Origin of the sequence: Aeromonas salmonicida, assembly GCF_028355655.1 — a bacterium.
Lineage (GTDB): Bacteria > Pseudomonadota > Gammaproteobacteria > Enterobacterales > Aeromonadaceae > Aeromonas > Aeromonas salmonicida.
In genome coordinates, this window is sequence record NZ_CP110645.1 from 3,064,284 (window position 1) to 3,177,668 (window position 113,385).

Below are 113,385 nucleotides of genomic sequence, written 5' to 3' on the forward strand. Positions count from 1 at the left end.
AAATGACACGAGATGTTGGTAATTATAAAAACAAGCTACATGTTCGATTGTTCAATCATGAGGACGGCCACTCCAGCATTTCTAATCAAAGTGAATTTTTAAATGAAGTATCATTTGCACTGAGTAATTTCACTGAAACTGAAACCACACATATTTCAACAAGAAACCAAGAAAATAAACTTAACCTTAGCGATAATACTTTATGGTTTGATATAGATGATGCTGCTTACAACAGTGAAATAAAATTCTCCATTTTATTATCCAATCTATGCCCTGACAACGATAAAAAACCGGCAATATTGCTGTTTGAGTGTCATGAGTTAGCCACCATAAAATTAAAGGAAGCTGGGTTATGGTATTCCGATTCGTTACAATGCCCATATAAATACATTGATAATTTTAACGAGGATGGATTCTTTTCATTAACAATAAAAAACTCCATATCGATTAAAAAAGTTGGCATTAGAAGATGGCAATCTATAAACCAGCCAGTACTAGAGCACTTTAATATAAAATATGATAGGGATTGGCAAGTTAAACTCTGAGTCGTCATGTTTGCTAAAAATCAATTAACACTGAATGACTAAATAATGGAATGTGACTGAGGGAGCCTATACCCTATGAGGCACAGTATCTTCCCAGGGCTGCTGCGCTGGCAGGACGGGCTCACTGTCAAACGCCTCCTCTGGCGCAAGCTTTTTAAGAGAAATGTTCAAACCCGCATCTCACTGAACTTCATTTTTTATCTGAGCAACTTGCATGACTCTATGGACACAATCTGGCGGCATACTGGCCCGCGACGCGCAGATCCGCGCCTGCCTGGACCAGCCATTGGCGCGTCTCAACCCTGATGCCACTCCCCAGCCCGGTGATGCCCTGGTGGGCTGGGGCCAGAAGGCCAATACCCGTCAGATTAAACAAACAGCCCAGGCCCTGGGTCTGCCCTATTGGCAGCTGGAAGATGGCTTTATCGGTTATATCGGCCACCCTGCCCGCGGTGGCAAGGCCGTGTCGCTTATCGCCGACCCCGTCGGCATCTATTACGATGCACGCCAACCCAGCCAGCTTGAACAGCTTATTGCAACGCCCTGTGACGCCGCCATGCTTGAGCGGGCGCAGCGGCTGATGGGTGAGCTGGTGCGCCTCGGCGTCACCAAGTACAACTGCTACGCCTCACGCCCGGCTCACCCGGCGGGTAATGCCTCTGCCGGTCTTTCTGCACGAGGTGAGCATGGCGGTTTGCCAGCCGCGCTGGCACAGCGCCTGTTGCAAGATGCCAGACCCAGAGTGTTGCTGGTGGATCAGGTGGCCGGCGATCTCTCCATTCCAGGGGCGCTGGCCAGTGAAGCGGACTTTGTGGCCATGGTGGAAGCGGCACGCCGCAATCACCCCGATGCCCGCCTCTTGCTGCGCACTCACCCGGACACCCGCTTTGGCAAGAAGAGCGGCGTGCTGGCCCGACTGCAACTGGACGATGTGGAAGTGGTTGCCGAACACTGCCATCCCCATGCCCTGCTCAACCGGGTGGAGGCTGTCTACACCGTCTCTTCCCAGCTCGGATTTGAGGCCTTGCTGCTCGGCAAGCCGGTGTATTGCTTCGGCATGCCATTTTACGCCGGTTGGGGGCTGACTTTTGATAGCAAACAGTGCGAGCGACGCAAGGTTCAGGTATCACTGCCCCAGCTGGCGGCCGCCGCCCTTATCCTCTATCCGCGCTATCTGGATCCCGTGCTGGGCCAGCGCTGTGAGGTGGAAGAGGTATTGACCATAGTGGCCCGTCAGCAGAAGGCTGCGCCGCGCTGGCGCAGACTCTATCTGGTTGGTTTCTCCTTGTGGAAGCGCGCCTTTATGCAGGCATTTTGTCACCACCTGGCCGATGAGCTGCGCTTTGTGCGCACACCGCCCAAGCGGCTGACAGGCGATGAGCAGGTGCTGGTATGGGGCAGCCGCCATCCGGATCTGACCTCGGCCATCCGGGTGGAAGATGGCTTTATCCGATCAAGAGGGCTCGGCTCCAACCTCTGTCGCCCCTCCTCCTTGTCCATCGATCCGGTCGGGATCTATTTCGATAGCCGCATGCCAAGCGGGCTCGAACAGTTGCTCAACTACCAGCAGCTGACCGAGGCCGACGTCAATCGGGGCAGTGCACTGATCGATCTGCTGCGCCAACACAGGGTCAGCAAATACAACGTAAGCGCGCCACAGCACTATACCCCCCCTGCGGATGGTCGCACTTTGGTGCTGGTAGTCGGCCAGGTGGATGGGGATGCCTCTATCCTGACCGGCAGCCCGACAATTCGCAGCAATGAACAACTGCTGTGGGCCGTACGTGCGGCCAAACCGGAGGCGCACATTCTGTTCAAGCCGCACCCGGATGTGGTGGCCGGTAATCGGGCGGGCGCCATCTCGGCTGCCTGTCTGGCGGAGTGTGTGGACAGCCAGGTGCTGGACATAGGGCTGACCAGTCTCTATCCCCACGTGGATGAGCTGCATACCATGACCTCGCTCAGCGGGTTTGAAGCGCTGGTACAGGGTGTCAAGGTCACGACCTGGGGTCAGCCCTTCTACAGTGGCTGGGGGCTGACGACAGATGCCCATCCCCCTGCCAGGCGCCAGCGCAGCCTGCCATTGGCGGCGCTGGTCTATCTGACGCTGGTCGCCTATCCGCTCTATATCGATTGGCAGACCGGGCTCTGGATAAGCCCGGAGCAGCTGATCCGCCAGCTGGCAGAGCAGGGGCAGTCATCGACCCGCAAGTCGAGCCTCTGGCAGCGCTGGCAGATCAAGTTGAGTTATCTGACACAGACGCTGCTGCAACGTCCCTCCCTCCCCCAGCTCATGAGATAAGCCGTACATGAAGATTTTGTTGTTGCAAGGACCGCTTGGCCCCTTCTTTCAAACCCTCAGCCAGACCCTGAGCGAAGCGGGCCATGAGGTTTACAAGATCCATTTCAATGGCGGGGATGAGTGCTGGCCTTGCGTCGGTCACAACGAGCGTTTCACCGGCAAGCCGGACACCTGGAATACCTTCTTTCGCCGCTTCATCAAGCGCCATCGTATCGACAGCCTGATCTGCTATGGGGATTGCCGCTATTACCATCTGCAGGCCATTCGCATCTGCAAGCTGAAGAAGATCGCCGTCTGGGCCATGGAAGAGGGTTATCTGCGCCCGGACTACGTGACGCTGGAGCAAGGGGGGGTGAATGCCTTCAGCCCGCTTTATGCCAAACGTGACCAGCTGGCCGAGATGCAGTGGCCCGCCCCTTATGATGCGCCATTGCAGGTGGGCAAGACCTTTGGTCGCCGCGCCTGGTATGCCAGCCGCTATCACATCAGCAAGAATCTGTTTCACTGGCGCTACCCCCATTTTGTCAATCACAGACCCTGGAGCCTCTATCAGGAGGCCAAAGGCTGGGTGGCGGGCGGTCTGGTCAAGTGGCGGTACAGATGGTCTGACCGCAGCCTGCTCAGAGCCTTGCCCCAACACAAGGGCCATATCTTCTTCGTGCCCCTGCAGGTCACCGAAGATTTTCAGATAAGGGAGCACTCTGACCTGAGCGGAGTGGAAGAGATGGTCGCCCAGGTGATGAACTCCTTTGCCCGACATGCTCGCAGTGAGGATATCTTGCTGTTCAAACATCATCCCATGGACAGGGGTTACGTCAGCTACCAGTCCCAGATCAACCGCCTGGTGACGCTGCTCGGGCTGGAAGGGCGGGTGTTCTACGGTTATGACTTGCCGCTGCCGACCCTCTATCCCCTGCTCAAGGGGGTCATCACCATCAACAGCACGGTTGGCCTCTCCGCCCTGCTGCACGATGTGCCGACCTTCTGCATGGGACGCGCCCTGTACGATCTGCCGGGTCTCACCACCCGTGGCACCCTTGAGAAGTTCTGGCACAAGCAGAGCCCGGTGTGCAGCGACACCTTCGAGCGCATGCGACAATCCCTGCTGCATCTGACCCAGCTCAATGCCAGCTTCTATCGCCATCTGGAACTCAGCGCCATGGCAGTGATGCAGAAGATCCATCGACACAGTGAACAAGTAACACCCACCAAGCAGGGGGTCTCTTCCCGGCTATCTTCCTGTCTCATCGGGGCCATAGGTGCACTGGGTACTTTTGGCTTGCTGTCAGAGGAGATGCTGACACCGATGGCGCTGCTCTAGACCACCACTCACCCACAAAAAAGCCCGCAATTGCGGGCTTTTTTTATGGTCGTTACAGGCTGCGGGGGCGCAGGTGGGCGTGCCAGCGGGCTTCCCACTTATTGAACAGCCAGACGATGACGAAAGTAAGCAGCATGTAGAGCAGGCCAGCGGTCAGGAAGGCCTCGAACGGGCTGTAGTAGCGGGAGTTGATGATCCGCGCGGCGCCGGTCAGGTCGACGATGGTGATGATGCCAGCCACCGCCGAGCCCTGCAGCATGAAGATCACCTCGTTGCTGTAGGCGGGCAGCGCACGGCGAAACGAGTTGGGCAAAATGATGCGGGTGAGGGTTTGCCAGCGGCTCATGCCAAAGGCGTTGGCCGCTTCAATCTGCCCCTTGGGCATGTTGAGCACGGCGCCGCGCACTATCTCTGCGGTGTAGGCGCCGGTATTGAGGGTGAACGCCAGCAAAGCGCAGAACCAGGCTTCGGCAAACAGGATCCAGGCTGCGCTGTTTTTCAGCCACTCCCACTGGGCAGCGCCGTAGTAGATGATAAAGAGCTGTACCAGCAAGGGGGTGCCACGAAAGAAGTAGATATAGGCCCAGATCGGCCCCTTGATCAGCCAGTTGCGACTGTTGCGCAGTATCCCCATGGGTACCGCCAGCGCCAGACCGAGTATGAGGGATGCCGCCACCAGCAGCACTGTGGTGTAAAGCCCCTGCCAGTAGGTAGGCCACTCTTTGAGAATGATTGAGAAATCCATGGCTTACCTCGTCTTTATCGCATAGTGACGCTCGGCCCACTTCAGTGCCGAGGTGGAAACCGCAGTGAAGATCAGGAAGATCAGGGCCACCGCCATGTAAAAGGTGAAGGGCAACTGGGTCGAGCCTGCCGCCAGGGACGCTTTGCGCACCATGTCATCGAGGCCGATGATGGAGACCAGCGCCGTGGTCTTGAGCAGTACCAGCCAGTTGTTGCCAAACCCCGGCAGGGCGTGGCGCATCATCTGGGGAAACAGGATCCGGACAAAGACCTGGGTTGCCCGCATGCCAAAGGCGCGAGCAGCTTCCAGCTCCCCCTTGTCCACCGCCAGGATGGCGCCGCGGAATGTCTCCGTCATGTAGGCACCGAAGATGAAACCTATGGTGGCGACCCCGGCCGCAAACGGACTGATATCGATGTAATCAGGCAGCAGGGAGACCCACTCCTGATTGGGATTGCTCTCGAGCAAGAAGTTGTTGTAGGTCTCGTTGACCCAGGTACAGACGCTGTTGATCAGCACCTGGCCGCCGAAGAACAGCAGCATCATCAGCACCAGATCGGGAATGCCGCGAATGACGGTGGTGTAAGTGGTCGCAATGCCCCTGGCCCACTTGTAGGGCGACAATTTGGCGAGCGCTCCCAGCATCCCCAGCAGCAGCGCCAGCAGCAGCGAGGCCAGCGCCACTTCCAGAGTGACCCAGGCGCCCTCCAGCAGGGAGGCTTCGTATCCTTTCAAATCAAACATATGCAGCTCCATTGCACATTGAGTGGGCTCGCCCCTCCCAAGCAGAGGCTCCATATTCTTTAAAACCACACATATGCAGCTCCATTGCAATCAAGCAGGCCCATCACTCCTTGCAGGAGATAACGGGCCCGATATGACGACTGATGGGAGTCAGCCTGTCGTTCCTGGTTCGCCGTCGGCACCGCAAGGACCCCAAGCCTCCTCCTGGCTCTTTCATACAAGGGAGGAAGTTGGCAACGCCTCCCCCTTGTGAAGGGGAGGCCAGGAGGGGGTTTTGATGATCCGCCGTAGACGACGTTCGGTTGTTATTCGCCGTAGACGTCGCTTTCTTACGCGCCGTAAACGTCTATCTGCTTACTCGCCGTAAACGTCGAACTCGAAGTACTTGTCGTTGATTTCCTTGTACTTGCCGTTGGCGCGCAGGGCCAGGATCGCCGTGTTGAATTTCTCTTTCAGATCCTTGTCAGCCTTGCGAACGGCGATGCCGGCACCCTCACCAAACCACTTGGGATCGGTCAGTTTCGGGCCGACGAACTCAAAGCCGTCACCGCCCTCTTTTTTCAGCAGACCATCCGTGATGGCAGCGGAATCGGCCAGCACATAGTCGACACGACCGGATTTCAGATCGAGGTAGGCTTCATCGGCGGTGCCGTAACGCTTGATGGTGGCGTTGGGGAAGTTGTCGGTGATGTAGGTATCCATGGAGGTAGCGCGTTGCACCGCCACGGCCTTGCCATCCATGAAGGCCTTGTCGAGCTGGACGTCAGTGCCTTTCTTTGCGGCGAAGCGGGCCGGAATGTGCTGGTACTTCTGGGTAAAGTCCACCTTCTTCTTGCGCTCTTCCGTGATGTCCATGGTGGCGATGATGGCGTCATATTTGCGCGACAGCAGCGCCGGTATGATGCCGTCCCAATCCTGTTTGACCAGGGTGCACTTGACCTTCATCTCTGCGCACAGGGCGTTGGCGATATCGATGTCAAAGCCTTTCACTTCGCCACTGGGCTCGGTCCAGGAGAAGGGAGGATAAGCACCTTCCACCCCGATCCGCACTTCTTTCCACTCCTTGGCCATCAGGCTACCGGAAGACAGGGCAGTCACTATGGCAGTCGCCAGCATCAGCTTGTTCATGTATCTCTCCTTGATAAAATCGTCGACTGTTAACGTTGGATCCCGCCCATCAATAGATGGAAGAGATAAATTGCTTGAACCGTTCCGATTTGGGATGGGCGAAAATCTCCTTGGGGTTGCCCTCCTCTTCCACGCGCCCCTGATGCAAAAACATTACCTTGTTCGACACATCACGGGCAAACGACATCTCGTGGGTCACCACCAGCATGGTGCGCCCCTCTTCGGCCAGCTCACGCATCAGGCCGAGCACCTCACCCACCAGCTCGGGATCGAGCGCAGAAGTGGGTTCGTCAAACAGCATCACTTCGGGATCCACCGCCAGCGCCCGGGCAATGGCCGCACGCTGCTGCTGACCGCCGGAGAGGTGACCCGGGTAGTAATCCCGGCGCTCCCACAGGCCCACCCGATTGAGCAGATGCTCCGCCTTGGCGATGGCTTCGGCGCGGGGGATCTTCAGCACCTGGATAGGCACTTCGATGATGTTCTGCATGATGGTCATGTGCGACCAGAGGTTGAAACTTTGAAACACCATGGCCAGACGGCTACGGATACGCTCCACCTGACGCACATCCTCCGCCAGCCGCTCGCCAGCCCGGTTGGTTTTCATCCGGATAAGCTCGCCATGAAGCGAAACCGTGCCGGAAGAGGGTGTTTCCAGCAAATTGATACAGCGAAGAAAGGTCGACTTCCCCGAGCCGGAGGAGCCGATCAGGGAGATCACGTCTCCCTTGTGGGCGGTCATGTCGATGCCCTTGAGCACTTCGTGGGTGCCGAAATACTTGTGCAGTTCACGAACTTCCAGTGCGGCAACGTCGCTCATCCATTACAACCTTGTCTGTCCCTAGACGCCGCTACGGCGTGACTCAGCCATCGTCCATTTAACAAAAAGTTAACCGATGGCAACCTTCAGCGAAAATATCACTCGACTAGTCAAAAAACAATACAGAACGGTGGTCTTTGGTGTTTTGTCTGTATTTTTATTGGTCTAATCGGTATTTTTCAGCACTTTGTCTGCATAAAACCCTATCCAGACCAGTACGGCAACACCGCCTTTTTATACCCACATCGCAAGGGTGGCAAGAAAATTCCTGCATCATGGTCATAACCGTACCCAAGCAGCTTTATTCACCCTGCGGATGTTTGCATCTTGTTGAAAAGTGGGCTGACTCGTCAATTCTCCTGCTGCACCAAGGCGAGCCACTGCGCCACATCAGTGCATGGATTTGCACCAAAAACATAACAACTTGATAAAAAAGCCCCGGATGAAACATCCAAACCCACAGATATGTGACACAGAGCCAATAAGTAGTGATAAGGTGTCATTTTTATCAGTTTTGTGATCGAGGCCCCGATGTTGCTCAATGTATTGCTGATCTTGCTGCCGCTGGCAATCGGCTATCTGATCCCCCTCTCTTCCGCCCGGCTCATCAAGCTGGTCAATCAGTCGCTGGGCAAGATGGTCTATCTCATCCTGTTTCTGATGGGGCTGGGGCTCGCCTATGTGGAGAACCTGGGCAGCAACCTGGCGGTGATCTTCAAGGTGGCCGGTGTCATGCTGGCCGCGATTACCTTCTGCAACCTGCTGGCGCTCTGGTGGCTCGACAAACGCAGCCCGCCGACCCATGAGGCGAGTGACGCCAAGATGCCGAGCAAGCTGCACCTGCTGTGGGAATCACTTCAGCTCTGCTTCGTGGTGCTGGGGGGCGTGCTGTTGGGACTGCTGGTGGATCTGCGGATCTTGCCCATCGACAAGTTGAGTGAGTGGGCCCTGATGTTGTTGCTGCTGCTGATCGGGGTGCAGATGCGCAACTCCGGCATGCGACTGCGCCAGATCCTGCTCAATCCCTGGGGCATGAAAATCGCCTTTACCGTCATCGTCAGCAGCTGGCTGGGCAGTCTGCTGGCAGCCCAGTTGCTCGGCATGCCATTCAGTCATGGCTTGGCGATCAGCTCCAGCTTCGGCTGGTATTCGCTGTCGGGCATTCTGGTGGCCGACAAGCTGGGGCCTGTGCTCGGCTCCGCCGCCTTTATCAACGATCTGGGTCGCGAGCTTATCGCCATTCTCATCATCCCCATGTTGATGCGCCGCCACCCCTCTGCCGCCATCGGCTACGGTGGCGCCACTGCGCTGGACTTCACCCTGCCGGTCATTCAGAAATCCGGTGGCATCCAGGTAGTACCTGTGGCGATTGTCTCCGGCTTTATCCTGAGCCTGCTCGGCCCCATCCTGATCCTGGGCTTCCTGGCCATTTAAACCTGCCAACCTCATCACGCCCGACCCGAGTGTCGGGCTTTTTTGTGCCAACTCCTTGCCGCCGGTTCGCCAGCCATAGGCAAGCAGAGCCGGATCCGCTAGGCTCACCCTCAGTTTTCATTTGCTGGTCAACCCTAGCCCCATGAATTATCTGGCTCATCTGCATCTGGCTGCCCATACCCGAAGTTCCCTCACCGGCAATCTGCTGGGGGATTTTATCAAGGGACCACTGCCAAGCGCCCTCGCCCCCGAGTTCGACGAGGGGATCTGGCTGCATCGCAAGATTGATGCCTTCACCGATGCACACCCGGAGCACAGGGCAGCTGTGGCCTGCTTTGAGGCGCCCTGGCGCCGCTTTGGCGGCATACTGGTGGACATGCTCTACGACCACTGGCTCAGTGTGTACTGGTCACAGTTTTGTGCAGAGCCTCTACCCCGCTTTTTGCAGCACAGCTATGACCAGCTTTTGGCAGATCACCTGCTGCTGGCAGACGGCTTGCCAGCGGCACTGAAACGGATGGCGGAGCAGAACTGGATTGCCTCCTATCGTCACAAAGAGGGGCTGGGCCGTGCCCTCAACGGCATAGGCCATCGTCTGCGCCGCCCTGTGTTGCTCGGCAATGCCCTCACCACCCTGGATGAGATGGATTGGCACACCTGCGAGCTGGGCTTTCTGCGCTTCTATCCCCAGCTGATGGCATTTAGCGAGCAGCAGCTCGCCCACTATCGCGAGACGGGCGGCCACGCGGGATTGCGGCCATAAAAAACCGGCCCCAGGGTCCGGTTTGCAGATAAAGGCGCACTGAACCAGTGCCTTATTTCTCTTCTTGTGACAGCTCACCCTTCTTCTTGCGAATGCTGAGGCCCAGCTCCCGGCCACGCAGGCGGGCGTAATAGATGGTGCCGACAAACGCCAGTGTGGTGAACACCAGTTCAACCACAGCCAGCCAACGCTCCCCTTCATCCGTGGTGATCAGCGTCAGGGCGTGCAGGAAATAGGGCATCAGCACGAAGTTGCCCCAGGCGTGGGCGTAAGGGTTGCCCTGTACTATGCCCTTGAGCGGGAACAGGAGCGGCACAGTCCAGATCACCGGCAGCAACCAGGGATTGAGGTCAGGGTGGGGGGAGAGAAACAGGTGCCAGAGGATGACCCAACCCAGCAGGCCAAAGAAGCCGACCAGGGTCAGCAGACGGGCGAAGCGAGTGGTCACTTGAGGATCTCCAGCACCTGCTCGGGAGGGCGGCCGATGCGAGCCTTGCCATCTTTGATGACGATGGGGCGCTCGATGAGCTTGGGATGCTGGTGCATGGCGCGAATGAGGGCATCGCCACTCTGATCCGCCAGCCCCAGCTCTTTGTAGAGATCTTCCTTGGTGCGCATCAGCTGGCGCGGATCGGCAAAGCCCAGTTGGGTCAGCAGAGTGCGAATGACATCTTCACTCGGCGCCTGCTCCAGATAGAGCACCACATCCGGGGCGACCCCGTGCTGTTCCAGCAGGGCCAGGGTTTCACGGCTCTTTGAACAGCGCGGATTGTGGTAGATTTGGGTCTCGCTCATGGTAACTCCCTGATGTGGCAAGATGGGACAAGAAACGGCGCTATTGTAGGGGAAACGGATGGTCAGGGTAAGCGGCAGGGCACAGGAAATGAAACGAATTTGTTGGCTGATTGTGGCGGCTCTGCTGACAGCCTGCTCCCCGGCCCCCGAGTTCAGCAACGGCCAGGGCCAGCCGGTGACGCTGGCGCAGTTTGCCGGCAAACCGCTCTTGGTCAACTACTTCGCGCCCTGGTGCGCCCCCTGCCTGCGGGAATTGCCGCTGCTGGAGACACTGGCGCAGGAGGGCAAGATAGCCGTGGTGGTGATCAGTTACGATCCTGCCACCCCGGCCGAGCTGGGAGCACTGGCCAGTCGCCATCACATCAAAGTCCCGCTGCTGATCACCGATAAAGAGGCGCACCTCCCCTTCTCTCTCCCAACCGGGCTGCCCACCAGCTATCTGCTCGATGGCGAGGGCATGTTGCAAGCGACGCTGGTGGGAGAGCTCGACGAGCAGAAGATTACCGCCCTCAAGGCGCGGGCTGCGCAATTTCGTTAGAGAAGACCCCAACCCTCCCCTTGCCAGGAGAAGCGCCGATGCGCCTTCCTGACATTTGAGCGTCTGCGACGCTTCTCTTTCATTACTAGTCTGCCGCCCCGCTCTCTTGTGAAGGGGTGGCAGAGAAGAGTCTTCCGCCCGGAAAGAAAACGGGGCGCGCCATTGCTGGAGCACCCCGTTTCACCGTTTGTCTGAGTCATCACCCTTTCAGGCTGTCGAGATCCTTTTTCGCGCGCTCCAGCTCTGTGATACGCGCCTCCAGTCTGGCCAAGGTCAGCTTGTCGCTGGTGGTGCCACGGGCCACGATCAGCTCGTCGATGGCGGCTTGATAATCCCCCCGCAGGGAGAGCATCTCGGCGCGCGCCATGTGCAACTCTGTCATTCTGCCCGCCTTGCGATAGGCATCGGAGAGCAGGTTCCAGGCCAGGCTGTTCTCTTCGTGATCCCGGGCATAGGGGTCCAGTATGGCGATGGATTTCTTGTAATCGCCCCCTTCCAGATAGGCGTTACCCAGGTTGACCACCACCACTTCGTTATCCGGCATGCGGGCGCGGAACTTCTCCAGCCGTGCAATGGCCTGGGCGCTGCGTCCCTTGGCGAGATCGATATCGGTCAGGGCATCGACCACGAACAAGTCTTCCGGATGACGCGTGGCCAACTCCTGCATCAGGGTGTCAGCCTCATCGGTGCGCTTGAGTTGCAACAAGGCCAGCGCCTTGCCATAGGTGGCCGCATCCTTGAGGGGGTAATCCCCTTTTTGCAGACGACTGTCGAAGTAGCTGAGCAACGCCTGTGGGGTCTCGGTGCCATAGCGCACCTGAATGCGCACCTTGGCCAGCCAGAAGTCCAGGCTGGGGGGCAAGTTGCGGCGCCCATAGCTGTTGGCTCGGCCACGGGCCTCTGAGATCCGGGTCTCGGGCAGGGGGTGAGTGAGCAGCATCTGGGGCGGCTTGCTGGCGTAGCGATACTCGGCTGCCAGCTTCTGGAAGAAGTTGGCCATGCCCATGGGGTCAAACCCTGCGTCATACAGGGTTTTCATACCGATCCGGTCCGCTTCATATTCGTTGTCGCGGGTGTAGTTGATGGCCGATTGCATCGACAATCCGAGGGTGGTCTGCAAGGCGGCGATACCGGCGGTGGGGTTGATCACCGCGAGCGCAATGGAGCCCACCAGCCCGGCCAGGGTCATGGCGGAGCTACTCGCCTGCGCCTCCATGTAGCGGGCAATGTGGCGCTGGGTCACGTGAGTGATTTCGTGCGCCAGTACCGAGGCCAGCTCGCTCTCGCTGTCGGCATAGAGGAACAGGCCTGTGTGCACCTTGACCCGACCGCCGAGGAAGGCGGCCGCGTTGATGCTGGGATCATTGACAAGGAAGAAGGTAAAGGGAAAACGCACCCCGTCAGCGTTGGTCAGCAAGCGCTGCCCCAGATCGTCTATGTACTGACTCAGCACGGGATCATCGATGATCGGCAAGCCGGCACGGGCGAAACGCATGAAGGCATTGCCATAGCGCACCTCCTGCTCGATGGGCAGGGCGGCTACCCCGGCTGTGCCTATGTCGGGAAGCTGGTTGTTCGCCTGGGCATGAAAAGTCGCCCCCATCAGGGAAGCCAGCAGGGGAAGCGATGCCATCAAAGGGGAAAAGCGTGCCACGTTATCTCTATCTCCAATCAGACCCTACCGGGACACCGGCAGAATACCCTTGCCCCTCAAGGGCCACAAGCGTTGTTTCATGCTCTTATCACGGCCATAATAGCCGCCTCATGCCCGATGGAGCCCCTATGGAACACCTCGATCTGACCCCCTGGCGCTGCCCCGAGCCACTGATCCGGCTCAAGCTCTGGTTGCGTCAGGCGACACCCGGTCAATCCCTGTCCATCCAGCTGGCAGACCCGGGCTCCCGGCAGGATATTCCGGCCTACTTGCAACGCCAGGGACACACAGTCACCTTGCAGCAAGGGCCGGACAATACGATCTTTTTGCAATTGGTTGTCGGGGCCAAGCAGCCATCATGAGCCCCTGTCACGAAAGGATGCTGTCATGTTAGAAGTTCTCAAGCGCTGGTATCAGACCCGTTTCTCCGACCCCGATGCCGTCACCCTCTTCCTGCTGCTGGTTGCCTGCTTTGCCGTGCTCTGGCTGTTTGGCGGCCTGCTTGCTCCCTTGCTGGTCGCGCTGGTGATGGCGTATCTGCTGGAGTGGCCAGTTAGCCGGTTGCAACGAGCCGGGCTCTCCCGCGCTCTTGCCACCAGTCTGGTGCTGCTGCTGTTCATAGCTGTGACAGTGATGGCATTGCTGGGCCTGATCCCGACCCTGGTGAGCCAGGGCATCAATCTGGCCAAGGAGTCCCCCTCCATGCTGGCCCATGCCCAGGACTATGTGCGCACCCTGCCGGAGAAATACCCCGAAGTCATCGACGTGACCCTGGTCGAAACCATCATTGACAACATCCGACAACGCATCCTGAGCGGCGGCGAGCATCTGGTAAGCGCCTCCCTGAGCTCGCTGGTGAACGTAGTGGCCATCCTCATCTATCTCATCCTGGTGCCGTTGATGGTGTTCTTCATGCTCAAGGACAAACAGGAGCTGATGGGCGGCCTGCGCCGCTTCCTACCGCGCAATCGCACCCTGGTCAACCGGGTCTGGGTGGAGATGAACGACCAGATCATCAACTATATCCGCGGCAAGGTGATCGAGATCCTTATCGTCGGGGTGGCTACCTACATCCCCTTTGCCTTGATGGGATTGCGCTACTCGGCGTTGCTGGCGGTGGCTGTCGGTTTCTCCGTACTCATTCCTTACATAGGCGCGGCAGCGGTCACTGTACCTGTGGCCATGGTGGCCCTGTTCCAGTGGGGACTGACCCCGGAATTCACCTGGCTGATGGTGGCCTATCTGGTGATCCAGGCCCTCGATGGCAACCTGCTGGTGCCTCTGCTCTTCTCCGAGGCAGTCAACCTGCATCCGGTGGCCATCATCGTAGCCGTGCTGGTATTTGGCGGCCTGTGGGGTTTCTGGGGCGTCTTCTTTGCCATCCCCCTCGCCACCCTGGTCAAGGCGGTGATCAATGCCTGGCCCAAGCGGGATGATCCGGCCCTGCCCGGCGTCTGAGGGCACACCCCTCTCAGCTCACAGAGAGTGATAACCAGCAATCAGGAAACAAAGAAGGGAGCCCACGGCTCCCTTCTTTGTCATGCAATTGCGGTTGTCGATATCAGAGCCCGGCCAGAAATGCCGTCAGGGCTTGATTGACGAAGGCGGGATTTTCCAGCGTGGAGATATGGCCTGCAGCCGGTATCTCCTTGAAGGGGCACCCCAGCACCTCGGCCATCAGATAACCCTCCAGCACTGGGCGAGCCTTGTCTTCGCAGCCGGTCATGACCAGTGCCGGCACCCTGATCTCTTCCAGCCAGTCGATGCGATCTTCCCGGGTCACAAAGCTGCGGCCCACCGCCACCATGGCGGCTACCTTCTCCCCTGGCCAGGAGGCCAGGCGTTCCTTGAATCCGTCAATCAAGGCCGCATTCGGCTGATTGGCAAAAAACAGCGGTGCCACCTGCTCCACTATGGGTGCCGGTATTGTGCCGAGCTGCCCAATCATGCCCAGCATGCCGAGGTAGCGCTCACAGGTGATCTGGGGCTCGAGACCGACGAAGCTGTCCATCAGCACCACTCCCTTGAGACGGGTCGGTGCCATCCTGGCCAGCTCCACACCCCACATGCCACCGATGGAGAGACCCACCAGCACACACTCTTCGACCCCGAGGGCATCGAGCAGTGCCAGATGATCCCGGGCCAGGGTCGCCAGGGTGCAGGGGCCTTCCGGCAACCGGTCGGAATCTCCATGGCCCCACAGCTCGGGCACGATACAGCGGTACTGGCCTTTGAGCGCGGCAATCTGCGGCGCCCACATGGCGCTGTCCCACAGGTAGCTGTGGCCAAACAACAGAACCGGGCCCTGCCCCTCGTCCAGATAGGCCATTTGGCGGCCCGCTATCTCCATAAATTGCTTCATGTTTTCTCCTGTTGCCAGCTGCTGATGATGAGACGGCAGTGCAAATCGCCATAAATGGCTTCATGTTTTTCTATTGCCAGCGGCTGATGAGGCGGCAGTGTAAATCGCCATTCTGTTTTGCTGCCAGCGACGGGGCGGCAGTGTAACACGCAGTCCTTGGCAGTGGCGCCTCCCTGGTGCAAGCTGAAGATGACTCAAGGAAAGGACTCAAAAAGGAGAAAGCCATGCCGAAGGAAAAAAGTAAGAAGCGCCCGCGTCTGGACAAGAAGTGCTATGAGCATCACCTCACCCATCTGCAGGAGGAGCTGGTCAAGTTGCAGGAGTGGGTCAAGCAGGAGGGGCTGAAAGTGGTGGTGTTGTTCGAGGGGCGCGATGCCGCCGGCAAGGGCGGCGTCATCAAGGCCATCACAGAACCGCTCAACCCCCGGGTCTGCCGGGTCACAGCCTTGCCCGCCCCTTCCGATAGAGAGCGATCCCAGTGGTATTTTCAACGCTATGCCGCCCACCTGCCCGCCGCCGGTGAAATGGTGCTGTTCGACCGCTCCTGGTACAACCGGGCCGGGGTCGAGCGGGTGATGGGGTTTTGCAGCGATGCGGAGTATCGCGAGTTTTTACGGGCCTGTCCCGAGTTTGAACGCATGCTGATCCGCTCAGGGATAACCCTGATCAAATACTGGTTCTCGGTCTCGGACGAAGAACAGGAGAAGCGTTTCAAGGAGCGGATCAACACCCCCATCAAGCGCTGGAAGTTCAGCCCCATGGACTTGCAATCCCGCTCGCGCTGGGTGGAGTACTCCCGCGCCAAGGATGACATGTTCACTTACACGGACACGGAAGACTGCCCCTGGTTCGTGGTCGATGCCGACGACAAGCGCCGGGCACGCCTCAACTGCATCGCCCACCTGCTCGGCAAGGTGCCCTACGAGGCGATCCACTACGAACCCATCAAGCTGCCCCCCATCACGACCGAGGGGTACGAACGCCCGCCGCTGGCCAGCCAGACCTTTGTACCCGACATTACCGCCGAGCTGGAGGCCTGATCACCATCACCCTGCCTGCCATGTTCCCGAACGGCAGGCAATAAAAAGCCGGTCTGACGACCGGCAAAAAGGCATTGAATACTAAGGAAAACCAGCGCAAAAAATCAGGTACGAATGTACTTGGCGGTACGAGGGAACGCCTGCTCTTTGGCGTCAAACAGATAACAGGCTTCAGCCGGGATACCCACGCTGTAGGTCTGACCGGTTGCCACATCCACGTCCGAGGTGGCCTTGACGGTAAAGTCATGACCATCCACATCCATATAAACGAAGGATTCCGCGCCCAGGTGTTCAGCCACCTGCACTATCCCGCTCACCTTGCTGTGAGCATGGGGATGATCGAGCGGGAACAGATGCTCGGGACGAATACCCAGCTCTACCTTGTCACCGACCGAGCCACGACGGGCATCGACCCGCGCCCGCACCGTATCGCCGGAGGTGAGTTTGACCACACACTCCTGCTTGCCAATCTCCAGCAATTCGCCCGACAGGAAGTTCATCTTGGGTGAGCCGATAAAGCCCGCCACGAACTTGTTGTCCGGGTTGTGGTAGAGATCGAGCGGGGTGCCGAACTGCTCCAGGTTGGTTTGGGCCTCGCCCTTGAGCGGGCTCAGCACCACGATGCGGTTGGCCAGTGTCATGGCTTCCACCTGATCGTGGGTCACGTAGATGATGGTGGAGTTGAGCTCCTTGTGCAGTTTGGCGATCTCGATGCGCATCTTGACCCGCAGGGCGGCATCCAGGTTGGACAAGGGTTCGTCAAACAGGAACACCTGCGGCTGCTGCACTATGGAACGACCTATGGCCACACGCTGGCGCTGACCGCCGGAGAGCGCCTTGGGCTTTCTGTCCAGCAATGGCTCAAGCCCCAGGATTTCGGCGGCGCGCATCACCCGCTTGTGGATGTTCTCCTTGTCCATCTTCTTGAGCTTGAGGCCAAAGGCCATGTTCTCGTAGATGTTCATGTGCGGATAGAGAGCGTAGGACTGGAACACCATGCCGACGTTGCGCTCCACCGGCGGCACGTCGTTCATGTAACGACCGCCGATAGTCAGCTCACCGCTGGTGATGTCTTCCAGACCCGCGATCATCCGCAGCAGGGTGGACTTGCCGCAGCCGGACGGGCCCACGAAGACGATGAACTCCCCTTCCTTGATGGCCAGGTTGATGTTGCGCAGCGTGTCCTTGTGGACCGCCGGATCGTAGTTCTTGCGAACGTTGTTGAGTACTACTTCAGCCATGACGAGCTCCGCTCTTGAATCTTTGCAAATCGTGACGGCGGGGGGAGTCAGCTCCCCCGGCCATTAAAACCGTTAGCCGTTAAACGTTAGCCTTTCACACCGCCCGCAGTGAGGCCACCCACCAGCCAGCGCTGCGCCATCAGGAAGACCACAGTAATGGGCAGACCCGACAGGACGGCTGCAGCCGCAAAGTCACCCCACAGATAGTTCTGCGGATAGAGGTATTGCTGGGCACCGACCGCCAGGGTCAGGTTGTTCACATCCTGCAGCAGGATGGAGGCCACGGGCACCTCAGTGATGGTACCGATGAAGGCCAGAATGAACACCACCGCCAGAATGGGCACCGACAGGGGCAACAGGATCAGGCGGAACGCCTGCCACGGGGTCGCGCCATCGATGGCTGCCGCCTCTTCCAGAGAGGAGTCTATGGTCTCGAAGTAGCCCTTGATGGTCCAGACATGCAGCGCTATGCCGCCCATGTAAGCCAGGATAAGGCCACCGTGGGTGTTCAGACCCAGCCAGGGCACATAGTCACCTATCTTGTTGAACAGCGCATAGATGGCCACCAGTGCCAGCACGGCAGGGAACATCTGGAAGATCAGCATCCCTTGCAATATGGTCTGCTTGCCGCGAAAACGCAGGCGGGCAAACGCATAGGCACAGGTGGTCGACAGCGTCACTATCATCAGGGCCGTGATGCCGGCGATCTTGATGGAGTTCCACAGCCAGGTCAGCACGGGGAACGGCGGCGGCGTTATGCTGCCATCGGCGTTGGTGATGGACATGCCCAGCGCCAGCTTCCAGTGATCCAGGGTCGGATCGGAGGGGATGATTTCCCCCACCGAGAAGTTGCCGTTACGAAACGAGATGGCGATGACCATGATCACCGGGAAAATGATCAGCGCCAGAAAGGCCCACATGACCAGGTGGGTTGCCCACACCCGGTATTTGACTGATTTGGGTTGTACGATAGCCATTGAGAAGCCTCCTTACTGTTGCTTGTCGGCTTTGGACAATTTCAGGTTGAGCAGTGCAAGCGCGCCGACGATCAGGAAGATGGCGGTAGCGATGGCACTGGCCAGACCGTAGTCCTGACCACCCGAGCCCTGGAACGCAATCCGGTAGGTGTAGTTCACCAACAGATCCGTGGTCCCGGCCGGGGTACTGGCGCCTATGATGTCCGGCGCCCCGTTCGTCAACAACTGTATGAGTACGAAGTTGTTGAAGTTGAAAGCAAAGGATGCGATCAGCAGCGGAGTGAGCGGCTTCATCAAGAGCGGAACCGTGATCTTGAAGAAGTTCTGCACAGGACCGGCACCGTCCATGGCGGACGCCTCGTAGAGATCATCCGGAATGGCTTTGAGCAAGCCCATGCAGAGGATCATCATGTAGGGGTAACCAAGCCAGGTATTGACGATGAGGATCATCACCTTGGCCAGGAAGGGGGTGGTGTACCAGTCCGGCTTGATGCCGAACGCCGCCTCCAGGAACAGGTTGATCTCGCCGAAGTTCTGGTTGAACAAGCCCTTGAACACCAGGATGGAGATAAACGCCGGTATCGCATAGGGCAGGATCAGCATGACCCGGTAGAAGCCGCGACCTCTGAGCTGTTCCCACTGCACCAGACATGCCATCACCATGCCGATGGCCAGGGTGAAGCCCACTGAGCCGGCGGAGAAGATCACGGTCCAGACGAAGATCTGCATGAAGGGACCCTGGATACCCGGGTCTGTCATGATGCGCACGAAGTTTTTCCAACCCACGCTCACCACGAAACCGGGGGCCATGCCCTTGCCGACAAACTGTCCCTGCTCGTCGATGTATTGATAGAAGCCGGTGTCACCGTTGGGCAGCATCAGCTCGCCGGTCTGGGTGTCACGCAGCAGGTTGCTGTCCTTGATCACCACGCCGGATTTGAGCACGGCGCCATCCATCAGCCGGGTGTACTGCTGCTTCTGGGCGGCAAACTTGCGCAGGCTGCTCAGGGTCAGGTGAATGCCACCTTCCGGCAATACCAGATCCAGCGCGCTCAGGTGAGTGCGATGATCGACGATGGCACGAATGGGGGCCACCTTGTCCACGGCCTCTTCTGCCAGAGGCTGCAACTGAACAACCTGGACCGCGTCATGGACTCTGCCCTCGCGGACAGCCAGTTCACGGGCCTTGTTGTTCATCAGAATAAGGGGTTGACTGATAAAGGCTTGGTCGTCCTGTTTCAGCAACAGCTGAAACTGATTGTTCTCACCACCCAGCAGGGTGAAATCGAATTCACCGCCAGCCACCTTGTAGCTTTTTTTCAGATGGTAATCCCGTGCCTGCTCAAGGGAGAGCAAGTTGGATCCCGAATAGTTGGTGAAGGCGATGCCGATCGTGTAGGCAAGAGGGAAGATGATAAACACAACCATGCCAGCCACACCGGGGAAGATATAGCGGTGGGCATAAGTCTTCTTGTTCATGAAGACATACAGACCGACGGACACCACCACCAGATCGAGCAGAGCGAATACCCACTCACCGCTGGCGTACATCATCACGGCCGCATAACCGTTGAGGATGGCTACCAGAGCAGCGATGGTCCACTTAAGCCAGGTGTGCTTATCCTTCGGACCGGCATAGGATTCAATAGAAGGTACTACTTCCATGCCAATTAACCTTTATAACGCCAAGAGAGATTTGAGAGAGTGGGAGGCCGTTGCGGCCTCCCGGGTAGTGCATGCTTACTGAACGATACGCTTGGCAGCGGTATCCAGGGCTTCGTCAACGCTCTGACGGCCGGAGGTCACGTTCTTGAGGGCAGTTTCGAAGGAAGACCAGAAACGGCTCATCTCAGGCACGGACGGCATCGGCTCGCCATTCTGGGCGTTCACCATGGTTGCCTTGATGTGCGGATCGGATTCCAGGGTCTTCTGGAAGGACTTCAGTGCCACGGCACCCAACGGCTTGTCGGCGTTGACCGGCGCCAGACCAGCATCGGTCAACAGGTAGTTTTCCAGGAACTCGATAGCCAGATCCTTGTTCGGGCTGGCGGCGTTGATGGTCGCACCCAGTACGCCAACGAAGGCTTTGGCCGGGTTGCCCTTCAGGGTCGGCAGGGACGCTACACCGTACTTGATGCCGCTCTTGTCCAGGTTGCTCCAGGCCCAGGGACCGTTGATCATCATGGCCACTTCGCCCTTGTTGAACTTGGCGTCCATCACACCGTAGTCGATGCCTTTTTCCAGGTGACCGGATTTGATCATCTCGGAGATATAGCCAACACCGGCCTTGGCACCTGCGTTGTTCACGCCGGTATCTTTCACGTCATAACCGGTAGCGGTTTTCTTGAAGGCATAGCCACCGTTGGCAGCCACCAGCGGGTAGCTGAAATAGGGGGTGTCATAGGCCCACATGATGGCGCGCTTGCCATTTTTCTTCAGCGCTTCGTCGATCTTGGCGATCTCTTCGAAGGTTTTCGGCGGCTCGGGCAGCAGATCCTTGTTATAGATAAGGCTCACGGCTTCTACCGCAACCGGATAACCGTAGGTCTTGCCATCCACTGCCATGGCATCCCAGGCGAACTGTTCAAACTTGGCTTTGGTGGCTGCGTTCGGGGTAACAGGTACCAGCAGACCGGCCTTGACCCACTCACCGTAACGGTCGTGAGCCCAGAAGAAGATGTCCGGACCGTTGCCGGTGGCAGCGGCTTGCTGGAATTTCACTTCCACCTGATCAGGGTGAGCAACCGTCACCTTGATGCCGGTTTCGGCTTCAAACTTCTTACCTACTTCAGCCAGACCATTGTATCCCTTGTCACCGTTAATCCAGATGGTCAGTTGACCTTCGTCAATGGCGGCGGTGGCAGAGCAAGCCACGCCCAGAGTAGCCAGACCGATCAGGGATGACAGCAATTTCTTTTTCATGAGCCTTTCCTTGTATTAGTTCCGCGCTGTAAGAGCATTGTGTGCGAGATGAATATTATCCCAAGCCGCTACTGCCTCACATGACGCAACTCGCATTTTTGAAATGCAATTACGTATTTTCTTCCAGAAAGTTATGAAAACATTTTCTTATTTCAGGGGGTTATCGCCATTTATTGGCATATTTCTCGCCAAAAACAGAAATTAAATTACCAAATGGAAATAAAAAAACACAAATGAAAGGGTTTTCACTGCATTGAAAACCCTTTCACGGTGGTTATTCTGTTTAAATTGTTAACAAAGCACCGAGTTGGTTTCGAGGCGACTTACCCCCTTAAATAAAAAGACACCGCAGCGAAGTGCGGTGTCTTTTTGCCAAAAATGGAAAGCAGATCACATTACGACTGGCGCAGCAGTTGATCCTTGAGATTGGGTGGCACGCCGCGAATGGTCAGGGTATCTGTCTGGGGATCGTAAAACACCCGGCTGTTCAGCAATTTCTGCTCGAAACTCAGGGTCAGACCGCCACCGGAGCCGACGAACTTGGTCAGGCCGCGCAGGGTGGAGCGATCGGCGGGGAAGCGCTCTTCCAGCTCATACTCCTGACCGATGAAGCTGTAAAAATCGAGGTCGCCGTCGCCCGCTTCTCTTGCAGAGAGTTCGGCGGAAAGCGCCTTGATTTCGATCTCTTCACCGGCGCTGGCCTGCTCGGTGCAATATTTGAAGACCTGCTTCTTGTAGTCGTTGCGCTCGGCCGGTTCGAGCTGACGACTGTCGCAATAATCGTCCACCGCCTGCAGCAGCCCTTTATTTTGGATCTTGGCATCCATGCCCTCGCGGGCACCCAGCAAGTCCATGAAAAAGTCCCCCAGTTTACGACCGACCCGCCCCTTGCTGAAGGTGATATAGCGGCGAGAGTCTGGTTGGGTTTTCCATTCAGTCAAATCGATGCGGGCCACCAGATTGAGCTTGCCGATATCCAGATAATGGATATGGCGCAAGTCCAGCGCCTCGCTGACGGTGACGCTCTCCTTGCCTTCCAGCAGGGCGACCATCAGGTAATCGACCCCCACATAGTTGTATTTGGCAAACAGCAATACACCCTGTTCGTCGAGGGCGTGATCCACCAGGTTCTTGACCAGCAGCTGAGTCATATTGACCGAGAAGGGGACGAATTCGAGCTGATCGCCGAGCAGCTGCTCGAGGGCAATGCGAAAGGCGGGAGAAGGCTGCTTGGGGGCTTCCTCACCGTCGGCCAGCTCGGCGACGGCGGCTTCGGGGTCAGCGAAAAAGCCAAAGCCCTTGCCACCCTTGCCGTTGTAAATGCGATGCAGCTCCGCCATCAGCCCCTGAACCGCCTCATCAGCAGGCAGGGTCTGGCTGCGGGTGTCGGCGTGAGGTTGACCATCGCCGCCCTGGCGCAGGGAGTGAAGAATGATCTTGTCGATATCGAGACTCATGTCACAAAGCCATAGTGTTAGCCGAAAGGGTGAAGTATTATAAGGCGCTTTGAACCGAGATGAACTGAAGATTATGCCCATCGTATCAAAGTACACAAACCAGCAATTTGATGACCTGATGAATGACCTGATCACTGTACTGGAAAAGCACAAGGCGCCAGTCGACCTCAGCCTCATGGTGCTGGGTAACGTGACGACCAATATCATCAACGGCATGGCCCCGGCACAACGCCAGGCGATCACTGAAAAATATGTCCAGGCACTGACTTCCTCGGTCGACACTCGCCACGACACTCACTGAGTCGCCGCCTTTTTTTGACGTTTCTCAAAGCAGATGGATCACTATGGTCGAAACCGGCAACCCCTATCGTGATAATGTCTCTCGCCTGATCACCTGGGGGCATTGGTTCTCCTTCTTCAACATCATTCTGGCCATGCTGATTGCCACCCGCTATCTGGGTGCCATCAGCTGGCCATCGACCACGCTCGGCGTGACCTATCTCATCATCAGCTGGATAGGTCACTTTTCGTTTCTGAGCTTTGTCACCTACCTGTTGACCATATTCCCGCTGAGTTTCGTGCTGCCCAAAGAGAAGCTGCTGCGCTTCATTTCGGCCATCATCGCCACCCTGGCGCTGGTGCTCCTGCTCATCGACACCCAGGTCTTCCAGCTGTTCAAGTTCCACTTGAACGCTCAGGTGTGGCAGTTGCTGCTGGATCAGGCCCAGACCGAGGAGGGCTCGATCTGGAGCATCATCTTCGTGGCGGTGCCGACCATCTTCCTGCTGCAACTGCTGCTGTCGGCCTATGTGTGGCGCAAGATCAACAAGCGCAAGCGCCGTCAGTATGGCAATCAGGTGGGGCTGGCCCTGCTGGTCTGCTTCATTCTGACCCACGTGGTCAACAGCTGGGCCGATGCCACCCTGTATCAGCCCATTACCATGCAGCGCGCCAACTTCCCGCTCTCCTACCCCATGACCGCCAAGAGCTTCCTGGCCAAGCACGGCTGGCTGGACCTGGATCAGTACGAGAAGAAGGCAGAATCCCAGGATGGCGAAAGCGAGAGCCGTTTGCGCTACCCCCTGCGCCCGCTCAGCGTCAACGCCCCCATTGCCCACAAGAACCTGCTGGTGGTGGTGGTGGATTCGTTGCGAGCCGACATGCTCAACAGCATCAACATGCCCAATCTGCAGCGTTATGCAGACAGCCATCTCAATTTCCGTAACCACATGAGTGGCGGCAATGACGATGTGATGGGGATGTTCAGCCTCTTCTATGGACTGCCCGGCCACTATTACGACGACATCCGCAACGACAAGACACCGCCGGTGCTGTTCGACGAGATGCTGCGCCAGGATTACCAGTTCGGCCTGTTTGGCGCACTGGAAGATGCGCAGCAGTATCGCCAGAGCATCCTCTCCGGTCTGCGCAAGCAGGTGTTTGTCTCCGAGCAGACCAATGATCAGCTGCTGATCGGTGACTGGCAGCAGTGGCTCGCCAAGCGCTCGCCGGACAGACCCTGGTTCTCGCTGGTCTATCTGTCGAGCCCCGGTGATTACCAGCTGCCGGCCGACATGAAGGGCCCCTTCCAGCCCGAGCTGACCAAGTTCAATCCGGCCACCGCTTATCAGGCCAAAAACCTGCAGAAGCTGGAGAACCGTTACAAAAACACCGTCTTCTACACCGATCAGTTGCTGGAACAGATGCTGAGTCAGCTGCAACAGCAGGGCCTGAACGAGCAGACCATAGTCGTGGTGACCTCCAACCACGGTCAGGAGTTCAACGATACTCGCAGCAACAGCTGGGGTTATGGTACCAACTACTCGCCCTATCAGGTGCAGGTGCCTTTCGTGCTGGCCTGGCCGGGCAACGACACCCTGGCGCAGAGCCAGTTGAGCAGCCATCTGGATCTGGTGCCCACCCTGATGCAGGGCATGCTGGGGGTGCGCAATCCGGCGCGGGACTACAGCACAGGCCGCAGTCTGTTCGACAACAGCCCGCGCAACTGGCTGCTGGCCGGGGATCAGCGTGATTTTGCCATCTATCAGGGCAACACCATCACCCACTTCAACAAGCAGGGTGACTTTGAACTGCTGGAGCGCAACAGCTACCGTCCCATCAAGCACGGCACCCCCGACATGGGTGTCATGATCCAGGTGATGAACGAGCTCAACCGCTTCTATCGCGCCCCCTGACGGCCAGAAAACCACACTCACCAAGCCCGCTCCCGTAGCGGGCTTTTTATTGCGTGCAGCACGGGCCAGAAAACAACAGCTGGGCATCTATGCCCAAGGGAACCCATAGGGGACGGGTTTTATGCCCAGCCAGATAGCCCTCTTCTCCCCTTCATGTTCTCACTTGCCGGCGCAAACGTTCTTCTTTTCACTACTGACTCTTCCATCAAAAACATCAATCTGATCAAGATCATAAAAACAAAATGATAATGATTATCAATCGTTGATCTGGATGGACCACTCTGCAATAATTCGCGCCCTTCAGGCTCAAATAACAATCATTCTCAAAATGAAAATACTGCTGCACTACTGGCCCATGCTGCTGTCCGGCACAGCGCTGGCCGCCAGCGATCCGGCCAGGGTCGACGAAACTGGCATACTTCCTCACCTAAAGGCGCGCGAGACCATAGTGGTCAAAGGCCAGCGGGTCGAACAGAAGCTGTCCGATATCTCGGGCGCCATCACAGTCATCACCGAAGAGGATCTGGATCGCCAGATCGCCACCGAACTCACCGACGTGTTCAAGAACGAACCCGGCGTTTCTGTGACCGGCTCGGCAGGGCGTCCGCAAAACATAAGCATCCGCGGCATTGGCGGCAACCGGGTGCTGATCATCAAGGACGGGGTCAGGGTCAGCGACGGCTTCGGTGCCGACGATCTCAACGACAAGGTGGGCCGTTTCAGCTTCGACCTGGATGACGTCAAGCAGATTGAGGTGGCCAAGGGGGCAGGCTCCGCCCTGCACGGATCAGACGCCATCGGCGGCACCATCGTCATCTCCACCAAGCAGCCGGAGGATTATCTGCAGGGGCAGGATGCCTACCTCAGCAGCAAAGTCCTGCATGATGGCAGCAGCAACAAGCAGAAGTTGAGCGCCACCGGTGCCGCCCGCTGGGCAGAAACAGAACACCTGCTGCGCCTCTCCGGCTGGCAGGGGCACGAGACCGCCAACTATGACGAGAGCCGCATCCCGGCGGATCTGGATGGCCTGAGTGCCTCCACCAGCTCTCGCTTCACCCTGAACGAGCACCACCTGCTGCGCCTCGAACTCGACTACTTCGAGGACAACGCCAAGCGGGATCAGGGGCCGCGCGAAGTACCCCAGCCCGATGGCAAATGGCAGGTTCGCCAGTATCGCGAGGACAGTACCCAGCGCTCCCAGGGCGCCAAGCTGAGCTGGGAGGCGCGCAGCCTTGACCATCTGCTGACGGATCAGTTCACCTTGAGCCTGCACGGCAATCACGCCAAGAACAGCGCCAACAAACGCAGCCTGCTGCAAAATGACCTGCTGAGCGGCTATCCCCGCTATCGCAGCGAACGGGAGCTGGCCACCTTTACCGAGGATCTGATCGGCAGCGAGCTGGACATTCGCCGCGATCTGACAACCGGCGCCATCGAACACAAGTTGAGCTATGGCGTCGAACTGGAGCGCGCAAGCCACGAGCGACCGGTCGACAAGCTGACCTTGGAGGCGGGCATTCCCCAGCCCGGCCAATCAGCCCCCTTCAGCAGTGCCCGCACGGACCGCGCCGGCATCTGGCTGGGGGATGTGGCGAGCCTTGGCCAGTGGCAATTCACCCCTACACTGCGCATGGATCACCAGTGGCTGAGCCCGCAAGATGGCAAGGGTGCCAGCAACCACAGCTGGCACCTATCCCCCAGTCTGGCCACCAGCTATCGCTTCAACGATCAGTGGCGCAGCTGGCTCAGCTATGCCAACGGTTTTAGTGCCCCCTCCTACGACAAGGTGTACGGCAATATTCCCCACTACTTTGCCCTGCCGCCGTTCGAGATCATCGCCAACCCGGACCTCAAGGAGGAGACCAGCCACAGCTTCGAGTGGGGTGTGAGCGGTGAAGGGGATGAGTGGAGCATCAAGCCGGCGCTCTTCTACAACCGCTACTACAACTTCGTTGACTGGCGCCAGGTGGGCTTCCGTCTGAGCGACGGCGTCATGCTGCGCCAATACCGCAACGTGGCCAAGTCCGAGACCTGGGGCGCCGAGATCGCCGCCAGCTACTGGCTGACCCAGCAGTGGGAACTGGCCACCAAGTTCGGCTGGGTGGATGGCAAGGACAGCCAGGGCGAGTCACCGCGCAACCTGACCCCGCTGGAGGGCAATACCCGCCTCAGCTATCAGGCCAACGACTGGAGCCTGGGGCTGCAAGCCGATTATGCCGCCGCCATGAGCCGGGTACCTACTTGCGGCAACAGCCTGACCCAGCAGCAGAGCGAGTGCATGAAGAGTGCGGGCTGGCTCAGCTTCGCCCTGACCGCCGACTGGCAGATCACAGACGCCCTCAAGGCCAACCTCAAGCTAGATAACCTGCTCGATACCCGTTACACCCGCTATCAGGATGTAGCCGGGCAGGAAGCGGGCAGCGATGCGGGACTCTACACCCAGACGGGCCGCTACCTGAGCGCCAGCCTGCGCTACACCTTCGTGGGGATCTGATGCACGCGCTATTGATAATGACTGCTCTGCTGGCCAATCCGGTGGCCTCACCCACCGAGGCCGCAGGTATGACGGCAACCACCACGGCGCCACAGAGCGCGCCAGCCATTGCCAAGCGTCCCCTGTTGATGAAGGGCAAGGTAGCGCGGTGGGATCCCTATGGCGGCTGGCGTGACGACAGCCGCCAGGATCCCGCCCTGCTGGCCATGCTGGCCGAGCAGAACCGCTGGACCGAGCAGCAGCTCGCCAGCCAGCGGCCGCTGGAGCAGGCGCTGCAAGCCGAGTGGCAGACACAGCAGCGCGGCGAGCCCATGCCCGCCGAGTGGCACACTGAAGCGGGCAGCCAGTGGCGGATGGAGGCCGACGGCAGCCTGTGGCAACGGGCTGATGACAAGGCGCAGCCCCGTCAGCGACTGGCGCCGCGTCAACCGGCGAGCGGCTATTACGAGCTCGCCGGCTGGGCACTGCACCCGAACGGACGCTGGCTGGTCCTGGCCGAAGATCTGCGCGGCGATCTGGACTACCGCATCACCCTGCTGGATCTGGATAGCGGCAAGACCCTCACCACCCTGGCGCACAGGGCCGCCGATCTGCTCTGGAGTCTGGATGGCAAGACCCTCTACACCCTTGCCAACGAGCGCCGCACCCTGCGCCCCTGGCAACTGTGGGCCTGGCAGGATGGCAAGGAGCGGCTAGTACACCAGGAGGCCGATCCCGCCTGGCTGCTCAGCCTCTATGGCACCACGGACAAACGCCATTTGCTGCTGCAGAGCAACAACCACGACAGCTCTGAGCAATACCTGCTGGACGAGGGGACCCCCTCTCTGCTCAAGGCCCGTCAGGCCGGTGTCGAGTACTACCTGGATACCCAAGGGGAGCGAGTGCTCATCAAGAGCAACAAAGATGGTGCCCTCAGCCTTTATCAGGTGACCAGTCTGGCACAGGTGGCCGAGGGGCACTGGCAACCCCTCTGGTCCGGCGAGGACAAGAGCCTGGAGAAGTGGCGCCTGTTTGCCGACCATACGGTCCTGCAATATCGCAAGGCAGGGGACGACTGGCTCGATGTGCTGGATTCAAGCGGCCAGCTCAGCCAGCGTGTGCATCTCACCGAGGGAGCTGGCACGGCCTGGATCCAGGGCGCTCATGACCCGGCCAGCCAGCAGATCCTGATCCGCAGGCAAGGGATGGCCGAGCCGCCCCACCAGCGCTGGCTCAATCTGGCCAGCGGTCAGTGGCAAGCTGGCGCCCAGGCGCAGGCCCCCTCCCCCTACCGAAGCGAGCGACGCTGGGTGGTGGGCAAGGATGGGGTCAAGGTACCCGTCTCTCTGGTGTGGCGCACCGACATCACCAAGCCCAAGGCGCTGCTGCTCTACGGCTACGGCGCCTATGGCACCCCCATGCGCCCCTACTACCAGCCCCAGGTGCTGAGTTTGCTGGATCGCGGTTTTGTCTACGCCATCGCTCACGTGCGCGGCGGCGGCATGCTGGGAGATGACTGGTATCTGGCAGGGCGCGGCCGGCAAAAACAGCACAGCGTGGACGACTTCCTGACCGTGGCAGAGGCGCTGGCCCGGGATCCGGCCATTGATCCTGCCCGGCTGTTCGCCATGGGCGGCAGTGCCGGCGGTCTGCTGGTGGCGGCGGCGCTCAATCAGGCGCCAACCCGCTTTGCCGGCGCCGTGTTGCAGGTGCCCTTCGTCGATCTGCTCGGCACAATGAGCGATCCCGAACTGCCGCTCACCCGCCAGGAGTACGCCGAGTGGGGCAATCCGGCCATTCCCGCCGACTATGCGGCCATGCGTCGCCTGAGCCCCTATGACAACCTGCAACGGCAGCCCTATCCCCCGGTTTATGTGACGGCCGGGCTGCACGACAGCCAGGTGCCTTACTGGGAGCCGCTCAAATGGGTCGCCCGGCTGCGGGAGCACAGCACGGGCACGGGCCCCTATCTGCTGAGTACGGCTCTCGACAGCGGCCACCAGGCCAGCACCGGCAAGGCCCACCAGCAGGCAGCGCGCGAGTATGCCTTCCTGCTCACCCTGGCTGGCGTTACCCGCTGATGGCGCATCCTTTTCTTATTTTTGTGTTGGAGTAAACCATGAAACCCTCTTCCCTGGCCCTCTGGCTGGCGGCAACCTTGCTCTCACAGCCTCTGCTGGCGGCCGAGTTGCAGTTTGTCGATGAAAAAACCATTACCACCACGCCGCAGCTGTGGCTCGAGCAGCGCCTCGGCGTCACGCTCGCCCCCGACTACGACAGGGCCAGCCTGCTCGGCCATCACTACAGCTTCCGCCAACTGGTCAAGGGCCTGCCGGTGGCCACCATCCAGGCTGCCGTCAGTGTCGACAAGACCGGCAAGCCCTGGCGCATCTATCACAACAGTCGGCCGCTGCAGAGCAGCGAGCCAGGCTGTGATGCCGGTGGCAACCTGGCTCCTCTGATCGAAGAGTTGCGGGCAGCGGGCAGCGAGATCGACCCGTTGGGAGCGGTCGAAGCCTGGTACTGGCGCGACGGCGATACCCTGGTGCCCGCCCTGCGCCAGCGGGTGCGCGAACACCAGGCAGGCAACGCCAAGGCTACCTATGTACAGCTGTTCGCCAGTTGCGACGGCAGCCGGGAGCTGGGCCGCTGGATGGATGCGGCCAGCACCCAGGCCAGCCGCACAGCCGACGCCGGCGACACCCAAGTGGAAGCACGAGTATTCGACCCGGATCCCCGCACCCAGCTGCAAGACGCCAGCCTGGTCTGGCACGACGAACTGGTACTGGCGGACGCCGCCTATCAGGACAGAGTTCCCCTGCCGGTCACACTGCAAGGGGGACGCTATCTGCTGAGCGGCCCTCACGCCCGGGTGGTGGATGCCATGGAGCCCGATACCGCGCCTTTCAGCAGTGATGACCCGCAGGCATTCCGGTTGACCCGGGACGATCGGGGCTTTGCCGACATCAACGCCTATTACCACCTTGACTTGGCCCAGCGCCACATCAAGAAGCTGGGCTTTAGCGGGCTTATCCCGGGGGCACTCGACATAGACACAGAGGCCGGCTATCAGGACAACTCCCTCTATGATCCGTTCGAGCGCAGGTTGGAGCTGGGCCGCAGCGGTGTGCCCGATGCCGAGGATCCCATGGTGATCTGGCACGAGTTCGGCCATGCAGTGCAACACCACATAGTGCCGGATCTCGGGGACGAGGCGGACTGGGGCGCCATCGGCGAGGGTTTCAGCGACTACCTGGCCGCCAGCCACCGCCAGCGCAGCGAGGCGGGTCGCCAGTTCGAACCGGCCATAGTGTTCAACTGGGATGCCCGTTTCACCGACCGCACTCCGCGTCAGCTGGACGATCTGCGGGCCCGCTACCACCCGGACTACAGCTATCCGGCCCACCGCACCATCAACGGCAGCAACGGTGATCAGTTGTGGGGCACACCGCTGTTCCAGGCCTTGCTGGCGTCGGTGACCGAGCATGGCGAAGTGGCCCGGGACGAGTTTGACCGCGTCATCATCGAATCCCACTTCGGGCTGGGCCCGGCCATTCGCATGCCGCAACTGGCCCGCATCACTGTGGACACGGCGGCGCGGCTCTACCCGGCCCGTCACTACGCCAGCCATCTGGAGCAAGCCTTCCGTCAGCACGGCCTCTTGCTGGCGCCGGTCAATATCGCGCTGGTCGAGGGCAGCGCCATCGAGCTGGGACAGCGTCAATCAGTGCAACTGACCCTCACCAACCAGGGCTCGGCGCCGGTGACCCTCAATGCGCTGACCCTGACCCTGCCCGCCGGGCTGCAGGCCGATCCCTACCAATGGCAAGCCACCACACTGGCGGCAGGTGCCAGCACCACTACCACGCTGCGACTGCTGGCCCAGAGCCCGCTGGCCTGCGGCGATGAGGTGAGCCTGCCGGTAAGCCTCGTCATGACGGGGACCAGTCCGACCGAGCGCCAGTGGCAGCAGCCACTGAGCCTGCCCATAGGCACGCCTATCATCAGCCGCGCCACTGGCCAGCCGCTGCTCCTCAGCGATGCCCAGAGCGAGGAGGTACGTGGCTTGAGCCAAGCCAGCCTGCAGCTGGAGAAGACCAACGCCAAAGTGAGCGAGCAGTTGCAACTGACCCTGGATCTGCAACACGACGCCCTGGATGAGCTGGAGATCTGGCTCAACTCCCCCTCCGGCACCCGCCTCCAGATCTGGGACAAGGGCTACAGCCCACTGCCACGGCTGAAAGGTGTCTTCCCTACCGAGCTGCTGCCCCTGCAACCCTTCACCCCCTTGCTGGGAGAGCCGCTGGCCGGCAGATGGACGCTGGAAGTGGTGGACAGCAAACCCGGGCATCAGGGCCGCATCAATGGCTGGAGCATCAGCCAGCGCACCGGCGCCCAGTGTGGTGAACCCATAGCCCCGCCGGATGACGGCATCATCCACTTCCCGGTGGACGACAGCAGTGGCGGCGGTGCGGCCAACCTGCTCTGGCTGCTGCCGCTGGCACTCTGGCGCCGCCTTCGCCAGCGCGGCTGAGTAACCCACCCATATATAAGAAGAAGGGGCCCTGGCCCCTTCCCAAGGACAAGAGATGAATCCAACCTATTCCCGCCTGGCCTGCCTGCTGGCCCCCCTGCTCACCGCCTGCGGTGGCGGCGGCTCGGATGAGGCGCCGCTGGCGGCACCTGCCTATACCCTGAACGTCAGTCTGCCCGAGAGTGGCACCCTGTGCGTCAATCTCAACCAGAACACCCGCTGTGACGAGGGGGAGCCCAGCGTCAGCGGCGTAGCCGGTGCCCGTCAGCTGAGCGGCACCTCCCCCGCCCTGCTGACCAGTCCGCTGCTGTTCCTGCCAACCAACCCGGCAGCGCCGGCGCTGCTGCACCCGGCCGCCCGACTGGATGGCCAGACCCTGACCCCCAGCCTGCTCAGCACCCTGCTGCAAAGCAGCATCGCCGAGGGACATCCGCCCAAACAGGCACTCGACGAGATGTTGGCCGCGCTGGCGCCGCTGCAACCAGGTCAAGGGCTGGCCGCCCTGTCGCAACTGGCCGACTTCAACCTGGCGCTGGGGCAACTGCTGCTGGCGGTGATCGATGCAGAGCCGGAGATATCGGACCTTTCGCCCGTCCTCCTGCAAGCCGTGGTGTGGCCGGCCCTCGGCAGCCTGCTGCACGAGCTGGCCAGCCACTTTGCCCAGCACGGCGAGCTGACCAGCCTGCAAGAGAGCGTCACCCGCCTGCTGCAACAGCAATACTCCCATCCCCTGGTCACCGGCAGCGGCGTCACTACCTACACGGATGGTGTCGACTACCTGCTCACCGAAGAGCCCGCCGACCACCCGGGCCAGGAAGCCAGCCTAGGCAAGGCCCCGCTGCGCTATCGCAAGCTGGATGGCAAGGGCCAGCCCCTGCCGGATGATGCCCCCCAGTGGGAATGTGTGGAGGATCTCACTACCCGCCTCGTCTGGGAGAGGAAGCTGAATGATGCAAAGAGCCCACGCGATCTGCATCGCACCTTCGCCTGGGAGCTTGGCGACTATCACCCCACCCAGCAGGAGCTTGACTACGCCTGCCAGCAAGGCGACGCCATCTGCACCACAGAGCAATATCGCCAGTGGCTCAACACCCAGCAGCTGTGCGGCATCACCAGCTGGCGCATGCCCCACTCGCGCGAGCTGATGAGCCTGCAACACTACGGCTCACTCGCCCGCCAGTATGGCCAGCTGGTCACCATGGATGTGCGCTACTTCCCCGATGTCGGCACCAACCCCAATATGGTTTTCAACGGCTACTACTGGAGCCAGACCCTGACCCCATCCCGTCGGCTGGAGAGCGCCCCCCTGAGCGCCATCGCCCATATCTTCCTCGGCGATGACGCCGGCACCGACTACGCCACCACAGTTCAAAACAGCAATGATGCCAACGGTCTGCAACTGCGACTGGTGGCGGAGGTAACCCGATGAACCGCTTGATGCTGACCCTGCTGCTGACCCTCGGCAGCCCTCTCGCCCTGGCCACCGCCATCTGCGACGACACCATGCCCAGAACCAGCCCCACCGCCCGCTTCATCGATCGCGGCAACGGCACAGTCACGGACAGAAGCACGGGCCTGACCTGGATGCGCTGCCAGCTTGGCCAGACTTGGCGCAACCAGAGCTGCAGCGGCGAGCCAACCCGGCTTTACTGGCAGCAGGCCCTGCTGACGGCAGAGCGGATCCGAACCGAACCGAGCCATACCCTGTACGGCTTTGGCGGCTACCGGGATTGGCGCCTGCCCACCATCAAGGAGCTGACCAGCGTGCTGGAGTCCGCCTGCTACAAGCCTGCGCTCAACGAAACCATCTTCCCCCGCGCCATGGCCGGTGAAGGAAAAGAGGTGAACGACGGTTACGTCTATCTCTGGTCCTCCACCCCGGTACCGGCCAGCAAGAGCGTCGCCTATCTGGATATCACCAGCGGCGCCGTCGGCATGCGGGCGCCCGGCGCCTGGGCCAAACAGCTGCTCCTGGTGCGTTGATTGCGCGGGGGTGGCCACAGGATCCCGCTGAAAAGCGGATCCTTGTCCGGCCACCTCCGAGCTGTGCGGAAGCACTGTACACCGAATGTGCGCCTTGTCAGAAAATAGCCAGAAGACGTCATCCTGTGCCGGATCTGGCAGGATTTGCACCCCGGATCGCTGGCATGAAACGGGCAGAGCGGTTAGTCTAGCGGCGTTGAACCAATCCCCATGAGGTACAGATGAAAACCGTATTGCGTTTTAGCCTGCTGGGCGCCTTGTTGCTGGGCGGCCATGCCTTCGCCGCCGAACCGAAAAAATTTGATATCAGCATGTTTCCGGCCGCCGAAGTAAACCAGGAACGTGTCGTGATCCGCCTGCCGGAAGTCGAGAACGAAGCCGACATGATGGTCGAGCTGCAGGTCGGCAAGAAAATGATGGTCGACTGCAATGTGCCGCGTTTCGCCGGCAACCTTGAGCAGCACAGCGTCAAGGGCTGGGGCTACAACTACCTGATGCTCGGCAAGGTATCCGACCCCATCAGCACCCTGATGGCCTGCCCGGATGTCCAGAAGAAAGAGACCTTCGTCCAGATCTACGGTCAGGGCTTCTTCGTGAACTACAACTCCAAGCTGCCGTTCGTGCTTTACGTCCCGCAGGAGTATGAAGTGCGCTACCGTCTGTGGCGTGCGGACAACCTGGCTCAGCCAGCCATGATAGAGTAAGTCTCCATCGAGACCAAACCTCCCGCTTTGGTTCATGAACGACACAAAATAGAGCGCCAAATGGCGCTTTATTTTTAACCAAATTTCGTCGCCCCAGACGGCCGAACCTTGACATAACCTGACATAACTCCGCTTTTTTTCTCGCTTTTTTGCTCCTGCCCTCCCCGAATATCCACTGGATCATGGCTAAATCACTTTCAATGAAAATTATTTATCCATATAGTGAAAAAATTGATTTTGCACTCTGCGACGGCCTGATGATACTTGCCCGCAAAGGTCAAACTAACCAGAAAAAGAGCACTATGAGCTTCGAATCCGACAAGCGTTTCAACGACTTCAAACATTTTCCCCGTGGCCTGCGTCGCAGTGGTGAATTCACTGTTGCCGAAGCGGACAGTCTGGAAAAATACGGCACCGCCATGCTGGCGCTCTATCAGGGCAACCTGGCGCCGCGCGATGACGTAGAAAGCGCCTTTATCGAACAGGTCAAATCCGGCGCTGCCGGCAGCAATCCCCACGCCAAGGTGTGGTTCAAGTATCTGAAGGTGATAGGTCCCAAGCGCGTGCATCGTCTGTGCACAGTCGCAGGCGGCGCCAACGAGGAAACCGGCGGCGGTGGTTTTGACGGCGGCAACGGCGGCGGCAGCGACGAGTCCATCGATTAATGGATACCGAACTGCTTCGGACCTTTATCGAGGTCAGCAAGACCCGGCACTTTGGCCGGGCTGCTGAGAATCTCTATCTGACCCAGTCGGCTGTGAGCTTTCGGATCCGCCAGCTCGAGCAGCAACTCGGGGTCAGTCTGTTTGCCCGTCATCGCAACAACATCCGCCTTACCGCGTCCGGTGAGCGTCTGCTGCCCTATGCAGACGCCATCTTGCATACCCTGGGTCGGGCCAAGCAGGACGTGGCACTCTCCCCCGGTTTCAGCCAGCAGCTCGCCATAGGCGCGCCCGCCGTGTTCTGGGAGCTTGATTTCAACGACTGGCTCAACCATGTCTATGCGCTGGCTCCCGGCCTCGCCGTGCGGCTCGAAACCGCATCCCGCGAGCACCTGTGCCGCCAGCTGCTGGAGCGCTCCCTCGACTTGGCCCTGCTCTCCGAGCCAACCAAGATCGACGAGATTGCCCTGCATCCCATCGGCGAACTGGTGTTTGAACTGGTGAGCCGGGATAGCACAGCCAACGCCGACAGCCTGATGCAAATGCCCCATATTCACCTCGACTGGGGCACCAGCCTGGAGCCGCAACCCAGCCGCTTGCAGAGCCTGCAAAAAACACCCGTGCTACACTCGAGCTCCGCCAACATGGCGCTGCAGTTCGTGCTGGCCAATGGGGGCGCCGCCTATCTGCCACGGCGGATGGTGAGTCCCTTCCTGGAAAAGGGGCAGCTGCATCTGGTGGAGGGAGGCCAGCCACTGAGCCGCCCGCTCTACCTCGCCTATCTGGAGAAGTCCGATCGTCGGGAGCTGATCGATCGGCTACTGACCCTGCCCCTTGGCTGGGATGGTGCCGATCTGCGCCTGCCGCAGACTGAATAACTTCGGGCGATAGCACAGACAGAAAAGGGGCCGAAAAGGCCCCTTTTTTATGGTGCTTGCGTGCAATCGCATCAGCCGTGCTGGCGGCGATCGTTGGCCTGGGCCAGCAACATGCGGCTCTCGCGCAGAAACTCGTCGGCATGCTCGCCAAAGAAGCCGGATACCTGCGAGAAGGCATCGATAAAGCCGGCTCTGTCCCCCTGCTCCAGCAGCCCCAGCACCTCGCCGAAGTTCTGGTAGTAGCGGCGGATCATCGCCAGATTCTGCGGTGACGACAATATGATGTCGGCATAGAGCTCAGGATCCTGGGCAAACAACCGTCCCACCATGGCCAGCTCCAACCGGTAGATGGGGGAGCTTAAGTTAAGCAGGCGGTCGATGTTGGCCTGCTCCCGGGAGAGGTGCCAGCCATAGGCAAAAGTGGCGAAGTGGCGCAGCGCCTGAATGAGGGTCATGGCCTCGTCGTGGGCTTTGGCCTCAACTTGCTGCAAGCGCGCGCCCCAGATGGTCATCTGATCCAGCAACCACTGACTGGCGGCCGCATCACGGCCCTGACAGCAGACGATCACCTGCTTGGCAAGGCTCGCCACATCGGGTCCGAACATGGGGTGCAGCCCCAGGACAGGACCTTTGTGCGCTGCCAACATATGGGCAAGCGGCTCGCTCTTGACGCTGGTGACATCCACCAGCAGACAATCGGCAGGCAAGTTGCCGAGGCGGTCGATGATCTGGCAGGTGATGTCGATGGGCACGGCCACCATCACCAGACCCGCGTCGGCCAGGATCTCGTCAGCTCGCGGCCAATCTGCTTGTTCGAGGGTCTCGACCCGGTAGCCGGAGAGGCTGAACATATGGCCGAACAAGCGGCCAAGTTGACCCTGCCCGCCTATGATGACCACTTTGCCAAGATCCGGTTTCATGCACTTGAAGCCGGTGTCTTTCTCGCTGGCATAAGATTCACGCATGACACGGCGCAGCACATCCTCGATAAGATCGCCCGGCACCCCCAACAGTTCGGCCTCGGTGCGACGGCGGGCCAGCATGCTCGCCTCCCTGTCCGGTGCATAGATGGGCAGGCCGTGGCGGCTCTTCACCTCACCCACTTCCCCCACCAGGGCCAGTCGTGCGGCCAGCAGATCGATCAGCTGTCTGTCCACCGCATCAATCTTGTCCCTGAGGGCATTCAACTCTTCAGCCATATCCAGTCCCTGCTGGCGCCGCTGGCGGCGGCGCCCTGTGATTCAAGAGGCAACAAGGTATCACTGCGTGGGCAGTGATACCTCTATGGTTCAATCAGTTACGACAAGATACCACGGCTTACCGTGCAGTTCTGCCCTTGAGCGGCGCCGCCAGCTCGCGATGGCATCGCTCCAGCAGAGCGGCTGTGCTATCCCAGTCGATGCAGGCATCGGTGATGGAGACGCCGTAACGCATCTGCTCTTTGGGCTGCTCGCTGGACTGGTTGCCCTCGAACAGGTTGGATTCGAGCATCACCCCTATGATGGAGCGGTTGCCCTCCTGGATCTGGTGGATGACGTTGTCGGCCACCTTGGGCTGCAAGCGGTGATCCTTGCTGGAGTTGCCGTGACTGCAATCCACCACCAGACCGGGCAGCAGGCCCGCCTTTTCCAGTGCCTCTTCCGCCAGCGACACATTGACCGAGTCGTAGTTCGGGTGCTTGCCACCGCGCAGGATGACGTGGCCATCCGGGTTGCCCTGGGTCTGCAGCAAGGCAACCTGGCCCTGCTGGTTGATCCCCATGAAGGCATGGGGGCTGGAGGCCGCCTGCAGCGCATTGATGGCGGTACCCAGGTTACCGTCTGTGCCGTTCTTGAAGCCGACCGGCATGGAGAGGCCGGACGCCATCTCCCTGTGGGTCTGGGATTCTGTGGTACGGGCGCCGATGGCCGACCAGGAGAAGAGCTCGGCCAGGTATTGCGGGCTGATGGGGTCGAGCGCCTCAGTCGCCAGCGGCAATTCCAGCTCCGCCAGCCAGCAGAGCAACTCGCGGGCGCGATGCAGCCCCAGCTCCACATCGAAGGTGCCATCCAGGTTCGGGTCGTTGATAAAGCCCTTCCAGCCGACCGTGGTGCGCGGCTTCTCAAAGTAGACCCGCATGACAATGTAGAGAGAATCCTGATAGGCATCATGCAGCGCTTTGAGTCTGGTTGCGTACTCTTTGGCGGCGTCCATGTCGTGGATGGAACAGGGTCCACAGATCACCAGCAGGCGGTGATCACGACGGTGGATGATGTCGGCGATGGTAGTGCGGGCCCCTTGCACGAAAGCCAGCGCCTGGTCGGAGATGGGTAGCTTCTCCTTGAGCTGGGCAGGCGTGATCATCACTTGTTCGGACTGGATATGGATGTTGTTCAGGGGGTCTCTTTGCATTTTCTCATTCTCTCTACAGTATTTAAGCCAATTGCACGACTGTATTTATTTATTTACACAAGTCAGTGCTTTGTTACGCAACCGCCCTCACCTTACCAAGGAAAAACAAACAATCAAGTGAAACTAGCGGATTAACTGTCTGACAGGTGGATAAACAACCGGCAAGGCGACCTAAACAGCCAGAAAGTAGCGAGAAAAAAGCCCCTGACTCGATAAAATCGTAAAGATATGGTTACACCCTAACACTGCCGTCAGCACTGCTCGACCACTATCCCATCCCTGCCCTTGCCTCCATTTTATAAAAAAAGCGGGGCACCTGGCCCCGCTTGCGTTCCCGTCTTGCTCTTCTTTTATGATTTGCCGTGTGCCTTGATGGCGTCGACCGCCTTGTCCGGGAAGTCGCTGAACACCCCGTCCACATCGGCCTGATAGAGGAAGATGTTGAGCAGATCGCTGAAATCCTTGGCGTAGGCCGGGATCTGCCCCTCATCCTGACGGAAGGTATAAGGGTGTACTTTAAGACCCGCGGCGTGGGCCTCTTTCACCATGCCGGTAAACACAGGTTTGCCCGGGGTGCCCGGCTCCGTGACTATCATCGGCTTCCAGGGGCCTATGCCTTCCGCGTAGCCGGCGATGGTCTTCATGGCGCCCGGCTTGAACATCCAGTCATAACTGTAAGGAGTTGCCTGGCCCTTGGCGTCATAGACCATAGTCTCGTTCCAGTCGGTCTCGGCCATCAGCTGCACCAGTTTCAAGTCCATCCCTAAGGCGGGCATCAGCTCGCTGTTGATGCGCTTGAGCTCGTTGGCATCGAAGCACTGCAGGTAGACCTTGTCATCCTTCCCTGTGTAACCGTACTCCTTGAGCACGTTCAAGACGGCCTTGGATATGTCCTTGCCTTCGTGGCGAAACAGCCAGGGGGCCTTGATCTCCGGATAGATACCGATGTTCTTGCCGGTGCTCTTGTTGAGCCCCTGGATCATCTCTATCTCTTCCTGGAAGGTGTGGATCTTGAAGCTGGACTTCCACAGCGGGAAGCGGGCCGGATAAACGGGCACCTGCTTGCCATCCACCAGCTGGAACGGCTCCGTCATGCTCAGGGAGCGCACCTCGGCCAGGGTGAAGTCCACCACATAGTAGCGACCGTCCGGGCGGGCCCGACCGGGGAAGCGCGTCGCCACGTCCGTGATGCCATCGAGGAAGTGATCGTGCATCACCACCAGCTGGTCATCCTTGGTCATCACCAGATCCTGCTCCAGATAATCGGCTCCCATGCCATAGGCCAGCGCCTTGGATGCCAGGGTGTGCTCGGGCAGATAACCTGAGGCGCCACGGTGGGCGATCACAATTTTACCTTCATCGGCAGCAAGAGCGGGCAATGCAAAGGCGGCCCCCAGGCCAAGGGCAATCAGGGAGAGAGAGATTTTGTTCATGCGAGGTGCTCTTTGTTATTGTTTATTTGGTGTAGGTGTTTGTTATAGCAGAGGTTTATTGCATTTTAACGACGGGCGGCCAAGGGGCCGCCCGCTTCTTCATCAGCTGGCCTTGGGCAAGGCGTGCTGATGTTGTTCCAGCCAGGCGTGCAGTTGCTGCTGCTCAGGCTGAGACAGGCGCAGCCCCAGCTTGCTGCGGCGCCACAGTATGTCTTCCATCGAATGGGCCCACTCGCGGCTCATCAGATAACGCACTTCCGATTCGTACAGACCGGCGCCAAAGTGCTGGCCGCGCTCCTCGTGCAACCAGAGGCGGGCGTGGCTGCCATAGGCCTCGGCGATGCGACGGGCGTTGCGCTCATCCAGCCAGTCGAATTCGAGCATATAGGCGCGCGCCAGCTCGGTAGTGGAGCAATCAAATTCGCCACCGGGCAGACGGCTGCTCGCGGTCCAGTCCTCACCCATCTGGCTGAACCAGGGCTTGAGCTTGTTGCAGGCGGCCTGGGCCAGCTTGCGATAAGTGGTGAGCTTGCCGCCAAACACGGACAGGAGCGGCGCACCGTCGGATTCGCCGGAGAGCTCCAACGTATAGTCACGGGTCACCGCCTGCGGTGAATCGGACTCGTCATCGCAGAGCGGTCGCACACCGGCATAGGTCCAGATGACATCTTTGGGCGCTATCTGGCGGGTAAAGTGAGCGTTGACCACCTTGCACAGGTAGTTGATTTCGGCGTCGCTGATCTTCGCCTCGCGCGGGCTGCCCTTGTGCTCCACGTCCGTGGTGCCGATGAGGGAGTAATCCTGCTGATAAGGGATGACAAAGACGATGCGGTTGTCTTCGTTTTGCAGGATATAGGCCTCTTCGCGCTCATGGATACGCGGCACTATGATGTGGCTGCCCTTGATGAGGCGAATGCCGCGCGGGGATTTCTCGTGCAGGCTCTCATCATAGAAGGTCTTGACCCAGGGACCGGCTGCATTGACCAGACCACGGCAGGTGACGGTGAACTGCTCGCCCCCTTCCCGCTCCAGAGTCAACGTCCAGTGCTTGGAGCCGCGCACCGCCTTGATGCAGCGGGTGCGGGTCTGCACCTCGGCCCCTTTATCGCGAGCCATCATGGCGTTGAGTACTACAAGGCGGGCGTCATCGACCCAGGCATCCGAGTACTCGAAGCCTTTGTTGATACCGGCGGTCAAGCCGTCCTGGGGCAGGAAGCGTACGCCGCAACTGCCCTTGAGCTTGTCACGCTTGGCCAGGTTGTCATACAGGAAGAGGCCGGCACGTATCATCCAGGCCGGACGCAGGTGCGGGCGGTGCGGCAGACGAAAACGCATGGGGCGGGCGATATGCGGAGCCATGCCAAGCAGCACTTCCCGCTCAGCCAAGGCCTCTTTCACCAGCCGGAATTCGTAATGTTCGAGGTAACGCAAGCCGCCGTGGATCAGCTTGCTGGAGTTGGAGGAGGTGGCAGAGGCGAGATCCTGTGCCTCGAACAGGGCAACCTTCAGACCCCGACCCGCTGCATCAGCCGCAATGCCCACCCCATTGATGCCGCCGCCAACGACGACCAGATCATAATGTTCGCTCATGTTCACCTACTCTTTCTTATTTTGTGTTGCCATGACAGCAATGTTTGATTTCGCTCATATTAGAGCATGAAAAAATGATAAACGAACATTTTATGGAGAAAATGTGATCGCGATTGTTTTGGCAATGCTAAAAATGCTGCCAGTCGGTGATCAGGACGTCAGCAAGGGGCTGGCTGGCAAAAAAGCGTGCGCGTGATCGCGCTCATACCCAGAGTGGTGGTGAGCAGGAAAACAGCGGAAGGAAGGGGAAGACAGGGGAAAAAGCGGCCGCCGTCATGGCGGCCTGGTGCCAGATAGGGGTTAACGGTGACTCAGCAGATATGGCATTCGATCTGGTGCTGGGACATGAGTCGCATCAGCTTCTCCGGTGGCTCCTGATCGGTGAACAGGGCGTGGATCTGGTTGAGATTACCCAGATTGACCATGGCATTGCGACCGAACTTGGTGTGGTCGGCGGCCAGAAACACCTGGCGGGAGTGGGCTATGATGGCCTGGGCAATCTTCACCTCGTGGTAGTCGAAATCGAGCAGAGAGCCGTCATTGTCGATGCCCGAGATACCGATGACACCGTAATCCATGCGGAACTGACCGATGAAATCGCGGGTCGCCTCCCCCACTATGCCGCCATCCCGGTTGCGGATCTCGCCACCGGCGATGATGACAGTGAAGTCATCCTTGGCGGTGAGAATGCTGGCGACGTTGAGGTTGTTGGTCACCACGCGCAGCTCGCGGTGATCGAGCAGGGCGCGGGCGATGGCCTCTGTGGTGGTCCCTATGTCGATGAAGAGGGAAGAGCCATCGGGAATATTGGCGGCCACTTCGCGGGCGATACGCTCTTTCTCCTTGAGCTGCATCACTTTGCGGGCGCTGTAGGCGGTATTGACGGTACTCGAATGCAGGGAGGCACCGCCATGATGGCGCCGGATCTTGTTCTGTTCGGCGAGATCGTTCAGATCACGGCGAATGGTCTGGGGACTGACGTCAAAGTGGGTCACCAGATCCTCCGTCGAGACAAAGCCCTGCCGCGTCAGGACGTCCAGTATCTCCAGATGTCGTTGGGTTTGCTTCACGCTTGAACTCCGATGATGGGACGAAAAAAGGCCCCGGCAAATGCGGGGCCTTTGGCAGTTTACCTGATCCCTTTTCGGATCGATAAGGGCAGGATCACGTTTTATGCCTTATCGGCAGCCGCTTTCTTGGCAGCGACGGCGATGTTCTCATGCTTGAGGGTCATGGCCAGCAGTATGATGGAGATCACGCAAGACGCGGTCAGCACCATGAAACCGCCATCCCAGCCGAAGTGGTCAACGGTATAGCCCAGCATGGCGTTGGCCGCCACTGCACCACCCAGATAACCGAACAGACCGGTGAAGCCTGCCGCGGTACCGGCTGCCTTCTTGGGTGCCAGCTCCAGTGCATACAGACCGATCAGCATGACGGGACCATAGATCAGGAAGCCGATGGCGACCAGAGCCAGCATGTCGACGGTGGGGTTGCCCGCCGGGTTGAGCCAGTAGACCAGCACAGCCACTGTCACCAGTACCATGAAGAGGATGCCGGCCGGGGCGCGGCGGCCCTGGAACATCTTGTCAGAGATCCAGCCGCACAGCAGGGTGCCCGGAATACCGGCCCACTCGTACAGGAAATAGGCCCAGGAGGAGTTGTCGACAGTGAAATCCTTGGCCTCTTTCAGGTAGGTCGGAGCCCAGTCCAGCACACCGTAACGAATGAGGTAAACGAAGGCGTTGGCAATGGCGATGTACCACAGCAGCTTGTTGTGCAGCACGTACTTGACGAAGATCTCCTTGGCGGAAAACTCCTTCTCGTGGCTGGCGTCATAGTCCTTCGGATAGTCGTCCTTGTACTCCTCGATGGGCGGCAGACCAACGGATTGCGGGGTATCACGCATCACGAAGAAGGCGATCACCGCAATGGCGGCAGCAGCAGCAGCCGGTACATAGAAGGCACTGCGCCAGTCATTGAACCAGCCCATCCCCAGGATGAACAGTGGACCTATCATGCCGCCGCCGACGTTGTGCGCCACGTTCCAGACCGCGACCACTTCGCCACGCTCTTTCTGTGACCACCAGTGCACCATGGTGCGACCGCAGGGAGGCCAGCCCATGCCTTGTACCCAACCGTTCAGGAACAAGAGCACGAACATGATGGCAATGCTGGAAGTAGCCCAGTGCACAGTCCCCATCATGAACATGATACCGGCCGACAACAGCAGACCGGCAGAGAGGAAGTAGCGGGCGTTGGATCGGTCAGACACGTTCCCCATCAGGAACTTGGACAGACCATACGCAATGGAAACCCCGGACAGGGCCAGGCCCAGATCACCGCGGGAGAATCCCTGTTCGATCAGGTAAGGCATCGCCAGACTGAAGTTTTTCCGTACCAGGTAGTAACCGGCATAACCGAAGAAGATCCCGAAAAACACCTGCCAACGCATGCGCTTGTAGAAGGGATCGACCTTGTCGGCCGGGAGCCTGTCTATGTGTGGTGCAGGCCTGAAGAGACTAAGCATGTTCTGCTTCCTTATTGTTGTTGTGGGCGGTTGAGGGTGCCCTGTCCATGCTGACCAACCAGAGGAGTCCTGATTCGAAAGCGAGCCTATTGTGCTCACATGTGAACATTTAATCTGTGATGGAGGCTCAAATATTGCAGTTTTATTACAAAAGAAAGTGTCAAGTGAGTAGTCACTCATCAGCCGCAATCCCTTGTATAGCAAGGCTTTCAGCTACCCACTAAGTGGTATAACCCCTGTTGCAACTTGCTTTCCGTCACATTTTCTTAGCAATGAGTGGGATCTTGTCCACACTTCCTGCGGGGAGGGAGTGGTGAATGTTCGATTTAGGTTTATTTTCTCTCTCGTCCGAGAACGAGCGCAAACGAGCATAACGTTTGCGTCAGCTCAAAAAACAAGAAAAAACGTTTTCGGATGCAGTAATGGGACTGAAAAAACAACAAAACGGAACATCAAACCTACTCTGGGTGGATATAAGGAATAAAAGTATGAGCATACAAAGACCCAATACCCTGCTTGGCGAGTGCATCGCCGAGTTTATCGGAACCGGCCTGCTGATATTTTTCGGCGTCGGTTGTGTGGCCGCCCTGGTGCTGGCCGGTGCCAACTTCGGACAATGGGAAATCTCCATTACCTGGGGTCTGGGTGTCGCCATCGCCATCTACGTGACCGGCGGTATTTCAGGTGCCCACCTGAACCCGGCCGTGACCCTGGCGCTGATGACCTTCTGCGGGTTCGACAAGCGCAAAGTGGTGCCCTACATCATCGCCCAGGTCGCTGGCGCCTTCTGCTTCGCCGCCCTTGTCTACTTCCTCTACGGCGGCCTGTTCACCCAGTGGGAAGTGACCCACAACGTGGTACGCGGCAGCGTCGAGAGCCTCGGCTCCGCCGGCATCTTCTCTACCTACCCGAACGCCCTGCTCTCCAACATGCAAGCCTTCGCGGTCGAGCTGGTGATCACCGCCGTCCTGATGCTGGGCATCATGGCACTGGGTGACAACAACAACGGCGCCCCCAAAGGCTTCGCCGCCGCCCTGCTGATCGGTATCCTGATCGCCGTGATCGGTGCCTCCCTCGGCCCGTTAACCGGCTTTGCCATGAACCCTGCCCGTGATTTCGGCCCCAAACTGTTTGCCTTCCTGGCAGGCTGGGGTGACGTGGCCATGACAGGTGGTCGTGACAACCCCTACTTCTGGGTGCCCATCCTTGGCCCCATCGTCGGTGCCCAGCTTGGTACCGCCCTGTATGTGAAAGTGTTGGCTCCCTGTGTGCCTGGCAACCGTGTTGCCGCCACCGAGCAAGCTGCCCAAACCGCCAAAGAAGAGGCCGCCGCATAAGAGCGGCCCTCCCCAACGTGTAACAACGTGGAAAATAAAAACGTGGAGAACATCATGTCTGCTGAAAAAAAATATGTCGTCGCTCTGGACCAGGGTACTACCTCTTCCCGCGCCATCGTGTTTGACCAGGATGCCAACATCGTCGGCACCTCCCAGCGCGAATTCACCCAGCACTACCCGAAAGCGGGCTGGGTAGAGCACGACCCCATGGAGATCTGGGCGACCCAGTCCTCCGTCTTCACCGAAGTACTGGCCAAGACTGGCCTGCGCAGCGAAGAGATTGCCGCCATCGGCATCACCAACCAGCGTGAAACCACAGTGGTATGGGAAAAGGCCACCGGCAAACCCATCTACAACGCCATTGTCTGGCAGTGCCGCCGTACCGCAGCCATCTGCGAAGAGCTCAAGGCCCGTGGCCTGGAAGAGTATGTGCGCGAGAACACCGGCCTGGTGCTGGATGCCTACTTCTCCGGCACCAAGGTGAAGTGGATCCTCGACAACGTCGAAGGGGCCCGCGAGAAGGCGATGAACGGCGAACTGCTGTTCGGCACCATAGACACCTGGCTGGTGTGGAAGATGACCAACGGCGAAGTGCACGTCACTGACCCGACCAACGCCTCCCGCACCATGCTCTACAACATCCGCGACCTGAAGTGGGACGAGAAGATGCTGGACGAGCTGGGCATTCCCTTGTCCATGCTGCCGGAGGTCAAGCCCTCCTCCGAAGTGTATGGCTACACCACCCGTGGCGGCGGCTCCCGCATCCCCATCGCCGGCATTGCCGGTGACCAGCAGTCTGCCCTGTTCGGTCAGCTCTGCTTCGAAAAAGGGATGGCCAAGAACACCTACGGTACCGGCTGCTTCTTGCTGATGAACACGGGCACAGAGCCGGTTCGCTCCAACAACGGCCTGCTGACCACCGTCGCCATCGGCCCGAAAGGGGAAGTGAACTACGCGCTGGAAGGGGCTGTCTTTATGGGCGGCGCCACCGTGCAGTGGCTGCGTGACGAGCTGAAACTCATCCACGATGCCCGCGATACCGACTACTTCGCCTCCAAGGTGGGTGACACCAACGGCGTCTATCTGGTACCGGCCTTCGTCGGTCTGGGCGCGCCCTACTGGGATCCCTATGCTCGCGGTACCATGGTCGGCCTGACCCGTGGCGCCAACCGCAACCACATCATCCGTGCTGCGCTGGAATCCATCGCCTACCAGAGCCGCGATGTGCTGGATGCCATGCAGCAGGACTCCGGCATCAAGCTGGCCGCCCTCAAGGTAGACGGCGGCGCGGTTGCCAACGACTTCCTGATGCAGTTCCAGTCCGACATGATGCACACCCCTGTGGTGCGTCCGACCCGCATCGAGACCACCGCCATGGGCGCCGCCTTCCTGGCCGGTCTGGCCGTCGGCTTCTGGAAGAGCTCTGACGAGCTGGAAGACAAGTTCAGCGTGGATCGTGAATTCATCCCGCAGATGAGCCACGAAGAGCGCAACAAGCTCTATCACGGCTGGCAGAAAGCGGTTGAACGCTCACGCCGCTGGGCTGAAGAGGATTAATCGGGCAACCGACATCTTTCCGAGATGAAAATACAAAGAGGCCGACAGCGATGTCGGCCTCTTCTTTGAGCTCTTTATCCACTCCGGCCATTGGCAACGTATATCTGCCGGCCAGTCAAATCCCTTCCCTTGTCACGGCTGGGTGCCAGCGACGTCTTCCCCCTGCAAAGGGGAAGCCGGGAGGGGTCGGCCCTTCACACTCCCCCCTCACAGGGTATGGCTGCCGATCTGCTCCTTGATAAAGTCGAGCCAGACCCGCAACCGGATATCCCGCTGGGCATCGGAGTAGAAGACCGCATTGACGGGACGCGAGGCACCGCTGTTGCTGCGAGCCAGCACCTCCACCAGGGCCCCGCTTGCACGATCCGGCCCTGTCATGAAGTCCGACAGACAGACGATCCCCTGCCCCGCCAGCGCCAGCTGACGCAGGGTCTCGCCGCTGCTGGCCCGCAGAGTCGGGGTAATGGCGAAGCGATCCCCCTGCTCGGCACTGAGCAGCGGCCAGTGGTTGAGGTGATCGGGATGCAAAAAGCCCAGCAGTTCGTGGCCCACCAGCAGATCCGCCGGTTGGCGCGGTGTGCCACGTTCGTTCAAATACGCAGGGGATGCCAGCAGCCGCAGCCGCGAACGCCCCAGCGGCAAGGCACGCAGGGAAGAATCCGTCAGCTCGCCGATCCGGATGGCCATGTCCACCCGCCGCTCCATCAGATTGATGAAACCTTCCGAGCTGTGCAGTTGCAGCTCGATGGCGGGATAGCGGCGGCGAAACTCGCCTATGATGGGCACCAGTCGATGCAGGATAAAGGGGGTGGCCGCATCGACCCGCAATATTCCCTCCGGCTGCTCCTTGCGCATCAACAGATGCCCCTCCGCCTCGCTCATCTCGGTCAGGATATTTACCGCCCGCTGATAGAACCAGCTCCCCTCCTCGGTCAGGCTGACTCGGCGGGTGGTGCGGTTGAGCAGCAGGGTGGCGAGCTTTTCCTCGAGCCGCTTGATGCCGCGGCTCACCACGGAGTTGTCCATGCCGAGGTTCTCCGCCGCCTGGCGAAAACTGCCCGCCTCCACCACGGCCACAAACAAGGTCAGTTCATCAGAATGGGTCTTCATTGCTGTTATCCAGGCAAGAGTATTGGGCCTTTATAGGTGTAATCGCTCAGGGTTGGCAAGGTCGTCATGATCCCAAATTCTTTATTTCCACAGATAAATAACGTGATGCTCAGCTCAAACCAGACTCTCCCTTTGCCGGTACAATGCTGCCAAAACGGCATCGTATGACACTAAGTTGTGACAAGGACGAACACCATGACATTTAAAGAGCAGCTGACCGCAGCCCATCAGGAGCTGGCCAGCAAAGGGGTATGGCATGCCAACTACAATCCGCCACTGTGCAGATTGCTGCGCAGGCTGGGTTGCCCAGTCAAACCGCCTCACTATCAGGGCTGGCTAAGCAATACGCTCTGGTTTGGCGTGAGCGCCGGGCTGATCTGGGGCTTGTTTATGTGGTTTTTCAGCTGGCATGGAGGCGCGATAGAACCGATATCAGCTCTACGTCAGACAGCCCTGTTTACCAGTTTTTTTGGCCTGACCATGGCGAGCATGTTCTGGTTTCGCAGCAAACAGCTTAAGCTGACCCCGTGGGCAAAGCTGGATAAGCCCGTCAGCCCAACCAACGCCCAGGGAGCAGAACACGATGAAAACCCATGAAAAACTGAACTATGTGGAGTTTGCGGCCAGTGATCTCGCGGCCACCAAAGCCTTCTTTCAAGCCGTATTTGGCTGGCAGTTTGTCGATTACGGTCCCGACTACTGCGCCTTTGCCGATGAGGGGCTGGACGGCGGTTTTTATCGCGCCGAACTGTGCAGCCAGAGTGCGCAAGGCGGTGCCCTGCTGGTGTTCTACAGCGCCGATATAGAGGCAACCCAGACCAAGGTGAGCCAGCATGGCGGCACCATCAACCGCCCCCTGTTTGATTTCCCCGGTGGCCGCCGTTTTCACTTTGTTGAACCCAGTGGCAATGAATTTGCGGTCTGGTCCGAGCCAGCCAATGCCTGATGGCAAGGGGGCGCGCCAGCCGTCCCCTTCTCTATTTCCCCCTTATTAACCCTTCACCCATATCGGCCTCTGGCGCAGCGTCTGCTCTTTCATTGCTGCTCTTTTCTCAATAGTGTTTTGCGACTGTTGCCCTATTCCCCTCCCCTTGCGGCAGGCATACTGACCTTCGTTTTAGCAAGGAGGTTCAGATGTCATCACCCGTGATTGTGATTGCCCAACTTGAAGCCAAACCCGAATTTTCCGCCCAGTTCCGGGCCGCCGTTGAGCCGCTGATTGCAGCCACCCTGCAAGAGGCGGGCTGCCAGCGCTACCAGCTGCATCAGGATAGGGACAATCCCCATAGCTGGATGCTGCACGAAGAGTGGGAGAGCGAAGCCGCGCTCAAGGCCCACCAGCAGCAAGCTCACTTCCTCGACTTTATCGCCAGGGCCGAGCCCTGGTTTGCCAGCAGCAATATTCGCAATTACCGCCGACTGCCGGCCTGAGTATTCCGAGACTCGTTGACGATGGCGCTGCCAACTTGCACCGCCGCCACGGCCTTTGCACCAAGCCAACGCCTTTGCTCTGGGCAAGGGCAAACCACCCCATTTGAGGAAATATATGATGAAAATGCCCGCCATGGGTCTGGGCACCTTTCGCCTGAAAGGTGAGCCACTGCTTGCAACCCTGAATACCGGCCTGGCGCTCGGCTATCGCCATATCGATACCGCCCAGATTTACGACAACGAAAGCGAAGTGGGCGAGGTGCTGGCGACGACCTCGGTGCCCCGCTCGGATATCTACCTCACCACCAAGGTGTGGACCAGCGAGTTTGCCGAAGGCAAGCTGATCCCTAGCCTGAAAACCAGCCTTGAGAAACTGCGCACCGACTATCTGGATCTGGCGTTGATCCATTGGCCCTCCCCCAACGACGAGGTGCCGATGGCGGTCTATCTGGAGCAGCTGGCCGAAGCCAAATCCCTGGGCTTGACCCGGGAAATTGGGGTCTCCAACTTCACGGTTACCCAGCTTAAAGAAGCCATCGACATTCTGGGTCCCGGCGCCATCGCTCACCAGCAGGTAGAGATCCACCCCTTGCTGCAAAACCGCAAGGTGGTGGAATTCTGACAGGAGCAGGGCATCGCCATCACCGCCTATATGCCGCTGGCTTACGGCAAGGTGCTGAGTGAGCCGATCTTGATGGAGATAGGCAAGTACCACGAGGTGTCGGCAGCCCAGGTGTCGCTGGCCTGGCTGCTGGCCCAGGGCATGACGGTGATCCCGAGCTCCACCAAGCGGGAGCATCAGGCCGCCAATCTGGCTGCCCTCGAGGTTTCCCTAAGCAGTGAAGAGATGGCCCAGATCGCCACCCTGGAGCGGGGTGAGCGCTGCGTCGACCCGGACTTTGCACCGGCCTGGGATTAAACTCGGTCATCACGATCTCTCCCTGCTCCAGGGAGAGTAAAGGCCCCCTTGTGAGGCGCGAGGGTCATAGGGACTCACTCATGACGACAGCGCCAGAAAGCACCAAAACGGGGGGCACAATGCCTCCCGTTTTTTGTTACCCCTCTTCCAATCCTGACCCCGGCTATCCGCCAGCCATGCCCAACCCCAGCTTTCCTCTCCGCCTTTCCCCTCTTTTCTCAAGACTTCTTTTCTCAAACCCTCTTTATCTCGCCTTCGCGCTCCCAGCCTGCCGTCATCCCTGGTCGAACGGGGCACAGCAGAGCCGCTTATTGATGCTGATTTGGCAAAAGTAATTTGATGTCATCGTCATTTTTGCCAACAAAGGTCATCGGCATACTGGCCCCCTTCTCCCATAGGGAGTCCCTATCCAAGGAGTTTGTATGCCACTGGCATTATTTGCCCTCACCCTGAGTGCCTTTGCGATCGGCACCACCGAATTCGTGATCGTGGGGCTTATTCCCACCATCGCAGAACAACTCAATGTCTCGCTCCCCTCGGCGGGCCTGCTGGTCAGCCTCTATGCAATGGGGGTCGCCATCGGTGCCCCCATGCTGACGGCGCTCACCGGCAAGGTGCCACGCAAGTGGCTGCTGGTGGGGCTGATGGCGCTCTTTACTGCCGGCAACCTGCTGGCCTGGCAGGCCCCTGGCTATGAGAGCCTGATCGTCGCTAGGGTGCTGACCGGTCTGTCCCACGGGGTCTTCTTCTCGGTGGGCAGCACCATAGCCACCGGCTTGGTGGCCAAAGAGAAAGCCGCGAGCGCCATCGCCATCATGTTCAGCGGCCTCACCGTGGCACTGGTGACCGGCGTACCGCTTGGCACCTGGATTGGTCAGGTCTTTGGCTGGCGTGAAACCTTTCTGGTGGTGAGCCTGCTCGGCCTCGTCGCCATGGTGGGCAGCCTGCTGCTGATCCCGAACAACCTGCCCAAGGGGGCGGCCTCGACCATCCGCGAGCAACTCTCGGTGCTGACCAAGAAGCCGCTGCTGCTGGTCTACGCCAAGACCGCCCTCGGTTACGGCGGTGCCTTCACCGCCTTCACCTTCCTCGCCCCTATCCTGCAGCAGATCAGCGGCTTTGGTGCCGGTGCGGTGAGTCTGATCCTGCTGGTCTACGGAGTATCGGTTGCCATCGGCAATATCTGGGGTGGCAAGCTGGCCGACAAGATGGGCCCCCTGCCCGCGCTGAAGCTGCTGTTTGCCGGTCTGGCGCTGGTGCTGCTAGCCCTCACCTTCACCGCACCCCATCCGGTGCTGGCGGTACTGACCGTGCTGGTGTGGGGCGCCTTTGCCTTCGGCAACGTGCCAGGTCTGCAGGTACTGGTGGTCAAGCAGGCCGAGCTGCACACCCCCAACGCGGTGGATGTGGCATCGGGCCTCAATATCGCCGCCTTCAACGTCGGCATTGCACTAGGATCGATCGTCGGTGGTTTGGTGGTGGAGCACCTCGGCCTGATGCACACCCCCTGGATCGGCGCCCTTATCGTGCTGCTGGCCTACGGGCTGACCCATGTCAGCGAGCGCCGCGAAGCCGTCCGGCTCGCCGCCTGTCAGGCATAAGCTGCGCCAGCAGGCCGCACTGTCTCTTCCTTCATCACATAAAAACGAGCGGCTTATGCCGCTCGTCTCTTTTCACGCTCTGTTATTTTTGTTGGTTGTTATGCCGTGCGAGAAACCACTGCCCCCTTGTTCACGGCACGCTTGAGCCAGTAGTCGAGGCTGACGTAGCGACCGCCACCGTAAACCAGCAACACCAGCAGCATCACGAAATAGGTGGCGGCAAACTCCATCCCGTTGTTGAGCATCACGGGATCCCCAAGCTCGGTGATGTAGTTGTAGCGACCGGGGAAGTTGGCAGCCAGCCACTCGATAAAGCCGTTGAGGCGCACAGTGGCCTCCATGCTGCCGGTGGCGATGGCGTCCCAGCCGTGCTTCCAGTGCACCATGGCGCTCGCCACGCTCATCAGGAAGATAGTGGGAATGGCCATGATGCGGGTAAAGAGGCCAAGGGCGATGCAGATACAACCCAGCACCTCGGTGCCCGCCGCCAGAAAGGCGAGCAGGGTCGGGAACGGCAGGTTGAGCCCCCCTTCCGAGACCGGCGCGCCAAACCAGGCGACCGTGCCGGCAAAGCCCATCACCTTGGAGTGGGCCCCCACATAGATGACTGGGATGAGATAGAGGCGAATAGCCAGCAGGGCCAGAAAATCGAGCCGCTTGCACTGGGCTACCGCCCGCTCGTACCACTGGATCAGGATGTTGTTCATGGGAATTTTCCTTGGTGTTTGCTAAATGAGGGCCTAAGTCAGGGCACAGGGGCGCCGTGCTGACGCTCGCCAACGGGCTGCGTCAACAGACCCAGCCGGTGAAAATGTCGCGCCCACTCGGTCAGATCAAAATCGTGGCGAACCTGTTGCACCTGTTGCTGGAACGCGGCTTGGGTGATCCCCGGCTGCTGTTGCAACAGCTGGATCAGCGCCACATCCCATTCGCGTAAGCGCTGGGTCACCACCTGATGATCCGGGCTGCGAAACAGGCCATAGCAGTGGCTGCCCTGCCGGGTCGGCACCACCCCGCTGCGACGAATGGCAAAGGGGAGCTCAAGCAGTTGCAGAGTAGGATTGAGCACAAACGAACTCTCCGCCGTCACCTCAACCCCCGGCATAACTTGCGACACCACCCCTTCGTCAATCTCGACACAGAGGCAGGCCCACTCGTACTCCAGCAGCGCCAGCCGCTGCCTGGGCCAGTTGAGGGAGCCCTCGCCGTGGCGATGCTGCACATAGCGGACAAACTCGGTGGCGATATGGTGAAACTCGGGGGCCTCGGCGCAGTGGTGGGCGACAAAGCCCTCCACCAGCTGCCCTCTGTCCACCGGCGCCCAGTGGCCGTAGGTGAGCGGAAACGCGCTCTCCAGCACCGACTCCACATTGGCGCGCACGCTGCGGGCATACTGGCTGGCGATGCCATCCTGCGGCAACCGCACCCGGCTCGCCAGCCAGGCGGTCTGCTGCTGCATCCGCTGTGGGGCCACTTTGGGCGCGGTGATCAGTGATAACCGCCTATCCATAGCGCACCTCCCACACCTGACTGTCGAGCGCCTCGCAACAGGCGCCATGCACCCGCGCCAGCTCGGTCTCCAGCTCTGCCAGCGGTGGCAGATGGTGATCCCGCTCCAGCAGCAGGGGGCGCAGCCCGTGGGTCTGTACCGTATAACGGGCAAGCGCCACCACTTCCTCGCACACCGGCTTGCCGTGGGTATCCAACAGGGTGCCGTCCGCCTCTTCCAGATGACCGGCGATATGGAAGTAGCGGATCGCACTGCCCGGCAACCCGGCGATCATCCGCTTGGGGCAGTAACCGTGGTTGCGGCTGTTCACAAAAACGTTGTTGATATCGAGCAGCAGCTCGCAACCGCTGCGCGCCACCAGCTCGGCGAGAAAATCCTCCTCCGGCATCTCGTGGTCATAGTCGTGGTAGTAGGAGATATTTTCCAGCACCAGCGGGCGGGCCAGCGCCTCCTGCACCTGCTCGATCCGCTCTGCCAGATAGGGGATGTTCTCCCACTGGCGCGGCACCGGTAAGAGCTCGTAGAGATAACCCTGCCCATCGCGGGAAAAGCTCAGGTGCTCGCTGTAGATGTCGACACCGAACTCATCCAGAAAGGTGCGGATCTGGCTGAGCAAAGTGCGATTGAGGGGCTGACAATCGCCGAGGGAGAGGCTGAGGCCGTGGGCCACCAGCGGGTAACGCTCGGCCAGCTGATGCAGCTGCGCCCGCTTGGCACCGCCGATGGCCATCCAGTTCTCCGGCGCCAGCTCGAGAAAGTCGATGCCGGGGCGTATGGTGCCGGAGCAGAGCGCATCCAGATGCTCCTGACGCAGCCCGATCCCCCGACTGCGGGAGCTTATTGGCCGCATACCCCCTCCGTCATCTTGCTGCCCTTGCTGGATGTATCGCTATCAATTCCCTCTCCCGCCACGCCGCATTTGCCATCGCGGGCACGCACCAGCCGACCTTGCGGATCGCTGTCTAAAGCCTGCTTTTCGAAGCGTTTCTCGGTGCCGCACTTGCCCGCCGCACACTTGCCGCCGTGCTGTTCGCCGGGGGCGGCCTTCACCGGCGCATCGCTCGGGGTCGCCCCCAGCGCCAGTCCCGGCGTCAGGGCAATCAGGCTGGTCATGGCGATGGAGAGGGTCAGTTTGCCGGTGGTTTTGTTGCTGCTTGAGTTACTCATGAACGGACTCCTTGACGGATGAAACGGGGTAGCTGGAGAGATCGCGGGCGGCCACGATCTGGCCGTGGAACTGCTGCTTGACGATGGCCATCGCCTCTTTCTTGTGATTGAGGCCGACCCCCATCCAGTGGTTCAGCACCAGCAGCTTGGGGTTCACCTCGGCGGCAATCTTGGCCACCACCGACGGCTTGGCATGGAGCGAGGCGGAGACAAGGTCGGCCGCTTCATGGATGGCGAGCGGCATCACCAGAATGTCGGCCCCCTTGGCAAACGGTACAAAGGCCGGGTTGCTGCCGTTCTGATCCGCCGAGATGACGATGGTCCCCTCGGCGCTCTCGATGCGATAGGCAAGACAGGGCACGTCACCGTGGGGGATGCCGAGCGCGGTGATGGTCAGCCCATCCTGCTGATAGACAGTGTGGGGCTTGGGTGTCTGGTAGGGCACATCGTGCAAGGTGATGGGGAAGAGGCCATCAGTGCCATCCTTGAAGCCGCTCAGGTAGGCATAGGCGCCCTTGTCCTTGTTGAAGAGGGCATCAAAGTAGCCGCTCATGCTGGGGAAGGCCGAACCCGCCTCGGGCCCCGCCAGATCCAGCGGATCGCTGCGCTCGAAGAAATAGGCCCCCTTGAGCAGGGCAGGCAGGTCGGTCACATGGTCGGTGTGAAAGTGGGTGATGCCGATAAAATCGACCTCTTCGAGCTTGGCCCCCGCCTGGCCGAAGCGCAGGTAGACGCCGCCACCGGCATCGATCAGGATGCGGGATTTCCCCTTCCACCAGACCACCTCGCTGGAGGAAGCGCGCAGATCGTCGGAGATGGGGCCGCCACTGCCGAGCACCTGCAGGGTGAAGGCTTTGTCCAGCGGGGTCAGTTGTACGGGTTCGGCATTCGCCTGGGCGGCGGCGAGCGCGCAGCCGATGGCCAGCGCCACCGCTTTCAATGTCTGTTTCATAACGGATTACCTGTCGGTTGTATGACAAGAGAGGTTGGCCGGGGCGCTGCACCTGGGTGCATCCCCCAGCCGACGGGTCAGAGGTGGGGCGGATTGTCGTCCCGTTCATCGGCTTCCCAGCGCGCTTCCAGCCAGAGCAGGTTGCACAGGCCGAGCAGCAGGGCGAAACCCAGGCCCAGAATCCAGGTGAAGTACCACATAGGGGCTCCCTTGAGGTCAGTAGAGTTGATGGCTGTCACGCTTGATGCGGGCGCGGTCGAGCTTGCCGCGCACCACCCGGTAGACCCAGCCGGTATAGCCGAGGTTGATGGGCATCAGCACCAGCACTATCCCGAACATGATCGCCAGAGTCTTGTAGCTGGAGGTGCCATCCCACAGGGTCAGGCTGCTGCCGGCATCCAGCGACGAGGGCAGCACGAAGGGAAACAGGGCGATGGCCACCGAGCAGAGCATGACGGCGCAGGTCAGGCCGCTCGCCAGCAGCGCCAGGCGGCCCTTCTCCAGCCAGGCGGCGATGCCGCTTGCCAGCGGCGCCAATGCCCCGACAAGCGGCGCCAACCACAGCAGCGGGTAGTCGAAGTAGTTGCCAAGCCAGCCGCTGGACTGGGGGATCACCCCCTTCATCAGCGGACTGATGGCCGCATTGGGGTCAAAGGGCTGGCCCGCTAGACCGGTCAGCTGATAGCCGGGCAAGTCCAGCAGATGCCAGCCGGCCAGCAGATAGCAGAGGGTCACCAGGGGGGCCAGCAGGATGGCGAGACCACGGGCACGCAGCGCCGGAGTCCCCTCCACCTTGGCTTGCAGGAAGCTGGCGCCATGCAGCAACAGCAGGCTCACCCCGGTCGCCACCACGCTGGCGAACCAACCCCAATGCCAGTTAAACGGGCCATAATGCAGGCGCAGTGCGCTGTCGAAGCGAAACGGCAGCCCCTGCATCACCAGCGCGATGGCGGCGGCGAGCACCAGGGTCGGCACCAGCCCACCGGCCACCAGGGCTCTGTCCCACCAGCGGCGCCACACGGGGTCGGCAAGCTTGCTGCGATAGTCAAAACCGACCGGACGCAGGAAGAGGCCGAACAGCAGGAACATGAAGGGCACATAGAGCGCCGAGAAGGCGGCGGCATAGACCAGCGGCCAGGCGGCGAACAGGGCGCCAGCACCGGCGATGAGCCACACCTGGTTGCCCTCCCACACCGGCCCCACGCTGTTGATCACCAGCCGCCTGTCTTCATCATCTTTCGAGACCAGGGGCAGCAGCATGGCGATGCCGAGATCGAAGCCATCCATCACGATAAAACCGACCATCATGAAGAGCACCAGCCCCCACCAGATGAGTTTCAGGGTTGCGTAGTCCATCAGGCGATCCTCGCAAGTTCAGGTTGTTCACCGCGGTAGCGGCCGGTATGAAGAATGGCGGGCCCCTGGCGGATCACGTGGCGCAGCAGGAACAGCTCCACCACCAGCAGGCAGGAGTAGATGAGGCAGATGGCGATGAGGCTGAACCAGAGCTGGCCCGGCTGCAGCAAAGAGACGGAGGCCGATACCGGCAGCACGTCGCTGATGGTCCAGGGCTGACGACCGAACTCGGCCACGAACCAGCCCGCTTCGATGGCTATCCAGGGCAGCGGAATGCTCCACAACAGCGCCTTGAGCAGGCGGGGCGAGGCGAGCAGCCGGTTGCGGCAGAGCTGGACGAAGCCTGCCACGAACAGCCCGAGCATCACCACGCCCAACCCGACCATGATCCGAAAGCCCCAGAACAGCGGCGCGACCTGCGGCACCGAGTCCTCCACCGCTTTTGCTATCTCGGCCTCACCGGCTTTGGCGATGTCGCTGGCATAAGGAGTCAGCAGCAGCCCGTAGCCGAGATCCTGGCCGTGCCGATCGAACAGCGCACGGTTTTCGGCCGAGTCGTTGCCCGCACGGATCTGCTCGAGCGCCCCGGCCGCCACCATGCCGCTGCGGATGCGCACCTCGTGCTGCACCTTGAGCTCCTTGATGCCGGTCACCGCCTCATCGAGAGAGCGGGTGGCGATGATCCCCATCAGATACGGGATCTTGACCGCGGCATGAGTGGTCTCGGCGCCCTGATCCGGGAAGCCGAACAGGGTGAATGACGCAGGCGCAGGTTCCGTCTCCCACTCCGCCTCGATGGCGGCGAGCTTGACCTTCTGTACCTCGCCGGTGCGGTAGCCCGACTCGTCCCCCAGCACTATGACCGAGAGAATGGCGGCCAGCCCGAAGCCGGAGGCGATGGCGAAGGATCGCAGGGCGAAGCGCACCTCCATGCGGCGCAGCAGATACCAGCTGCTCACCCCCATCACGAACAGGGAGGCGGCCACATAGCCCGCCGCCACCGTGTGCACGAACTTGACCTGGGCCACAGGGTTGAGCAGCACGGCGGCGATATCCACCAGCTCCATGCGCTGGGTCACCAGATTGAACTCGGCCCCCACCGGGTTCTGCATCCAGCCGTTACCGATCAGGATCCAGAGCGCGGAGAGGTTGGAGCCGAGCGCCACCAGCATGGTCACCAGCAGGTGCTGACCGCGGGAGAGCTTGTCCCAACCGAAGAAGAAGAGCCCGACCAGGGTCGACTCGAGGAAGAAGGCCATCAGCCCCTCCACCGCCAGCGGGGTGCCGAAGATGTCCCCCACGTACTGGGAGTAGTAGGCCCAGTTGGTGCCGAACTGGAACTCCAGGGTAATGCCTGTGGTCACCCCCATGACGAAGTTGATGCCAAACAGCTTGCCCCAGAAGCGGGTGATGTCCTGATAGATCACCTTGCCGGTCATCACATAGGCCGACTCTGCGATCACCAGGATCCAGGACAGCCCCAGCGTGAGGGGCACAAACAGGAAGTGGAACATGGCCGTGGCGCCAAATTGCAGGCGCGACAGGCTGACCACGTCATCCAGATTGATCATGCGTCACTCTCTTTTGTTGTATTTGTCTTGCACGTTTTGTGCGAGACAAGTACACCACGGAGCATGACACCTATAACAGATGCAGTTATAGTGAATTACACCTATAACAGTTGTGTTATCCCATGTCCCTCTACCGCCAGCTGGCCGACCGCCTGCAACACCAGATAGATACAGGTATCTGGCAACCGGGGGAGCGCATCCCCTCCATTCGCCAGAGCTGCAAGACCCACGGACTCAGCCCCATGACGGTACTGCAGGCCTATCAGCTGCTGGAGAGCCAGGGGCGGATCCTCGCCCGCCCCCAGTCCGGCTACTACGTCAAGGCCGCCCCCTCCCGCCTGCAGCACTATGCGCCGCAACAGACCCACTACAGCGGCTCGGTGGACATCAACGATCTGGTGTTCGAGGTACTGCAGGCGAGCAAGTCGCGGGAATTGGTGCCCCTTGGCATGTCGGTGGCGGATCCGACCCTGTTCCCCCATCCCCAGCTCGGGCGGGCATTGGCCAGCTGCATGCGCAAGCTCGATCCCTTCAGTACTGTGGCGGACCTTCCCCCAGGCAACGAGGCGCTGCGCCGCGCCATCGCCCAGCGTTACGCCAGCGACGGGCTGGCGGTCGACCCGCAGGAGATCATCATCACCACGGGGGCCATGGAGGCGCTCTCCCTCAGCCTGCAGGTGCTGACCGAGCCGGGGGACTGGGTGGTGGTGGAGACCCCCACCTTCTACGGCGCCCTGCAGGCCATAGAGCGGCTGAAACTGAAAGCGGTGGAGATCCCGGTGATCCCGGGGGTGGGCATAGATCTCGCGCAGCTGTCAGAAGCGCTGGCCCAGCGTCCCATCAAAGCATGCTGGCTGATGGGCAACGTGCAACATCCTCTTGGCCACACCATGCCGGATGAGCACAAGCGCGAGCTGATGCTGTTGCTCAATACACACGACGTCGCGCTGGTGGAGGACGACGTCTATGCGGAGGTTTACTTTGGCCGCGAACGCCCCAAGCCCATCAAGTATTGGGATACACGGGGGCAAAGCCTGCTCTGCAGCTCGTTTTCAAAGTGCCTGGCGCCAGGTTTTCGGGTCGGCTGGGTGGTGGCGGGGCCTCATGCCGAGCGCATTCAGCGGCTGCAGTTGATGTCGACCCTGTCGACCAATGTGCCAAGCCAGCTGGCACTGGCCGAGATGTTGCGCCAGGGCGGGGTAGATGCCCATTTTCGCCGTCTGCGCCACACCCTGTCCCAGCGCCAGCAACAGATGCGGGCCGCCCTGCTGCGCCTCTTTCCGGATGAAGTGCGCATCAGCGCCCCCGATGGCGGCTACTTCCTCTGGCTGGAGTTTGACCCCCGTCTCGACAGCCGGGCACTGCATGCCCGAGCGCTCACCTGCGGCTTCTCGCTGGCGCCCGGTGCACTCTTCTCCAGTCAGGGGCAGTACAACCACTGCCTGCGCCTCAACAGCTCCCATCCCTGGAGTGAGCAGTTGGAGAGCGCCCTGATCAAACTGGCTGGGCTTATCGACGCCACACTTAAGCAAAGCTCTTCGTATGAATAAGCGTCACTTTCCGTGGCATATGAAATGTTTGGAAAATGCGCTTAACGTATGCGTATAAAAAACGGCATAAACCTTAATCACGATTTAATCTTCCCAACCAGTCGCGTATGCGACTGGCATTCCAACATCATAAGTTGAGGGTGAAGTTTAATGACAGTTATCAGATATTTTTACCAGTGCAGCGTTAAGGACAGCATCATTATTATCAGCAAATACTGCAATTCCTTTTACCATATCACCCTTTTTCAGAACACCTGAAACCAGTGCTTCATCAACGGTGTCTAATTTGAACTCCTGATTATTCTTGGCGTATGCTTTCAAGCAAGTTTTTGATAAGTCGATGTCATTGCCAGATAGCTTTGCCAAAGCAATTTCAAAGGTTTTTGTGTAAGCATCTTTGGTTCCTATCGATATTGAGCCTTGCGATTTTTCTGTTGCATATACGGCGATGTCCCCAACCGTTGAGGCGTTTGCAGCGAAACCTGAACCAGCCAGTACCAATGCTGTTGCGATAATAGAAATCTTCATCTCAATCTCCCAATAAAAGAACAAACAATACGAAAGTAAAACCAATCCGGTTTCTGACAAGAAAAGCATAAAGGTAACTAGCTAATATTATCTTGCACAGTGGTTGATTTTGGTTAGCAGCGCCTACGATATGCGCAGTGCATTTTAAACGTATGATCACACCTGCCACAAGTAAAGAGTCGAATTACATTCCTTTACAACTACATGAATTGTTACAAAATGTTCCAGCCCTGCATTACAATTTCATTTGTTCATTAAAACCAGCACAGCTAGATATTATTCTGCCACTCAATATCGACAACGTATAACCAGAGCCCGGCAGAAAATGACTCACCAGAAAAAGCAAACAACAGAGGCCCGTAACGGGCCTTTGTGTGGGAGATAACGCGACTTATCTGGCCATGATCTGTGACTGCACCTTGAACCCTAATGTTTCATAAAGCGCCTTGGCGTGCTCGTTGAAGGCCATCACCTCCAGCCGGATCTGGTGGGCACCGTGAGCCCTGGCCCAGTGGTCGCAGTGAGCAATCAGCGCCCTGCCGATACCTTGCGAGCGGTGCCCCTCATCGACCACCACTGAGCCGATGCGGCAGATGGGTTGCTTGCTGAGAAACGGGATGCTCTCGTTGATGTCGATGCGCGCGGTCAGAAAACCCACCACAGCGCCATCCAGCTCGGCAACGCAAAACAGTCGCCCTTCGGCAGCGATGGCAGTGAGCAAGAATGCCCGCTCCTCTGGCGAAGGCGGGCAGAACACCTCGGGATAGTGCTCATAGTGGATCTCTCCTATCTGCCGGTTCAGCTCGAGGATGGCGTCGATGTCCGGCTCCTGTGCCTTGCGTATTTCCAATGGATGCTCCTTGCCTCTGTGCCCTGACGATGAGACGGTCTCATCTGATCCCTTTTGGTCGAAGATCCATCATAGTGGCTGCCCACTCCGATAAGAAGTGGCGCGATCGGCATTCGGCCGGTGGCCAGACACGACAAGGCCCCGTCACGGGGCCTTGTCGACAATCCTTGTACGTAACGGGGATCAGACCGGCTGCGCCAGCTGGGCTACCTGCCGCTCTATGCTGCTCTTGAGGTTGTCATCAAGCTTGAGCGCACGGGCCAGCTCGTCGAGATAACCGCGCTCCATAAAGTGATCCGTCTCGATGGCGAGCAGGGAGGCAAGGTACACCTCGGTGGCCAGCTCCATGTCGGTCACCTCACGCGCCAGGGCATGAGGGTCGAGGGGGCGAGCAAGCTCGGTGTCAATCCAGCGCGCCGTATCACTTTGACCCTGCTCGGTCAGGTACTGCTGGATCTTCTCGCGCTCGGCACTGTCGATATGACCGTCGGCCCGGGCGGCCGCCACCATGGCGCGGACCAGCAAGGCTGCACGGGCATCCAGCGCATTGCCCTGCAGGGTATCGAGGGGCTGGGTCGGTTGCGCCGGGCTCGACTGCTGGGCCTGCCAATCCTGATAAAGCTTGTAGGCCAGCCCGCCGAGGGCCGCTGCACCGCCCACCGCCGCCACCTTGCCGCCATACTTGCGGATCTTCTTGTTGCCAAGCAGCAAGGCCATGGCACCGGCAGCCAGGCCGCCCTGCGCCACACCCTTCATCTGCGCCTTGCGGCTGTCGCCGCCTTCGTTGAGCCAACCTTTGCCAGCGCCCAACAACTGATCCAGCATTTGTTTCATCATGACTCCTCGCAATTGACCCCCCATGCTTGCGCCGAGTTTATGAACCAAGAGTGAATACGGGCCCAATATCACGCCGGGCGCTGTGCATCTTGTCGCCATTCGCGGTATACCTGACATAAATGCTGGCAAGCTTCTCAGGCCCGCCATGGCGCCAATGAACCAACCGGCACCGCGACTATGTCAAGACAAGGAGAGAGCATGACCCCACCCCGCGAGCTGACCCTGCAGTTTCTGGCCGAGCCCGCCGACGTCAATTTCGGCGGCAAGGTGCACGGCGGCATGGTGATGAAGTGGATCGATCAGGCCGGTTACGCCTGCGCCGCCGGCTGGTGCAGCGGCTATGCGGTCACCGTCTACGTGGGGGGGATCCGCTTCCTGCGGCCCATCCAGATAGGCCAGCTTGTGGAAGTACACGCCCAGGTGATCCACACAGGCACCACCAGCATGCACCTGGCGGTGGATGTCTACAGTCGCCATCCAGCGGACCGGCAGCGCCACAAGACTACCCACTGCATCATCATCTTCGTCGCCATGGACGAGACGGGCACGCCGACCAGGGTGCCCCAGTGGCAACCTGTCTCGGCCGCCGATCTGAGCTTGCAGCAATACGCCAAAAAGCTGATGGCCCTGCGCGAGGAGATAGACAAGGAGATGCGTCAGCACCTCTGAGCCCTTCATCGCCCGTGATACAGGGCCGGTCCCTATCCGAGTGCGGCTCTGTATAATGGCACTTTTCCCATTACGGAGTCTGTCATGTCATTGGAAAATGCCCCGCCCGAGGTCAAGCTGGCGGTGGATCTCATCGAGCTGCTGGAAACCAACCGGATCGATCCCGCGCTGGCGCTGGCGGCGCTGGCTATCGTATCCGAGGACTATCAACGCAAGCTCAAGGAAGGCAAGGATCACTGAGGGCGGCAGCGCTGCCGCCTCACCCAGCACAGGAGGCAAGATGACAGATCCCATACGTTTCGAAAGTGGCCGCCCCATGCTGTTTGGCGGCCTGCGTCGCCAGCATGCATTCGCGCACGCCGACTTCGGCGGTCAGTGGCGCGATTTCAGCGCCCTGGGTCCGCTGCCGGGCCAGCTGGGGGAGCATGCCTATGGCGTCATTTGCGGCGTGACCGCCACGGAATGCGAATATATGTGCGCGGTGGAAGTCGCCGCGCTGGAGGTACTGCCCAAGACGCTGGGGCGGATGCGCATCCAGCCCCAGACCTATGCCGTCTTTTTGCATCAGGGTCATGTCTCGACCATGCCACACACCTGGCAGCAGGCGCTGGACTGGCTGGCGCAATCGGATTACCAGTCTGCCCACCAGCCCGACTTCGAGCGCTATGGCGCCGAATATGACCCCCACACCGGCAGCGGCGAAGTGGAACTCTGGCTCGCCGTTGTGCCGCGCCAGGCCATGGCCTGAAGCTGGCCCCTCAACAGCGTGCCCGACCCATTCAGGCTGGCCCCATCACCTGGTCACACAGGGCGATCAGAGCCTCGCTGAGGCGGGCCAGGGGTTCGCCCCGCTCCGCCCCCAGATGCAGGGCCAACTCGACCGGATTGATCCTGGGCCAGTGCGAAAGGGCTACCTGATCCGGTTGCAGCAGGCGTGTTGGCAACAGACTGACCCCGATCCCGGCGCTCACCGCACCCTGCAAGCTGGCGAGGCTGGCACTGACATAGGCGATGCGCCAGCGCCGCCCCTGCCCATCGAGCGCATCCGTGATCTGGCGTCGATAGAGCCCTTCACTTGGGAACACCACCAGCGGCAGGGGATCGCGATCACAGGCAGGCCAGTCGCGGCTGTCGACCCAGGCTAGGGGTTCACGCCAGCTGGCGAGTGGTGCTCCTCGCCCCCGGCCCTGCTTGACCAGCGCCAGATCCAGCTCGCCGGCCTCGAAGCGCTGCCAAATCCCGTGGCTGAGGCCACTTTGTACCTCCAGCCGCACCTGTGGATATTGGCGGGCAAATGCGGCCAGCACGGGGGCAATGGCGCCAGCGGCGAAATCCTCCGGCACCCCCAGGCTCAATTGCAGGCTCGCTTCTGTCACCTGTGCCTCGGCTTCTGCCAGCAGCGCCAGAATGCGGCGGGCCAGCCCCAGCAGCTTTTCACCTTCCGCCGTGGTCACCACCTGACGACCACTTCTGTCCAGCAGCGGGCAGCCGAGCTGCTGCTCGAGGCGCCGTATCTGCTGGCTGATGGTGGACTGGGTCAGGTGCACCCGCTCACCGGCACGGGTGAAGCTGCCGGTGTCTATGATGGCGACGAAGCTGCGCAGCAACAGGGGATCCAGCATGGGGCACTCCATTTACAAAACCACTGGATGTCATTATATCATTTAATTTCCAAATGATTGATGGCACCACTAGGCTGGTCTGCTCCCCTCATTGGCTCAAGGTCCCTCTCATGTCTCATCCCCCTGTCGACCCCGCTGGCTCTCGCCTGATCCAGTCGCTGACCGCTAACCCCAGCCATCAGGAGTGGCTGGAGCAGGCGCTGCAACTGGCCCTGCAGAATCGGCAGCGAGGAGGTCGCCCCTTCGCGGCCCTGTTGGTGCAAAATAACCGACTGGTGGCAAGCGCCGTCAATGCCATGCATCTGGAGGGTGACCCCACCCGCCATGCGGAGCTGGAAGCCCTGCGCCAGGCCAGCCAATCCGGGTCGCTGGCGGGGACCATCGTCTACGCCAGCGGTCACCCCTGTCCCATGTGCCTGAGTGCGCTGGTGATGAATGGCATCCGCGCCGTCTATTACGCCTTTGATAACCATGATGCGGCCCCCTTCGGCTTTGACAGCACATCGAGCTATGACAAACTGCGACTGCCCCTCAACCCGCCGCCCCTGCCCCTCATCAAGCTGCCAGTCTCCCTCGGCGCCGCCGCGCTCTATGGAGACAACTCAGAGGCGGAACCAGCCCATGGGTAAGGACCTGCCCGCCAGCACCCCGCACCACCGCAAGCAGGATCTGGCCCTGCTGGTGCTGGTGATCCTGATTGGCCTCAACCTGCGCCCCTTTCTCACCGCCATAGGCCCCTTGAGCCGCGACATTGCCGACGCGCTGGCGCTGGACATGGATACCCTGGCCTGGCTCACCCTGCTGCCCCTCTGGCTTATCGGGGTCGGCGTGCTGCTCACCCCGGGCCTGCGCCGCCTCACAGGCCCGCGCCAACTGCTGGGGGCCGCTCTCTTGCTGCTGGGGATGGGAAACGCCATACGCTTCGATGCCACCAGCGGCGCCCTGCTGATCGCCAGCGCGGCGCTTTGTGGCCTCGGCTCGGCGCTGGTGCAAGGGGTGCTGCCCGGCCTTATCAAGCAGAGCTTCGCCCACAAGGTGCCACTGGTGATGGGGATCTTCTCGGCCTGCATGATGGGGGGCGGAGCGCTGGGAGCCAGCCTCACCCCGCAACTGGCGGCAAGCCTCGACTGGTCGCGGGCGCTTGCCCTGTGGAGTCTGCCGGTGCTGTTGGCCATGGTCTGGCTGGCGTGGAAAGTCCGCCTGCCAAGCGCCGCCGTGGTGGCTATTCCCCACGGTGAGCAGCGGCTTATCACCCTGCCCCGCAGCTGGTTGCTGATCGGCTGCTTTGGCATCATCAACAGCGGCTACGGCATCGTCGTTGCCTGGCTGGCGCCCGCCTATATGGCGCAAGGGTGGAGCGCCCAGCAAGGGGGCGAGCTGGTGGCCTGGCTGGCGCTGGCGCAGACAGCCAGCGGTCTCGGCCTGCCCCTGCTGGCAGCTCGCAAGCTGGATCGTCGCCCCTGGATGGGGTTGGCGATTGTCATGCAGCTGGCAGGATTTGGCGGCCTCTGGCTCGCGCCACAAGCCGCCCCCATCCTCTGGTGCATGCTGTGCGGCGCCGGGCTTGGCGGCAGCTTCTCCCTCATCATGGTGATAGCGCTGGATCACCTGCCCGACCCACGCCGGGCGGGTACCCTCAGCGCCCTGATGCAGGGATTTGGCTTTATGCTGGCAGCGACCGGCCCCTGGGTTGCGGCCCGCCTCCATCATCTGAGTGGCGACTTCGCGGCCGCCTGGCAGTGGCAACTGGGGGGATTGGCGCTGATGAGCCTGCTGGTGCTGCGCCTGGATCCCCGCCACTACCCCAGCGTAATGGGGCTGGCCAAGCCGGCCCCCAACCACGTCGCCGTCAATTGACCCTTCTGCGTCAGCACATTCTCACCCCGACCGGGTGAGGATGTCTCCTGCCTGCCAGCTTCCTCGCTGACAAAGCGGTTGCCCTTCACCACTGCCAGCTGTGTAAACCATCAACAAGTAATTTCATATCACATTGATTTTAAACATATTAACCGACCCCATATGGAGGATTGCCCCAGCATTATGGGCCGTTATGGTGAGGAGCTCAGACGAGCATAATTCTCATTTCGTCTGGCAGGGATGATGTCGTATTCACCAAGGAAGACAACGCCACACACCAGTGGCCCTGATATCACCAGAAGGTAAAGACATGCGGAAAAATGCAAAATGGGCTTCTCTACTCAGTGGCTTGGCCATGCTAGGCGGTGTCATCTCACCGGCCATGGCGGAAGAGTCATTCAATCTGTGGCAGGAGTGTGCAACCCGCTGCAACCTGGACCTTGGCCAAGGTGTCAGATCCAGCCAACTCGATCTCTCCACTTTGCTTGATGAACAAGCAGAACAAGGCGTATTGCACTACTCCATGGTGCTGGGTGAAGGAAGCAACAGCCTCAAACTCGCCATCGACAATGCCCTGACCCTGCGCAGCGATGGCTCGAGCATCACGCTAACCAGCGCCACCGCAGGCAAGGAACCTCGCAGTTACAGCTACCACAGACAAGGGAAAGGCAACTGGTCCCTGCACTGGCTGGTGCCCGTCGGGGATGAAGCGCCCGCCAGCATCAAGGTATTCTTCCATGAACTGGATGCAAGCTCCGACATCAGCCACATCTCCCCCATCTACAGCATCGAAGTCAGTGACGCTCTGCTGCGCAACATGGCAAAAAACGCGACACTCTATGTCAGACATGTTGAAAACAACGAAGTCAACCGCACGCTCACTCTCAGCGCTGCGGGAGTCGGCTTCGTGGCCGCGCCGACCCATCACAGTCGCCAAAAGCGCTGGAGCGAGTGGCATACCGGCAAGGTACTTTGCCTGCTGGACCCGCTGGATGCGGTTTACAACTATCTATCTCAGCGCAGCTGTAATCTGGGCGATACCTGGGAAGGCAAGGTTTATCGGATACTGGCTGGGGCTCCGGCTTCTCACGACACCCATATTGTCCCTACCGCCATCAGCCATCGCCTTCATTTTGCCAAGGCCGACAGCCTAGCAGCCCTGACCACCCATCAGGTGTGTGCCATTCCGCTCGAAGCGTTGGCGCGCAGTCGTCAACCCAGAGGCTGGGAAGAACTGAGCCAATGCGGCTACCCGGTCCACAATCTGATCACTCTTTATATCCTGACACGCTTGCCATGGTCCCAGCTTGATTCCGTGATTGCCCAGGCGCTGAGCCACACCACTCCCGAGGATGGTTCAACCCCCCGAGGGCAGCTGGCACAAGCCATTCGTGAAAACCCGGCCCAGGCGCGACTGGCCCTGACCATGGCCGCCGCCCAGAGTGACGCCTTTACCCGACAGCATGCAGACAATACTCAAGAGCAAGCCGCGAGCGCAGATGTGGTCAATCTCACCTGTCCGGCTGCAGATCTCAATTGCCTTTCTCCGGCCGACAGTGCCAATGCCCTGCAAGAACGAGATTATCCGAATGGTGCCAACTTCCTGGGTGAGGGGGAGAGCGTCCGTTTTACAACGGCTGGCACCCAGAATTGGTCGATGGCCCGTCTAAGCCAGGCCCATCAACAGTTGATTGACAGTGGCTATGCCTTTGTCGGCTACCACGGCACTTTTATCGAAGCGGCCCACAGCATAGTGTTTGAAGGTGTTCACGAGCGCGATCAATCCTCGATAGCCCCCTGGCAAGGCTTCTATGTCGCAGGGGATCCTGCCCTCGCCTATGGCTACGCCCAGGATCAGGACGCAGATGAGCGGGGACGGATCCGCAATGGCGTCCTGTTACGGGTCTATGTTCCCCGTACCGCCCTGCCCCGTCTCTATGCCACTTCGTTGACACTGGCGTCCCCTGATGCCGTTGATGAGGTCAGTCGCCTGATTGGGCACCCCTTGCCGCTGCAACTGGACGCCATCACAGGGCCGGAAGAAGAAGGTGGACGCCTCGAAACCATATTGGGATGGCGCCTGGCGGAGCAGGCGGTGGTGATCCCCTCCACCATACCGACGGATCCGCGCAACGTGGGTGGAAACCTTGAACCTGCCACTGTGTTACAAGAGGAGCGCGCTATCAGCACACTACCTGACTACGTCACCACACCCCGCGACGAGCTGTAATCCCTGTATGCAGATACCAAAACACCGGCCTGAGGCCGGTGTTTTGGGGATAGCAAGGGGAGGCTGACGCAGCTCAGGGTTACGCCTCAGCGCCCCTTCTTCTGGCGGCCGGACTGACCGGCGCGCGGTTTGGCTGCGGCCGGTTTGCTGCCCTTGTTGGGCGCCCCTCTACCTGCACTGCCTTTGCCTGCGGCAGCTTTACCAGCGCCGCCTTTGCCAACAACGCCCTTGCCCACTGGGCTCTTCTTCTCGAAGGCTTCCGGGCCCGGCACATTGGGGCGGCCGCCAATCTCGTGGTCATCATCCCGGCGCGGCTTTTTGCCTTGCGCCGCTTTGCCGGTTTGAGCAACAGCGGCTTTGGCCACCTTGGGCTTGTCGCCTTTGGCCGGTTTCACTTCGGAGGAGGAGTCCTCAATCAGCTTGAACAGCTCGATCAGCTCGTCGTCGGTCAGATCGCGCCACTCGCCCACCGGCAACCCCTTGAGGCTGACGTTCATGATGCGAATGCGCTCGAGCTTGGTCACTTCAAAACCGAAGTGTTCGCACATGCGGCGGATCTGGCGATTCAGCCCCTGCACCAGGGTGATGCGAAACACGAAGGGCGCCTCTTTCTTCACCTTGCACTTCTTGGTGACGGCGCCGAGGATAGGCACACCGGCCCCCATCCCCTTGATAAAGTCATCGGTCACCGGCTTGTCGACGGTCACCAGGTACTCTTTCTCGTGATCGTTGCCCGCCCTCAGTATCTTGTTGACCAGATCCCCGTGGTTGGTCAGGAAGATGAGCCCCTGGGAGTCCTTGTCGAGCCGCCCTATGGGGAAGACGCGGGTGCTGTGGTTGACGAAATCGACTATATTGTCCTTCTCGCCCGCCTCAGTGGTGGAAACTATGCCCACCGGCTTGTTGAGCACGATAAAGACCAGGCTGTCGGCTTCCCGCGCCTCGATCACCTGACCATTGACCTTGACCAGATCCCCGGCAAACACCTGATCGCCTATTCCGGCCCGCTTGCCGTTGATAAAGACCTGACCCTGCTCGATAAAGCGGTCAGCCTCGCGGCGCGAGCAGATGCCGCTCTCGCTGATGTACTTGTTCAGGCGCATGGATTCATTAGCCAGCATGGGTCACCTGCCACAGGCTGATAGCCCCATCCAGTTGCACGGTTGCCGGTGCCGGCATCGTCGGGGAGGCTGTTTGCTGCATCAGCCGGTTCACTTCGTCAAAGTTCTGCATACCATTCCATCTTCAAAAAGGCCAAGGCCAGCTTAACCATCAAAAAACGCCGATACAGTAGCATATTGCCCCGTCCAGCACGCCGGATACTTGTCACCCACTCCGGTCCTGTGTGCCTGGATCCCACTCTCATCACCGCATACCGCAAGCCTATTTCCTGATAACGCGGACCAGACGACGGGGTCAGGATCCAGAGGGCTGAGAAAAAAACACAAAATACGGTCGCAGGCCGGACAGAAAAACAGCGCTCGGCGCGGGCATGTAACATTCACACAATATGCAGCCAGCTTGCCATCACGCCACATCCGATAAAGAAGCACCTTGCTATTTATTAAATAAAAACGCATAAAAAGATTCGAATCTGCGCGAATTATCTTGCCATGACCCTGTCGGCATTCTGTCGTTTTCGGCGGCTAATCCAACAATCGTTGGCAAACTCGGTACAAGATAGAATTTTTGTCCGCATTCATCCCCAACACAAATCATAAATTTGGATGCACGGCATGCGCTTTTCTCTGGCAAGAGGCCAATTTCATCATTCACTACAGGAGTTACAGATGAGTCATTCCCTATCCCAGGCGGATTTTCTGGCCCAGGTGGCCAGCCGCAATCCCCATCAGCCGGAATTTATTCAGGCGGTGAGCGAGGTGATCGCCTCCATCTGGCCTTACGTGGAACGTCACCCCCGCTACCTGCAACAGGGCCTGCTGGAGCGGCTGGTGGAGCCGGAGCGGCTGATCCAGTTTCGGATAAGCTGGGTCGATGACAAGGGCCAGGTGCAGGTCAATCGCGGCTATCGCATCCAGCACAGCTCGGCTATCGGCCCCTTCAAAGGGGGCATGCGTTTTCATCCCTCTGTGGATCTCTCTGTGCTCAAGTTCCTCGCCTTCGAGCAGACCTTCAAGAACGCCCTCACTACCCTGCCCATGGGTGGCGGCAAGGGCGGCAGCGATTTTGACCCCAAGGGCAAGAGCGAGGGGGAAGTGATGCGCTTCTGTCAGGCGCTGATGCTGGAGCTCTACCGTCATCTGGGGGCCAATACCGATGTGCCTGCCGGCGATATCGGGGTGGGCGGGCGCGAGGTGAGCTACATGGCAGGCATGATGAAGAAGCTCACCAACAGCGCCGAATGTATCTTCACCGGCAAGGGGCTCTCGTTTGGGGGCAGCCTCATTCGCCCCGAGGCCACCGGCTACGGCCTGCTCTATTTTGTCGAGGCCATGCTGGCCAACCGTGACCAGTCGCTGGCGGGCATGACTGTCTCTGTGTCGGGCTCCGGCAACGTGGCGCAATATGCCATCGAGAAGGCGATGGCGCTGGGTGCCAAGGTGATCACTGCCTCCGACTCGGGTGGCACAGTCCATGATCCTGACGGTTTCACCCCCGACAAGCTCGCCAGATTGATGGAGCTCAAGAACGAGCAACGCCAGCGTATCGCCGATTATGCCCATGATCAGGGGCTGGAGTATTTCAGTGGCCGCACACCCTGGCACCTGCCGACCCAGATAGCGCTGCCCTGCGCCACCCAGAACGAATTGGGGGAAGAGGACGCCACCGCACTTGTCGCCAATGGCGTGCAACTGGTCGCAGAGGGCGCCAACATGCCGAGCTGCGCCGCCGCCATCAAGGTCTTTCATGAGGCCAAGGTGCTGTTTGCCCCGGGCAAGGCGGCCAATGCAGGGGGCGTCGCCACCTCCGGGCTTGAGATGAGCCAGAATGCCCAGCGCCTCTCCTGGACACGGGAGGAGGTGGATGCCCGCCTCAAGGGGATCATGACCAGCATCCACGCCACCTGTGTGCGTTACGGTGAAGAGGAGCAGGGCCACGTGAACTATGAGAGCGGCGCGAATATCGCCGGTTTCGTCAAGGTGGCCGATGCCATGCTGGCGCAGGGAGTCTGCTAGTCCCGGCAAGGATGTGCCATCAGCAAGCATTGACCGCGACGTGCAACACCAGACGGCAGCCCATGGACTGCCGTCTTTTCATGGTCTTGACCAGAGCCCGCCACCTGTACTTATCACCTTGTTTACATTAGGCTTTAAGCCTTGCTTCAAGGTTTGAACTGTTCAGACAGACACGGCGAGCCAGCTTGACTGCGGTTCGCCCCGACCGCCATCGCCCAGGGATCACACCATGCTGGCTCGTACCCGTCGCCTCCTTCGCCGCTCTCTTCTGACCCTCTTGCTTGCGCTGCTGGCCGCTTGGGGGGTGATCGCCTACTTTGCCTGGCAGGCTGCGCCGCTGCAGCTGTGGCATACCTTTATTCCCCCCGAGCTCAGCGCCGACGAACTGGATAGCAGCGACTGGCCAGCCTATCAGGCCCGCGAGCAACAGTTGTTCGACCTGGTGGAGCAGGAGGTGGTCGCCAAGACGCCGCCGGAGCAACAGCTGGCGGGCAATCGCTACTATCAGGGCTCGCCCATCAACCCTGCCCACTTTCAAGACGACTGGAATCGCTCCTACCTGCTGCGCCCCGAGGGCGAGGTGAAGGGAGTAGCCGTGTTCCTGCACGGCCTGACCGATTCCCCTTACAGCCTGCGCCACCTGGCCCAGCGTTATCGCGAGCGGGGCTTTATCGCCCTTGGTTTGCGCATACCCGGCCACGGCACAGTGCCCGCCGGGCTGGTCAATATGGAGTGGGAGACCTGGCTGGCGGCTACGCGACTGGCGGTGCGCGAGGCCAGAGCACAAGCCCCAAGCCCGCTGCCACTGCATCTGGTGGGTTTTTCCAACGGCGGCGCGCTGGCGGTGAAATACGCGCTGGATGCGCTGGAAGACAAAACGGGGACAGTGGCAAGGCCGGATCGACTGGTGCTCATCTCCCCCATGATAGGGGTGACCCGCTTTGCCCGTTTCGCCGGATTGAAGGCGGTGCCCGCCTTGCTGCCCGCCTTTGCCAACGCGGCCTGGCTTGGCATCATGCCCGAATTCAACCCGTTCAAATACAACTCCTTCCCAGTCAACGGGGCACGTCAATCCTACCGGCTGACCCACGCCATTCAGCAGCAGGTGCGCCAACTGGCGACCAGCGGTGAACTGGCGGCCTTCCCGCCAACACTCACCTTCCAGTCTGTGATGGATTACACAGTCAGCACCCGCTCCATCATCGCCGATCTCTACCACTTCCTGCCGAACAACGGCAGCGAGCTGGTGCTGTTCGACATCAATCGCGGCTCTGTTTTCGGCCCCTTGCTCAACACAGCCTCCGAGCTGGCCCTTAGCCATCTGTTGCCGAGCCAGCCCCAGCCCTATGCGCTGACGGTGGTAGGCAACGAGGCGGCGTCCCGCCCCCAGACCCAGGCAAAAACGATGGTCGCAGGCAGCACACTCGAGCAAGTTCGCCCCCTTGGCATCGACTACCCCAAGGAGATCTACTCCCTCTCCCACGTGGCGCTGCCCTTCCCCATGGACGATCCCCTCTACGGCATGGCGCCGCGCCCGGAGCAGCTGAACCAGTACGGTATCAACCTGGGCGGGCTGGCCCTGCGCGGGGAGCGCGGTATGTTGATCGTCAATCCAGGTGCCCTCACCCGCACCTCCTCCAACCCCTTCTATCCCTATCTGCAAGAGAGGGTCATGGAGACATTGGCGGCGCCCCTTCAGCCCCCATCGCCACTCGCCTCACCCCAAGCGAAACCGGCCAGCGACAACCACACGGATGCCGCCTATGAGGCAGAGATAGAGGCGTTTTTACAGGAAACAGACACGCCGGATTTACCCTTTTAGGCAAGCGACAAGAAGCAGGAGTTGGCAATCAGCTGGTAGTCGGGCTCAAGGGTAGCGGCTGATCTCGACAAGATTCTGATCCGGGTCGAGGCAATAGATTGATTCGATGGGCCCGCAGGCGCCGCTCTTGGTGACGGGCCCTTCGACTATCGCCACCCCGTGGCTGGCAAGCTGGGCGATGACCTGTGCCAGCGGCCAACGGGTGATGAGGCAGACGTCCCCCGACCCCACCTGCGCCCGGTTGCGCGGCTCCTGCCCAAGCAGTTGCAGATTGATCTTCTGGTTGCCAAAACGTAGCGCCCGGCGCCCCCGCACCAAAGGTGATGGCCTCCATATTGAGCACAGAGCTGTAAAACGCCACGGCCCGTTCAATATCACTGACCGTCAATACCAGATGGTCGATGTGGCTGATCATGGTTCCTCCTGGTGGTGATCTGGCTGATGTAGCAGCCATATGCCCATGAATGCCCGACGCTTTTCACAACCGTGGGCAACCTCATCATACCCGGCAAGGAGGAGCAGATGTGTGTCGTAGCACGCACAGACAGGCCAAATGAGTATATTGTCAGATAAATCCGCCTCACTGCACCGCGGCGCACGCTTTGTCGCGCTGGGCCAGTAAGGTCTCATCGTCACTGTCCATCGCAGCCAGAATCGCCTGATTGCAGGCGCGCTCCGCCAGCTTGGCAGGACTCTGCTTGGCATCCCCAATTTCAGCGATCATCGGCCGATAGCTGATGGCCGCCGAGCAGTACATGGTGCGAAATTTGGGCAGTTGCCAGCTGCTGTCATCCTGTCGGGTCAGATCATCGCAGAGCGTCTGAAACAGAGCAGCCGCCTTGACCGTGCACTGACTGAAACGCCGCACATCTTGCTCGTAGGGACGGCAGACGCTTTTGGGTTGGATCTGCCAGAACTGGAAGGCAAAGGGCACCTGCTCCCCCTCATATTCCACCACCAGCGTCTTGGCCTCGGTGCCATAGATATCCGCAACCTGCTGCTGTACCAGATTGAGATAAGCCGAAAAAAGATAGGAAACCGGATCCATCACCACCTCCCTGTGGTTGTCACTGCCGGGCTCTATTACCGAAAACCGGGGCGATTTTCAAACGAGTAACAGGCGACAACAGCTTACTGATTTAGTTGGAAAAAATGATACTCTTCTCGCCACCCTCATGTACAACGTTCAAGGCCTGTGTGCGATGCAACAATGCGGTATTTATGAACAACTCATTACTCAACTGCTGACATCTCGACTCGACCGCGAGCGCTTTTACGTAGGGGAACGCCAGCTTGAACCTGCCGAAGCGGCAGTCTGGTTATCGCGATTTCTGAGCCGGGTTTTGGAATATGCGGTGGGCTCGGTCACTGGAGAGGATCAGCTGCAACGGCAGATTGAGCTGGCTAACCAGTTATTGCTTTGGCTAAAGGATCGCACGCAAGACCCAGACTTTATTGGCGAGAACCTCATCGATAGTCAGGGGAAAATCCTGACGGCGCTCTACCAGTTGGATAACCCCATCTCAGCCAATTTAAAGCAATATGCCGAAGATGTTTTCCCTCTGACAGGTCTGACGCAAAGTGAGCTGTTCTGCGGCAGCAATGCGGGTTTGTCGATGGAGTCGGAGATTAAACGGGAGATATTATCGGCAGATAGCATCTGCTGGCTGGTCTCATTTATTAAATGGGCAGGTATCCGTATTTTCCGTCATGAGTTGGAGGAGTTCACCCGCAGCGGCCGCCAATTAAGAGTGATTACCACCTCTTATATGGGGGCAACCGACGCCAAGGCAGTCGAGTTTTTAGCCAACCTGCCCAACACCGAAGTCAAACTCAGCTATAACACCCAGCGCGAGCGGTTGCATGCCAAGAGCTATCTCTTTTGCCGAAATACTGGCTTTCATACCGGCTATATAGGTTCATCTAACCTCTCTCATTCTGCCCTCACCAGTGGCTTGGAGTGGAACCTAAAAATCACCTCGCAAGAGATCCCGCATATTATCGAGAAATCCCTGAGTACCTTTGAAACCTATTGGGAGTCCGATGATTTTGAGCTGTTTGATGGCCAGCTCGAAAGCCGTACAAAATTACAGCATGCGCTGCAAGATGCCCGTGGGGATGGGGACAAAAATAGCCCTGCCTATTTCTTTGATCTCACGCCATTTCCCCATCAACAGGAGATCCTTGAGCAATTGGCGATGGAGCGCTCTTTACACCAGCGTTTTCGTAACTTGGTGGTGGCGGCCACAGGGATGGGCAAAACCCTGATCTCCGCCTTTGATTTTGCGCGTTTTCTGAAAACCAAACCCGACGCCAAATTTCTGTTCGTCGCCCACAAAGAGGAGATCTTGCGCCAAGCATTGGCCTCTTACCGCGGTGTGCTCAAGCAATCTCATTTTGGTGAACTCTTGGTCGGTGGCGCCGTGCCAACCCACTACCATCAACTGTTTGCCTCAGTACAATCCTTGAATAACCAGCTGGCTAGTTTGCGTCTTAGCCCTGACTATTTCGATTACATCGTCATCGATGAGGTTCACCATATTGCGGCGGCCAGTTATCGTGGTTTGCTCGCAGCCTTTGATCCTCACATTCTGTTGGGATTGACCGCAACGCCAGAGCGCCATGATGGCGGTGATATTCTCGCTGACTTTTGTGGTGTCATCGCAGCAGAAATCCGCTTACCCGAGGCCATCAATCGTCGCCATCTCTGTCCATTCCAATATTTTGGCATCGATGATGATACAGACTTGCGCCAAGTCGCTTGGAAAAATGGCCGTTATGACATTAGTGAGCTCACCAATATCTACACCCACAATCAGCAGCGGGTGCAGAAAATAGTACAGAGCCTCGATGAGATCGTCACCGATATTACCAAGATCAAAGCCCTGGCATTTTGTGTGAGCCGTGAACATGCTGATTTTATGTGCAAGACATTTTTACTGAAGGGCATCAAGGCTGATCTCCTCACCAGCGATAACCGAGACGATCGGCATAGCAAACAACAAGATTTGCGTACTGGGGTGATCAATATTCTCTGCGTAGTGGACATCTTCAACGAAGGGGTCGATATCCCGGAAGTCGATACATTGCTGTTTTTACGGCCAACGGAAAGCCTCACGATTTTTTTGCAGCAATTAGGGCGCGGCCTACGGCTGGCGAGCAATAAAGAATGTTGCACCGTGTTGGATTTTGTTGGCAATGCTCGCGCGGAGTATGACTTTGCCCAGAAATTTCGGGCACTGGTGGGTAAAACCAATAAGGCGATTAGCCACGAAATCAAACAGGGCTTCCCTCATGCCCCCTTGGGCTGCCGCATCGAACTCTCAAAACAGACCCAAGAGTTAATTCTGAGCAATATCAAGAAGGCGACCCCCAATACCTCGCGACTCATGGGCCTGATCCGCCGTTTCTCGCAGGATTGTGATTTACCGCTGACGTTGGCGAACTTTTTGAAGTTTTACCCTCATATCAGCCTTGAGGAGATCTACAAGCGCGGCAATTGGAGCACCTTAGTCAAACAGGCCCGCAACCATAGCGTTTCTGAAATGAGCGATGAGAAGCTATCTACCCTCTACACCCGGGCCATCAAAACCCGGCTATTAGGCTGCGATGCACTCCATTACTTGAAATTCTTACAAACCTTGGTGGCAGACGCCTTTACCTTAACGGCTGAGCACGATGAACGTATGGCCTTGATGTGCCACTACGACTTCTGGCAACAGAGCGGCCCCAACGCAGGCTTTAGCTCCTTGGCGCACAGCCTGAAACAACTCAATCAACCAGCGTTAAGGGCCGAGCTGGCAGACCTGCTGCCCATGCTGATCAATCGGGTGCAGCACGAACAACTAGCCATGCCTGACCTTCCCGGCAATCCGCTGCAACTGCATGCCCGATATGCCAGAGAGCAGGTGCTGGTTGGCTTTGGTGCTACCAGTTTCGAGCAGCAACCACCAGCCAGAGAAGGGGTGTATGTCATCGCAGAGCAAAATATCGAGTTGCTGTTCGTGACCCTGAACAAAACGGAGCAGCACTTCTCCCCTACCACCCGTTATCACGACTACGCCATCAATGAGTCATTGTTCCATTGGCAGAGCCAAAACAGCGCTCGCCCCGAGCGGGGTAAGGGCCTGAGTTACATTCAACACAGAGCGGAGGGTAAGCGCTTGTTTTTGTTCGTCCGTGAGCAGAGCAAAGATGAATTTGGCCGCACCCTTGGCTTTGTGAACTTTGGCGAAGTGGAGTACATCTCCCATAGCGGCAGCCAGCCGATGAACATCAAATGGCGGTTGACTACTCCGATGCCCCCCTTCATGTGGAAAGAAGCAGCAAAGTTGGCGATTGGCTAACTCCTGTTAAAGAAAACGGCTCGCCAGTGGCGAGCCCTTTTCGTCGGGGTCAGCACTCAATCCGCTCGATCTGGCCGTCATTTAGCTTGAAGAAAGCATCCTGCGGCAGGTCTTGTGACCAGGTGGTGGTGTAGTCGATGTCGGCATAAGCACCGCGCAGCATGGCGCCAAACAAACCGTGGGAAACCACGATGGCACGCTCGGCAATGCGATCATCCTGCAGCCACTGTTGGGCCCGGCGCTGAATACATTGAAAATCTTCACCACCGGGCGCCTGCAGATACCAGTCCGGCTGGCTGATATCAAGCTTGGGGTGAGCTGCCACCAGATCCGATACCCGGCAGCCCTCCCACTCCCCCATGTTCAACTCCACCAGTCGCTCATCCCAGACGATGCGCTCACTATCCAGCCCCAGCTGCTGGCACACCAACAGCGCCGTCTGCCGAGCTCGGCCAAGGGGGCTGGCGTAGAGAGTCCAGCGTGCGGGTTCGTCCAGCACATCGCGCAGACGAGCCCCCATGGCGGTGGCCTGCGCCTCCCCCTTGTCAGTCAGGTCGGAATTGCAGCGCCCCTGTAACCGCTGCTCGGCGTTATAGCGGGTCTGGCCGTGACGAAGCAGATAGAGGGTTAGAGACATGGTTTCTCCAGCAGGTTCAATTAGATAAGTGGCATGAAAGGCCATGATGATAACAGATGTGCCGTACGGACACAGATACAAACGGGACAAGACGAGCAGGACCCAGGCTTCAATCGGCCGGGGAGATCCCCCAAGCTATGCGCGCTGAAACAGGGCGACCATGAAAACCTGACCAGAGTGGGCCTGATTTTCACCGTCAGAAGGAGGAAAACACTTCATTTTTTTCTTGGCGAAAAAAGTCGCACATTTTCGTTGTGCCGTGCTTTGGGTCAGGGTAATCTCGAGCAAAAATACAAGACTCGAACGTTACTTTTTATGGCCGCTTATCACGGCGCCCAAGGGGACAGTTCGACGAGAAGAAGGTCACATCATTTATCACCCGTTCAGGCGAGGAATCGCACATGGCTAGATACCAGTTTTTCTCCATTCCGGCATCCAACCGGCAGCAGTACACCTTTATCGACATGGCATCCCCCACCTTTCTGACCGAGAAAGAGGCGCTGCTGGCGCAGGGATTCGAGGTGCAGGAAGACTTTATCGATGCCGCGAGTCGCAGTGAGGCCGTCGAGAAATACAAATCCAACTTCCTCTACGTGGCGGACGAGATGGGCAAGTCAGACAGTGGCTACGCCGCGGCGATCGCCCTGATGGACGTCGGCAAGGGGTTGTTGGGCGGCAAAACGCGCTGACAAGACTCGTTGACAGAAGTCGCCAGCAGGCATCGTTAGCAGAAAACCAACAAGAGAAGATAAGTGGCCATCGCGGCAAGGTGTCCGATGGCCATGTGACGAGCAGGAGACAACCTGCGTCAGAAGCGGGCCAGTTGCTGGAGCATCTCGATCAGCTCCTCTTCACTGCGGGGCTCATGGGTCAGCTCCAGACTCGGGGCCGCGCCCCCCATCAGCATGTAGACATGTGTGCTGCAGTGGTCATAGTGATACCACTTACCGTCGATACAGAGGTCGGTATAGCATCTCGGGTCCCTTTCCAGTTCCATAGTCACATCCTTTTGTTACATACCACCCACATCACTCCTGACCGTAAAATAACCCGCCCACCACAGGTTTGATGCAGATCAAGGGAAGAGGCTGGCTGAGACGGATATCTGCCGGATCCGGGCCCTGAGCCGCGCACTACCGCCATCCACCACTCATATAAAGATGGCTGTCCGCCTCCCTGCTCTCGTGAAGGGGATAAGATGCCATCAACAAAAACGGCGCCCGAAGGCGCCGTTTTTTCATTCCCGTCTTTTTGTTTCCACCGACGGGGCGAACAAGCCAGAGGCTTATTCGTCTTCCAGATAGGCATAGCCTTGCAGACCCAGCTCCAGCTCGTCGAGCAGGGCCTTGCGAGTCGCGTCATCCAGCGCCGGGTGGGAGACGATACGCTGGTAGTTCTCGCGAATGACGGAGGGGTCGATATTGACGTAACGCAGCAGCTGGTCGACTGTATCGCCGCGCACCACATTGCGAATGTCCATCTTGCCCTCTTCATCGAGACACACTTCCGCGCAGTGGGTGTCACCGAACAGGTTGTGCAGATCCCCCAGGATCTCCTGATAGGCACCGACCAGGAAGAAACCGACGTAGCACACTTCGTTCTCTTCATACTGCGGCATCGGCAGCGTGCTCTCGACCCCCAGACCGTCGACGTAGTGTTCAACCTGACCATCGGAGTCACAGGTGATATCCATCAGGATGCCACGACGACTGAGCGGACGATCGAGCCCGGTCAGCGGCATCACGGGGAACACCTGACCGATACCCCAGGCATCCGGCAGGGACTGGAACAGGGAGAAGTTGGCAAAGCACTTGTCGGCCAGTTTCTCGGAGAGCTCGTCGGCCAGGGCGCGGTGGTTGCGGTTGACCGGGTTGAGCATCTCTTTCAGTGCCAGACAGGTGTTCTGGTGCAGCATCTCGGCCCAGGCACGTTGCTCCAGATTGAGCAAGCCCATGGTGTACTGGGTGTTTACATCGCCCAGATCCGCCACTGAGTCGTGGAAGATCTCCAGCAAAGAGGGATCTTCACCACGCAGATCCAGCCACCCTTGCCACATGTTCTGCAAGAGGGTCGGCGCATCCTCATCCGGCGCGCTGATGTCGCTCATCTCCACCCCTTCGGCACCAATCAGATTGGTGACCAGCACGGCGTGGTGAGCGGTCAGGGCACGGCCGGACTCGCTGATGATGGTCGGGTGCGGCAAGTCAAACTCGCGGCACACATCGCCGATGCCCCACACCACGTTGTTGGCGTACTCGGACAGGCTGTAGTTGGCGGAGCAGTGGCTCTGGGAGCGAGTGCCCTCATAGTCCACACCCAGGCCACCGCCGACGTCGACCACGTCGATGGGCACACCCAGACGACGCAACTCGGAATAGAAGCGACCGCACTCGCGGATACCGCCCTGAATGTCACGGATGTTGGCGATCTGGGAGCCCAGATGGAAGTGCAGCAGTTGCAGGCAATCCAGCTTGTCCAGGCTGCGCAGACGCTCGACCAGCGCCAGGATCTGGGAGGCGGAGAGACCAAATTTGGACATGGAGCCGCCGCTCGATTCCCACATGCCGGAGCCGGTGGACGCGAGCTTGGCACGCACCCCGATATTGGGCTTGATGTTGAGGCGAGCTGACTCGTCCAGCACCATTTCCAGTTCGGAGGGTTTTTCCACCACTATGTAGACCTTGTGGCCCATCAGGTTGCCGAGCAGGGCGTGGCGGATATATTCGCGGTCTTTGTAACCGTTGCAGACGATCACCGAGCCTTGCTCATGGTGATGGGAGAGCACGGCCAGCAGCTCCGGTTTGGAACCCGCTTCCAGGCCAAGCCGTGGCTTGTCGCTGTAAGACTGGCTGATGGTCTCGATGACTCGACTCTGCTGGTTTACCTTGATCGGGTAAACACAGAGGTAATCCCCTTCATAGCCTGACTTCTCGATGGCCTGACCAAAAGCGTTGAACAGTGCATCGACCCGACTCTTGAGGATGTCGGGGAAACGCAGCAACACGGGAGTGGTCAAACCGGACTGGCGCAACTGTTCGATGGCATCAGAGATGACAATGTGTGCATCAGGGCGCGATTTGTCGGGAGCGACGGTCACATGACCGGCGTCATTGATGTTGAAAAAACCCGCACCCCAGTAGGGAACGTTGTAGACCTTCAAGGAGTCCTTGCTGGACCAGTTAGTCATGGGCTATGCCTCGCAAATGAGCGACCAGTGGCCGCCTTCGTTACCCTCAATCACATCCAGACCATCGATTGCAAGTTGCGGCAAGCCAAGGCTGCCTGGTGGGATCTGAACAGCAACGAGTCATGAAAGCGCGACGGATGACCGCCTTCGTTTCACCACTTGTTACCTTCCATCACATCCAGCTATTGCACATCGCGGCAAGCCAAAGGCTGCCTGGTGGATCTTGGGAAGTAACGAGTCTTGATGTGGGGCTGGTGGCTTTACATCAAGCTCAACGGTATGCGGTGCCGCCTTAGGGGCGCCGCGGTACTTTGATGACAGACAGCATCAGCCACGCCGTCAGTTCATCATTCGGCACCATCACAACGACAAGGGAGGTTTCAAGGAAGAGAAGCGAAGGCGTCAGCACGCAAGCGTGTTGATAGACGACAACAACCACAGCCTACCCAACACCAGTGACCGCCCATGACAAGGGAAGATGATGAGCCGCTGGCTCACTCGGTCAGATGGTTAATGAGTGTCCGTTGTTCTCCCTGATACCGGAGCCTAACCGGTATTAAAGAAACCATACCCCAGCAGTGTCTGTCGTTTCTGCGTGCCTCGCCCTATAGGCGTATGATCTTTCAGGTTTCTGGTGGCGTCTGCCTGCTTCAGAGTTACCCTTGGATCGGCGCGGAGTGTACACACTTACCGCCAGCGGTGACAATAAAAAATAGTGTTCAAAAACTGCTTTTAATAAGGTGAGCAAATCTTGCTGCCAGGCAGGCTGGCTCTGGGATGGCGCAGAATATTCCCCTGCGGTTGTTCCCCATGAAAAGCCTGCTCTCGGGGCATGGCAGGCTGCATGCCTTGTCAGGGGGCAGTTCAGGGGATTTCCTGTCGTTATGGCGATGCTTGCGTATCAATAAAAACGCTATTTTTATGCATGAAAAATGGCAACAAACTGCCCCCTCCGACTCAATCCCTCCCAGGCCGCTGCGTCAGAAAATGGGGAAAACCTGCGCTGACGCAATAAGACAGGCAACCTGATTGGCCAAAATGGCCCTTCATTACCGGTTTGAAGTGTGAGGCTTGCCAATGGATACCCTGCTTGAGCGTTTTCTGCGTTACGTGACTTTTCATACCCGCTCCGATGCGACCAATCCCGCCTGTCCCAGCAGCGAGGGGCAACTGATCTTTGCCCGGGCCCTGCGAGATGAAATGGAGCAAATGGGACTGACCCGGGTCACCCTGGATGAGCACGGCTACCTGACTGCCTGCCTGCCGGGCAACCAGCCGGATGCCCCTGCCATCGGCCTCATCGCCCACATGGACACAGCCGATTACGCCGCCGAGCAGGTGGTGCCCCAGATCATCGAAAGCTATCAGGGAGGCGATATTTGCCTTGGCAAGGGGGATGAGGTGCTGGCCATTCGCCAATACCGCTGCCTGAAAAACTACCTGGGGCAGGATCTTATCACCACCGACGGTTCTACCCTGCTGGGGGCCGATGACAAGGCCGGGATCGCCGAGATCCTGACCGCCATCGACTATCTGCTGGCCCACCCCGACATCCCCCGCGGCGATCTCTGGGTCGGTCTCACCCCGGATGAAGAGATAGGCCGTGGCGCCGATCTCTTCCCCCTGGATAGATTCCCGGCCAAATGGGCTTATACCGTCGATGGTGGCGAGCTGGGGGAGCTCGAATACGAGAACTTCAACGCCGCCAGCGCCACTGTGCGCATCACGGGCAACAATGTTCACCCCGGCACCGCCAAGGGCAGCATGATCAACAGCCAGACTCTGGCCGCCCGCTTTCATGCCGCCATGCCCCCCGAGCAGACCCCGGAGTGTACTGACGGTTACGAGGGGTTCTTTCACCTGGCCCAGATGAGCGGCACTGTGGAGGAGAGCACCCTGCACTACATCATCCGCGACTTTGATGATGACGCCTTCGCCGCCCGCAAGGCCCAGCTCAAGGAGCGGGTCGCCTCCCTGCAGCTGGATGCCCCCAAGGCCCGCATCGAGCTCACCCTGACCGACAGCTATCGCAACATGCGCAGCCAGATAGAGCCGCACATGCACATAGTCGAGCTGGCCAGGGCTGCCATGCTGGCGGCCGACGTGGTGCCCAAGATCAAACCCATCCGTGGCGGCACGGATGGGGCCCGCCTCTCCTTTATGGGGCTGCCCTGCCCCAACCTCTTCACCGGCGGTCACAACTTCCACGGCAAGCACGAGTTCATCCCGCTGCAATCCATGGAAAAAGCGGTCGCCACCCTGGTGGCGCTGGTGCGGCTGACCTCCGCCTGGCGGGGATAACCCGGGTTCGTGCGGGGCGAGACAATGGGCTCGCCCCGCCATCACACCGCCATTTCGCGGCCAGCAAAGAGAGGGAACGAGGGTAACAAGCAGCCACTGCCACAAAATTGTTATCCTGCCCACACCAAGAAAAGGGGGAACAGGAAATGCGAGCACCGGGGTAACAGGCAGCCCCTGCCACAAATTTGTCATACCGCCGACACACAGCGGGAACAGAGGCGGCACATGCTGGGGCAAAGGATCACCGGAGCCCAGCCCCATGTTCAGCGTCGATACCCTGCTACGACAGCACCTCCCCCATCTCTCGAACAACCCAGTGCTGCGCCCCCTGCTTGGCCAGGGCCTGCGCTGGTTGCTGCACGAGAAGGCCTTCCAGCACTTTGCCAGCAGCTACCCCCATCTGCGCGGCCTCGACTTTGTCGAGCAGGCGCTGCAACAGATCGACTTTGACTACAAGGTGAGCGAGGCGGAGCTGGAGCACATACCCAGCAGCGGCCGGGTCATCATAGTGGCCAACCATCCCATAGGGTCGCTGGACGGGCTGGCCCTGCTGCGCCTGCTCGGTCGCATCCGGCCGGATGTGAAGATAGTCGCCAACCAGCTGCTGGCACAACTCACGGCGCTGCGCCCGCTGCTGCTGCCGGTCGACAACCTGAATGGCAAGACGGACAGGCGCGCCATTCTGGCCATGGGCGAGCATCTGGCCAGCGAGGGGGCCCTGGTGATCTTCCCCGCCGGCGAAGTGTCGCGACTCGGCATCAAGGGGGTGAAGGATGGCCCCTGGCAAGGGGGCTTTATCAAGCTGGCCCAACGCACCCGTACCCCGCTGGTGCCCATTCACGTCGGCGGGCGCAATGGCCTGGGGTTTTATCTCGGCGCCTGGCTCAACAACGCCTGGGCAGGGCTCTTGCTGGTCAAGCAACTGTTTCGCCAGCAAGGGGGGCGCATCCCCGTCACCATAGGGGCGCGCATTCCCGTCGACAGCTTTCGCGACCTGCCCGCCAAGACGGCGGCGCAACTGGTGCGCAGCCACCTCTATCGCATCGGGAGAGGAAAAAAGGGCAAGCTGGCGACAGAGGCCCCCATTGCTCAGCCGGAGGAGCGCCGTCAGCTCAAGCAGGCCATAGAGGCGTGTGAAGCTCTCGGCCACACCCCCGATGGTCAGGGGATCTACCTCTACCGGCGCCATGAACTGAGCCATTCGGTGATACTGCGCGAGCTCGGCCGTCTGCGGGAGATCGCCTTTCGCGCCGTGGGGGAAGGCTCGGGCAAACGGCGGGACCTCGATGGCTTCGACGATGACTATCACCACCTGATCCTGTGGGATCCGGCCAGGCTCGAGATCATAGGCGCCTATCGCTTCGCCCCTGTGGCCGAGCTGATGGCAAGCAAGGGGCTGGATGGCCTCTACAGCCACACCCTGTTCGGCTTTGAAACCAGGCTGCTGCCAAGACTTGAGCTGGCCATAGAGCTGGGCCGCAGCTTTATTCAGCCCGCCTACTGGGGCAAACGGGGGCTGGACTACCTCTGGTTCGGCATCGGCGCCTATCTGGCCCGCTATCCCCACTACCGCTACCTGTTCGGACCCGTCTCACTCTCCGGCAGCCTGCCGCCAGCGGCCAAGGATCTGCTGGTGAGCTTCTATCGCCAGCACTTTGCCCCCGAGCTGGCGCTGGCCCCCTCCCGTCGCCCCTATCCCGAGACGCTGCCGCTATTTGAGGGGCAGGATTACGGGACGGATCTCAAGGCGCTCAAGGCCCGGCTCGATAACCTGGGTTGTGCCATCCCCACCCTCTACAAGCAGTATTCCGAGCTGTGCGAACCGGGAGGCGTACAGTTTATGGACTTTGGCATCGACCCCGATTTCAACCACTGCATCGATGGCCTGGTGTGGGTGGACGTGAGTCGCATCAAACCCCACAAGCGGGCCCGCTATATCGGCAGCCAGCAGATTGGCGACCAGCCCGACGGCCCCCATCTGGATGAACAAGGCAGGACACCCGCTGCCACAGCGGCACGCGCCTGAGCATACGCCACAGACAGTGACGGGCAGACAGCAAACAGGGAGGCCGCCGCCTCCCTGTTTGTATCCGAATCGCTCATATCCACATTGTTATATTCGATCCCCGGCCATCACTCACCGGCAGGTTTGCGATCCGAGTGACCCAGATCCCGCTGTGGGGCAATAATGTCGCGCACCCGCTGCTTGATCTCTTTCGCCTCGGGAAAACCCTCGTCGGCCACCCGGTCCCACACCAGCACGCCATTCACCAGGATGCGAAATTCCCCCTTGCTGGCAGGCACCAGCGCCACCTCGCCAAGATCGCTGTCAAATGTGGATAGCAACTCCTGGGCCAGCCAGGCAGCCCGCAGCATCCAGCGACAGAGGGTGCAGTAACGAATTTCGATACGGGGCTTGCTGATGGGGATCTGTACGTCGGTCATTGAATCACTCCATAAAAATCGGCCAGCGGATGATAAACCAATAACAGCCCGCCATGCCTTGCTCAAAAAGCAGATGCGCGACCTGCCTCGCTTATTGGCTGACCCCGTGAAAATCGGCCAACCAGTGGCGGGCTATGGTGCGCATGGTCGATTGCGGCAGATCGAACAAGCCGGGGGCCATGGATTGCTGCGCCAGTTGGCGCACCCCTTCGATGATCTCCGCCAGCACCAGATAGACATATTCGCCGATGACGGCGCCGTGGACGAAGTTGACCGCCTCCCCCCGATTGAGCAAAAAAATCTGGCTGCCATCCGGGCGCGTCAGCGCCAGTACATGGGGGCACACCTCCTGGCTTGGCCAGGGCAACTGGGAGAGACAAAATGCAAACTCGTCATCGGCCGAGGTGACCGACGCCAGCATGGTGCCGGGGCGCAATCGCTGCAAATCGGCCAGGTCCAGCGAGCCGTTGCCGGTGGAGCAGATCACCAGCTCGGCCCGGCTGAGGGCCTCTTCTTTTCCCACCAGCTTGAAGCCGTGGGAGAGCGCCTCCACCTGGCGCAGCACATCTGTCTCCACCAGCTCCAGGTGCAAATTGCGGCACCTGAGCTCGCGGGCAATGCTGCGCCCCACCTTGCCATAGCCAAACAGGGCGGCTTGGCAGACGTTGAAGGTACGGTTGAGGGTACGGACCAGAGACTCGGCGGAATAGACAACGCTCAGGCCAATCTGGATATCCTCGGCCTGCTTGAGGGGGCTGCGCGCCACCGAAATGACAGGGGTGGCCAGCACCTCCTGCTCGTAGCGCTGATGACCATTTTCGGTCATCTCCACCACACCGAGAAAACGGGGACCGAAATACTCGCTCAGGGTCGCCTGGGTCTTGGCAAAGTAGCCGCCTATATCCAGTATGATGAGCCGCTCGTGGGGGGCGACCAAGGGGGCGATATGATCGATCACCCCCTGCGGCGCATTGGTCCACTGCCGGTTCAGTGGCAGCACGGGATAGTGCTGCTGGGCCCAGGTCAGGGTCGGTCCGTGTACTGACTTGGGTTTGGGCAAGATGGCGCCGATCCGCCCGATTTGCGCGAGGGCCTGGATAAACTGGGGGCGATCGGGAAGCAGATGGGTAACCAGCAGGATGCAGAGACCGTCGAGACGTCCCTGCTCGGTGAAATGGCGAAAAAACAGATGCTCAGATCCTTGACTGCGCAACTGTGGCCTCCTTAGCGCGCCGCAAACATGCAGGCAAACAAAACCCGGCATGACCGGGTTCTGTGTGTGTCCAGATAATTGAAAATCCTTTTTATCTGAAACCACCAAGTGGCTCAATCTTTATCTGTACAGACTATGACGAGGTCGGCAACTTTAGCGTTAATAGCCTGTTTTTTATGCTAAAAATCAGTAAAGAGAGGCCTCGGGCCACACTTTCCACAGACTCAACCCCGTGCCCGCACCCGCCAGCAGGATCAGCACAAGCCAGCGCTGTAGCCAAGGCTTGTTGCGCAGGGTCCACTCCAGCAGGGGCAGCAGCCAGACCGGCAGCAAGACAGTAAGTGGTACTTCCACATACTGCCAGGCAAGCATCTGCATAAAGGCGAGCGCCAGGGCCAGGGCCGCAGGGGTGGCGGTCACGCCCGCAAACACAGCGATCAGGGCACGGAAACCGGCAAAGGCAGCGATCGCCCCGGCCAGCTGGGCAATCAGCAGGCTGCCATCAATACCGATCACCAGCGCCAACCAGATAAAGCCAAAGGCAAAACCCAGCCCTTCCCGGCTGTCACCACGCAGATCAGTCCAGCCAACCCAGACGATGGCAGGCAGCAACGCCAGCCAGATCCGCGGTTCACTGGTCAGCACAGAGGCGAGCCCCTGCCACCACACCAGGGCACCAAGCCCCGCGAACAGCAACAACGCGGCCCGCTTGTCTGCCAGTTGCGCAGCAATCGCCGGCACCAGCAAGGCCAGTGGCAGCCACTGCCACGCCTTGACCGGCACGCCATAGACGCCACCCAGCAGGCAGCCCACCAGCCAGAGCGCCAGGGCGCCCCACAGATACCCGAGTCGTGGCCAGTGCCATGACAGCAAAGCGGCCCCCAAAGGGGCCGCCAGGGTTTGTAGCAAGAGTGCTGCGCCCATTACTTGCGCACACCTTCGACGAACAGATTGATGCTCATCTCGTCCGGGATACCCGGCAACATGTAGTTCACGCCAAAGTCGCTGCGCTTGATGGTGGTAGAGGCGTTGAAGCCGCTGCGATAGCCGCCCCAGGGATCCTTGCCTTCACCAATCTTGACCAGGTCAAACGCCACTTCCTTGGCAACGCCGTGCAGGGTCAGGGTGCCTTTCAATACGCCCTTCTCCTTGGTCCCTTCATACGCTGTGCTGACGAAGGTCATCTTGGGGTACTGCTTGACGTCCAGAAAATCGGGGCTGCGCAGGTGTTTGTCGCGGGCTTCATGGTTGGAGTCCACGCTGGCGGCGTCGATCTCGAAGCTCGCCTTGGCCGCTGCCGGGTTGGCATCGTCCATGCTGAAGGTGCCGCTGAAGGTGTTGAAACGGCCTACCAGCTCGGAGAAGCCGAGGTGCCCCACCTTGAACTGGACTGTGGTGTGAGCCGCATCGACGTCGTAATCGGCCGCCATCAGGGGAGCCGCCATAAACAGGCAGGAGGCCAGCAGGGCCTGAGTCATTTTCATCCGTTCGTTCCTTCATATTGGGGGTTCACAACAACAACCAAGATGCTAACCTCCATATCGGAATAGATAATCAGCGATTTATTAAAATAATTATCAACTGAGAGTGAAAGATGGACCAGATAGCCGCCATGCGCACCTTCATCAAGGTGGTGGAATGTCAGAGTTTTACCAAGGCCGCCAACCAGCTCGGCATCTCGGTCGCCATGACCTCCAAGCTGATGCAGCAACTGGAGGAGTCCCTCTCCACCCGCTTGCTGTCGCGCACCACCCGTCAGGTCAACCCCACTGAGGCGGGACAGTTCTACTACCAGCGCTCCCAGGCCCTGCTGGCAGAGCTGGAAGAGACCCACAGCCAGCTCACCCGCAACAACCAGCAGCCCCAGGGCACCCTCAAGCTGTCGGTACCGATGGACTTTGGCTACCTGCATCTCTCCCCTGCCCTGCCGCTGTTTCGTGAACGCTTCCCGGATCTGAAACTGGAAATAGAGTACAGCGACCGGCGGGTGGCCCTGGTGGAAGAGGGGTTCGATCTGGCGCTGCGCATCGGCAACCTGCCGGACTCCTCTCTGGTCGCCAAGCCGCTGGCCATGATGAAGCTGGAGGTGTGTGCCAGCCCCACCTATCTGGCCCGCAGGGGCACCCCGAACAGCCCCGAGGATCTCAAGCAGCACGACTGCCTCATCTATACCCTGACCCAGCCGGACTGGGTCTTCAAGCAGGGGGGAGAACAGCTGAGCGTGCGCCCGCAGGGGCCGCTTCGGGCCAACAATGGCGTGGCCCTGACCAGAGCCGCCTGCGATCATCAAGGCATTATCTTGCAGCCCACCTTCATCGTCGGGGATGCGCTTCGTTCGGGGGAGCTGGTCCCCTTGCTGCCGGAGTGGGAGAAGGGGCAGGTGGGTCTCTATGCCCTCTACCCTCATCGCCGATTCGTCTCCGGCAAGGTGCGCTGCTTTATCGAGTTCGTGCAGGAGCGCTACCTGGCGCCTCACTACTGGGATCGCAAAGCGTGAGCCTATGCCGGATTTATGATGCAGAGGTGTCGGACTGTGGGGATGCTGGTGCGGCGGGCAACGGCAGCTCGGCCACCAGCAGTTGATCGGTCTGCGTTATTTGCCAGCGCGGCAGACGGCGCTGCAAGGTGGCGACTTGTTCCTCGCCGAGGGCATAGGGCAGCGTGATGTGCAGGCAGTGGCAATCGAGCATGCCGGCCAGCTGCAACATCAGGATGAGGTTGGCCTCATCCGTCTTGTGCTTGTTGATGCGTTTGCCAAGCTCATGGCGAAAGTGGGTCTCGGGATCCTGGGTCATCGCCTGCCAGCCATAGCCAAACAGCGGCATGAAGGCGCTGATCACGCCAAGGGCGGTGAGTGGCTGCTTGGGCGGATGGTAGAGCGCATTGAGATCCAGCAGTATGGGTGTTAGATGCAGCTCACGACTGCCGGATAAAATGTCATTACTCATTGGATAACCTTGTTGATTCCACTAGACTGCGCCGCATATTTGACCTGACATGCCAACGAGGTGCTGATGCTAAGCGATATCGAGATCTCCCGCCAGTCCCCCCGTCTCTCCATCCAGGCCCTGGCTTCGCGCCTGGGCATCCCGGCCCATCTGCTCAGCCCTCACGGCAACTACAAGGGCAAGCTCAGTCTCGAATTGCTCAAGCAAGCCGCCAGCAAGCCCGGCAAAAAAGCGGGCAAGCTGGTGCTGGTGAGCGCCATCACGCCGACACCCCTTGGCGAGGGCAAGACGGTCACCACTCTGGGCCTCTCCATGGGGCTCAACCACATAGGCCAGCCCAGCATCGCCACCATTCGCCAGCCGAGTCTCGGTCCCGTATTCGGGGTCAAGGGGGGCGCCGCCGGTGGCGGCCATGCCCAGGTGGTGCCGATGGAGGAGATGAACCTGCACCTGACCGGTGACTTCCACGCCCTCACCGCCGCCCACAACCTGGCGGCCGCCGCGCTGGATGCCCGCCTGTTCCATGAGACCAAACTCGGCAGTCAGTTCACCGCCAGGACGGGGCTGGCACGGCTCGATATCGATCCCGCCAACATCCTCTGGCCGCGCACCCTCGACATGAACGATCGCGCCCTGCGCCACCTCACGATTGGGCAGGGGGCCGCCGCCGATGGCGTTGAACGCCAGGATCGCTTCGTCATCACCGCCGCCTCCGAGCTGATGGCCATTCTGGCGCTGGCAAGCGACTTGAAAGACTTGCGCGAACGCATCGGCCGCATCCAGCTGGCCCTCGATAGCCAGGGCAACCCCATCACCGCCGAGCAGCTGGAAGTCGCCGGCGCCATGACGGTGCTGCTCAAAGACGCGCTGCAGCCGACCCTGATGCAGACCACGGAACAGACCCCTGTGCTGGTGCACGCCGGCCCCTTTGCCAACATAGCCCACGGCAACTCTTCTGTGATTGCCGATCGCATGGCGCTGCAACTGACCGACTATGTGGTGACAGAGGCGGGTTTTGGCTCCGATATGGGGCTGGAGAAGTTCTTCAACATCAAGCACCGCCAGTCCGGCATCACACCGGCCTGCGTGGTACTGGTGGCAACGGTGCGCGGCCTCAAGGCCAACAGCGGCCTGCTCGACATCCGCCCGGGCCAGCCGCTGCCTGCGAGCCTGCTGGGGGAAGACTTGCCCACCCTTGAAAAGGGGTGTGCCAACCTCGCCTGGCACATCCACAACGCCCGCCGTTATGGACTGCCCGTTGTGGTAGCAGTCAATCGCTTCCCCACCGACAGCCAGGCCGAGCTGGATCTGCTGATGCGCGAGGCGCGCCAAGCCGGTGCCTGTGGTGCAGCCATATCTACCGCCTTTGTAGAGGGCGGTGCGGGCGCCAGTGAACTGGCCAGGGCAGTGGTCGCCGCCTGCGAGATGCCAAGCCAGATCCAGCTGCTCTATCCCGATGAGATGAGCTTGTGTGCCAAGCTCGCCACCCTGGTGGAGTGCGGCTATGGCGGCCGTGGTGTCATCCTCTCTGACAAGGCGCACCGACAGCTGGCCGCGCTCTCGGCCGCAGGCTGGGATCACCTGCCCATCTGCGTGGCCAAGACGCCGCTCTCCATCAGCCACGATCCCGCCAGGAAGGGAGTGCCGACCGATTTCGAGGTGCCCATCGACGAGGTGAAGCTGTGCGCCGGTGCCGGTTTCGTCTATGCGCTGGCAGGCCCCATCATGACAATGCCGGGGCTCGGCAGTCTGCCTGCCTATCGCCATATCGACATCGACGAAGACGGCGAGATAGTCGGACTGAGCTGATGGTTGATGGCAGTGGCAGCAGTTGCAGGCCAAGCCACCACCTCGGCAGCCTGCCACCAATTATCGCCATATAGATATCGGCGAGGACGGCGAGATAGTCGGACTGAGCTGACGTTCTCCATGCTCAAGATCGCCAGAAACAACAAGGCCCCGCCAATTTGGCGGGGCCTTGGTTTATAACAGCGGTCACCCGTTAAGTGGCGGATTTGCCCCTAGAGGGTGAAGCGCTGGGTCATATGGTGCAGCGAGGTGGCCAGCTTGCTCAGTTCGACGCAGGCCTGGGCAGTCTGCTGCGCCCCCTGGGCGTTCTCGTCGGCGGCATTGTGGATGTTGACTATGCTGCGGTTGAGCTCCTCGGTCACCGCATTCTGCTCCTCGGTGGCGGTAGCGATCAGGGTGTTCATGTCGGTGATCTGGGTGACGGCCCCATTGATGGTATCTATGCTGCTGCCCGCATCCCGCGCCAACCCGACACTCGCCTGCATCTGCTGACGGCTCAGCTGCATGGCGCTGCCCGCCTCGGCGGCGCGGCTCTGCAGCAGCTCTATCATCTTGCTGATCTCGGCTGTGGAGTCCTGGGTACGCTGCGCCAGGGAGCGTACTTCGTCTGCCACCACCGCAAAACCGCGACCCTGCTCACCCGCACGGGCGGCCTCGATGGCGGCGTTGAGCGCCAGCAGGTTGGTCTGACCAGCGATGTCGCGAATAACGTCCAGCACCATGCTGATGTTGGCGCTGTCGGTCTCCAGCTGCTGCACCACGGCGCCCGCCTGTTCAATCTTGACCGACACATCCTCGATGCTGCTGATGGCGCTGCGCACCACCTGGTTGCCCTGGGCCGAGGTATGGGAAGCATCCTTGGCCGCACTCATGGCATCCGTGGTATTGCGGGCCACTTCATTGACGGTGGACTGCATCTCGTTCATGGCGGTAGCCACCTGGGAAACCTCGCTCTGCTGGCGAGCCATGCCGGTAGCGGACTGCTCGGAAATGGCACTCACTTCCTCCACAGCGCTGCTGAGCTGGCTCACTGAGCCGGCGATTTCGCTCACCAGATTGGCCAGCGCGTTTTGCATCCGGTTGAGCGCCGAGCCCAGTTGACCCAGCTCGTCGCGGTTGAAGCGGTGGTCCTGGATCCACTCCTGCAACTCTCCCTTGCCCAGATCGCCGTTGGCAATGCGCTGAGCCTGACGGGCCAGCATGATGAGCGGGTCCCGGATCTGACGGGTCAGCACCACTGAGAGGCCGACCACCAGCACCAGACCGACCAGCAGCGACACTGTGACGCTCAACTTGGCGGAGTCATAAGCGGCCACCACCACTTTGCGCGACGCCTTGGCATAGCCATGGTTGATGCGAATGAGGTCACTGACCGACTTGGTCAGGTTCAGGTAGAGCGGGATCCCCTCGCTCATGAACACTTGCTGGGCAGAGGCCAGCTGATCGCTATCCTGCAACTGCTTCACCCTCTGGTGCAGCGCCGCGTAGCGGGCCCAGTCAGCCTTGACGGTATCGAAAGTGCGGCGCTCTTCCACATCTTCCGCCCAGATAGTGGCGTCATGCTCGACCAGTTGCTGGGCGACCTGTTCAAACCTGCGGCTGGTTTCGCTGCGATACTCCGCTTTTTTCTGCGGATCCGAAGCCACCAGGAAGAATCCCAGCTCATAGCGGCGCAGCTCGCTGATGCTCTCGCCGATGGCACTGGTGCGGTTGACGGCGGGCAAAATGCTGTCGGTGAAACCGATGGCGGCCCGGTTCATGTTGCTGAACTCGAGCAGCGAGAAGCCGCCAATAAAGGCCACCATCAGGCCGAGCACGGCAAAGCCGGCGGTGAGCTTCTTGCCTATGGTCATGGTACTGGTATTCATGGCATGTCCTGGATATGAGTGAACAGATAGCGCCCGTTTGATCCGCGCCTGTCGGCACGGATCTGTGTGACTGCCATCCATGGCGGCTCATCCAGCCCTGATGAATATGTATCCTTACATGAACGAGGCGAGAACTTTTCAAGGGTGCGGGGTGCCTGCCTGACAAGCCCGTTCAGGCCCGCTGGGAGGCATGGCGGCGGCCAACATAACCACGGATGCCCGTCCCTTGTGGCTCAGCATGGGCCCAAAAGAGAGCCAAAGTGAACCATACCGAGGTATATCGACCGCACCGGTCAATCCCTTAAGGAAATTTGTGGATGAAACAGGAGATATGGCCGACGGGCCCCATGAACTGAAGAGGGAGAAAGGAGGCATGCCACCATGGCGCCATGCCTCCTGACAGATCAGCCCTTCAAACCGCCCAGAAACTCGGCGCGGGTATCGGGTTGGGTCTTGAACACACCACCGAGGGAGGTGGTGGTGGTGTAGGAGGTGGAATCCATCACGCCCCGAGCCTTCACGCAGAAGTGGGTCGCCTTGATGCTGATGGCCACATCCTTGGTGCCAAGCAGGGTCTGCAACGCCAGCAGGATCTGCTGGGTGAGGCGCTCCTGCACCTGGGGACGGCGGGCGAAGAACTGCACTATGCGGTTGATCTTCGACAGCCCGATCACCTTGCCACGGGGGATATAGGCCACATGGGCCAGCCCGTCGATAGTGACGAAGTGGTGTTCGCAGGTGCTGGTGAGGCTGATATCCCGCACCATGATCATCTCGTCCACCTTCATCTTGTTCTCGATCACAGTCACCTTGGGGAAGGTGGTGTAATCGAGGCCTGAGAAGATCTCGTTCACGTACATCTTGGCGATGCGGTGCGGCGTCTCCGCCAGACTGTCATCGGTCAGATCCAGCCCCAGCGTCTCCATGATGGCGCGCATGTGGCCTTCGATCTTCTCCTTCTTCTGCTGACCATTCAACGCATTGGCCACCAGAGGTGTCTCGAGGCCCTCGGCCTCGAGGGCTGCCCTGACCAACAGGGCTTCCTGGCTTAAGCTCGTCATCTTGTTCCTCTCCCACGCTCAGGGACTGTAATGGCCACCTTGTCTGTGGCGGCACTTTGTTGTGGCGCAATAGTAAACGGCGATTATTGCCATAATTCAAGCTAACTCAAGTCCGTCTCCTGACTTTATGCCAATCCGTCGGGTTTTACCCCTTGATGACCCACCCCATACGGGGAGGATTGCGACAAACGACCTCTATTCCGCCGCCATTCCACCACCACCCTGTGCCAGACAACCTGGTGCCAGCCCTTGATAAGCCTGCCCATCCACACTGATTTTTGGGATAATCTGCCCTCAACCACACCAAAGAGGTAATGACGATGGGATTTGATACCAGCGGACTACTCCCCCTGAGCGATGCCCTGCAAGGGATGCTGGACCAACTCGCCTGCTGCTGCGACACTGAGCAAGTGCCCCTGCCCCACGCCCTTGGCCGCGTGATCGCTGGCGATATCGCCTCCCCTATGTCAGTGCCTCCCTTCGACAACGCGGCCATGGACGGTTACGCAGTACGGCTGGCGGATCTGGCTACCGGCACTCCGCTCACCATGGCAGGCAAGGCGTTTGCCGGTCAGCCCTATCAGGGGGAGTGGCCCGCCGGTCACTGTGTGAGGATCATGACTGGCGCGCCCGTGCCAGAAGGCACGGATGCGGTGGTGATGCAGGAAGAAACGCAGGCCGACGGCAACCAGATCACCTTTCTGGTGCCGCCCACCCCGGGCCAGAATATCCGCCGCCGCGGGGAAGACATTCACAAGGGGGCCAGCGTACTGAGTGCGGGTTGCCGCCTCACCCCGCGAGAGCTGCCACTGCTGGCCTCCTTGGGCATCGCCACCGTGCCGGTGCGCCGCCCGCTAAAAGTCGCCATCTTCAGCACGGGGGACGAGCTCAAGCCGGTCGGTACCCCGCTCGCCCACGGCGACATTTATGACTCCAACCGCTACGGGGTCAAGGCCATGCTGGCGCGCCTTGGCTGTGAGTGCCTCGACCTTGGCATCATACCGGACGACCCTGCCGCCCTTCGCGCCGCCTTCCTGCGGGCCGACAGCGAGGCCGATGCCCTCATTACCACGGGTGGCGTGTCGGTCGGTGAAGCAGACTTCACCAAGCAGTTGCTGGAGGAGCTCGGCGAGATCGGCTTCTGGAAACTGGCCATCAAGCCGGGCAAACCATTCGCCTTCGGCCGCCTGCCCCGCGCCTGGTTCTTTGGCCTGCCGGGCAATCCTGTCTCTGCCATGGTCACCTTCGATCAGCTGGTACAGCCTGCGCTGGCCAAGCTGGCCGGCCAGCAATTCGAGCGTCCGCTGCAACTGCTGGCCGTCGCTGCCGAGCCCCTCAAGAAAGCCCCGGGTCGGCTCGATTTTCAGCGCGGCATCCTGAGCCAGGGGCCAGACGGCCTGGAAGTGCGCAGCACAGGCTCCCAGGATTCCGCCGTGTTCAGTTCATTGTCCCACGCCAACTGCTACATAGTGCTGGAGCGTGAGCGGGGCAAGGTGGCGGCAGGGGAAACCGTCACCGTCGAGCCGTTCGGGAGCTTGCTGTTGTGAGCGACATTCTCTCTGACGCAGAACTCTTGCGCTACAACCGCCAGATAGTGCTCAAATCCTTCGATTTCGAGGGGCAGGAGGCGCTCAAACAGGCCAGCGTGCTGGTCATTGGCGCGGGGGGCCTGGGCTGCGCCGCCAGCCAGTATCTGGCGGTGGCCGGGATCGGCCAGCTCACGCTGGTGGATTTTGACAAGGTGGAACTCTCCAACCTGCAACGCCAGGTACTGCACACGGATGCGCGCATTGGCCAGCTCAAGGTGGCGTCAGCGGCAGAGGCGCTGCGCGCCCTCACTCCCTGGCTCAAAGTGGAGACTCACGCCGCGGTTGCCGACGAAGCACTGCTCGATGCCCTGTTGCCCCGGCACCAGCTGGTATTGGATTGCACCGACAACCTGGCCATCCGCAATCTGCTCAACCAATACGCGCGCAAACACGGGGTACCGCTGGTCAGTGGTGCCGCCATCCGGCTCGAAGGGCAGTTGTGCAGCTTTACCTGGCAGGAGAGTGAACCCTGTTACGCCTGCTTCAGCGCCCTGTTTGGCGAGCAAGCGCTGACCTGCGTCGAAGCGGGGGTGCTCGCCCCCGTAGTCGGACTGGTCGGCAGCCTGCAAGCGCTGGAGGCTATCAAGCTGCTGGCGGGGATGGGCAGCAGTTACAGCGGCCGCCTCCTGATGATCGACGGCCTCACTGGCACCTTCCGCGAGATGAAGCTGCCAAAGCGCCCCGACTGCCCGGTCTGCTCTCACCCTTGAACCCGGTTGATACCCACAAAAAAGCCGAACCTGCAGGTTCGGCTTTTTTCTATCTGGCAGGATCTGTTCAATGGGTCGAGAGGATCCGCTGAAGCAGGTGATTGAACCCTGAGGGATCTTCTGCCGGCCAGGCATGGTGGCCATTGGGGGTATGAATACTGGCGTTGGGCAGGGCGGCGAACTGCTCCACCCGTTTGGCAAGCGGCAGGTAGTCGTGACTGGTGGAGATGATGGCCACCGGCTGCCAGATGCTGCCAAGCCGTGCGCGTACCGACCAGCCTGGCAGCGCATCGAGCAGCGCCCGATAGGTCTTCTTTTTGTTGCTGCGCACGAAGCGCAGCCGAAAGGTGTGGCGCACCTGGGTGAGATCGGGTCCCGGGAACAGCTCGCGCCCCAGCCACCAGGCAAGCGGGCGCATGCCAAACCAGCGCAGCCACTTGAGGCGCTGGGCGTAGCGTTCCTGCTCCTTGGGGGTCTCCAGCAAAAACTCGCTAAAGCCGTTGACCAGCACCAGACCTCGCACCTTGTGCGGCAGTTGCAAGGCCAGCTCCAGCGCCACCATGGCCCCCAGCGACAATCCCACCACCCAGGCGGGCTCAGGCTGTTCATCAAGCCAGTTCACCACGTCGGCCGCCAGGGTCGCCACGTCGAACGGTCCCTCCTGCATGCTCTGGCCGTGGCCGCGCAAGTCCAGCGCCACCACCCGGTAGTGTTCGGAAAAACGCTCTATCTGCGCCTGCCAGTCGAGGCTGGAAGAGCCAAGCCCGTGCAACAGCAACAGCAAGGGACCCTCCCCCGCACTGCGCAGGGCAAGACCGTTGGATTTCATTACCTGATTGCGACGCATCAGTTCATCGCCTCTCGACTCATTGCCTGAACCATGCCCTGTTTATCCCGATAGTCACCAGCCAGCTTGCGGGCATGTCCTCTGCGCTAGCCGGGTATGCCGCCCCACAATGTATCAGATCACCACCCATTCAACCTTCACTGACCAGACTGACCGCCTTGATATAGGCGTATATCTGCTGCTCCGGCGCCAGCGCCAGACGGGTGGCGGAGCGACTGGTGATCCGGGCCAGCAGTATCTGCTCACCCAGCGCCAACTGCAACAGGGTCTGGCCGGGGCGCACCTCGCGCACCGCCATCAATCGGGTGGTGAGACAGTTGGAGAGACTGGAGTGCTCGATAGGCGCCGTGGCGATCACCACATCCCGCCCAGCCACCTTGATCTGCAAGGGGCCACTCTCGTCCGGCATCCGGTTCATGGTGACCCGCAATGTCTGCTCGCCGAGCTGCAGGGTCGCCATCTGCTCGTCGTCATCGTAGTGGGCCAGGGTGGCATCCAGCATCACCCCAGCATCGTCGCGACTGGCGAGCGAGAGATCGGTACGGGCAAAGATCTCGCTCGGCCTGCCTTGCGCTTCCACCCTGCCACCTTCCAACAGCACCAGCTGATCGCAGAGCAGGCTCACCTCCTCCATGGCGTGGCTGACGAAGATCATGGGGATGCCGCTTTCGCGCTGCAACCCCTTGAGCACGTGGGCCTGATGGATGCGGCTGCGGCTGTCCAGCGCCGAGAAGGGCTCATCAAGCAGCAGCAGATCGGGCTCGGCCAGCAGCGCCCGCCCCAATGCTACCCGCTGGCGTTGACCACCAGAAAGCGCATGAGCAGGCTGCGCCAGCAGATCGGCAAAGCCGAGCCTCGCCGCCAGCGCCTCGGGCTGCCAACGCCCTCGCCCCTTGCGGGCCGCCAGCTGCAGATTGCCGAGCACCGTCAGATGGGGGAAGAGGCGCGAATCCTGAAACACCAGTCCGATACGGCGTGCTTCGGGCAGCTGCGCGGCGCACTCCCTCCCGCGCCACAGCAAGCGATCCTCGCTTTGGCGATCGAGCCCGGCGATGATACGCAGCAGTGTGCTCTTGCCGCAGCCGGAGGGGCCAAACAGACCGAGGATCCCCCCCAGCTCAAGCGCCAGTTCGCAATCGAGGGTAAAGGGGCCAAACTCGCGCCGGGCATGGAGGTTCAGGGGATGGCGGCACGGGGCGTTGTCTTGCGGAATAGTGGCTGGCTGGCTCATCCGAACAATCTCCGCTGCCGGCGCTGCAATACGCCATAGACCAGCACCAGCATCACCAGCGAGAAGCCCATCAGGCCGCCCGCCAGATAGTGGGCGTGTCGGTAATCCATCGCCTCCACGTGATCAAACAGGGCGATGGAGAGCACTTGCGTCTCCCCAGGGATATTGCCGCCAATCATCAGCACCACGCCGAACTCCCCCAGGGTATGAGCAAAGCCGAGGGCCGCCGCCATCACGAAGCTGGGCAGGGTCATCGGCAAGATGATGTGAAAGAAGCGCTCGACCGGCCCCAGCCCCAGGGTGGCGGCGGCCTCCAGCTCCTTGTTACCCATGTTGACGAAGGCGGAGGTGAGCGGCTGTACCACGAACGGCAGCGAATAGAGGATGGAGGCGAACAGCAGGCCAAGAAAACTGAAGGCAAGCGGGGCGCCGAAGGTGTCACGCCACCAGGCACCAAAGCCATATTCAGGGGAGAAGGCGAGCAACAGATAAAAACCTAGCACTGTGGGGGGCAGCACCAGCGGCAAGGCCACCAAGGCCTCCACCAGCGGCCGCAATCTGTGCTGGCTGCGGGACAACCACCAGGCCAGCGGCGGCGACAGCAGCAATAATATGCCGGTGGTACAGGCTGCCAGCTTGAGGGTGAGCCAGATCGCCAGCAGATCCCCTTCACTCATCAGATTCACTCCCAACGCCTGGTTCAGCACCAGACACGGCAAACGAGCCGCACTCCCAGAAGACCTGCTCCTGAGTCAGGCAAGCCATCGCCAACTGATCTCTACTCATCGTCCGGCTCCCGGTTGAATGCAGCCAACGGCATGGTGCCTATCCTCATTGCAAAGAGTGGCCGACCCGAAGGCCGACCACTCAGGGTATCGTGCCAATCCCATGCCCTTATCAAGGCAGGGCATAGCCCGCTTCCTTGATGATGTGCTGGCCCGGCCCCTTGAGCCAGGCGACCAGCGCCTCCACCGCGGCCCCTTTCTTCAACACCAGCCCCTGCTGCTCGATGGCGGGATAAAAGCTCGCTGGCACCGCCCAGGCTTCGCCGGTCTTGCCCGCTTCCACCAGATTGGCCCAGGCCACGAAGCCCAGCTCGGCATTGCCGGTGTCGACAAATTGCCAGGTCTGGCCGATGTTGGCGCCGGTCAGCAGCCGGTACTGCTTGGGGTCGATCTTGAGATGGGCGAGGGTCGCCATGGCAGCGGCACCATAGGGTGCGGTGCGGGCATTGGCGATGGCAAGGTTGCCTTTCCAGCTGTGCAGGGTCGCCTCGTCAGGAGCCGGGCCCCCCTTCTTCCACAGTCCCAGCTGACCGATGGCGTAGGTGAAGCGATCGCTCCCCTTGCCCTCTTTTTCCAGCTTCTCGGGAGTCGCCACATCGGCGGAGAGGAAGAGATCGAACGGCGCGCCGTGACTGATCTGGGTGTAGAGCACCCCGGTCGCGGCAGACGAGATGGCCAGAGTGTGGCCTGTCTTGGCCGTGAACGCCTTGCCGATACGCTCCATAGTGCCCTTGAAGTTGGCAGCCACGGCCACCTTCACTTCATCGGCCTGCACGGCACCGGTATGCAAGGTGGCGGCGCAGACCCCTGCGATGACAACAGATAACAGCGGTTTCATTCCCTTTCTCCTGATGGGGGCCCGAACATCCGCGCCCCTAAGCGGGGCCGTGGTTCCCGTTGAACCTGCGCCCCTCGTGATGAACAGGTCAGGCTTGCCAGCGGGCGGCGGCGGCGTTGTCACTCTCCTTGGCCTCGACCCAGCGTTGTACACCCTCGGCGGTCAGCTCTTTTTTCCAGAACGGCGCCCGGGTTTTCAAGAAATCCATGATGAAGTGGCAGGCATCAAAGGCGGCATCACGGTGGGCGCTGCTCACCGCCACCAGCACTATCTGATCGCCAAGCCACAGCTCGCCGATGCGGTGGATCAGGGTGCACTCCTGCAACGGCCAGCGCTCGCGGGCCTCCTGCACGATATCGGCCAGCGCCTTCTCTGTCATGCCGGGGTAGTGCTCGAGGGCCAGCCCCTTCACCTCCTCCCCCTGATTGAAGTCGCGCACCTTGCCAACGAAGGTGACGATGGCGCCACTGTCGGGGCGGGTGGCGAGACGGGCATACTCGTCGGCCAGCGAGAAGTCCTCTCGCTGCACCAGAATGCGATCTATGGGTGTCGTGGTTGCTGGAGACATGGCTCAGCCTCCGGTCGTTACTGAAGGGAGAGGGAAGAAGGCCACTTCGTCGCCACCGCACAGCTCAGTAGTGCGATCCACGGTCATTATTTCGCGCATCCTTAACCTCCGGTCGTTACTGGTGGGAGAGGGAAGAAGGCCACTTCGTCGCCACCGCACAGCTCAGTGGTGCGATCCACGGTCATTATCTCGCTCATCCTTAACCTCCAGTCACTGGGGGGAAGAAGGCCACTTCATCGCCATCATTGATGGGGGTATCGAGGGGCACCAGGGTCTGGTTGACCGCTACCAGCAGCTTGCCAGCTTCCAGCGCCAACGCCCACTTGTCGCCGCGCTCGCTTAAGCCGCTGCGCAGCGCTTCAGCGGTGGCGTAGTCACAGGGCAGGCTCAGCTCATCACAGGCCACCAGCTCTCTTACTTGCGCAAAAAACAGTACCTTGATCATGCGTTATCTCCTGCATTCGATCCCAACTGAAAGTGGCCGGACTTGCCGCCCTTTTTCTCCACCAGTCGAACCTGTTCGATCACCATGTCCTTTTGCACCGCCTTGCACATGTCATAGATGGTCAGCGCTGCAACCGATGCGGCCGTCAGTGCCTCCATCTCCACCCCTGTCTTGCCGGAGAGTTTGCAGAGGGTGCGGATATGAACCCTGTTTTGCTCAGGTAACGGCACTATCTCCACCTCGACCCTGGTCAATGCCAGCGGATGGCAGAGCGGGATAAGATCCGAGGTCTTCTTGGCCGCCATGATGCCGGCGATGCGGGCGGTAGCGAACACGTCACCCTTGTGGTGCTGACCGCTCAGGATCAGGGCCAGGGTGTCAGATGCCATGGCGACGAAGGCCTCGGCGCGGGCCTCACGTTCGGTGACCTGCTTGTCGGTCACGTCCACCATGTGGGCTTCGCCGCTTTGGTTGAGATGGGTCAGGTTCATCACGCTCCCCTTTAAGGCTGACATAGTGTTGGGATCAATGACTCGCGACTCAGAGATGGGCCACGAAGTTGCAGGGCTGGGTACGGGCATCGAGCTGATCCCGGATAAGCTGCTCCCAGCCGAGCTGGCAAGCACCGGGAGAACCGGGCAGGCAGCAGACCAGAGTACGGTTGGCGAGCCCGGCTAGGGCACGGCTCTGCATGGCCGACCCTTCGATTTCGGCAAACGAGAGCTGGCGGAACAACTCGCCAAAGCCCTTGACGGTGCGATCGAACAGTACGCCGACCGCCTCCGGCACCCAGTTCTGATCAGTAAAACCCGTGCCGCCATTGATCAGCACTACCTGTATGGTTTCATCGGCAATCCACTGACTGACCCGGGAACGAACCTGATAAAGGTTGTCGGCGAGCAGGGCACGATCGGCCAGCTGGTGACCTGCTTCTGTCACGGCAGACACCAGGTAATCGCCCGAACTGTCATTGGCAATGGTACGACTGTCGGAGACCGTCAACACGGCGATCTTGAGAGGAATGAATGCGCTGTTTTTCTGTCCCATGGGCAGCTCCTGATAGCAAAAGACCGTGAGAAAAGAGAAGAAGAGAGTGGTCAGGATCCCGGCTTGCGGTACCTGCTCTCGGGATGGCCAGTGCCTGCTCGGGCACAACCTTGACCACCCGCTCACTCCCTGCGACTCACGGCGGCCCGATTCTACCAAAACTCGCGCAAGAGGGGGGATTTAAAGGAGGCACAAATACCGTTTCAAGCTGGCTGGCGGGAATATGAACAGACCGGCCAACCCCGGTCTGTTCAAGATGGCTTAAAAGCCCTTTACCCCCGTCATGTCAGGCAATTGGTGAGCTATGCCCTTGTGACAGTCGATGCAGGTGTTCTCGCCACTGGCCAGACTGGTGGAATGCATCTGGGCACCCCGCTTGCCTTGCAAAGAGAAGTCCATGTACTCGAAGTTATGGCAATTGCGGCACTCCCTCGAGTCTGTATCCTTCATGCGTTGCCACTCCCGCTCAGCCATTTCGCGCCGGTGCGACTCGAACTTCTCGCGAGTATCCACCTTGCCAGTCAACATGCCCCACAGCTCTTTCGAGGCCTGTACCTTGCGAATGATCTTGTAGGTCCACTCGTGAGGCACGTGGCAATCCGGGCAACTGGCCCGCACACCGGAACGGTTGGCATAGTGAATGGTGTCGCGGTACTCCACGAACACGTTGTCTTTCATCTCGTGGCAACCGACACAGAACTTCTCGGTATTGGAAGCTTCCATGGCGGTGTTGAAGCCGCCCCAGAAGATGACGCCACCGAAAAAGCCCATCAGCAGCAGCACCCAGAGTGCCGCCTTTGACGGTGACTTGAACGTGGTCCACAGACGCTGGATAAAGCCGGGTAATTTCATCTATGGGTTCCTCAGTTCAGTGCTTCGTTCACTGGAGTGTTAAAGGTGTTCCAGACTCGCTGAACAACGCCGAATAATGTCATCTGCGAACTCCTCAGTTCAGTGCTTCAACCGGTTTAAAGGTATTTTCCACCAGCGGCTTGGCATCCGCTTGCGGTACGTGGCACTGCAGGCAGAAGTAGCGACGCGGCGACACTTCACCCAGGGTCATGCCGTCACGGGTCTCAAAGTGAGTGGGACTGATCTTGGGGGCCTTCATCTTGCTGGCATTCTTGAAGCTGTGGCAGGCCAGACACTTGTTGACCTTGGTGTCCACTTCATAGTTGCGAACATCGTGGGGGATCAGCGGCGGCTGATGCATGTACTGGCGATCGTAGAGATCCCCGTCCTTGCGAAAGTTCTTCAAAGGGGCGGCTTCAGCCTCCGTGGTGAGATCCGTGCTCCCCCGCTCGGATTTGATCCCCCCTGTGCTATTGGTGATCTCGGGGATGGCGGCCATCAAGGAACCCGCCATCAGGCAGGCCAGCATTGCTCCAATCAGCTTTTTCATTATGTGTTCTCCGACATTTTCTCTGCCTTGACGGCAAAACCTACAGTGATTTCAAAAACTTGCTCCGCGCAGACATCAATGCAACGGCCGCAGTTGGTACACTCTTGAGCCGCAATCAGGGGCCCGTGACCACGCTTGGCACCGTGAACGGGGCCGCGCAGAATGGGGCGCTCCGGGCAGACCGCATAACAATCCATGCAGTTGCTGCACCGCTCGCGTCCCTTGGCAGAAATTTTGATAAACCCGACCCGGTTGACTAGGGCGTAGAAGGCCCCCACAGGACAGAGATGACCACACCAGCCCCGCTCCACCACGAACAAGTCGAACAGGAAGATCAACGCCAACAGTGCCCAGCCAGCCCCCATTCCAAACAGCAGGCCGCGCATGGCCAGGGACACCGGATTGACCAGCTCCCACACCATCACACCCACCACGGCTGGCACAACCAGCACCATGGCCAGCAACCAGTAGCGCGTATTGCGACTGAACTGGCCATTGCCCTTGAGGCCAAGTCTGGCCCTGGCCCAGGCGGCGGCATCCGTGACGAGGTTGACCGGACAGACCCAGGAGCAGAACACCCGCCCCCCGACCAGCCAGTACCCCAAGAGCACAATGACAGCCCCGATCCAGAGGGTGGTGATGGGCCAATGACCCGCCGCCACCGACTGCAGCAGGGTCAAGGGATCGCTCAGCGGCACCGTTTCCAGCAACAACGAGCTGGAGAGATTGCCCTTGAGGATCCAGACACCCGCCAGCGGCCCCAGCAGAAACAACCCCAGCACGCTGAACTGGGTCAGACGACGCAGCAGCAAGAAGCGGTGTGAACGCCACCAGCCGAGCCTGGCGCTGGCCTCTGCTCCCGGATAACGACTCATAACCCCTCCGGTTTACGGGTCGGCAGTGTGAGCCGCTCACCGATGAGTGACTTGCCCGCTTTGCGCTTCTCTTCCCAGCCGAGCCGGTAGTGATGGCCAAGCTCCCCTTTGGCGAGCTGGCGCGGCACCACCTTGATGGCGGACTCCTCCAGCACGCAGGCATGCTCGCACTTGCCACAACCGGTGCAGATGTCGCTGTGCACCGTCGGCAAAAACATGGCGTGTTTGCCGGTGCGCGGGTTGCGCACCAGTTCGAGTGAGATGGCCTTGTCAATCAAGGGACAGACCCGGTAGCAGACATCGCAGCGCAGACCCAGATAGTTGAGGCAGGTCTCGTGATCGATGAGCACAGCCACCCCCATTCGTGCCTGATCGATGTCGGTCATCCCCTGATCTAGGGCTCCGCTTGGGCAGGCCACCACGCAGGGGATGTCGTCACACATCTCGCATGGCACGGCGCGCGCCTGGAAATAAGGGGTGCCCGTGGTGACAGGTTCAAACAGCCGGGCAAGCTTGAGGGTGTCGTAGGGACAGGCGTCGACGCAGAGCCCGCAGCGCACGCAGGCACTGAGGAACTCGGCCTCGTCGAGGGCTGCCGGCGGACGCAGTGCCTGGGCGGGCACCGCCGCTGCCTGCTGACGCGCCATTCCGCCCAGACCGACACCAAGCAGTCCCACACCGCAGGCCCCCTTGGCCATGTCGGCCAGAAACTGGCGGCGACTACGACTCATCTCGCGCTCCCCCGCCTTACGCCTTGACGACCTTGACGGCGCACTTCTTGTAATCCGTCTCTTTGGAGAGCGGATCCGTCGCATCCAGGGTCAACTTGTTGACCAGCTGGCTTGCGTCAAAGAAGGGCATGAACACCAGGCCTTTGGGCGGACGGTTGCGACCACGGGTCTCGACCCGTGTCTTCACCTCGCCACGGCGAGAGGAGACGATCACCTCTTCGCCACGGCGTACGCCACGGGCCTTGGCATCCTCCGGGTGCATGAAGAGCACCGCATCCGGGAAGGCGCGATAGAGCTCGGGCACCCGACGGGTCATGGTGCCTGTGTGCCAGTGCTCCAGCACACGACCGGTGGAGAGCCACATGTCGTACTCTTTGTCCGGCGCCTCGGCGGCCGGCTCGTAAGGCAGTGCGAATATAACGGCGCGGCCATCGGGCTTGCCGTAGAAACGCACCCCCTCGCCCGCCTTCACGTAAGGGTCGAACCCTTCGCGATAGCGCCACAGAGTCTCCTTGCCATCCACTACCGGCCAGCGCAGACCGCGCGCCTCATGGTACTGATCGAACGGCGCCAGATCGTGACCATGGCCACGGCCGAAGCTGGCGTACTCCTCGAACAGCCCCTTCTGGACGTAAAAACCGAAGGACTCGGACTCGTCATTGAACTCGCCCTTGCTCTGCTCTTTGGGGAACTGATCGACCTGACCGTTGGCGTAGAGCACATCGAACAGTGTCTTGCCCTTGAGCTCGGGTTGTTTGGCGATAAGCTCCGCGGGCCATACTTCCTCGACCTTGAAGCGCTTGGAGAACTCCATCAGCTGCCACAGATCGGACTTGGCCCCTTCCGGCGGCTTGACCTGCTGATGCCAGAACTGGGTGCGACGCTCGGCATTGCCGTAGGCACCCTCTTTCTCCACCCACATGGCGGTAGGCAGAATAAGATCAGCCGCTTGCGCCGTGACGGTCGGGTAAGGGTCGGACACCACGATGAAGTTGGCCGGGTTGCGATAACCGGGCAGCGCTTCTTCGTTCATGTTGGGGCCAGCCTGCATGTTGTTGTTGCACATCACCCAGTAGGCATTGAGCTTGCCATCTTTGAGCATGCGGTTTTGCAGCACGGCGTGATACCCCACCTGCTCAGGGATAGTGCCTTCCGGCAGTTTCCAGATCTTCTCGGCAATGGCGCGGTGCTTGGGATCAGTCACGACCATGTCGGCGGGCAGGCGGTGGGCAAAGGTGCCGACTTCCCGCGCGGTACCGCAGGCAGAGGGCTGGCCGGTCAGGGAGAAGGGACCACTGCCCGGAGTGGAGATCTTGCCGGTCAGCAGGTGGATGTTGTAGCAGAGGTTGTTGGCCCAGACACCACGGGTGTGCTGGTTGAAGCCCATGGTCCAGTAGGAGACCACCTTCTTGCTCGGGTCGGCATAGAGCTGAGCCAGTTTTTCCAGCTTCTCTTTCGACACGCCACTGAGCTGGGAGACAGACTCCAGGTCGTAGTCCGCTACAAACTTGGCGAAGTCATCGAAACTCATCGGCGTGGAGTCGCCATTGCCAGGGTTTTTGGCCCTGGCTTCGGTCGGGTGCGTCGGACGCAGGCCATAGCCGATGTCGGTGGTGCCCTTGCGGAACTGGGTGTGCTTGTTGACGAACTCCCAGTTCACCTTGTCGTTCTGGATGATGTAGTTGGCGACATAGTTGAGGATCGCCAGATCGGTCTGGGGCGTGAACACCATGCCGTTGTCTGCCAGTTCGAAGCTGCGGTGTTCGAAGGTGGAGAGCACATGCACCTGCACATCCGGGTTGGAGAGGCGACGATCGGACATCCGTGACCAGAGGATGGGGTGCATCTCGGCCATGTTGGATCCCCATAACACGAAGGCATCAGCTTGCTCGATGTCGTCATAGCAACCCATGGGTTCATCCATGCCGAAGGTACGCATGAAGCCAACCACGGCGGAAGCCATGCAGTGACGAGCGTTGGGATCCAGGTTGTTGGTACGAAAACCCGCCTTCATCAACTTGGCGGCGGCGTAGCCTTCCCACACTGTCCACTGACCGGAGCCGAACATGCCGACGGCGGTGGGGCCCTTCTCTTTCAGGGTCGCCTTGAACTTCTCGGCCATGATGTCGAACGCCTGATCCCAGCTGACGGGGGCAAAGTCACCATTCTTGTCGAACTTGCCATTGGTCATGCGCAACATGGGCTGGGTCAGACGATCCTCGCCATACATGATTTTGGAGAGGAAGTAGCCCTTGATACAGTTGAGGCCACGGTTGACCGGCGCATCCGGGTCACCCTGGGTCGCCACGACACGCCCATCCTGGGAACCCACCAGCACGGAACAGCCGGTACCGCAGAAGCGGCACGGGGCTTTATCCCACTTGATGGCGGTCTTGTCGGTACTGGTGATCAGGTTCGCCGCCAGGGTGGGGGCACTGACACCGGCCACGGCTGCGGCAGCTGCCACCGCGTTGGCCTTCATAAAGTCGCGTCGACTCAGCTTCATGACATCTCCTCGCATTGCGTAATCACATCAATGACAGCCATTGTGACGAGCCGCGCTGGCTCAGCTTCATGGCGCTTTATTGCTTTTATCGGGCATCGTGAACCTCGCGGCTCCGGCCTCACGGCGTTTCTATTCTTTGCATTCGACATCGAGCTCATCGAACTGGTGGTAAATCAAGGCAGCGGACAGCACGCCCGGCATTGCCTGTATCGCATCAATGGCTGACATGATGGGGCGCTGGCTGGGACCTTCCAGCGTCACCACCAGCTTGCCCTCGTCACTGACAGCGTGGACCTCGGCCCCTTCAAGGGTCGCAATCTGCTGCGCGAGCTGGTGACGAAAGGGGGGTTGGGTCAGCACCACCAGGCTCGATACATGGAACTCTTGGTTCATTGTGGCTCCTGCTTCACACATACATGATTCATGTTGGAGCCTCGGATCTGGGCGCACCCACCCGGATGCTGCCCACCGGGCAATCCATCACGCAGGCGCCACAACCGGTACACGAGGCGGTATCTATGCTGGGAGTCGGCACGCGGCCCAGCATGGGAGAAAAGCGGATCGCACGGGTTTCGCAGCTGTCCTGGCAGCGCTGGCAAAAGACCTGCGCACTGGCCAGACAGTTGGCTTCAATATGGGCTATGTATTGCCAGGGCGCCTCCGTCACGGAACGAAATACCGGCACCTTGCAGGCTGTGACGCAGTCACCGCAGAAGGTGCACTCACCGCGCAGGAAGTCCACCGCAGGGAAACCACCATCACCCTTGATGAGGATCTGCTCCGGACAGGCCGTCAGACAGTCACCACAACGGGTGCAGTCGGCCACAAAATCGGGCCAGGCGACGGACCAGGGCAACTGCACCTGAGGCTCGCTCGATGTCAGGCGTCCCCGAAACAAACCACGACGTGACAGGTTGACCCTATCCGGCATATCGACTCCTTCCTGGTGGTAACGTCTGGTGCCATATAGCGCACAAGCGAGTCTCATGACAGGCATTTTCAATACCTATTATAAGAGTGGGTGTATATTGCGGCCCTGACAAGTTCAGGGATATACCACCAGGGAGATAAACAGGGGGGATTATTGCGCTGGATCAAACCCTTGGCGCAGGAACAAAGAATGGGGGCAGGTCAAAATACCCCCATTTGAGGATTGCTTATTAATCGATGGCTATTTTTGCGGAAGGGTTGGCGGCTTAACCGCCGATGGAAGCCAGATGAGGGGTCATACCGGCATTCCCCTCATGCAACCTGTGGGTGGCCGCCTTGCCGATGAGGGCCTGACGAATGCGCTGTTGCAACGCATCCTGCTGGCTGTCGGCTGACAGCAAGTCACGCAGTTCCACCCCGTTATCACCGAACAGACACAGGTGCAGCTTGCCCACCGAGGAGACCCTCAACCGGTTGCAACCGGCGCAGAAATCCTTGCTGTAGGGCATGATGAGCCCCACGCCCCCCAACGAAGCCGGATGCATGAATACCTGCGCCGGACCGTCATCAGTACCGCGCAACTGCTGTACCCAGCCGCCATCCAGCAGCCGCTGCTTGATGAGCTCGCCGCTGGCGTGGTGGTCACGAAACAGGGTGTCCATCTCGCCGGTCTGCATCAGTTCGATGAAACGCAACTCGATGGGCTTATGCCTGATCCAGGCCAGAAATGCATCCAGCTGATGGTCATTGAGCCCCTTGAGCAGCACCGCATTGATCTTCACCGATTTGAAGCCGGCGGCCAGTGCAGCCTCAATGCCATCCATCACCTCCGCCAGCTTGTTCTCACCGGTGATCTGGTGAAACTGGCGGGGATCCAGGCTGTCGACGCTGACATTGAGGGCGGTGAGGCCAGCATCGAACCACTCCCGGGCCCGCTCTTTCAAGCGATAGCCATTGGTGGTCATGGCCACCTTTTCGATACCCGGGGTATTGGCCACTGTCTCTATGATGGCGGTGAAATCACGGCGCAGTGACGGCTCCCCCCCGGTCAGACGCACCTTGCGGGTGCCCATGGCGGCAAAGCCGGAGACAATGCGGCGGATCTCATCGAGAGACAGGAACGACTTTCTACCCTCGGGACGATAACCGTCGGGCAAACAGTAGGTACAACGAAAATTGCACACGTCGGTAACCGACAGGCGCAAATAGTAAAAACGACGGGAAAAACCATCTTGCAGTGGCAACATAAACACCTTTCCAAATACGGGAGGCCAGGGCATTTCTTTCCTGACCCTTACAGCTCGAACATCGGCTGACGGCGGCTTTCCCCTATCCCAAGGACTTAGGCAAAACAGCTCGGAGTTCATCTAGTTTTTCGATGCTAGCACAAGTTGGAGTACACTCCCACGCAACTTTATGGGGTTATTGCCAGAGGTCGGGGACGCCAGCCAGCATGGGAAAATGGTTCAAAGTACATTCGGTCAGCAGCGCCATCGGGCGTTCCATGGTACTCATTCTGTTCATGGCGAGCCTGATCGCCGTCGTGGCCATGGTGACCCTGTTTTACTCGGTGCCCGATGCCAAGGCGATCAACCTGTCGGGTTCGCTGCGGATGCAGGCCTATCGCATGGCCTATGAAATAGAGCAGGGCCAGCCAGTGCTGGGACGGCTCGATCAGTTCGAACAGACCCTGCATGCACGCGAGCTGCAAGAGACACAGCGCTGGATCACTCCGGCCTCCCTGCGCCGTACCTATGGCGAGGTGTTGCTGCAATGGCAGATGATGCGCGAGCACATCGAGAACGCCACCCCCAAACGCTACACCGACAATGCGGAACAGTTTGTCGCGGCCATCGATGATTTCGTCAATCAGATGCAGTACCACGTGGAGTTCAAGGTGCGCATGCTGGCATTGGCGGAGGGGCTGGGCCTGCTCTCCATCATCACCATCGCCTGGTTTACCGTACGCTTCACCCGTCAGCAGGTGGTGGCCCCGCTCAACCAGCTGGTCTATTGCGCCCGCCAGATCCAGCGCCAGGAGTTCGATCTCACCCTGCCTCCCCATTGCGAGAATGAACTGGGAGAATTGTCGGCCGCCTTCGTCACCATGGCAGATGAGCTCGGCAAGCTCTATCGGGAGCTGGAAAGCAAGGTAGAAGAGAAAACGGCCAAGCTGCAACAGGCCAACGACACCCTCTCCTTTCTCTATTCCACCGCCCAGAAGCTGCATGCGGCGCCGCTGAGTCGGCGCACTCTGCTCAAACTGCTGGAGCGGGCCGCGGCCCATCAGCACATAGACCATATCCGGCTGACCCGCTTTGAACACAACGCCATGCCGGACTACATCACAGGCCGCAAGGGCTGGCCCGGCGATCTCGACTCAGTGGTGAGCTTTCATCTGCAGATGGATGAGCAGGAGTACGGCCGGCTCGACATGATAAGCACTCACCCCATCGACGAGCGGCTGATGAAAAACTTCTCCATGCTGCTGGCCCAGGTGCTGCACAAGGATCAGACCCTGCTGCAACATCAGCGGCTGTTGCTGATGGAAGAGAGAGCCGTCATCGCCCGCGAGCTGCACGACTCGCTGGCCCAGGCGCTCTCCTACCTCAAGATCCAGTCCACCCTGCTCAAACGCTCTTTTGCCAAGGGCGATACCGCCAAGGCAGAAGCGGCGATGCAGCAGATCGACGAGGGACTCAGCAGCGCCTACACCCAGCTGCGCGAGCTGCTGGGCACTTTCCGCCTCAGCATCGGCGATGCCAATCTGGGGGAAGCCATCAGGGTGATGCTGGAGCAGCTCAAGCCTCAGACCCAGGCCGAGATCAGGCTCCATTACGGTCTTGCTGATACGGATCTTGAAGCGGGTCAGCACATTCATATTCTGCAGCTGATCCGTGAGGCAGTGCTCAATGCCATCAAACATGCCAGCGCGCAAGTGATTGATGTTAGCTGTGAGACCCTCGCCGATGGTAACATTCAGGTTCAGATTTCAGATGACGGTGTTGGAATAGGGATCGCAAGCTCGGCGGTCAACCACTATGGCCTCAGCATCATGAATGAGCGTGCCAGCAAGCTGCATGGTCTGCTGACCATCAGCGAACAGCCGCCCAGAGGCACCTGCGTACATCTGACCTTTCCCACCAGCCTAACAAGAGATGCCTGATGGACGAGATGAAATATAGTGTTCTGGTCGTGGATGACCATCCCCTCATGCGCAAAGGGATTGTGCAACTGCTGGCCCTGGAAGAGAACATAGAGGTGATTGGCGAGGCGTCCAACGGCACCGATG

106 protein-coding genes, 1 pseudogene and 1 riboswitch (2 of these 108 running past the window's edge) are annotated in these 113,385 nt (G+C 59.8%); of the genes and pseudogenes, 45 read left to right on the forward strand and 62 right to left on the reverse strand.

Annotated elements, in window-relative coordinates; all coding sequences use genetic code 11:
* From ONZ54_RS14345 to ONZ54_RS14355, 3 genes are all read left to right on the forward strand, one after another.
* Window positions 1-545, forward strand: the 3' portion of a protein-coding gene (locus ONZ54_RS14345; protein WP_271786495.1) for an alpha/beta hydrolase family protein. The gene continues 700 nt to the left of window position 1, outside the view; the window shows 545 of its 1,245 coding nt (coding positions 701-1,245); its start codon lies off the left edge, out of view; it ends in the stop codon at window positions 543-545.
* A 214-nt stretch (window positions 546-759) separates the two neighbouring features.
* The gene (locus ONZ54_RS14350; protein ID WP_271786496.1) at window positions 760-2,847 is read left to right on the forward strand and encodes a capsular polysaccharide biosynthesis protein; all 2,088 of its coding nucleotides are present in this window, start codon (window positions 760-762) and stop codon (window positions 2,845-2,847) included.
* 7 nt (window positions 2,848-2,854) lie between these two features.
* Window positions 2,855-4,168, forward strand: a complete 1,314-nt coding sequence (locus ONZ54_RS14355; protein ID WP_271786497.1) for a capsule biosynthesis protein — start codon at window positions 2,855-2,857, stop codon at window positions 4,166-4,168.
* A gap of 52 nt (window positions 4,169-4,220) precedes the next feature.
* Here the strand turns inward: ONZ54_RS14355 and ONZ54_RS14360 are convergent, their stop codons facing one another.
* From ONZ54_RS14360 to ONZ54_RS14375, 4 genes are all read right to left on the reverse strand, one after another.
* Window positions 4,221-4,913, reverse strand: a complete 693-nt coding sequence (locus ONZ54_RS14360) for an ABC transporter permease (protein ID WP_271786498.1) — start codon at window positions 4,911-4,913, stop codon at window positions 4,221-4,223.
* Between the two features lie 3 nt (window positions 4,914-4,916).
* Window positions 4,917-5,657, reverse strand: coding sequence for an ABC transporter permease (locus tag ONZ54_RS14365; protein ID WP_005310137.1), 741 nt, complete (start codon window positions 5,655-5,657; stop codon window positions 4,917-4,919).
* 354 nt (window positions 5,658-6,011) lie between these two features.
* Window positions 6,012-6,785, reverse strand: coding sequence for an ABC transporter substrate-binding protein (locus ONZ54_RS14370; RefSeq protein ID WP_005310135.1), 774 nt, complete (start codon window positions 6,783-6,785; stop codon window positions 6,012-6,014).
* A 49-nt stretch (window positions 6,786-6,834) separates the two neighbouring features.
* Complete coding sequence (locus ONZ54_RS14375; RefSeq protein ID WP_005310133.1) at window positions 6,835-7,605, reverse strand: ABC transporter ATP-binding protein; 771 nt, start codon at window positions 7,603-7,605, stop codon at window positions 6,835-6,837.
* A gap of 531 nt (window positions 7,606-8,136) precedes the next feature.
* On the opposite strand from ONZ54_RS14375, the gene ONZ54_RS14380 reads away from it, so the two are divergent.
* Both ONZ54_RS14380 and ONZ54_RS14385 read left to right on the forward strand, forming a co-directional pair.
* Entirely contained in the window at window positions 8,137-9,039 is a 903-nt protein-coding gene (locus ONZ54_RS14380) for a LysO family transporter (RefSeq protein WP_034523538.1), read from the forward strand.
* Window positions 9,040-9,181: 142 nt separating this feature from the next.
* Window positions 9,182-9,802: an acyl carrier protein phosphodiesterase gene (locus ONZ54_RS14385; protein ID WP_271786499.1), complete on the forward strand. Its 621-nt coding sequence runs from the start codon at window positions 9,182-9,184 to the stop codon at window positions 9,800-9,802.
* Between the two features lie 52 nt (window positions 9,803-9,854).
* Here the strand turns inward: ONZ54_RS14385 and ONZ54_RS14390 are convergent, their stop codons facing one another.
* Both ONZ54_RS14390 and arsC read right to left on the reverse strand, forming a co-directional pair.
* Window positions 9,855-10,250 (reverse strand): DUF2069 domain-containing protein, encoded by a 396-nt coding sequence (locus ONZ54_RS14390; protein WP_271786500.1) that lies wholly within the window; start codon window positions 10,248-10,250, stop codon window positions 9,855-9,857.
* Entirely contained in the window at window positions 10,247-10,597 is a 351-nt protein-coding gene (arsC, locus tag ONZ54_RS14395; protein WP_096118469.1) for an arsenate reductase (glutaredoxin), read from the reverse strand. The genes ONZ54_RS14390 and arsC overlap by 4 nt, the downstream gene beginning before the upstream one ends.
* Window positions 10,598-10,655: 58 nt before the next feature.
* Between arsC and ONZ54_RS14400 the strand changes: the two genes are divergently transcribed.
* Window positions 10,656-11,135, forward strand: coding sequence for a TlpA family protein disulfide reductase (locus ONZ54_RS14400; protein WP_271786501.1), 480 nt, complete (start codon window positions 10,656-10,658; stop codon window positions 11,133-11,135).
* A 199-nt stretch (window positions 11,136-11,334) separates the two neighbouring features.
* Here ONZ54_RS14400 and bepA read toward each other — a convergent pair whose 3' ends face one another.
* Window positions 11,335-12,789, reverse strand: a complete 1,455-nt coding sequence (gene bepA / locus ONZ54_RS14405) for a beta-barrel assembly-enhancing protease (RefSeq protein ID WP_373364541.1) — start codon at window positions 12,787-12,789, stop codon at window positions 11,335-11,337.
* 128 nt (window positions 12,790-12,917) lie between these two features.
* Here bepA and ONZ54_RS14410 point away from each other — a divergent pair, with 128 nt between their 5' ends.
* Both ONZ54_RS14410 and ONZ54_RS14415 read left to right on the forward strand, forming a co-directional pair.
* Window positions 12,918-13,151 (forward strand): sulfurtransferase TusA family protein, encoded by a 234-nt coding sequence (locus tag ONZ54_RS14410; protein ID WP_005310119.1) that lies wholly within the window; start codon window positions 12,918-12,920, stop codon window positions 13,149-13,151.
* A 25-nt stretch (window positions 13,152-13,176) separates the two neighbouring features.
* On the forward strand, window positions 13,177-14,247 hold the full coding sequence (locus ONZ54_RS14415) for an AI-2E family transporter (RefSeq protein ID WP_042468015.1): 1,071 nt from the start codon (window positions 13,177-13,179) through the stop codon (window positions 14,245-14,247).
* 103 nt (window positions 14,248-14,350) lie between these two features.
* On the opposite strand, the gene ONZ54_RS14420 is transcribed toward ONZ54_RS14415, so the two are convergent.
* Window positions 14,351-15,151, reverse strand: a complete 801-nt coding sequence (locus ONZ54_RS14420; protein WP_059168532.1) for an alpha/beta fold hydrolase — start codon at window positions 15,149-15,151, stop codon at window positions 14,351-14,353.
* 224 nt (window positions 15,152-15,375) lie between these two features.
* On the opposite strand from ONZ54_RS14420, the gene ppk2 reads away from it, so the two are divergent.
* Window positions 15,376-16,191: a polyphosphate kinase 2 gene (ppk2, locus tag ONZ54_RS14425; RefSeq protein WP_021138536.1), complete on the forward strand. Its 816-nt coding sequence runs from the start codon at window positions 15,376-15,378 to the stop codon at window positions 16,189-16,191.
* A gap of 104 nt (window positions 16,192-16,295) precedes the next feature.
* On the opposite strand, the gene ONZ54_RS14430 is transcribed toward ppk2, so the two are convergent.
* The 5 genes from ONZ54_RS14430 to yejK form a co-directional block, all read right to left on the reverse strand.
* Entirely contained in the window at window positions 16,296-17,432 is a 1,137-nt protein-coding gene (locus tag ONZ54_RS14430; protein WP_271786502.1) for an ABC transporter ATP-binding protein, read from the reverse strand.
* An 86-nt stretch (window positions 17,433-17,518) separates the two neighbouring features.
* On the reverse strand, window positions 17,519-18,409 hold the full coding sequence (malG, locus tag ONZ54_RS14435) for a maltose ABC transporter permease MalG (RefSeq protein ID WP_017412117.1): 891 nt from the start codon (window positions 18,407-18,409) through the stop codon (window positions 17,519-17,521).
* 12 nt (window positions 18,410-18,421) lie between these two features.
* Window positions 18,422-20,074, reverse strand: coding sequence for a maltose ABC transporter permease MalF (malF, locus tag ONZ54_RS14440; protein WP_271786503.1), 1,653 nt, complete (start codon window positions 20,072-20,074; stop codon window positions 18,422-18,424).
* Window positions 20,075-20,149: 75 nt separating this feature from the next.
* Entirely contained in the window at window positions 20,150-21,331 is a 1,182-nt protein-coding gene (gene malE / locus ONZ54_RS14445; protein WP_005310106.1) for a maltose/maltodextrin ABC transporter substrate-binding protein MalE, read from the reverse strand.
* A 395-nt stretch (window positions 21,332-21,726) separates the two neighbouring features.
* Window positions 21,727-22,788, reverse strand: coding sequence for a nucleoid-associated protein YejK (gene yejK, locus ONZ54_RS14450; RefSeq protein WP_271786504.1), 1,062 nt, complete (start codon window positions 22,786-22,788; stop codon window positions 21,727-21,729).
* A 73-nt stretch (window positions 22,789-22,861) separates the two neighbouring features.
* Here yejK and ONZ54_RS14455 point away from each other — a divergent pair, with 73 nt between their 5' ends.
* The 10 genes from ONZ54_RS14455 to hdfR all read left to right on the forward strand — a co-directional run bounded on the left by ONZ54_RS14455 (window position 22,862) and on the right by hdfR (window position 36,217).
* Window positions 22,862-23,089: a YejL family protein gene (locus ONZ54_RS14455; protein ID WP_005310102.1), complete on the forward strand. Its 228-nt coding sequence runs from the start codon at window positions 22,862-22,864 to the stop codon at window positions 23,087-23,089.
* A 43-nt stretch (window positions 23,090-23,132) separates the two neighbouring features.
* Complete coding sequence (locus ONZ54_RS14460; protein WP_005310100.1) at window positions 23,133-24,983, forward strand: DUF3413 domain-containing protein; 1,851 nt, start codon at window positions 23,133-23,135, stop codon at window positions 24,981-24,983.
* A 328-nt stretch (window positions 24,984-25,311) separates the two neighbouring features.
* On the forward strand, window positions 25,312-27,477 hold the full coding sequence (locus ONZ54_RS14465) for a TonB-dependent hemoglobin/transferrin/lactoferrin family receptor (protein WP_271786505.1): 2,166 nt from the start codon (window positions 25,312-25,314) through the stop codon (window positions 27,475-27,477).
* The gene (locus ONZ54_RS14470) at window positions 27,477-29,537 is read left to right on the forward strand and encodes a prolyl oligopeptidase family serine peptidase (RefSeq protein WP_271786506.1); all 2,061 of its coding nucleotides are present in this window, start codon (window positions 27,477-27,479) and stop codon (window positions 29,535-29,537) included. The genes ONZ54_RS14465 and ONZ54_RS14470 overlap by 1 nt, the downstream gene beginning before the upstream one ends.
* Window positions 29,538-29,575: 38 nt before the next feature.
* Entirely contained in the window at window positions 29,576-31,990 is a 2,415-nt protein-coding gene (locus ONZ54_RS14475) for a proprotein convertase P-domain-containing protein (protein ID WP_271786507.1), read from the forward strand.
* 55 nt (window positions 31,991-32,045) lie between these two features.
* Window positions 32,046-33,419: an Lcl C-terminal domain-containing protein gene (locus ONZ54_RS14480; protein ID WP_271786508.1), complete on the forward strand. Its 1,374-nt coding sequence runs from the start codon at window positions 32,046-32,048 to the stop codon at window positions 33,417-33,419.
* Window positions 33,416-33,973 carry an Lcl C-terminal domain-containing protein gene (locus ONZ54_RS14485; protein WP_058395740.1) on the forward strand — a complete coding sequence of 186 codons (558 nt, stop codon included), beginning with the start codon at window positions 33,416-33,418 and terminating at the stop codon, window positions 33,971-33,973. The genes ONZ54_RS14480 and ONZ54_RS14485 overlap by 4 nt, the downstream gene beginning before the upstream one ends.
* Before the next feature lie 221 nt (window positions 33,974-34,194).
* Window positions 34,195-34,677 (forward strand): serine protease inhibitor ecotin, encoded by a 483-nt coding sequence (eco, locus tag ONZ54_RS14490; RefSeq protein ID WP_005310087.1) that lies wholly within the window; start codon window positions 34,195-34,197, stop codon window positions 34,675-34,677.
* A gap of 302 nt (window positions 34,678-34,979) precedes the next feature.
* Window positions 34,980-35,342, forward strand: coding sequence for a MaoP family protein (locus ONZ54_RS14495; RefSeq protein ID WP_005310084.1), 363 nt, complete (start codon window positions 34,980-34,982; stop codon window positions 35,340-35,342).
* Window positions 35,342-36,217, forward strand: a complete 876-nt coding sequence (gene hdfR, locus ONZ54_RS14500) for an HTH-type transcriptional regulator HdfR (RefSeq protein ID WP_131731074.1) — start codon at window positions 35,342-35,344, stop codon at window positions 36,215-36,217. The genes ONZ54_RS14495 and hdfR overlap by 1 nt, the downstream gene beginning before the upstream one ends.
* Window positions 36,218-36,288: 71 nt before the next feature.
* Here the strand turns inward: hdfR and tyrA are convergent, their stop codons facing one another.
* The 6 genes from tyrA to glpT all read right to left on the reverse strand — a co-directional run bounded on the left by tyrA (window position 36,289) and on the right by glpT (window position 44,161).
* Window positions 36,289-37,416, reverse strand: a complete 1,128-nt coding sequence (gene tyrA / locus ONZ54_RS14505) for a bifunctional chorismate mutase/prephenate dehydrogenase (RefSeq protein WP_219592118.1) — start codon at window positions 37,414-37,416, stop codon at window positions 36,289-36,291.
* A 118-nt stretch (window positions 37,417-37,534) separates the two neighbouring features.
* A complete protein-coding gene (locus ONZ54_RS14510) occupies window positions 37,535-38,608 on the reverse strand; it encodes a 3-deoxy-7-phosphoheptulonate synthase (RefSeq protein WP_021138526.1) in 1,074 nt (357 codons plus the stop codon).
* A 350-nt stretch (window positions 38,609-38,958) separates the two neighbouring features.
* Complete coding sequence (gene glpQ / locus ONZ54_RS14515) at window positions 38,959-40,041, reverse strand: glycerophosphodiester phosphodiesterase (protein ID WP_271786509.1); 1,083 nt, start codon at window positions 40,039-40,041, stop codon at window positions 38,959-38,961.
* Window positions 40,042-40,143: 102 nt separating this feature from the next.
* Complete coding sequence (gene glpD / locus ONZ54_RS14520; protein ID WP_155602958.1) at window positions 40,144-41,631, reverse strand: glycerol-3-phosphate dehydrogenase; 1,488 nt, start codon at window positions 41,629-41,631, stop codon at window positions 40,144-40,146.
* A 311-nt stretch (window positions 41,632-41,942) separates the two neighbouring features.
* The gene (locus ONZ54_RS14525) at window positions 41,943-42,701 is read right to left on the reverse strand and encodes a DeoR/GlpR family transcriptional regulator (protein WP_005310067.1); all 759 of its coding nucleotides are present in this window, start codon (window positions 42,699-42,701) and stop codon (window positions 41,943-41,945) included.
* A 101-nt stretch (window positions 42,702-42,802) separates the two neighbouring features.
* Complete coding sequence (glpT, locus tag ONZ54_RS14530) at window positions 42,803-44,161, reverse strand: glycerol-3-phosphate transporter (RefSeq protein ID WP_017411957.1); 1,359 nt, start codon at window positions 44,159-44,161, stop codon at window positions 42,803-42,805.
* A gap of 488 nt (window positions 44,162-44,649) precedes the next feature.
* Between glpT and ONZ54_RS14535 the strand changes: the two genes are divergently transcribed.
* Both ONZ54_RS14535 and glpK read left to right on the forward strand, forming a co-directional pair.
* Window positions 44,650-45,498 (forward strand): MIP/aquaporin family protein, encoded by an 849-nt coding sequence (locus ONZ54_RS14535; RefSeq protein ID WP_005310061.1) that lies wholly within the window; start codon window positions 44,650-44,652, stop codon window positions 45,496-45,498.
* Between the two features lie 54 nt (window positions 45,499-45,552).
* On the forward strand, window positions 45,553-47,055 hold the full coding sequence (gene glpK, locus ONZ54_RS14540; protein WP_058395735.1) for a glycerol kinase GlpK: 1,503 nt from the start codon (window positions 45,553-45,555) through the stop codon (window positions 47,053-47,055).
* 207 nt (window positions 47,056-47,262) lie between these two features.
* On the opposite strand, the gene ONZ54_RS14545 is transcribed toward glpK, so the two are convergent.
* Complete coding sequence (locus ONZ54_RS14545; RefSeq protein ID WP_271786510.1) at window positions 47,263-48,165, reverse strand: LysR substrate-binding domain-containing protein; 903 nt, start codon at window positions 48,163-48,165, stop codon at window positions 47,263-47,265.
* A 195-nt stretch (window positions 48,166-48,360) separates the two neighbouring features.
* Between ONZ54_RS14545 and ONZ54_RS14550 the strand changes: the two genes are divergently transcribed.
* From ONZ54_RS14550 to ONZ54_RS14570, 5 genes and pseudogenes are all read left to right on the forward strand, one after another.
* A complete protein-coding gene (locus tag ONZ54_RS14550) occupies window positions 48,361-48,762 on the forward strand; it encodes a DUF6404 family protein (RefSeq protein ID WP_271786511.1) in 402 nt (133 codons plus the stop codon).
* On the forward strand, window positions 48,749-49,111 hold the full coding sequence (locus ONZ54_RS14555) for a VOC family protein (RefSeq protein ID WP_271786512.1): 363 nt from the start codon (window positions 48,749-48,751) through the stop codon (window positions 49,109-49,111). Before ONZ54_RS14550 ends, ONZ54_RS14555 begins: the two co-directional genes overlap by 14 nt.
* A 188-nt stretch (window positions 49,112-49,299) precedes the next feature.
* Window positions 49,300-49,596: a putative quinol monooxygenase gene (locus tag ONZ54_RS14560; protein ID WP_271786513.1), complete on the forward strand. Its 297-nt coding sequence runs from the start codon at window positions 49,300-49,302 to the stop codon at window positions 49,594-49,596.
* Window positions 49,597-49,711: 115 nt separating this feature from the next.
* Window positions 49,712-50,515, forward strand: a pseudogene (gene dkgB / locus ONZ54_RS14565) (2,5-didehydrogluconate reductase DkgB).
* 422 nt (window positions 50,516-50,937) lie between these two features.
* A complete protein-coding gene (locus ONZ54_RS14570; protein WP_271786514.1) occupies window positions 50,938-52,116 on the forward strand; it encodes an MFS transporter in 1,179 nt (392 codons plus the stop codon).
* A 98-nt stretch (window positions 52,117-52,214) separates the two neighbouring features.
* Here ONZ54_RS14570 and ONZ54_RS14575 read toward each other — a convergent pair whose 3' ends face one another.
* From ONZ54_RS14575 to ONZ54_RS14610, 8 genes are all read right to left on the reverse strand, one after another.
* Entirely contained in the window at window positions 52,215-52,823 is a 609-nt protein-coding gene (locus ONZ54_RS14575) for an HvfX family Cu-binding RiPP maturation protein (protein ID WP_235463306.1), read from the reverse strand.
* 38 nt (window positions 52,824-52,861) lie between these two features.
* Window positions 52,862-53,626 carry an HvfC/BufC family peptide modification chaperone gene (locus tag ONZ54_RS14580; protein ID WP_271786515.1) on the reverse strand — a complete coding sequence of 255 codons (765 nt, stop codon included), beginning with the start codon at window positions 53,624-53,626 and terminating at the stop codon, window positions 52,862-52,864.
* Window positions 53,619-54,476 carry an MbnB/TglH/ChrH family RiPP precursor modification enzyme gene (locus tag ONZ54_RS14585; protein WP_271786516.1) on the reverse strand — a complete coding sequence of 286 codons (858 nt, stop codon included), beginning with the start codon at window positions 54,474-54,476 and terminating at the stop codon, window positions 53,619-53,621. The genes ONZ54_RS14580 and ONZ54_RS14585 overlap by 8 nt, the downstream gene beginning before the upstream one ends.
* Window positions 54,464-54,793: a hypothetical protein gene (locus ONZ54_RS14590; RefSeq protein WP_271786517.1), complete on the reverse strand. Its 330-nt coding sequence runs from the start codon at window positions 54,791-54,793 to the stop codon at window positions 54,464-54,466. The genes ONZ54_RS14585 and ONZ54_RS14590 overlap by 13 nt, the downstream gene beginning before the upstream one ends.
* Window positions 54,786-55,745, reverse strand: coding sequence for an MBL fold metallo-hydrolase (locus ONZ54_RS14595; protein ID WP_271786518.1), 960 nt, complete (start codon window positions 55,743-55,745; stop codon window positions 54,786-54,788). Before ONZ54_RS14595 ends, ONZ54_RS14590 begins: the two co-directional genes overlap by 8 nt.
* Before the next feature lie 77 nt (window positions 55,746-55,822).
* Window positions 55,823-55,945, reverse strand: coding sequence for a cytochrome bd-I oxidase subunit CydX (gene cydX, locus ONZ54_RS14600; protein WP_042865745.1), 123 nt, complete (start codon window positions 55,943-55,945; stop codon window positions 55,823-55,825).
* 16 nt (window positions 55,946-55,961) lie between these two features.
* Window positions 55,962-57,101, reverse strand: coding sequence for a cytochrome d ubiquinol oxidase subunit II (gene cydB, locus ONZ54_RS14605; RefSeq protein ID WP_271786519.1), 1,140 nt, complete (start codon window positions 57,099-57,101; stop codon window positions 55,962-55,964).
* On the reverse strand, window positions 57,101-58,672 hold the full coding sequence (locus ONZ54_RS14610; RefSeq protein WP_271786520.1) for a cytochrome ubiquinol oxidase subunit I: 1,572 nt from the start codon (window positions 58,670-58,672) through the stop codon (window positions 57,101-57,103). Before ONZ54_RS14610 ends, cydB begins: the two co-directional genes overlap by 1 nt.
* Before the next feature lie 122 nt (window positions 58,673-58,794).
* On the opposite strand from ONZ54_RS14610, the gene ONZ54_RS14615 reads away from it, so the two are divergent.
* A complete protein-coding gene (locus tag ONZ54_RS14615; RefSeq protein WP_271786521.1) occupies window positions 58,795-60,222 on the forward strand; it encodes an aminotransferase-like domain-containing protein in 1,428 nt (475 codons plus the stop codon).
* 147 nt (window positions 60,223-60,369) lie between these two features.
* On the opposite strand, the gene ONZ54_RS14620 is transcribed toward ONZ54_RS14615, so the two are convergent.
* The 3 genes from ONZ54_RS14620 to ONZ54_RS14630 all read right to left on the reverse strand — a co-directional run bounded on the left by ONZ54_RS14620 (window position 60,370) and on the right by ONZ54_RS14630 (window position 62,434).
* Window positions 60,370-60,750, reverse strand: a complete 381-nt coding sequence (locus ONZ54_RS14620; protein ID WP_042865902.1) for a DUF4354 family protein — start codon at window positions 60,748-60,750, stop codon at window positions 60,370-60,372.
* A 391-nt stretch (window positions 60,751-61,141) separates the two neighbouring features.
* Entirely contained in the window at window positions 61,142-61,600 is a 459-nt protein-coding gene (locus tag ONZ54_RS14625; RefSeq protein WP_021141142.1) for a GNAT family N-acetyltransferase, read from the reverse strand.
* Window positions 61,601-61,783: 183 nt separating this feature from the next.
* Window positions 61,784-62,434 (reverse strand): tellurite resistance TerB family protein, encoded by a 651-nt coding sequence (locus tag ONZ54_RS14630; RefSeq protein WP_271788289.1) that lies wholly within the window; start codon window positions 62,432-62,434, stop codon window positions 61,784-61,786.
* A 201-nt stretch (window positions 62,435-62,635) separates the two neighbouring features.
* Between ONZ54_RS14630 and ONZ54_RS14635 the strand changes: the two genes are divergently transcribed.
* The 3 genes from ONZ54_RS14635 to ONZ54_RS14645 all read left to right on the forward strand — a co-directional run bounded on the left by ONZ54_RS14635 (window position 62,636) and on the right by ONZ54_RS14645 (window position 63,854).
* Window positions 62,636-63,106 carry an acyl-CoA thioesterase gene (locus tag ONZ54_RS14635; protein ID WP_021141144.1) on the forward strand — a complete coding sequence of 157 codons (471 nt, stop codon included), beginning with the start codon at window positions 62,636-62,638 and terminating at the stop codon, window positions 63,104-63,106.
* Between the two features lie 84 nt (window positions 63,107-63,190).
* Window positions 63,191-63,346: a pleiotropic regulatory protein RsmS gene (gene rsmS / locus ONZ54_RS14640; protein WP_005310018.1), complete on the forward strand. Its 156-nt coding sequence runs from the start codon at window positions 63,191-63,193 to the stop codon at window positions 63,344-63,346.
* Between the two features lie 40 nt (window positions 63,347-63,386).
* The gene (locus tag ONZ54_RS14645; protein ID WP_271786522.1) at window positions 63,387-63,854 is read left to right on the forward strand and encodes a GyrI-like domain-containing protein; all 468 of its coding nucleotides are present in this window, start codon (window positions 63,387-63,389) and stop codon (window positions 63,852-63,854) included.
* Between the two features lie 31 nt (window positions 63,855-63,885).
* Here ONZ54_RS14645 and ONZ54_RS14650 read toward each other — a convergent pair whose 3' ends face one another.
* Window positions 63,886-64,728: a LysR family transcriptional regulator gene (locus ONZ54_RS14650; RefSeq protein WP_005310011.1), complete on the reverse strand. Its 843-nt coding sequence runs from the start codon at window positions 64,726-64,728 to the stop codon at window positions 63,886-63,888.
* 110 nt (window positions 64,729-64,838) lie between these two features.
* Between ONZ54_RS14650 and ONZ54_RS14655 the strand changes: the two genes are divergently transcribed.
* The 3 genes from ONZ54_RS14655 (at window position 64,839) to ONZ54_RS14665 (ending at window position 68,815) form a co-directional block, all read left to right on the forward strand.
* The gene (locus ONZ54_RS14655; RefSeq protein WP_271786523.1) at window positions 64,839-65,357 is read left to right on the forward strand and encodes a nucleoside deaminase; all 519 of its coding nucleotides are present in this window, start codon (window positions 64,839-64,841) and stop codon (window positions 65,355-65,357) included.
* Window positions 65,350-66,585, forward strand: a complete 1,236-nt coding sequence (locus tag ONZ54_RS14660) for a cyanate transporter (RefSeq protein ID WP_271786524.1) — start codon at window positions 65,350-65,352, stop codon at window positions 66,583-66,585. The genes ONZ54_RS14655 and ONZ54_RS14660 overlap by 8 nt, the downstream gene beginning before the upstream one ends.
* Window positions 66,586-66,934: 349 nt before the next feature.
* On the forward strand, window positions 66,935-68,815 hold the full coding sequence (locus tag ONZ54_RS14665) for an exotoxin A binding domain-containing protein (RefSeq protein ID WP_334312737.1): 1,881 nt from the start codon (window positions 66,935-66,937) through the stop codon (window positions 68,813-68,815).
* Window positions 68,816-68,901: 86 nt separating this feature from the next.
* On the opposite strand, the gene rluF is transcribed toward ONZ54_RS14665, so the two are convergent.
* Window positions 68,902-69,936 carry a 23S rRNA pseudouridine(2604) synthase RluF gene (gene rluF / locus ONZ54_RS14670; protein WP_271786526.1) on the reverse strand — a complete coding sequence of 345 codons (1,035 nt, stop codon included), beginning with the start codon at window positions 69,934-69,936 and terminating at the stop codon, window positions 68,902-68,904.
* Complete coding sequence (locus ONZ54_RS14675) at window positions 69,926-70,048, reverse strand: hypothetical protein (protein ID WP_257979923.1); 123 nt, start codon at window positions 70,046-70,048, stop codon at window positions 69,926-69,928. Before ONZ54_RS14675 ends, rluF begins: the two co-directional genes overlap by 11 nt.
* A 557-nt stretch (window positions 70,049-70,605) precedes the next feature.
* Here ONZ54_RS14675 and gdhA point away from each other — a divergent pair.
* Together gdhA and ONZ54_RS14685 are read left to right on the forward strand one after the other, a co-directional pair.
* Window positions 70,606-71,952, forward strand: a complete 1,347-nt coding sequence (gdhA, locus tag ONZ54_RS14680; RefSeq protein ID WP_271786527.1) for an NADP-specific glutamate dehydrogenase — start codon at window positions 70,606-70,608, stop codon at window positions 71,950-71,952.
* A gap of 229 nt (window positions 71,953-72,181) precedes the next feature.
* Entirely contained in the window at window positions 72,182-73,774 is a 1,593-nt protein-coding gene (locus tag ONZ54_RS14685) for an alpha/beta hydrolase (protein WP_271786528.1), read from the forward strand.
* 28 nt (window positions 73,775-73,802) lie between these two features.
* On the opposite strand, the gene ONZ54_RS14690 is transcribed toward ONZ54_RS14685, so the two are convergent.
* Both ONZ54_RS14690 and ONZ54_RS14695 read right to left on the reverse strand, forming a co-directional pair.
* Window positions 73,803-74,228: a VOC family protein gene (locus tag ONZ54_RS14690; RefSeq protein ID WP_416995565.1), complete on the reverse strand. Its 426-nt coding sequence runs from the start codon at window positions 74,226-74,228 to the stop codon at window positions 73,803-73,805.
* A gap of 126 nt (window positions 74,229-74,354) precedes the next feature.
* Complete coding sequence (locus ONZ54_RS14695; RefSeq protein ID WP_271786529.1) at window positions 74,355-74,822, reverse strand: hypothetical protein; 468 nt, start codon at window positions 74,820-74,822, stop codon at window positions 74,355-74,357.
* Window positions 74,823-74,976: 154 nt separating this feature from the next.
* Between ONZ54_RS14695 and ONZ54_RS14700 the strand changes: the two genes are divergently transcribed.
* Entirely contained in the window at window positions 74,977-78,120 is a 3,144-nt protein-coding gene (locus ONZ54_RS14700; protein WP_271788290.1) for a DEAD/DEAH box helicase, read from the forward strand.
* A gap of 49 nt (window positions 78,121-78,169) precedes the next feature.
* Here ONZ54_RS14700 and ONZ54_RS14705 read toward each other — a convergent pair whose 3' ends face one another.
* Entirely contained in the window at window positions 78,170-78,757 is a 588-nt protein-coding gene (locus ONZ54_RS14705; protein WP_271786530.1) for a histidine phosphatase family protein, read from the reverse strand.
* A 401-nt stretch (window positions 78,758-79,158) separates the two neighbouring features.
* Between ONZ54_RS14705 and ONZ54_RS14710 the strand changes: the two genes are divergently transcribed.
* On the forward strand, window positions 79,159-79,446 hold the full coding sequence (locus ONZ54_RS14710; RefSeq protein ID WP_005309977.1) for a hypothetical protein: 288 nt from the start codon (window positions 79,159-79,161) through the stop codon (window positions 79,444-79,446).
* Between the two features lie 119 nt (window positions 79,447-79,565).
* Here ONZ54_RS14710 and ONZ54_RS14715 read toward each other — a convergent pair whose 3' ends face one another.
* Both ONZ54_RS14715 and speA read right to left on the reverse strand, forming a co-directional pair.
* Window positions 79,566-79,754 carry a hypothetical protein gene (locus tag ONZ54_RS14715; RefSeq protein WP_005309974.1) on the reverse strand — a complete coding sequence of 63 codons (189 nt, stop codon included), beginning with the start codon at window positions 79,752-79,754 and terminating at the stop codon, window positions 79,566-79,568.
* A gap of 288 nt (window positions 79,755-80,042) precedes the next feature.
* Window positions 80,043-81,944, reverse strand: a complete 1,902-nt coding sequence (gene speA / locus ONZ54_RS14720) for a biosynthetic arginine decarboxylase (protein ID WP_017411628.1) — start codon at window positions 81,942-81,944, stop codon at window positions 80,043-80,045.
* Window positions 81,945-83,021: 1,077 nt separating this feature from the next.
* Here speA and pepT point away from each other — a divergent pair.
* Window positions 83,022-84,245, forward strand: coding sequence for a peptidase T (gene pepT / locus ONZ54_RS14725; RefSeq protein WP_059113591.1), 1,224 nt, complete (start codon window positions 83,022-83,024; stop codon window positions 84,243-84,245).
* Window positions 84,246-84,504: 259 nt separating this feature from the next.
* Window positions 84,505-86,271 carry a bifunctional ornithine lipid synthase OlsF gene (gene olsF / locus ONZ54_RS14730; RefSeq protein WP_271786531.1) on the forward strand — a complete coding sequence of 589 codons (1,767 nt, stop codon included), beginning with the start codon at window positions 84,505-84,507 and terminating at the stop codon, window positions 86,269-86,271.
* Window positions 86,272-86,378: 107 nt separating this feature from the next.
* On the opposite strand, the gene ONZ54_RS14735 is transcribed toward olsF, so the two are convergent.
* The 4 genes from ONZ54_RS14735 to ONZ54_RS14750 all read right to left on the reverse strand — a co-directional run bounded on the left by ONZ54_RS14735 (window position 86,379) and on the right by ONZ54_RS14750 (window position 89,387).
* Window positions 86,379-86,690: an Rdx family protein gene (locus tag ONZ54_RS14735; protein WP_059168568.1), complete on the reverse strand. Its 312-nt coding sequence runs from the start codon at window positions 86,688-86,690 to the stop codon at window positions 86,379-86,381.
* Window positions 86,691-86,781: 91 nt separating this feature from the next.
* Window positions 86,782-87,903: an adenosylhomocysteinase gene (locus ONZ54_RS14740; RefSeq protein WP_021137850.1), complete on the reverse strand. Its 1,122-nt coding sequence runs from the start codon at window positions 87,901-87,903 to the stop codon at window positions 86,782-86,784.
* 186 nt (window positions 87,904-88,089) lie between these two features.
* Entirely contained in the window at window positions 88,090-88,827 is a 738-nt protein-coding gene (locus ONZ54_RS14745; RefSeq protein ID WP_271786532.1) for a hypothetical protein, read from the reverse strand.
* Complete coding sequence (locus ONZ54_RS14750) at window positions 88,827-89,387, reverse strand: YceI family protein (RefSeq protein WP_058395707.1); 561 nt, start codon at window positions 89,385-89,387, stop codon at window positions 88,827-88,829. Before ONZ54_RS14750 ends, ONZ54_RS14745 begins: the two co-directional genes overlap by 1 nt.
* A gap of 110 nt (window positions 89,388-89,497) precedes the next feature.
* Here ONZ54_RS14750 and ONZ54_RS14755 point away from each other — a divergent pair, with 110 nt between their 5' ends.
* Window positions 89,498-90,400, forward strand: coding sequence for a LysR family transcriptional regulator (locus ONZ54_RS14755; RefSeq protein ID WP_005309942.1), 903 nt, complete (start codon window positions 89,498-89,500; stop codon window positions 90,398-90,400).
* 13 nt (window positions 90,401-90,413) lie between these two features.
* Here the strand turns inward: ONZ54_RS14755 and ONZ54_RS14760 are convergent, their stop codons facing one another.
* A complete protein-coding gene (locus tag ONZ54_RS14760; protein ID WP_271786533.1) occupies window positions 90,414-90,851 on the reverse strand; it encodes a hypothetical protein in 438 nt (145 codons plus the stop codon).
* 66 nt (window positions 90,852-90,917) lie between these two features.
* On the opposite strand from ONZ54_RS14760, the gene ONZ54_RS14765 reads away from it, so the two are divergent.
* Window positions 90,918-92,660, forward strand: a complete 1,743-nt coding sequence (locus tag ONZ54_RS14765) for a formate--tetrahydrofolate ligase (protein ID WP_271786534.1) — start codon at window positions 90,918-90,920, stop codon at window positions 92,658-92,660.
* Between the two features lie 212 nt (window positions 92,661-92,872).
* Here the strand turns inward: ONZ54_RS14765 and ONZ54_RS14770 are convergent, their stop codons facing one another.
* Entirely contained in the window at window positions 92,873-94,528 is a 1,656-nt protein-coding gene (locus ONZ54_RS14770) for a methyl-accepting chemotaxis protein (protein ID WP_271786535.1), read from the reverse strand.
* A gap of 404 nt (window positions 94,529-94,932) precedes the next feature.
* Complete coding sequence (folE, locus tag ONZ54_RS14775) at window positions 94,933-95,589, reverse strand: GTP cyclohydrolase I FolE (RefSeq protein WP_059113584.1); 657 nt, start codon at window positions 95,587-95,589, stop codon at window positions 94,933-94,935.
* Window positions 95,590-95,909: 320 nt separating this feature from the next.
* Here folE and moeA point away from each other — a divergent pair, with 320 nt between their 5' ends.
* On the forward strand, window positions 95,910-97,136 hold the full coding sequence (moeA, locus tag ONZ54_RS14780) for a molybdopterin molybdotransferase MoeA (RefSeq protein WP_271786536.1): 1,227 nt from the start codon (window positions 95,910-95,912) through the stop codon (window positions 97,134-97,136).
* Window positions 97,133-97,888 (forward strand): molybdopterin-synthase adenylyltransferase MoeB, encoded by a 756-nt coding sequence (gene moeB, locus ONZ54_RS14785; RefSeq protein ID WP_271786537.1) that lies wholly within the window; start codon window positions 97,133-97,135, stop codon window positions 97,886-97,888. The genes moeA and moeB overlap by 4 nt, the downstream gene beginning before the upstream one ends.
* A 67-nt stretch (window positions 97,889-97,955) precedes the next feature.
* Here moeB and ONZ54_RS14790 read toward each other — a convergent pair whose 3' ends face one another.
* The 16 genes from ONZ54_RS14790 to moaA form a co-directional block, all read right to left on the reverse strand.
* Window positions 97,956-98,735 (reverse strand): alpha/beta fold hydrolase, encoded by a 780-nt coding sequence (locus ONZ54_RS14790; RefSeq protein WP_059168576.1) that lies wholly within the window; start codon window positions 98,733-98,735, stop codon window positions 97,956-97,958.
* A 130-nt stretch (window positions 98,736-98,865) separates the two neighbouring features.
* Window positions 98,866-99,966, reverse strand: a complete 1,101-nt coding sequence (modC, locus tag ONZ54_RS14795) for a molybdenum ABC transporter ATP-binding protein (RefSeq protein ID WP_271786538.1) — start codon at window positions 99,964-99,966, stop codon at window positions 98,866-98,868.
* Window positions 99,963-100,643, reverse strand: coding sequence for a molybdate ABC transporter permease subunit (modB, locus tag ONZ54_RS14800; RefSeq protein WP_096118583.1), 681 nt, complete (start codon window positions 100,641-100,643; stop codon window positions 99,963-99,965). The genes modC and modB overlap by 4 nt, the downstream gene beginning before the upstream one ends.
* A 220-nt stretch (window positions 100,644-100,863) precedes the next feature.
* Window positions 100,864-101,589 (reverse strand): molybdate ABC transporter substrate-binding protein, encoded by a 726-nt coding sequence (gene modA / locus ONZ54_RS14805; protein WP_271786539.1) that lies wholly within the window; start codon window positions 101,587-101,589, stop codon window positions 100,864-100,866.
* Between the two features lie 88 nt (window positions 101,590-101,677).
* Entirely contained in the window at window positions 101,678-102,157 is a 480-nt protein-coding gene (moaE, locus tag ONZ54_RS14810; RefSeq protein ID WP_271786540.1) for a molybdopterin synthase catalytic subunit MoaE, read from the reverse strand.
* A gap of 199 nt (window positions 102,158-102,356) precedes the next feature.
* Window positions 102,357-102,602 (reverse strand): molybdopterin synthase sulfur carrier subunit, encoded by a 246-nt coding sequence (gene moaD / locus ONZ54_RS14815; RefSeq protein ID WP_042058064.1) that lies wholly within the window; start codon window positions 102,600-102,602, stop codon window positions 102,357-102,359.
* Window positions 102,599-103,093, reverse strand: coding sequence for a cyclic pyranopterin monophosphate synthase MoaC (moaC, locus tag ONZ54_RS14820; protein WP_059113847.1), 495 nt, complete (start codon window positions 103,091-103,093; stop codon window positions 102,599-102,601). Before moaC ends, moaD begins: the two co-directional genes overlap by 4 nt.
* 49 nt (window positions 103,094-103,142) lie before the next feature.
* Entirely contained in the window at window positions 103,143-103,649 is a 507-nt protein-coding gene (gene moaB / locus ONZ54_RS14825) for a molybdenum cofactor biosynthesis protein B (RefSeq protein WP_005309891.1), read from the reverse strand.
* 261 nt (window positions 103,650-103,910) lie between these two features.
* A complete protein-coding gene (locus ONZ54_RS14830) occupies window positions 103,911-104,501 on the reverse strand; it encodes a cytochrome c3 family protein (protein ID WP_005309887.1) in 591 nt (196 codons plus the stop codon).
* A gap of 94 nt (window positions 104,502-104,595) precedes the next feature.
* Complete coding sequence (locus ONZ54_RS14835) at window positions 104,596-105,051, reverse strand: nitrate reductase cytochrome c-type subunit (protein ID WP_005309884.1); 456 nt, start codon at window positions 105,049-105,051, stop codon at window positions 104,596-104,598.
* Entirely contained in the window at window positions 105,051-105,926 is an 876-nt protein-coding gene (gene napH, locus ONZ54_RS14840) for a quinol dehydrogenase ferredoxin subunit NapH (RefSeq protein ID WP_271786541.1), read from the reverse strand. The genes ONZ54_RS14835 and napH overlap by 1 nt, the downstream gene beginning before the upstream one ends.
* Window positions 105,923-106,657 (reverse strand): ferredoxin-type protein NapG, encoded by a 735-nt coding sequence (gene napG / locus ONZ54_RS14845; RefSeq protein ID WP_005309879.1) that lies wholly within the window; start codon window positions 106,655-106,657, stop codon window positions 105,923-105,925. Before napG ends, napH begins: the two co-directional genes overlap by 4 nt.
* A gap of 16 nt (window positions 106,658-106,673) precedes the next feature.
* Window positions 106,674-109,163, reverse strand: coding sequence for a nitrate reductase catalytic subunit NapA (napA, locus tag ONZ54_RS14850; RefSeq protein WP_271786542.1), 2,490 nt, complete (start codon window positions 109,161-109,163; stop codon window positions 106,674-106,676).
* 129 nt (window positions 109,164-109,292) lie between these two features.
* On the reverse strand, window positions 109,293-109,556 hold the full coding sequence (locus ONZ54_RS14855; protein ID WP_059168583.1) for a chaperone NapD: 264 nt from the start codon (window positions 109,554-109,556) through the stop codon (window positions 109,293-109,295).
* Between the two features lie 28 nt (window positions 109,557-109,584).
* A complete protein-coding gene (napF, locus tag ONZ54_RS14860; RefSeq protein ID WP_271786543.1) occupies window positions 109,585-110,094 on the reverse strand; it encodes a ferredoxin-type protein NapF in 510 nt (169 codons plus the stop codon).
* Between the two features lie 265 nt (window positions 110,095-110,359).
* Window positions 110,360-111,340, reverse strand: coding sequence for a GTP 3',8-cyclase MoaA (gene moaA, locus ONZ54_RS14865; RefSeq protein ID WP_005309868.1), 981 nt, complete (start codon window positions 111,338-111,340; stop codon window positions 110,360-110,362).
* A riboswitch (molybdenum cofactor riboswitch) is annotated at window positions 111,328-111,467 on the reverse strand. Its footprint overlaps the gene before it by 13 nt.
* 79 nt (window positions 111,468-111,546) lie before the next feature.
* Here moaA and narQ point away from each other — a divergent pair.
* Complete coding sequence (narQ, locus tag ONZ54_RS14870; RefSeq protein ID WP_155602982.1) at window positions 111,547-113,259, forward strand: nitrate/nitrite two-component system sensor histidine kinase NarQ; 1,713 nt, start codon at window positions 111,547-111,549, stop codon at window positions 113,257-113,259.
* Window positions 113,259-113,385: the 5' portion of a two-component system response regulator NarL gene (gene narL, locus ONZ54_RS14875; RefSeq protein ID WP_017411638.1), read on the forward strand. The gene runs 512 nt beyond the window's last position; only the first 127 of its 639 coding nucleotides appear in the window; its start codon is at window positions 113,259-113,261; its stop codon lies off the right edge, out of view. The genes narQ and narL overlap by 1 nt, the downstream gene beginning before the upstream one ends.

Excerpts from the sequence above, each read along its gene's own strand:
- hdfR (WP_131731074.1), top strand. The coding sequence starts at position 35,342 with ATGGATACCGAACTGCTTCGGACCTTTATCGAGGTCAGCAAGACCCGG.
- ONZ54_RS14830 (WP_005309887.1), bottom strand. The coding sequence starts at position 104,501 with ATGAAATTACCCGGCTTTATCCAGCGTCTGTGGACCACGTTCAAGTCA.
- ONZ54_RS14485 (WP_058395740.1), top strand. The coding sequence starts at position 33,416 with ATGAACCGCTTGATGCTGACCCTGCTGCTGACCCTCGGCAGCCCTCTC.
- ONZ54_RS14460 (WP_005310100.1), top strand. The coding sequence starts at position 23,133 with ATGGTCGAAACCGGCAACCCCTATCGTGATAATGTCTCTCGCCTGATC.
- ONZ54_RS14705 (WP_271786530.1), bottom strand. The coding sequence starts at position 78,757 with ATGTCTCTAACCCTCTATCTGCTTCGTCACGGCCAGACCCGCTATAAC.
- napG (WP_005309879.1), bottom strand. The coding sequence starts at position 106,657 with ATGAGTCGTAGTCGCCGCCAGTTTCTGGCCGACATGGCCAAGGGGGCC.
- glpT (WP_017411957.1), bottom strand. The coding sequence starts at position 44,161 with ATGCTTAGTCTCTTCAGGCCTGCACCACACATAGACAGGCTCCCGGCC.
- narQ (WP_155602982.1), top strand. The coding sequence starts at position 111,547 with ATGGGAAAATGGTTCAAAGTACATTCGGTCAGCAGCGCCATCGGGCGT.
- ONZ54_RS14750 (WP_058395707.1), bottom strand. The coding sequence starts at position 89,387 with ATGAAAATGACTCAGGCCCTGCTGGCCTCCTGCCTGTTTATGGCGGCT.
- ONZ54_RS14350 (WP_271786496.1), top strand. The coding sequence starts at position 760 with ATGACTCTATGGACACAATCTGGCGGCATACTGGCCCGCGACGCGCAG.
- ONZ54_RS14455 (WP_005310102.1), top strand. The coding sequence starts at position 22,862 with ATGCCCATCGTATCAAAGTACACAAACCAGCAATTTGATGACCTGATG.
- olsF (WP_271786531.1), top strand. The coding sequence starts at position 84,505 with ATGTTCAGCGTCGATACCCTGCTACGACAGCACCTCCCCCATCTCTCG.
- ONZ54_RS14410 (WP_005310119.1), top strand. The coding sequence starts at position 12,918 with ATGGAACACCTCGATCTGACCCCCTGGCGCTGCCCCGAGCCACTGATC.
- ONZ54_RS14570 (WP_271786514.1), top strand. The coding sequence starts at position 50,938 with ATGCCACTGGCATTATTTGCCCTCACCCTGAGTGCCTTTGCGATCGGC.
- ONZ54_RS14685 (WP_271786528.1), top strand. The coding sequence starts at position 72,182 with ATGCTGGCTCGTACCCGTCGCCTCCTTCGCCGCTCTCTTCTGACCCTC.
- ONZ54_RS14480 (WP_271786508.1), top strand. The coding sequence starts at position 32,046 with ATGAATCCAACCTATTCCCGCCTGGCCTGCCTGCTGGCCCCCCTGCTC.
- modC (WP_271786538.1), bottom strand. The coding sequence starts at position 99,966 with ATGAGCCAGCCAGCCACTATTCCGCAAGACAACGCCCCGTGCCGCCAT.
- ONZ54_RS14855 (WP_059168583.1), bottom strand. The coding sequence starts at position 109,556 with ATGAACCAAGAGTTCCATGTATCGAGCCTGGTGGTGCTGACCCAACCC.
- ONZ54_RS14595 (WP_271786518.1), bottom strand. The coding sequence starts at position 55,745 with ATGAAACAGACATTGAAAGCGGTGGCGCTGGCCATCGGCTGCGCGCTC.
- napH (WP_271786541.1), bottom strand. The coding sequence starts at position 105,926 with ATGAGTCGTTATCCGGGAGCAGAGGCCAGCGCCAGGCTCGGCTGGTGG.
- ppk2 (WP_021138536.1), top strand. The coding sequence starts at position 15,376 with ATGCCGAAGGAAAAAAGTAAGAAGCGCCCGCGTCTGGACAAGAAGTGC.
- ONZ54_RS14375 (WP_005310133.1), bottom strand. The coding sequence starts at position 7,605 with ATGAGCGACGTTGCCGCACTGGAAGTTCGTGAACTGCACAAGTATTTC.
- ONZ54_RS14560 (WP_271786513.1), top strand. The coding sequence starts at position 49,300 with ATGTCATCACCCGTGATTGTGATTGCCCAACTTGAAGCCAAACCCGAA.
- speA (WP_017411628.1), bottom strand. The coding sequence starts at position 81,944 with ATGACTAACTGGTCCAGCAAGGACTCCTTGAAGGTCTACAACGTTCCC.
- glpK (WP_058395735.1), top strand. The coding sequence starts at position 45,553 with ATGTCTGCTGAAAAAAAATATGTCGTCGCTCTGGACCAGGGTACTACC.
- rsmS (WP_005310018.1), top strand. The coding sequence starts at position 63,191 with ATGTCATTGGAAAATGCCCCGCCCGAGGTCAAGCTGGCGGTGGATCTC.
- moaE (WP_271786540.1), bottom strand. The coding sequence starts at position 102,157 with ATGTCTCCAGCAACCACGACACCCATAGATCGCATTCTGGTGCAGCGA.
- ONZ54_RS14420 (WP_059168532.1), bottom strand. The coding sequence starts at position 15,151 with ATGAAGCAATTTATGGAGATAGCGGGCCGCCAAATGGCCTATCTGGAC.
- ONZ54_RS14735 (WP_059168568.1), bottom strand. The coding sequence starts at position 86,690 with ATGACCGACGTACAGATCCCCATCAGCAAGCCCCGTATCGAAATTCGT.
- ONZ54_RS14690 (WP_416995565.1), bottom strand. The coding sequence starts at position 74,228 with ATGGCTGCTACATCAGCCAGATCACCACCAGGAGGAACCATGATCAGC.
- malE (WP_005310106.1), bottom strand. The coding sequence starts at position 21,331 with ATGAAAAAGAAATTGCTGTCATCCCTGATCGGTCTGGCTACTCTGGGC.
- napF (WP_271786543.1), bottom strand. The coding sequence starts at position 110,094 with ATGCCGGATAGGGTCAACCTGTCACGTCGTGGTTTGTTTCGGGGACGC.
- gdhA (WP_271786527.1), top strand. The coding sequence starts at position 70,606 with ATGAGTCATTCCCTATCCCAGGCGGATTTTCTGGCCCAGGTGGCCAGC.
- ONZ54_RS14360 (WP_271786498.1), bottom strand. The coding sequence starts at position 4,913 with ATGGATTTCTCAATCATTCTCAAAGAGTGGCCTACCTACTGGCAGGGG.
- moaB (WP_005309891.1), bottom strand. The coding sequence starts at position 103,649 with ATGGGACAGAAAAACAGCGCATTCATTCCTCTCAAGATCGCCGTGTTG.
- ONZ54_RS14465 (WP_271786505.1), top strand. The coding sequence starts at position 25,312 with ATGAAAATACTGCTGCACTACTGGCCCATGCTGCTGTCCGGCACAGCG.
- ONZ54_RS14380 (WP_034523538.1), top strand. The coding sequence starts at position 8,137 with ATGTTGCTCAATGTATTGCTGATCTTGCTGCCGCTGGCAATCGGCTAT.
- rluF (WP_271786526.1), bottom strand. The coding sequence starts at position 69,936 with ATGCTGGCTAATGAATCCATGCGCCTGAACAAGTACATCAGCGAGAGC.
- ONZ54_RS14655 (WP_271786523.1), top strand. The coding sequence starts at position 64,839 with ATGTCTCATCCCCCTGTCGACCCCGCTGGCTCTCGCCTGATCCAGTCG.
- ONZ54_RS14355 (WP_271786497.1), top strand. The coding sequence starts at position 2,855 with ATGAAGATTTTGTTGTTGCAAGGACCGCTTGGCCCCTTCTTTCAAACC.
- ONZ54_RS14535 (WP_005310061.1), top strand. The coding sequence starts at position 44,650 with ATGAGCATACAAAGACCCAATACCCTGCTTGGCGAGTGCATCGCCGAG.
- ONZ54_RS14790 (WP_059168576.1), bottom strand. The coding sequence starts at position 98,735 with ATGCGTCGCAATCAGGTAATGAAATCCAACGGTCTTGCCCTGCGCAGT.
- ONZ54_RS14495 (WP_005310084.1), top strand. The coding sequence starts at position 34,980 with ATGAGCTTCGAATCCGACAAGCGTTTCAACGACTTCAAACATTTTCCC.
- ONZ54_RS14430 (WP_271786502.1), bottom strand. The coding sequence starts at position 17,432 with ATGGCTGAAGTAGTACTCAACAACGTTCGCAAGAACTACGATCCGGCG.
- ONZ54_RS14760 (WP_271786533.1), bottom strand. The coding sequence starts at position 90,851 with ATGAGTAATGACATTTTATCCGGCAGTCGTGAGCTGCATCTAACACCC.
- ONZ54_RS14695 (WP_271786529.1), bottom strand. The coding sequence starts at position 74,822 with ATGGATCCGGTTTCCTATCTTTTTTCGGCTTATCTCAATCTGGTACAG.
- moaC (WP_059113847.1), bottom strand. The coding sequence starts at position 103,093 with ATGAACCTGACCCATCTCAACCAAAGCGGCGAAGCCCACATGGTGGAC.
- tyrA (WP_219592118.1), bottom strand. The coding sequence starts at position 37,416 with ATGGCTGAAGAGTTGAATGCCCTCAGGGACAAGATTGATGCGGTGGAC.
- malG (WP_017412117.1), bottom strand. The coding sequence starts at position 18,409 with ATGGCTATCGTACAACCCAAATCAGTCAAATACCGGGTGTGGGCAACC.
- ONZ54_RS14745 (WP_271786532.1), bottom strand. The coding sequence starts at position 88,827 with ATGGGCGCAGCACTCTTGCTACAAACCCTGGCGGCCCCTTTGGGGGCC.
- ONZ54_RS14675 (WP_257979923.1), bottom strand. The coding sequence starts at position 70,048 with ATGCAGAACTTTGACGAAGTGAACCGGCTGATGCAGCAAACAGCCTCC.
- ONZ54_RS14590 (WP_271786517.1), bottom strand. The coding sequence starts at position 54,793 with ATGAGTAACTCAAGCAGCAACAAAACCACCGGCAAACTGACCCTCTCC.
- ONZ54_RS14510 (WP_021138526.1), bottom strand. The coding sequence starts at position 38,608 with ATGCAAAGAGACCCCCTGAACAACATCCATATCCAGTCCGAACAAGTG.
- folE (WP_059113584.1), bottom strand. The coding sequence starts at position 95,589 with ATGACGAGCTTAAGCCAGGAAGCCCTGTTGGTCAGGGCAGCCCTCGAG.
- ONZ54_RS14620 (WP_042865902.1), bottom strand. The coding sequence starts at position 60,750 with ATGAAGATTTCTATTATCGCAACAGCATTGGTACTGGCTGGTTCAGGT.
- ONZ54_RS14755 (WP_005309942.1), top strand. The coding sequence starts at position 89,498 with ATGGACCAGATAGCCGCCATGCGCACCTTCATCAAGGTGGTGGAATGT.
- cydX (WP_042865745.1), bottom strand. The coding sequence starts at position 55,945 with ATGTGGTACTTCACCTGGATTCTGGGCCTGGGTTTCGCCCTGCTGCTC.
- moaD (WP_042058064.1), bottom strand. The coding sequence starts at position 102,602 with ATGATCAAGGTACTGTTTTTTGCGCAAGTAAGAGAGCTGGTGGCCTGT.
- ONZ54_RS14660 (WP_271786524.1), top strand. The coding sequence starts at position 65,350 with ATGGGTAAGGACCTGCCCGCCAGCACCCCGCACCACCGCAAGCAGGAT.
- ONZ54_RS14650 (WP_005310011.1), bottom strand. The coding sequence starts at position 64,728 with ATGCTGGATCCCCTGTTGCTGCGCAGCTTCGTCGCCATCATAGACACC.
- ONZ54_RS14545 (WP_271786510.1), bottom strand. The coding sequence starts at position 48,165 with ATGAAGACCCATTCTGATGAACTGACCTTGTTTGTGGCCGTGGTGGAG.
- ONZ54_RS14470 (WP_271786506.1), top strand. The coding sequence starts at position 27,477 with ATGCACGCGCTATTGATAATGACTGCTCTGCTGGCCAATCCGGTGGCC.
- ONZ54_RS14615 (WP_271786521.1), top strand. The coding sequence starts at position 58,795 with ATGTCCCTCTACCGCCAGCTGGCCGACCGCCTGCAACACCAGATAGAT.
- ONZ54_RS14645 (WP_271786522.1), top strand. The coding sequence starts at position 63,387 with ATGACAGATCCCATACGTTTCGAAAGTGGCCGCCCCATGCTGTTTGGC.
- ONZ54_RS14415 (WP_042468015.1), top strand. The coding sequence starts at position 13,177 with ATGTTAGAAGTTCTCAAGCGCTGGTATCAGACCCGTTTCTCCGACCCC.
- ONZ54_RS14550 (WP_271786511.1), top strand. The coding sequence starts at position 48,361 with ATGACATTTAAAGAGCAGCTGACCGCAGCCCATCAGGAGCTGGCCAGC.
- ONZ54_RS14710 (WP_005309977.1), top strand. The coding sequence starts at position 79,159 with ATGGCTAGATACCAGTTTTTCTCCATTCCGGCATCCAACCGGCAGCAG.
- ONZ54_RS14715 (WP_005309974.1), bottom strand. The coding sequence starts at position 79,754 with ATGGAACTGGAAAGGGACCCGAGATGCTATACCGACCTCTGTATCGAC.
- malF (WP_271786503.1), bottom strand. The coding sequence starts at position 20,074 with ATGGAAGTAGTACCTTCTATTGAATCCTATGCCGGTCCGAAGGATAAG.
- ONZ54_RS14385 (WP_271786499.1), top strand. The coding sequence starts at position 9,182 with ATGAATTATCTGGCTCATCTGCATCTGGCTGCCCATACCCGAAGTTCC.
- ONZ54_RS14700 (WP_271788290.1), top strand. The coding sequence starts at position 74,977 with ATGCAACAATGCGGTATTTATGAACAACTCATTACTCAACTGCTGACA.
- ONZ54_RS14475 (WP_271786507.1), top strand. The coding sequence starts at position 29,576 with ATGAAACCCTCTTCCCTGGCCCTCTGGCTGGCGGCAACCTTGCTCTCA.
- ONZ54_RS14555 (WP_271786512.1), top strand. The coding sequence starts at position 48,749 with ATGAAAACCCATGAAAAACTGAACTATGTGGAGTTTGCGGCCAGTGAT.
- ONZ54_RS14585 (WP_271786516.1), bottom strand. The coding sequence starts at position 54,476 with ATGCGGCCAATAAGCTCCCGCAGTCGGGGGATCGGGCTGCGTCAGGAG.
- yejK (WP_271786504.1), bottom strand. The coding sequence starts at position 22,788 with ATGAGTCTCGATATCGACAAGATCATTCTTCACTCCCTGCGCCAGGGC.
- arsC (WP_096118469.1), bottom strand. The coding sequence starts at position 10,597 with ATGAGCGAGACCCAAATCTACCACAATCCGCGCTGTTCAAAGAGCCGT.
- pepT (WP_059113591.1), top strand. The coding sequence starts at position 83,022 with ATGGATACCCTGCTTGAGCGTTTTCTGCGTTACGTGACTTTTCATACC.
- ONZ54_RS14575 (WP_235463306.1), bottom strand. The coding sequence starts at position 52,823 with ATGAACAACATCCTGATCCAGTGGTACGAGCGGGCGGTAGCCCAGTGC.
- moeA (WP_271786536.1), top strand. The coding sequence starts at position 95,910 with ATGGGATTTGATACCAGCGGACTACTCCCCCTGAGCGATGCCCTGCAA.
- ONZ54_RS14635 (WP_021141144.1), top strand. The coding sequence starts at position 62,636 with ATGACCCCACCCCGCGAGCTGACCCTGCAGTTTCTGGCCGAGCCCGCC.
- glpQ (WP_271786509.1), bottom strand. The coding sequence starts at position 40,041 with ATGAACAAAATCTCTCTCTCCCTGATTGCCCTTGGCCTGGGGGCCGCC.
- ONZ54_RS14610 (WP_271786520.1), bottom strand. The coding sequence starts at position 58,672 with ATGATCAATCTGGATGACGTGGTCAGCCTGTCGCGCCTGCAATTTGGC.
- ONZ54_RS14370 (WP_005310135.1), bottom strand. The coding sequence starts at position 6,785 with ATGAACAAGCTGATGCTGGCGACTGCCATAGTGACTGCCCTGTCTTCC.
- napA (WP_271786542.1), bottom strand. The coding sequence starts at position 109,163 with ATGAAGCTGAGTCGACGCGACTTTATGAAGGCCAACGCGGTGGCAGCT.
- modB (WP_096118583.1), bottom strand. The coding sequence starts at position 100,643 with ATGAGTGAAGGGGATCTGCTGGCGATCTGGCTCACCCTCAAGCTGGCA.
- ONZ54_RS14365 (WP_005310137.1), bottom strand. The coding sequence starts at position 5,657 with ATGTTTGATTTGAAAGGATACGAAGCCTCCCTGCTGGAGGGCGCCTGG.
- ONZ54_RS14770 (WP_271786535.1), bottom strand. The coding sequence starts at position 94,528 with ATGAATACCAGTACCATGACCATAGGCAAGAAGCTCACCGCCGGCTTT.
- glpD (WP_155602958.1), bottom strand. The coding sequence starts at position 41,631 with ATGAGCGAACATTATGATCTGGTCGTCGTTGGCGGCGGCATCAATGGG.
- moaA (WP_005309868.1), bottom strand. The coding sequence starts at position 111,340 with ATGTTGCCACTGCAAGATGGTTTTTCCCGTCGTTTTTACTATTTGCGC.
- ONZ54_RS14630 (WP_271788289.1), bottom strand. The coding sequence starts at position 62,434 with ATGAAACAAATGCTGGATCAGTTGTTGGGCGCTGGCAAAGGTTGGCTC.
- eco (WP_005310087.1), top strand. The coding sequence starts at position 34,195 with ATGAAAACCGTATTGCGTTTTAGCCTGCTGGGCGCCTTGTTGCTGGGC.
- ONZ54_RS14400 (WP_271786501.1), top strand. The coding sequence starts at position 10,656 with ATGGTCAGGGTAAGCGGCAGGGCACAGGAAATGAAACGAATTTGTTGG.
- cydB (WP_271786519.1), bottom strand. The coding sequence starts at position 57,101 with ATGGACTACGCAACCCTGAAACTCATCTGGTGGGGGCTGGTGCTCTTC.
- ONZ54_RS14835 (WP_005309884.1), bottom strand. The coding sequence starts at position 105,051 with ATGAAAAAGCTGATTGGAGCAATGCTGGCCTGCCTGATGGCGGGTTCC.
- ONZ54_RS14765 (WP_271786534.1), top strand. The coding sequence starts at position 90,918 with ATGCTAAGCGATATCGAGATCTCCCGCCAGTCCCCCCGTCTCTCCATC.
- modA (WP_271786539.1), bottom strand. The coding sequence starts at position 101,589 with ATGAAACCGCTGTTATCTGTTGTCATCGCAGGGGTCTGCGCCGCCACC.
- ONZ54_RS14580 (WP_271786515.1), bottom strand. The coding sequence starts at position 53,626 with ATGGATAGGCGGTTATCACTGATCACCGCGCCCAAAGTGGCCCCACAG.